General features: G+C 71.0%; 100 protein-coding genes, 3 rRNA genes and 2 pseudogenes (2 of these 105 running past the window's edge). 61 read left to right on the forward strand and 44 right to left on the reverse strand.

Going from position 1 to position 114,558, the window contains the following annotated elements:
* From P2F65_RS16215 to P2F65_RS16265, 11 genes are all read left to right on the forward strand, one after another.
* Positions 1-199, forward strand: partial view of a purine-nucleoside phosphorylase gene (locus P2F65_RS16215; protein WP_275810067.1) — the end only. 653 nt of this gene lie to the left of the window's left edge; only the last 199 of its 852 coding nucleotides appear in the window; its start codon lies beyond the left edge, outside the window; it ends in the stop codon at positions 197-199.
* A 15-nt stretch (positions 200-214) separates the two neighbouring features.
* A complete protein-coding gene (locus tag P2F65_RS16220) occupies positions 215-1,924 on the forward strand; it encodes a phospho-sugar mutase (protein WP_275810070.1) in 1,710 nt (569 codons plus the stop codon).
* A 97-nt stretch (positions 1,925-2,021) separates the two neighbouring features.
* Positions 2,022-2,951, forward strand: coding sequence for a deoxyribose-phosphate aldolase (gene deoC, locus P2F65_RS16225; protein ID WP_345803713.1), 930 nt, complete (start codon positions 2,022-2,024; stop codon positions 2,949-2,951).
* Positions 2,952-2,980: 29 nt separating this feature from the next.
* Positions 2,981-4,429, forward strand: a complete 1,449-nt coding sequence (locus P2F65_RS16230; protein ID WP_275810076.1) for an aldehyde dehydrogenase family protein — start codon at positions 2,981-2,983, stop codon at positions 4,427-4,429.
* Positions 4,426-5,343, forward strand: a complete 918-nt coding sequence (locus P2F65_RS16235; protein ID WP_275810079.1) for an aldehyde dehydrogenase family protein — start codon at positions 4,426-4,428, stop codon at positions 5,341-5,343. Before P2F65_RS16230 ends, P2F65_RS16235 begins: the two co-directional genes overlap by 4 nt.
* Entirely contained in the window at positions 5,340-5,960 is a 621-nt protein-coding gene (locus tag P2F65_RS16240; RefSeq protein WP_275810083.1) for an ATP-binding protein, read from the forward strand. The genes P2F65_RS16235 and P2F65_RS16240 overlap by 4 nt, the downstream gene beginning before the upstream one ends.
* Positions 5,961-6,058: 98 nt before the next feature.
* A complete protein-coding gene (locus P2F65_RS16245) occupies positions 6,059-7,195 on the forward strand; it encodes a glycerophosphoryl diester phosphodiesterase membrane domain-containing protein (RefSeq protein ID WP_275810086.1) in 1,137 nt (378 codons plus the stop codon).
* Positions 7,195-7,884, forward strand: a complete 690-nt coding sequence (locus P2F65_RS16250) for a DUF4129 domain-containing protein (RefSeq protein ID WP_275810089.1) — start codon at positions 7,195-7,197, stop codon at positions 7,882-7,884. The genes P2F65_RS16245 and P2F65_RS16250 overlap by 1 nt, the downstream gene beginning before the upstream one ends.
* Positions 7,881-9,095, forward strand: coding sequence for a DUF4350 domain-containing protein (locus P2F65_RS16255; protein ID WP_275810092.1), 1,215 nt, complete (start codon positions 7,881-7,883; stop codon positions 9,093-9,095). The genes P2F65_RS16250 and P2F65_RS16255 overlap by 4 nt, the downstream gene beginning before the upstream one ends.
* On the forward strand, positions 9,092-10,138 hold the full coding sequence (locus tag P2F65_RS16260) for a MoxR family ATPase (RefSeq protein ID WP_275810095.1): 1,047 nt from the start codon (positions 9,092-9,094) through the stop codon (positions 10,136-10,138). Before P2F65_RS16255 ends, P2F65_RS16260 begins: the two co-directional genes overlap by 4 nt.
* A gap of 12 nt (positions 10,139-10,150) precedes the next feature.
* Positions 10,151-11,443 carry a DUF58 domain-containing protein gene (locus tag P2F65_RS16265; protein WP_275810098.1) on the forward strand — a complete coding sequence of 431 codons (1,293 nt, stop codon included), beginning with the start codon at positions 10,151-10,153 and terminating at the stop codon, positions 11,441-11,443.
* A gap of 277 nt (positions 11,444-11,720) precedes the next feature.
* On the opposite strand, the gene P2F65_RS16270 is transcribed toward P2F65_RS16265, so the two are convergent.
* From P2F65_RS16270 to P2F65_RS16280, 3 genes are all read right to left on the reverse strand, one after another.
* The gene (locus P2F65_RS16270; protein ID WP_275810101.1) at positions 11,721-12,314 is read right to left on the reverse strand and encodes a YdeI/OmpD-associated family protein; all 594 of its coding nucleotides are present in this window, start codon (positions 12,312-12,314) and stop codon (positions 11,721-11,723) included.
* Between the two features lie 165 nt (positions 12,315-12,479).
* Complete coding sequence (locus P2F65_RS18475; protein ID WP_345803707.1) at positions 12,480-13,133, reverse strand: DUF309 domain-containing protein; 654 nt, start codon at positions 13,131-13,133, stop codon at positions 12,480-12,482.
* 142 nt (positions 13,134-13,275) lie between these two features.
* Positions 13,276-13,500, reverse strand: a complete 225-nt coding sequence (locus P2F65_RS16280) for a DUF4389 domain-containing protein (RefSeq protein WP_345803714.1) — start codon at positions 13,498-13,500, stop codon at positions 13,276-13,278.
* A gap of 52 nt (positions 13,501-13,552) precedes the next feature.
* Between P2F65_RS16280 and P2F65_RS16285 the strand changes: the two genes are divergently transcribed.
* From P2F65_RS16285 to P2F65_RS16295, 3 genes are all read left to right on the forward strand, one after another.
* Complete coding sequence (locus P2F65_RS16285; protein WP_275810104.1) at positions 13,553-14,452, forward strand: hypothetical protein; 900 nt, start codon at positions 13,553-13,555, stop codon at positions 14,450-14,452.
* Positions 14,453-14,587: 135 nt separating this feature from the next.
* Positions 14,588-15,166: a helix-turn-helix domain-containing protein gene (locus P2F65_RS16290; RefSeq protein WP_275810107.1), complete on the forward strand. Its 579-nt coding sequence runs from the start codon at positions 14,588-14,590 to the stop codon at positions 15,164-15,166.
* A complete protein-coding gene (locus tag P2F65_RS16295; RefSeq protein WP_275810110.1) occupies positions 15,163-15,954 on the forward strand; it encodes an SRPBCC domain-containing protein in 792 nt (263 codons plus the stop codon). The genes P2F65_RS16290 and P2F65_RS16295 overlap by 4 nt, the downstream gene beginning before the upstream one ends.
* 136 nt (positions 15,955-16,090) lie before the next feature.
* On the opposite strand, the gene P2F65_RS16300 is transcribed toward P2F65_RS16295, so the two are convergent.
* Entirely contained in the window at positions 16,091-17,086 is a 996-nt protein-coding gene (locus P2F65_RS16300) for a stage II sporulation protein M (RefSeq protein WP_275810113.1), read from the reverse strand.
* Between the two features lie 62 nt (positions 17,087-17,148).
* On the opposite strand from P2F65_RS16300, the gene P2F65_RS16305 reads away from it, so the two are divergent.
* Positions 17,149-17,976, forward strand: coding sequence for an RDD family protein (locus tag P2F65_RS16305; protein ID WP_275810115.1), 828 nt, complete (start codon positions 17,149-17,151; stop codon positions 17,974-17,976).
* 32 nt (positions 17,977-18,008) lie between these two features.
* Here the strand turns inward: P2F65_RS16305 and P2F65_RS16310 are convergent, their stop codons facing one another.
* Both P2F65_RS16310 and P2F65_RS16315 read right to left on the reverse strand, forming a co-directional pair.
* Positions 18,009-19,130, reverse strand: a complete 1,122-nt coding sequence (locus tag P2F65_RS16310) for an adenosine deaminase (RefSeq protein WP_275810699.1) — start codon at positions 19,128-19,130, stop codon at positions 18,009-18,011.
* A 74-nt stretch (positions 19,131-19,204) separates the two neighbouring features.
* Positions 19,205-19,564: a cupin domain-containing protein gene (locus P2F65_RS16315; protein ID WP_275810117.1), complete on the reverse strand. Its 360-nt coding sequence runs from the start codon at positions 19,562-19,564 to the stop codon at positions 19,205-19,207.
* Between the two features lie 111 nt (positions 19,565-19,675).
* On the opposite strand from P2F65_RS16315, the gene P2F65_RS16320 reads away from it, so the two are divergent.
* On the forward strand, positions 19,676-20,275 hold the full coding sequence (locus tag P2F65_RS16320) for a TetR/AcrR family transcriptional regulator (protein ID WP_275810120.1): 600 nt from the start codon (positions 19,676-19,678) through the stop codon (positions 20,273-20,275).
* A 28-nt stretch (positions 20,276-20,303) separates the two neighbouring features.
* Positions 20,304-21,251 (forward strand): alpha/beta fold hydrolase, encoded by a 948-nt coding sequence (locus P2F65_RS16325; RefSeq protein ID WP_275810123.1) that lies wholly within the window; start codon positions 20,304-20,306, stop codon positions 21,249-21,251.
* Here P2F65_RS16325 and P2F65_RS16330 read toward each other — a convergent pair.
* On the reverse strand, positions 21,232-22,521 hold the full coding sequence (locus P2F65_RS16330; RefSeq protein ID WP_275810127.1) for a thymidine phosphorylase: 1,290 nt from the start codon (positions 22,519-22,521) through the stop codon (positions 21,232-21,234). The genes P2F65_RS16325 and P2F65_RS16330 overlap by 20 nt on opposite strands.
* Before the next feature lie 58 nt (positions 22,522-22,579).
* Here P2F65_RS16330 and P2F65_RS16335 point away from each other — a divergent pair, with 58 nt between their 5' ends.
* Positions 22,580-24,106: an SDR family oxidoreductase gene (locus P2F65_RS16335; RefSeq protein WP_275810130.1), complete on the forward strand. Its 1,527-nt coding sequence runs from the start codon at positions 22,580-22,582 to the stop codon at positions 24,104-24,106.
* Between the two features lie 102 nt (positions 24,107-24,208).
* Here the strand turns inward: P2F65_RS16335 and P2F65_RS16340 are convergent, their stop codons facing one another.
* The 8 genes from P2F65_RS16340 to P2F65_RS16375 all read right to left on the reverse strand — a co-directional run bounded on the left by P2F65_RS16340 (position 24,209) and on the right by P2F65_RS16375 (position 33,467).
* A complete protein-coding gene (locus tag P2F65_RS16340) occupies positions 24,209-24,628 on the reverse strand; it encodes a cytidine deaminase (protein WP_275810132.1) in 420 nt (139 codons plus the stop codon).
* Positions 24,628-25,902 carry an ABC transporter permease gene (locus P2F65_RS16345; protein ID WP_275810135.1) on the reverse strand — a complete coding sequence of 425 codons (1,275 nt, stop codon included), beginning with the start codon at positions 25,900-25,902 and terminating at the stop codon, positions 24,628-24,630. Before P2F65_RS16345 ends, P2F65_RS16340 begins: the two co-directional genes overlap by 1 nt.
* Positions 25,899-27,020 carry an ABC transporter permease gene (locus P2F65_RS16350; protein WP_275810138.1) on the reverse strand — a complete coding sequence of 374 codons (1,122 nt, stop codon included), beginning with the start codon at positions 27,018-27,020 and terminating at the stop codon, positions 25,899-25,901. Before P2F65_RS16350 ends, P2F65_RS16345 begins: the two co-directional genes overlap by 4 nt.
* On the reverse strand, positions 27,017-28,648 hold the full coding sequence (locus tag P2F65_RS16355) for an ABC transporter ATP-binding protein (RefSeq protein ID WP_275810141.1): 1,632 nt from the start codon (positions 28,646-28,648) through the stop codon (positions 27,017-27,019). The genes P2F65_RS16350 and P2F65_RS16355 overlap by 4 nt, the downstream gene beginning before the upstream one ends.
* 103 nt (positions 28,649-28,751) lie before the next feature.
* Complete coding sequence (locus P2F65_RS16360) at positions 28,752-29,789, reverse strand: BMP family ABC transporter substrate-binding protein (protein ID WP_275810144.1); 1,038 nt, start codon at positions 29,787-29,789, stop codon at positions 28,752-28,754.
* A gap of 125 nt (positions 29,790-29,914) precedes the next feature.
* Positions 29,915-31,138 carry an amidohydrolase gene (locus P2F65_RS16365; protein ID WP_275810147.1) on the reverse strand — a complete coding sequence of 408 codons (1,224 nt, stop codon included), beginning with the start codon at positions 31,136-31,138 and terminating at the stop codon, positions 29,915-29,917.
* A gap of 140 nt (positions 31,139-31,278) precedes the next feature.
* Positions 31,279-32,871, reverse strand: a complete 1,593-nt coding sequence (locus P2F65_RS16370; protein ID WP_275810149.1) for a methylmalonyl-CoA mutase family protein — start codon at positions 32,869-32,871, stop codon at positions 31,279-31,281.
* Positions 32,872-32,990: 119 nt separating this feature from the next.
* Positions 32,991-33,467: a MarR family transcriptional regulator gene (locus P2F65_RS16375; RefSeq protein WP_275810152.1), complete on the reverse strand. Its 477-nt coding sequence runs from the start codon at positions 33,465-33,467 to the stop codon at positions 32,991-32,993.
* A 52-nt stretch (positions 33,468-33,519) separates the two neighbouring features.
* Here P2F65_RS16375 and P2F65_RS16380 point away from each other — a divergent pair, with 52 nt between their 5' ends.
* Together P2F65_RS16380 and P2F65_RS16385 are read left to right on the forward strand one after the other, a co-directional pair.
* Positions 33,520-34,446, forward strand: a complete 927-nt coding sequence (locus P2F65_RS16380) for an ABC transporter ATP-binding protein (RefSeq protein ID WP_275810155.1) — start codon at positions 33,520-33,522, stop codon at positions 34,444-34,446.
* Positions 34,443-36,038, forward strand: coding sequence for a polyketide antibiotic transporter (locus P2F65_RS16385; RefSeq protein WP_275810158.1), 1,596 nt, complete (start codon positions 34,443-34,445; stop codon positions 36,036-36,038). The genes P2F65_RS16380 and P2F65_RS16385 overlap by 4 nt, the downstream gene beginning before the upstream one ends.
* Positions 36,039-36,057: 19 nt before the next feature.
* Here P2F65_RS16385 and P2F65_RS16390 read toward each other — a convergent pair whose 3' ends face one another.
* Positions 36,058-37,161, reverse strand: coding sequence for a mannose-1-phosphate guanylyltransferase (locus P2F65_RS16390; protein WP_275810161.1), 1,104 nt, complete (start codon positions 37,159-37,161; stop codon positions 36,058-36,060).
* Positions 37,162-37,369: 208 nt separating this feature from the next.
* On the opposite strand from P2F65_RS16390, the gene sdhC reads away from it, so the two are divergent.
* From sdhC to P2F65_RS16415, 5 genes are read left to right on the forward strand one after another with little or no spacing between them, the layout of a single operon-like run.
* Positions 37,370-37,747, forward strand: coding sequence for a succinate dehydrogenase, cytochrome b556 subunit (gene sdhC / locus P2F65_RS16395; RefSeq protein ID WP_275810164.1), 378 nt, complete (start codon positions 37,370-37,372; stop codon positions 37,745-37,747).
* 11 nt (positions 37,748-37,758) lie between these two features.
* On the forward strand, positions 37,759-38,211 hold the full coding sequence (locus P2F65_RS16400; protein ID WP_275810166.1) for a succinate dehydrogenase hydrophobic membrane anchor subunit: 453 nt from the start codon (positions 37,759-37,761) through the stop codon (positions 38,209-38,211).
* Positions 38,212-38,224: 13 nt separating this feature from the next.
* On the forward strand, positions 38,225-40,000 hold the full coding sequence (gene sdhA, locus P2F65_RS16405) for a succinate dehydrogenase flavoprotein subunit (protein ID WP_275810168.1): 1,776 nt from the start codon (positions 38,225-38,227) through the stop codon (positions 39,998-40,000).
* The gene (locus P2F65_RS16410; RefSeq protein ID WP_275810170.1) at positions 40,000-40,758 is read left to right on the forward strand and encodes a succinate dehydrogenase iron-sulfur subunit; all 759 of its coding nucleotides are present in this window, start codon (positions 40,000-40,002) and stop codon (positions 40,756-40,758) included. Before sdhA ends, P2F65_RS16410 begins: the two co-directional genes overlap by 1 nt.
* A gap of 5 nt (positions 40,759-40,763) precedes the next feature.
* A complete protein-coding gene (locus P2F65_RS16415; protein ID WP_275810173.1) occupies positions 40,764-42,011 on the forward strand; it encodes a hypothetical protein in 1,248 nt (415 codons plus the stop codon).
* Positions 42,012-42,052: 41 nt separating this feature from the next.
* On the opposite strand, the gene P2F65_RS16420 is transcribed toward P2F65_RS16415, so the two are convergent.
* Together P2F65_RS16420 and trpS are read right to left on the reverse strand one after the other, a co-directional pair.
* A complete protein-coding gene (locus P2F65_RS16420; protein ID WP_275810175.1) occupies positions 42,053-42,568 on the reverse strand; it encodes a 2'-5' RNA ligase family protein in 516 nt (171 codons plus the stop codon).
* A 10-nt stretch (positions 42,569-42,578) separates the two neighbouring features.
* The gene (gene trpS / locus P2F65_RS16425) at positions 42,579-43,610 is read right to left on the reverse strand and encodes a tryptophan--tRNA ligase (RefSeq protein WP_275810178.1); all 1,032 of its coding nucleotides are present in this window, start codon (positions 43,608-43,610) and stop codon (positions 42,579-42,581) included.
* A 175-nt stretch (positions 43,611-43,785) separates the two neighbouring features.
* Between trpS and P2F65_RS16430 the strand changes: the two genes are divergently transcribed.
* Genes P2F65_RS16430 through galK form a run of 3 tightly spaced genes read left to right on the forward strand, consistent with a single transcriptional unit; the run spans position 43,786 to position 46,918 of the window.
* Positions 43,786-44,595, forward strand: a complete 810-nt coding sequence (locus tag P2F65_RS16430; protein ID WP_275810181.1) for a DeoR/GlpR family DNA-binding transcription regulator — start codon at positions 43,786-43,788, stop codon at positions 44,593-44,595.
* Positions 44,592-45,713, forward strand: a complete 1,122-nt coding sequence (gene galT / locus P2F65_RS16435; protein ID WP_275810184.1) for a galactose-1-phosphate uridylyltransferase — start codon at positions 44,592-44,594, stop codon at positions 45,711-45,713. Before P2F65_RS16430 ends, galT begins: the two co-directional genes overlap by 4 nt.
* A complete protein-coding gene (galK, locus tag P2F65_RS16440; RefSeq protein WP_275810186.1) occupies positions 45,710-46,918 on the forward strand; it encodes a galactokinase in 1,209 nt (402 codons plus the stop codon). Before galT ends, galK begins: the two co-directional genes overlap by 4 nt.
* 155 nt (positions 46,919-47,073) lie before the next feature.
* Here the strand turns inward: galK and P2F65_RS16445 are convergent, their stop codons facing one another.
* Positions 47,074-47,706 (reverse strand): exodeoxyribonuclease III, encoded by a 633-nt coding sequence (locus tag P2F65_RS16445; RefSeq protein WP_345803708.1) that lies wholly within the window; start codon positions 47,704-47,706, stop codon positions 47,074-47,076.
* Positions 47,707-47,756: 50 nt separating this feature from the next.
* Here P2F65_RS16445 and P2F65_RS16450 point away from each other — a divergent pair, with 50 nt between their 5' ends.
* The gene (locus P2F65_RS16450; protein WP_275810190.1) at positions 47,757-49,280 is read left to right on the forward strand and encodes a peptidase S10; all 1,524 of its coding nucleotides are present in this window, start codon (positions 47,757-47,759) and stop codon (positions 49,278-49,280) included.
* Between the two features lie 100 nt (positions 49,281-49,380).
* On the opposite strand, the gene rrf is transcribed toward P2F65_RS16450, so the two are convergent.
* The 3 genes from rrf to P2F65_RS16465 all read right to left on the reverse strand — a co-directional run bounded on the left by rrf (position 49,381) and on the right by P2F65_RS16465 (position 54,597).
* Positions 49,381-49,497: ribosomal RNA gene (rrf, locus tag P2F65_RS16455) — 5S ribosomal RNA — on the reverse strand.
* An 89-nt stretch (positions 49,498-49,586) separates the two neighbouring features.
* Positions 49,587-52,705, reverse strand: a 23S ribosomal RNA gene (locus P2F65_RS16460).
* Between the two features lie 369 nt (positions 52,706-53,074).
* Positions 53,075-54,597, reverse strand: a 16S ribosomal RNA gene (locus tag P2F65_RS16465).
* The 16S, 23S and 5S rRNA genes sit together here, the layout of an rRNA operon.
* 698 nt (positions 54,598-55,295) lie before the next feature.
* Here P2F65_RS16465 and P2F65_RS16470 point away from each other — a divergent pair.
* Both P2F65_RS16470 and P2F65_RS16475 read left to right on the forward strand, forming a co-directional pair.
* Positions 55,296-55,550: pseudogene (locus tag P2F65_RS16470) on the forward strand (hypothetical protein); the annotation flags it as partial.
* Between the two features lie 127 nt (positions 55,551-55,677).
* Positions 55,678-57,894: an NADP-dependent isocitrate dehydrogenase gene (locus tag P2F65_RS16475; protein WP_275810193.1), complete on the forward strand. Its 2,217-nt coding sequence runs from the start codon at positions 55,678-55,680 to the stop codon at positions 57,892-57,894.
* Between the two features lie 35 nt (positions 57,895-57,929).
* Here the strand turns inward: P2F65_RS16475 and P2F65_RS16480 are convergent, their stop codons facing one another.
* The 3 genes from P2F65_RS16480 to P2F65_RS16490 form a co-directional block, all read right to left on the reverse strand.
* Entirely contained in the window at positions 57,930-59,456 is a 1,527-nt protein-coding gene (locus P2F65_RS16480; RefSeq protein WP_275810195.1) for a cryptochrome/photolyase family protein, read from the reverse strand.
* Between the two features lie 90 nt (positions 59,457-59,546).
* Positions 59,547-60,338 (reverse strand): slipin family protein, encoded by a 792-nt coding sequence (locus P2F65_RS16485; protein ID WP_275810198.1) that lies wholly within the window; start codon positions 60,336-60,338, stop codon positions 59,547-59,549.
* 85 nt (positions 60,339-60,423) lie between these two features.
* Positions 60,424-61,413 carry an SDR family oxidoreductase gene (locus P2F65_RS16490; RefSeq protein ID WP_275810201.1) on the reverse strand — a complete coding sequence of 330 codons (990 nt, stop codon included), beginning with the start codon at positions 61,411-61,413 and terminating at the stop codon, positions 60,424-60,426.
* Between the two features lie 134 nt (positions 61,414-61,547).
* On the opposite strand from P2F65_RS16490, the gene P2F65_RS16495 reads away from it, so the two are divergent.
* Complete coding sequence (locus P2F65_RS16495; protein ID WP_275810204.1) at positions 61,548-62,729, forward strand: zinc-dependent alcohol dehydrogenase; 1,182 nt, start codon at positions 61,548-61,550, stop codon at positions 62,727-62,729.
* 55 nt (positions 62,730-62,784) lie between these two features.
* Here the strand turns inward: P2F65_RS16495 and P2F65_RS16500 are convergent, their stop codons facing one another.
* The 3 genes and pseudogenes from P2F65_RS16500 to P2F65_RS16510 all read right to left on the reverse strand — a co-directional run.
* Entirely contained in the window at positions 62,785-63,420 is a 636-nt protein-coding gene (locus tag P2F65_RS16500) for a hypothetical protein (protein ID WP_275810207.1), read from the reverse strand.
* Entirely contained in the window at positions 63,417-63,899 is a 483-nt protein-coding gene (locus P2F65_RS16505; RefSeq protein ID WP_275810701.1) for a GNAT family N-acetyltransferase, read from the reverse strand. Before P2F65_RS16505 ends, P2F65_RS16500 begins: the two co-directional genes overlap by 4 nt.
* Positions 63,900-64,010: 111 nt before the next feature.
* Positions 64,011-64,409 (reverse strand): annotated as a pseudogene (locus P2F65_RS16510) (NUDIX domain-containing protein); the annotation flags it as partial.
* Between the two features lie 101 nt (positions 64,410-64,510).
* On the opposite strand from P2F65_RS16510, the gene P2F65_RS16515 reads away from it, so the two are divergent.
* A complete protein-coding gene (locus tag P2F65_RS16515) occupies positions 64,511-65,503 on the forward strand; it encodes a malate dehydrogenase (protein WP_275810209.1) in 993 nt (330 codons plus the stop codon).
* 94 nt (positions 65,504-65,597) lie between these two features.
* Here P2F65_RS16515 and P2F65_RS16520 read toward each other — a convergent pair whose 3' ends face one another.
* Positions 65,598-65,990 carry a VOC family protein gene (locus P2F65_RS16520; RefSeq protein ID WP_275810212.1) on the reverse strand — a complete coding sequence of 131 codons (393 nt, stop codon included), beginning with the start codon at positions 65,988-65,990 and terminating at the stop codon, positions 65,598-65,600.
* Positions 65,991-66,082: 92 nt separating this feature from the next.
* Between P2F65_RS16520 and P2F65_RS16525 the strand changes: the two genes are divergently transcribed.
* Positions 66,083-66,868, forward strand: coding sequence for a TetR/AcrR family transcriptional regulator (locus P2F65_RS16525; protein WP_275810216.1), 786 nt, complete (start codon positions 66,083-66,085; stop codon positions 66,866-66,868).
* Positions 66,869-66,876: 8 nt separating this feature from the next.
* Here P2F65_RS16525 and P2F65_RS16530 read toward each other — a convergent pair whose 3' ends face one another.
* Both P2F65_RS16530 and P2F65_RS16535 read right to left on the reverse strand, forming a co-directional pair.
* Positions 66,877-67,146: a DUF3017 domain-containing protein gene (locus P2F65_RS16530; protein WP_275810219.1), complete on the reverse strand. Its 270-nt coding sequence runs from the start codon at positions 67,144-67,146 to the stop codon at positions 66,877-66,879.
* A 7-nt stretch (positions 67,147-67,153) separates the two neighbouring features.
* On the reverse strand, positions 67,154-68,020 hold the full coding sequence (locus P2F65_RS16535; protein ID WP_275810222.1) for a bifunctional methylenetetrahydrofolate dehydrogenase/methenyltetrahydrofolate cyclohydrolase: 867 nt from the start codon (positions 68,018-68,020) through the stop codon (positions 67,154-67,156).
* 68 nt (positions 68,021-68,088) lie between these two features.
* Here P2F65_RS16535 and P2F65_RS16540 point away from each other — a divergent pair, with 68 nt between their 5' ends.
* Positions 68,089-68,667 (forward strand): nucleotidyltransferase family protein, encoded by a 579-nt coding sequence (locus P2F65_RS16540; protein WP_275810225.1) that lies wholly within the window; start codon positions 68,089-68,091, stop codon positions 68,665-68,667.
* Between the two features lie 18 nt (positions 68,668-68,685).
* On the opposite strand, the gene P2F65_RS16545 is transcribed toward P2F65_RS16540, so the two are convergent.
* Genes P2F65_RS16545 through P2F65_RS16555 form a run of 3 tightly spaced genes read right to left on the reverse strand, consistent with a single transcriptional unit; the run spans position 68,686 to position 72,539 of the window.
* A complete protein-coding gene (locus P2F65_RS16545; protein WP_275810228.1) occupies positions 68,686-70,092 on the reverse strand; it encodes a DUF1116 domain-containing protein in 1,407 nt (468 codons plus the stop codon).
* A gap of 1 nt (position 70,093) precedes the next feature.
* Positions 70,094-71,611 (reverse strand): FdrA family protein, encoded by a 1,518-nt coding sequence (locus P2F65_RS16550; protein WP_275810231.1) that lies wholly within the window; start codon positions 71,609-71,611, stop codon positions 70,094-70,096.
* On the reverse strand, positions 71,604-72,539 hold the full coding sequence (locus P2F65_RS16555) for a DUF2877 domain-containing protein (RefSeq protein WP_275810234.1): 936 nt from the start codon (positions 72,537-72,539) through the stop codon (positions 71,604-71,606). Before P2F65_RS16555 ends, P2F65_RS16550 begins: the two co-directional genes overlap by 8 nt.
* A gap of 145 nt (positions 72,540-72,684) precedes the next feature.
* Between P2F65_RS16555 and P2F65_RS16560 the strand changes: the two genes are divergently transcribed.
* The 14 genes from P2F65_RS16560 to P2F65_RS16625 all read left to right on the forward strand — a co-directional run bounded on the left by P2F65_RS16560 (position 72,685) and on the right by P2F65_RS16625 (position 90,337).
* Positions 72,685-74,400, forward strand: a complete 1,716-nt coding sequence (locus tag P2F65_RS16560) for a helix-turn-helix domain-containing protein (protein WP_275810237.1) — start codon at positions 72,685-72,687, stop codon at positions 74,398-74,400.
* A 215-nt stretch (positions 74,401-74,615) separates the two neighbouring features.
* Entirely contained in the window at positions 74,616-76,052 is a 1,437-nt protein-coding gene (locus tag P2F65_RS16565) for a solute carrier family 23 protein (RefSeq protein ID WP_275810240.1), read from the forward strand.
* Between the two features lie 177 nt (positions 76,053-76,229).
* Positions 76,230-77,114, forward strand: coding sequence for an FAD binding domain-containing protein (locus P2F65_RS16570; RefSeq protein WP_275810244.1), 885 nt, complete (start codon positions 76,230-76,232; stop codon positions 77,112-77,114).
* Entirely contained in the window at positions 77,111-77,659 is a 549-nt protein-coding gene (locus P2F65_RS16575) for a (2Fe-2S)-binding protein (protein WP_275810246.1), read from the forward strand. The genes P2F65_RS16570 and P2F65_RS16575 overlap by 4 nt, the downstream gene beginning before the upstream one ends.
* Positions 77,656-80,100 carry an aerobic carbon-monoxide dehydrogenase large subunit gene (gene cutA / locus P2F65_RS16580; RefSeq protein ID WP_275810249.1) on the forward strand — a complete coding sequence of 815 codons (2,445 nt, stop codon included), beginning with the start codon at positions 77,656-77,658 and terminating at the stop codon, positions 80,098-80,100. Before P2F65_RS16575 ends, cutA begins: the two co-directional genes overlap by 4 nt.
* Complete coding sequence (locus P2F65_RS16585; RefSeq protein WP_275810251.1) at positions 80,097-80,747, forward strand: carbon monoxide dehydrogenase subunit G; 651 nt, start codon at positions 80,097-80,099, stop codon at positions 80,745-80,747. Before cutA ends, P2F65_RS16585 begins: the two co-directional genes overlap by 4 nt.
* Positions 80,747-81,643: a carbon-nitrogen hydrolase family protein gene (locus P2F65_RS16590; RefSeq protein ID WP_275810254.1), complete on the forward strand. Its 897-nt coding sequence runs from the start codon at positions 80,747-80,749 to the stop codon at positions 81,641-81,643. The genes P2F65_RS16585 and P2F65_RS16590 overlap by 1 nt, the downstream gene beginning before the upstream one ends.
* Positions 81,644-81,749: 106 nt before the next feature.
* Entirely contained in the window at positions 81,750-82,181 is a 432-nt protein-coding gene (locus P2F65_RS16595; protein ID WP_275810257.1) for a VOC family protein, read from the forward strand.
* 168 nt (positions 82,182-82,349) lie between these two features.
* Entirely contained in the window at positions 82,350-84,470 is a 2,121-nt protein-coding gene (locus tag P2F65_RS16600) for a hydantoinase/oxoprolinase family protein (protein ID WP_275810260.1), read from the forward strand.
* 5 nt (positions 84,471-84,475) lie between these two features.
* Entirely contained in the window at positions 84,476-86,488 is a 2,013-nt protein-coding gene (locus tag P2F65_RS16605) for a hydantoinase B/oxoprolinase family protein (RefSeq protein WP_275810264.1), read from the forward strand.
* Entirely contained in the window at positions 86,472-87,356 is an 885-nt protein-coding gene (locus tag P2F65_RS16610) for an NmrA family NAD(P)-binding protein (RefSeq protein ID WP_275810265.1), read from the forward strand. The genes P2F65_RS16605 and P2F65_RS16610 overlap by 17 nt, the downstream gene beginning before the upstream one ends.
* 73 nt (positions 87,357-87,429) lie before the next feature.
* The gene (locus P2F65_RS16615; RefSeq protein WP_275810268.1) at positions 87,430-88,569 is read left to right on the forward strand and encodes a DegT/DnrJ/EryC1/StrS family aminotransferase; all 1,140 of its coding nucleotides are present in this window, start codon (positions 87,430-87,432) and stop codon (positions 88,567-88,569) included.
* Complete coding sequence (locus P2F65_RS16620; RefSeq protein WP_275810271.1) at positions 88,566-89,216, forward strand: acetyltransferase; 651 nt, start codon at positions 88,566-88,568, stop codon at positions 89,214-89,216. The genes P2F65_RS16615 and P2F65_RS16620 overlap by 4 nt, the downstream gene beginning before the upstream one ends.
* Positions 89,217-89,221: 5 nt before the next feature.
* On the forward strand, positions 89,222-90,337 hold the full coding sequence (locus P2F65_RS16625; protein WP_275810274.1) for a TDP-N-acetylfucosamine:lipid II N-acetylfucosaminyltransferase: 1,116 nt from the start codon (positions 89,222-89,224) through the stop codon (positions 90,335-90,337).
* On the opposite strand, the gene P2F65_RS16630 is transcribed toward P2F65_RS16625, so the two are convergent.
* Entirely contained in the window at positions 90,334-91,842 is a 1,509-nt protein-coding gene (locus tag P2F65_RS16630; protein ID WP_275810277.1) for a lipopolysaccharide biosynthesis protein, read from the reverse strand. The genes P2F65_RS16625 and P2F65_RS16630 overlap by 4 nt on opposite strands.
* A 306-nt stretch (positions 91,843-92,148) precedes the next feature.
* Between P2F65_RS16630 and P2F65_RS16635 the strand changes: the two genes are divergently transcribed.
* The 11 genes from P2F65_RS16635 (at position 92,149) to P2F65_RS16685 (ending at position 104,811) form a co-directional block, all read left to right on the forward strand.
* Positions 92,149-93,162 (forward strand): BMP family protein, encoded by a 1,014-nt coding sequence (locus P2F65_RS16635; RefSeq protein ID WP_275810280.1) that lies wholly within the window; start codon positions 92,149-92,151, stop codon positions 93,160-93,162.
* Positions 93,159-94,817, forward strand: coding sequence for an ABC transporter ATP-binding protein (locus P2F65_RS16640; RefSeq protein WP_275810283.1), 1,659 nt, complete (start codon positions 93,159-93,161; stop codon positions 94,815-94,817). The genes P2F65_RS16635 and P2F65_RS16640 overlap by 4 nt, the downstream gene beginning before the upstream one ends.
* Entirely contained in the window at positions 94,814-95,896 is a 1,083-nt protein-coding gene (locus tag P2F65_RS16645; RefSeq protein WP_275810286.1) for an ABC transporter permease, read from the forward strand. Before P2F65_RS16640 ends, P2F65_RS16645 begins: the two co-directional genes overlap by 4 nt.
* Positions 95,893-96,819: an ABC transporter permease gene (locus tag P2F65_RS16650; protein ID WP_275810289.1), complete on the forward strand. Its 927-nt coding sequence runs from the start codon at positions 95,893-95,895 to the stop codon at positions 96,817-96,819. Before P2F65_RS16645 ends, P2F65_RS16650 begins: the two co-directional genes overlap by 4 nt.
* A 230-nt stretch (positions 96,820-97,049) precedes the next feature.
* Entirely contained in the window at positions 97,050-98,225 is a 1,176-nt protein-coding gene (locus P2F65_RS16655; protein WP_275810292.1) for a CoA transferase, read from the forward strand.
* Positions 98,222-99,727, forward strand: a complete 1,506-nt coding sequence (locus P2F65_RS16660; RefSeq protein ID WP_275810295.1) for a carboxyl transferase domain-containing protein — start codon at positions 98,222-98,224, stop codon at positions 99,725-99,727. The genes P2F65_RS16655 and P2F65_RS16660 overlap by 4 nt, the downstream gene beginning before the upstream one ends.
* A gap of 7 nt (positions 99,728-99,734) precedes the next feature.
* A complete protein-coding gene (locus P2F65_RS16665; protein ID WP_275810298.1) occupies positions 99,735-100,001 on the forward strand; it encodes a hypothetical protein in 267 nt (88 codons plus the stop codon).
* A 29-nt stretch (positions 100,002-100,030) separates the two neighbouring features.
* Entirely contained in the window at positions 100,031-101,020 is a 990-nt protein-coding gene (arcC, locus tag P2F65_RS16670) for a carbamate kinase (RefSeq protein ID WP_275810301.1), read from the forward strand.
* Positions 101,004-102,140 (forward strand): ring-opening amidohydrolase, encoded by a 1,137-nt coding sequence (locus P2F65_RS16675; RefSeq protein WP_275810304.1) that lies wholly within the window; start codon positions 101,004-101,006, stop codon positions 102,138-102,140. The genes arcC and P2F65_RS16675 overlap by 17 nt, the downstream gene beginning before the upstream one ends.
* A 128-nt stretch (positions 102,141-102,268) precedes the next feature.
* The gene (locus tag P2F65_RS16680) at positions 102,269-104,131 is read left to right on the forward strand and encodes a DUF294 nucleotidyltransferase-like domain-containing protein (RefSeq protein WP_275810307.1); all 1,863 of its coding nucleotides are present in this window, start codon (positions 102,269-102,271) and stop codon (positions 104,129-104,131) included.
* Positions 104,128-104,811, forward strand: a complete 684-nt coding sequence (locus P2F65_RS16685) for an exonuclease domain-containing protein (protein WP_275810310.1) — start codon at positions 104,128-104,130, stop codon at positions 104,809-104,811. The genes P2F65_RS16680 and P2F65_RS16685 overlap by 4 nt, the downstream gene beginning before the upstream one ends.
* 5 nt (positions 104,812-104,816) lie before the next feature.
* Here the strand turns inward: P2F65_RS16685 and purH are convergent, their stop codons facing one another.
* From purH to P2F65_RS16700, 3 genes are all read right to left on the reverse strand, one after another.
* Positions 104,817-106,421, reverse strand: coding sequence for a bifunctional phosphoribosylaminoimidazolecarboxamide formyltransferase/IMP cyclohydrolase (purH, locus tag P2F65_RS16690; protein ID WP_275810313.1), 1,605 nt, complete (start codon positions 106,419-106,421; stop codon positions 104,817-104,819).
* On the reverse strand, positions 106,418-107,059 hold the full coding sequence (gene purN / locus P2F65_RS16695) for a phosphoribosylglycinamide formyltransferase (protein ID WP_275810316.1): 642 nt from the start codon (positions 107,057-107,059) through the stop codon (positions 106,418-106,420). The genes purH and purN overlap by 4 nt, the downstream gene beginning before the upstream one ends.
* 108 nt (positions 107,060-107,167) lie before the next feature.
* Positions 107,168-107,965 carry an alpha/beta fold hydrolase gene (locus P2F65_RS16700; RefSeq protein WP_275810319.1) on the reverse strand — a complete coding sequence of 266 codons (798 nt, stop codon included), beginning with the start codon at positions 107,963-107,965 and terminating at the stop codon, positions 107,168-107,170.
* A 28-nt stretch (positions 107,966-107,993) separates the two neighbouring features.
* Here P2F65_RS16700 and P2F65_RS16705 point away from each other — a divergent pair, with 28 nt between their 5' ends.
* Entirely contained in the window at positions 107,994-108,554 is a 561-nt protein-coding gene (locus P2F65_RS16705; protein WP_275810322.1) for a PadR family transcriptional regulator, read from the forward strand.
* 9 nt (positions 108,555-108,563) lie between these two features.
* On the opposite strand, the gene P2F65_RS16710 is transcribed toward P2F65_RS16705, so the two are convergent.
* The 6 genes from P2F65_RS16710 to P2F65_RS16735 form a co-directional block, all read right to left on the reverse strand.
* Positions 108,564-109,811 carry a DUF6350 family protein gene (locus P2F65_RS16710; RefSeq protein WP_275810325.1) on the reverse strand — a complete coding sequence of 416 codons (1,248 nt, stop codon included), beginning with the start codon at positions 109,809-109,811 and terminating at the stop codon, positions 108,564-108,566.
* 74 nt (positions 109,812-109,885) lie between these two features.
* On the reverse strand, positions 109,886-110,773 hold the full coding sequence (locus P2F65_RS16715; protein ID WP_275810328.1) for an NAD(P)-dependent oxidoreductase: 888 nt from the start codon (positions 110,771-110,773) through the stop codon (positions 109,886-109,888).
* Positions 110,770-111,462, reverse strand: a complete 693-nt coding sequence (locus P2F65_RS16720; protein ID WP_275810330.1) for an SDR family oxidoreductase — start codon at positions 111,460-111,462, stop codon at positions 110,770-110,772. Before P2F65_RS16720 ends, P2F65_RS16715 begins: the two co-directional genes overlap by 4 nt.
* Positions 111,459-112,364, reverse strand: a complete 906-nt coding sequence (locus P2F65_RS16725; protein ID WP_275810333.1) for a cupin domain-containing protein — start codon at positions 112,362-112,364, stop codon at positions 111,459-111,461. The genes P2F65_RS16720 and P2F65_RS16725 overlap by 4 nt, the downstream gene beginning before the upstream one ends.
* Positions 112,361-113,716 (reverse strand): amidohydrolase family protein, encoded by a 1,356-nt coding sequence (locus P2F65_RS16730; protein WP_275810336.1) that lies wholly within the window; start codon positions 113,714-113,716, stop codon positions 112,361-112,363. Before P2F65_RS16730 ends, P2F65_RS16725 begins: the two co-directional genes overlap by 4 nt.
* Before the next feature lie 40 nt (positions 113,717-113,756).
* Positions 113,757-114,558, reverse strand: partial view of an alpha-ketoacid dehydrogenase subunit beta gene (locus tag P2F65_RS16735; RefSeq protein ID WP_275810339.1) — the 3' portion only. The gene runs 206 nt beyond the window's last position; 802 of the gene's 1,008 nt are visible here — the last part of the coding sequence; its start codon lies beyond the right edge, outside the window — the gene reads right to left on this strand; it ends in the stop codon at positions 113,757-113,759.

Raw genomic sequence — 114,558 nt, forward strand, 5'->3', positions numbered from 1 at the left:
CCTGGTCGGCATGTCCACCACGCTCGAGGCCATCGCCGCCCGCCAGGCCGGGATGGACGTGCTCGGCATCTCGCTCGTCACCAACCTCGCCGCCGGCATCAGCGAGCAGCCGCTGTCGCACGCCGAGGTGATGGAGGCCGGCCAGGCCGCAGCCGGGCGCTGCGGCCGGCTGCTCGCCGACATCGTCGCCGCCATCTGAGAGGACGAGACCGAGATGACGTATGCCGGCAGGCACGGACGCGCCGACAACGGCGGCGAGGGTGCGCAGCACCACGACGAGCTCATCGAGGCTGCGCAGGCCTGGATCGACGACGACCCCGACCACGAGACGAGGGTGGAGCTCGGGGAGGTGGTCGCCCGCGCCAAGGAGGCCGACGCCGCCGCCCTCGCCGACCTCGCCGACCGGTTCGGCGGGATGCTCGAGTTCGGCACCGCAGGGCTGCGCGGCGCCCTCGGGGCCGGGCCCAACCGGATGAACCGCGCGGTGGTCATCCGCGCGGCAGCCGGCCTCACGGCATACCTGAAGGAGCAGGACGCCGAGCCCTTCGTCGTCATCGGCTACGACGCCCGCCGCAACTCCGACGTCTTCGCCCGCGACACCGCGGCGGTGGTGGTGGGCGCCGGCGGCCGTGCGTCCGTGCTGCCCCACACCCTGCCGACCCCCGTGCTGGCCTTCGCGATCCGCCACCTCGGCGCCGACGCTGGCGTCATGGTCACCGCGAGCCACAACCCCCCGCAGGACAACGGCTACAAGGTCTACCTCGGCGACGGCAGCCAGATCGTGCCGCCCGCCGACTCCGGCATCGCCTCCCAGATCGCCCGGGTCAGGGCCGTCGCCGAGGTGCCGCTGGCCGACGACGGCTGGGAGACGCTGGACAACGAGGTGCTCGAGGCCTACGTCGACGCCACCGCGGCGATCGTCGCGCCGGACTCCTCCCGCGACGTCAGCATCGTGCACACCGCCCTGCACGGGGTGGGCAGCGAGACCGTGCTGAAGGTCTTCGAGAAGGCCGGCTTTCCCGCCCCAGCGCCGGTGGCCAGCCAGCAGCAGCCGGACGCCGCCTTCCCGACGGTGTCGTTCCCCAACCCGGAGGAGCCCGGCGCGATCGACGCGGCGCTCGAGCTGGCCCGCGAGGTGCAGCCCGACCTCGTGCTGGCCAACGACCCCGACGCCGACCGCTGCGCCGTCGCCGTGGTCGACGACGGTGCCTGGCGCATGCTGCGCGGCGACGAGGTGGGCGCGCTGCTCGGCGCCCACGTCCTGCAGCGCGGCGTCGCGAAGGATGCGGTGTTCGCGAACTCGATCGTCTCCTCGCGCCTGCTCGCCGCCATGGCGGCCAAGGCCGGCATCCGCCACGAGGAGACCCTCACCGGCTTCAAGTGGATCGCCCGCGTGCCCGGGCTGCGCTACGGCTACGAGGAGGCGCTCGGCTACTGCGTCGACCCGGCGACCGTGCGCGACAAGGACGGAGTGAGCGCGAGCCTGCTCATGGCCGAGATGGCGGCGGAGCTCAAGGCCGAGGGGCGCACCCTCCTCGACGTGCTGGACGACCTCGCCGTCGAGCACGGGGTGCACGCCACCGACGCCCTCTCCGTGCGGGTCGCCGACCTCGCCCTCATCGGCTCGGTGATGGACAGGCTGCGGGACGACCCGCCCACCGAGGTCGCCGGCACGGCGGTCGAGCGCGCTGACGACCTGTCGGCAGGCAGCGACGCCCTGCCGCCCACCGACGGCCTGCGCTACTACCTCGCCGACGGATCTCGCGTCATCGTGCGACCGTCCGGCACCGAGCCCAAGCTCAAGGTCTACCTCGAGGTCGTCGAGCCGGTGGACGGCCGCGAGTCCCTGGCGGGCGCCCGTGAGCGGGCGACGGCGCGGTTGGCCGCAATCCGCGAGGCGATGCAGGGCCTCACGGGGGTCTGACCGCACTCTGAGACACCGCTAGACTCGTTCGGTGAGTACCTCCACCGACGCGGTCGACGCGACCTCCCGTGCCCGTGACCTCCTCGGCGTCTCCCGCCTGACCAACGAGTCACTGACCTCGTGGCTGCACGGCCTTCCGGGTGTCGACCAGGTCGGGTGTGAGGCCCGCGCCGCCATGCTCGGCACCCGATCGATCAAGACGACGTCGAAGGCGTGGGCGATCGACCTGGCGATCAGCATGATCGACCTGACCACGCTGGAGGGCGCCGACACCGCCGGCAAGGTGCGGGGCCTGTGCGCGAAGGCGCTGACGCCCGACGCGACCGACATGTCCACCCCCCGCCCCGCCGCCGTGTGCGTCTACGGCGACATGGTGCCGGTGGCCCGTGAGGTGCTCGGCGCCAGCAGCGGCGTCAACATCGCGGCCGTGGCGACCGCCTTCCCGTCCGGGCGGGCGAGCATGGCCGTCAAGCTGGCCGACACCCGTGACGCCGTGGCCGCCGGGGCCGACGAGATCGACATGGTCATCGACCGCGGCGCCTTCCTCTCGGGCCGCTACCTCGACGTCTTCAACGAGATCGCCCAGGTGAAGGAGGTCTGTGGCGACGCTCGGCTGAAGGTCATCATGGAGACCGGCGAGCTGGTCACCTACGACAACGTCCGCCGCGCCTCGTGGCTCTCGATGCTCGCCGGTGGCGACTTCATCAAGACCTCCACCGGCAAGGTCTCCCCCGCAGCCACCCTGCCCGTCACCGTCATCATGCTCGAGGCCGTGCGCGACTGGCTCTCGCTGACCGGCGAGATGGTCGGCGTGAAGCCGGCCGGCGGCATCCGCACCAGCAAGGACGCCCTGAAGTTCCTGGTGGCCGTGAGCGAGGTCGCCGGCGACGACTGGCTCGACCCGCACTGGTTCCGCTTCGGCGCCTCGAGCCTGCTCAACGACCTGCTCCTGCAGCGCCAGCGCATGCGCATCGGCGCCTACTCCGGTCCCGACTACGTGACCGACGACTCCCCCAGCCTGTACTGACCCCTCGCGGACCAAGGAACCCCCACCTCATGGCCAAGTTCGAATACGCACCGGCCCCGGAGTCCCGGGCCGTCGTCAACCTCAAGCCCTCCTACGGGCTCTTCATCGGTGGCGAGTTCACCGAGACCGAGGGCGGGTCGGCGTTCAAGTCGATCAGCCCGTCCAGCGAGGAGGTGCTCGCCGAGGTCACCGAGGCCTCGTCGAGCGACGTCGACCGCGCCGTCGACGCCGCTCGGCGCGCCTTCAAGGGCGCCTGGGGCCGCATGTCCGGCGCCGACCGCGGCAAGTACCTCTTCCGCATCGCCCGCATCCTGCAGGATCGCGCCCGCGAGTTCGCCGTGCTGGAGAGCCTCGACAACGGCAAGCCGATCCGTGAGAGCCGCGACGTCGACGTGCCGCTGGCCGCGGCGCACTTCTTCTACCACGCGGGCTGGGCCGACAAGCTCGAGTACGCGTCGCTCGGCGCGAACCCGCGCCCCCACGGCGTCGTCGGCCAGGTCATCCCGTGGAACTTCCCGCTGCTCATGCTGGCGTGGAAGATCGCCCCGGCCCTCGCCGCCGGCAACACCGTGGTGCTCAAGCCCGCCGAGACGACCCCGCTGACGGCGCTGCTGTTCGCCGAGGTGTGCCAGCAGGCCGACCTGCCCGCCGGTGTGGTCAACATCGTCACCGGCGCCGGCGCCACCGGCCAGGCCATCGTCGACCACCCGGGCATCGACAAGCTCGCCTTCACCGGCTCGACCGGCGTCGGCAAGATGATCGCCCGCGCCATCGCCGGCACCCGCAAGAAGGCGACGCTCGAGCTCGGCGGCAAGGCGGCCAACATCATCTTCGACGACGCCCCCATCGACCAGGCGGTCGAGGGCATCGTCAACGGCATCTTCTTCAACCAGGGCCACGTCTGCTGCGCCGGCTCGCGCCTGCTCGTGCAGGAGTCCATCGCCGAGGAGGTCGAGGCGCGCCTCAAGCGTCGCCTCTCGACCCTGCGCGTCGGCGACCCGCTCGACAAGAACACCGACGTCGGCGCCATCAACTCCAAGGCGCAGCTGCAGCGCATCACCGAGCTGACCGCCGCCGGTGAGGCCGAGGGTGCCACCCGCTGGTCGCCCGAGTGCGAGCTGCCGAGCAAGGGCTTCTGGTTCCGCCCGACCGTCTTCACCGGCGTGAGCCAGACGCACCGCATCGCGCAGGAGGAGATCTTCGGCCCGGTGCTGTCGGTGCTGACCTTCCGCACCCCGCACGAGGCGGTGGCCAAGGCCAACAACACCCCCTATGGCCTGTCCGCGGGCGTGTGGACCGAGAAGGGCTCGCGCATCCTCTGGATGGCCGACCAGCTGCGCGCCGGCGTCGTGTGGGCCAACACCTTCAACAAGTTCGACCCGACCAGCCCCTTCGGCGGCTACAAGGAGTCGGGCTACGGCCGCGAGGGCGGTCGCCACGGCCTCGAGGCCTACGTCACGACGGGAGACACCAAGTGAGCCCGACCACCGGCGCCCCGAGCCGAGTCGAGATCAAGAAGACCTACAAGCTCTACATCGGGGGCAAGTTCCCCCGGTCCGAGTCGGGCCGCTCCTACGAGGTGTATGCCGGCGGCGGCACCTCCGGCGCCTTCCTCGCCAACGCGGCGCAGGGCTCCCGCAAGGACGCCCGTGACGCCGTGGTCGCCGCCCGCAAGGCGGTCGACGGCTGGGCCGGCACCACGGCCTACAACCGCGGCCAGGTGCTGTACCGCGTGGCCGAGGTGATGGAGGGCCGCCGCGCCCAGTTCGTCGCCGAGGTGCGCGCCAGCGAGGGCGTGGGCGAGCGCCAGGCCGAGGCGCTCGTGGGCCAGGCCATCGACCGCTGGGTCTGGTACGCCGGGTGGAGCGACAAGTACGCCCAGGTGCTCGGCGGGCTCAACCCGGTGGCCGGGCCGTACTTCGACATCTCCGCCCCGGAGCCGACCGGCGTCGTGGCCGTGCTGGCTCCCCAGGCGTCGTCGCTGCTCGGGCTGGTGTCGGTGCTCGCGCCCGTGGTCGTCTCGGGCAACACCGCCGTCGTGCTCACCAGCGAGCACCGCCCGCTTCCGGCGATCACGCTCTCGGAGGCACTGGCCACCTCCGACGTCCCCGGCGGGGTCGTCAACATCATCACGGGCCGCACCGCCGAGGTGGCCCCTTGGCTGGCTTCGCACCGCGACGTCAACGCCATCGACCTCGCCGGCGCGGCCGGCGCCGAGGGTGTCGCGTGGGGCGACCTCGAGCTGGCTGCCGCCGAGAACCTCAAGCGCGTGGTGCGCCCCGCCGGCACCGGACCCGACGCGGTCGAGCCCGACTGGACGGCGACGCCCGACCTGTCGCGGCTGAGCGCGTTCCTCGAGACCAAGACGGTCTGGCACCCCAAGGGCCGGTGACCGCCCACCTCGCCCGCGTCGTCGTGCTTGCCGGCCCCAGCGGGGCCGGCAAGTCGCGGCTGGCGGGCCGCCTGAAGGGCTCCCACGGCTGGCCCATCGTCCGCCTCGACGACTTCTACCGCGACGAGGACGACCCGCAGATGCCCCGCAGCGAGGAGCTCGGGATCATCGACTGGGACCACCCGGACTCCTGGAACCGCCCCGCCGCCCTCGCCGCGCTCGACACCCTCGTGCGGCACGGCAGCGTCGAGACGCCCGTCTACGACATCTCGGCCAACCGGGCGGTCGACACCACGGTGGTGACCGCCCGGCCCACCGACATCGTCCTCGCCGAGGGCATCTTCGCCGCCGAGATCATCCCCGACCTGCACCAGCTCGGCCTGCTCGCGGGCGCGTTCTGCGTGCACCACCACCGCTGGGTGACCTTCGCCCGCCGGCTCACCCGTGACCTGGCCGAGCGCCGCAAGCCACCTCTCACCCTCGTGCGCCGAGGCCTGGCGCTGGCGCGCGAGGAGCCGGCGCTCATCCGGCGCCAGGAGGCCCTGGGCGCCGAGCCCGCCCGGGCCGCCCACCTCGAGAGCCGGCTCAGCGCGCTCGCAGCCGGCGTCTCGGCCTGATCACGACATGCACACGGCCCGCTCGGGCTGCCGGCCCGCCGTCCGTGTGCGCTGGTAGGTTTCGGGTGACCGCGAGGGCGGCTGGCTGAGGGGGTCAGATGACTGAGGGCATGGTGCCCGGCGGGGCCCAGGGTTCCGCGCCGGGCTGGAGCGCCCCCGGCGCCCAGCCGACGGGCACGACCGGTGACGCCGGCCACGGGCCGGCGGGAACGGCATACCCCTCCTCCCCCGCGCAGCCGGGACAGTGGGGCCAGCAGGCGGGATGGGGCGCCGCCCTGCCGGCCCACAAGCCGGGCATCATCGCGCTGCGCCCACTGAGCCTCGGTGACATCGTCGAGGCGAGCTTCGCGTGCCTGCGCCGCAACCCGCGCACCTTCCTGGGCCTTGCCCTGGTGACCTCGCTGGCCGTGCTGGTCGTCATCGGCGTGCTCGGCGCTGTGGGCTACGTCGTGGCCACCTCCCTCGAGAGCGGCGACGCGCTCGACCTGTTCCTGGCCCTCGGACTCACGTCGTCGGCGGCGGCGCTGCTGTTCCTCAGCTCGGCCACGTCCATCGCGCTCTCCGGGATCCTGGCCTACCCGGTTGGCGAGGCGGTGCTCGGGCGCAACGTCACCATGGGCGAGACCTGGGGCCGCACCCGCCGGTTCCTGCCCCGTCTCGTCGGCCTCTGCGCGATCCTGGTCGTCCCGCCGACGGTGGTGTTCGGCCTGCTGGTGGCGCTGGCCATCTGGGGGTTCGTCGACGGAGCCCCGGCCGCCGGCGTCCTCGGCGTCGTCGCGGTGCTCTGCCTCGCGGTGGCCACCACCTGGCTGGGCATCCGGCTGGCGCTGGCGACCCCCGCCCTCGTGCTCGAGGACCTCGGCGTCATCGCGTCGCTGCGCCGGTCGTGGCGCCTGACGCCGGGCCTGTTCTGGCGCACCTTCGGCATCCTCCTCGCCTCCAGCATGCTCATCGGGGTCGTGCAGTACGTCCTGTCCTTCGCGCTGCAGCTCGGTGGCATGGTGCTCGGCCTCGCCCTCGACTCGATGGTCAGCGGTGGAGGTGCCGAGGCCGCCGCCGGCCTCGTGGTGGCCGGGGCCAGCGTGCTCGGGAGCCTGCTCAGCGGTGTGCTCACGCAGCCGTTCCTGGCAGCCGTGCTCGCCCTGCTCTACACCGATGCCCGCATCCGCAAGGAGGGCTTCGACCTCGCGCTCGCCCGGGCCGCCGCCGACGCCGCCCACGTGCCCACCCGCTGATGCCGCCCGCTGCCCTGCGCTCCTTCCACCACCTCGCCGCGGGCCTGGACCCCGACAACGCCGAGGCGCGCCAATGGCTCGAGGAGGAGCTGTCCCGGCCGGCCTACCGCGAGCACAACGACCCCATCGCCCGCGCCCTCGACGCCATCGAGCGGTTCATCGACGCGCTGCTCAACGCCGACCCCAGCGCAGGCGGCGTCCTCCCCGCGGGTGTCGCCGGCCTGGTGACCGCGGCGCTCGTGGCGCTGGTCCTGTTCGCCCTGCGGCACGTGCGGCGAGAGGCCCGGCGGGCGCCGGTTGGTGGCCCGGCGCTGCTCGGTGACCAGCGACTCACGGCGATCGAGTTCCGCGAGCGCAGCGCTCGGGCGCTGTCCGCCGGCCGGTACTCCGACGCGGTGCTGGACGCCATGCGGGCCCTGGCCCAGGGCGGCGCGGAGCGCACCCTCCTCGACGACGCGCCATCGCTCACGGCCCACGAGGTCGGCGAGCACCTGGCCGACCCCTTCCCCATGCAGCGGGAGGAGCTGCGGTGGGCTGCAGACCTCTTCGACGCCGTCGCCTACGGCCACCACGAGCCCAACCGCGCACAGGCCGAGCGGATCATCGCCCTCGACCGAGCGGTGGAGCGCGCCCGGCCCGCCTCCAGGCCACCGGCCGTGGCTGCCACCACCACTGGGGGCACGCCATGAGCCTGACCGTCTGGGACCGCCCCGAGGCCGAGCGTGCTGCTGGTGGTCTGCCGGGGCCCGCCGGAACGGACCCGCGAGCCCGCTACCGCCGCCGCGTCGTCTGGGCCGTGGTCGTGCTGGTGCTGCTCCTGGTCGTCGCGGTGCTGCTGGCCATCCGCGGGCGGGGCGGCAACGACGACCCCCTCGACCCCCGCAACGCCGGCTCTGACGGCGCCCAGGCGGTGGCCCGGGTGCTCGACGAGCGCGGCGTGCGCGTCGACGTCGCCCGCGACCGCGACGCGCTCGAGTCGCTCGACACCATCGACGGCGACACCACCGTCATCGTGACCGAGCCTTCGGCCCTCTCCGAGGGGACCGCCACCGCCCTGTGGACGCAGGTCCGCTCGGCGCGGCGGCTCGTGCTCGTCGAGCCGAGCCGCTTCGTGCTGCAGGCGCTCAGCGTCGAGGTGTCCCCGGCAAGTGGGGGCTCCCCCACCCGGTCGCTGCGGGCCGGGTGCGCGCTCGCCGGCCTCTCCACTGCCGACACGATCACGGCCGGCGGCCCTGCCTACACGACCTCCGTCCCTGACGCCGCGCGCTGCTTCTCGTTCGAGGGTGCCTCGGCGCTGGTGTCCCTGCCGGATGGGCCCGACACCCCCGAGGTCGTCGTGCTCGGGGCGGGAGAGGTGCTGACCAACGGCGAGGTCACCCGCTACGACAACGCGGGCGTCAGCCTCCGCCTGCTCGGGCAGGGCGACCGGCTGGTCTGGTACATCCCCTCGGTCCTCGACGTCTCGGCCGATGACACCACCCCGGAGTCGGAGCTCCCCGCCGCCCTCGGGCCGCTCACCTTCCTCGCCCTGTTCGCCGTGCTCGCCCTGATGCTCTGGCGGGGACGACGGTTCGGGCCCCTGGTCACCGAGCCGCTGCCGGCGGTCGTGAAGGCCATCGAGACGACGCAGAGCCGCGGCAGGCTCTACCGCAAGGCCCGCGACACCGCCCGCGCGGGCACGGTGCTGCGCGCGGCCACCACCCGCCGCCTTGCGACCTACCTCGGCCTGCCGGCCGGCGCGTCACCCGAGGTGGTGGCGCAGGCGGCAGCCTCGGCGACCGGCCGGTCCCTCGCCGAGGTGCACGCGCTGCTGGCCGGCCCACCGCCTGCGGACGAGGATGCGATGGTCACCCTCGCCGACGACCTGTCCACCCTGCAGAAGGAAGTGCACCGACCATGACGGACCACCCCCACAGCGCCGTGACCGACGCCCCGGCCGGACATGGGCAGCCCGGGCACGAGAACAGCCACGGGCAGGACGTCCGCGGCCGGTCCGAGCAGGCGCGGCGCGCGCTGCTCGCGGTGCGGGCCGAGGTCGGCAAGGCCGTCGTCGGCCAGGACGCCGCCGTCACGGGCATCCTCATCGGCCTGCTGTGCCGCGGCCACGTCCTGCTCGAGGGCGTCCCCGGCGTGGCCAAGACCCTTCTCGTGCGCAGCATCGCCGCAGCCCTGGACGTGCAGACCAAGCGCGTGCAGTTCACGCCCGACCTCATGCCGGGTGACGTGACGGGCTCGCTGGTCTACGACAACGCCACCTCGGAGTTCTCCTTCCGGGAGGGCCCGGTGTTCACGAACCTGCTGCTCGCCGACGAGATCAACCGGACGCCCCCGAAGACCCAGGCGTCGCTGCTCGAGGCGATGGAGGAGCGCCAGGTCTCGGTCGACGGCATGCCCCGCCGGCTGCCGGTGCCGTTCATGGTCGCCGCCACCCAGAACCCGGTGGAGTACGAAGGCACCTACCCGCTGCCCGAGGCCCAGCTCGACCGCTTCCTGCTCAAGGCCGTGCTGCCGCTCCCGCCCCGCGAGGACGAGGTGGCGGTCATCGCCCGGCACGCCGCCGGGTTCGACCCGCGCGACCTCGCCGGAGCGGGACTGCGCGCGGTCGCGTCGGCCGACGACCTCACCGCGGGAGGCGAGGCGGTCGCACACGTGGAGGCCTCGCCCGAGGTCATCGGCTACATCGTCGACATCGCCCGCGCCACCCGTCACTCGCCGTCGCTCTCGCTCGGCGTCAGCCCTCGCGGCGCCACCGCGCTGCTCGCGACCAGCCGGGCGTGGGCCTGGCTCAACGGACGCGAGTTCGTGACCCCCGACGACGTGAAGGCGCTCGCCCAGGCGACGCTGGCCCACCGTCTGTCGCTGCGGCCCGAGGCTGAGCTGGAGGGCGTGGGCGTGGCCGCCGTGCTCGACAGCGCCATCGGCTCCGTGCCGGTCCCCCGCTGAGAGCTGTCGCGCATGTTGGTGACCGGCCGCCTCGTGGTGCTCGTGCTGTGCGGCGCGGTGCCGGTGCTGCTGCGCCCGGCGGCGACGACGGTCTGGCTCTGGGTGCTGGTGTGCCTGGTGGCGACGGTCCTCGACGTCGTGGTGGCCGGCAGCACGCGCGCCCTGGACCTCGAGCGCGTGCCGTCGGCCCAGGTGCGTCTCGGCGAGGCGGGTAGCACCACGCTGCTCGCGACCAACACCGGCAGGCGCACGTTCCGCGGCTCGCTGCGTGACGCCTGGCAGCCGTCGGCCGGTGCCACCGGCAACCGACACCGAGTGGCGATCCCGGCGGGCGAGCGCCGCGCGCTGCGCACCGGCCTCACCCCCACTCGCCGAGGCGACCGGCAGGCCGACCGAGTCACCGTGCGCCGGCTGGGTCCGCTCGGGGTCGCGGGACGGCAGCGGTCGTATGCCGTGCCGGGCCACCTGCGCGCGCTGCCCCCGTTCCACTCGCGGCGCCACCTCCCTTCTCGACTGGCGCGCCTGCGCCAGCTCGACGGCCGCTCGGCCGTGCGCGTCCGTGGCCAGGGCACCGAGTTCGACTCGCTGCGCGACTACGTCGATGGTGACGACGTGCGCAGCATCGACTGGCGCGCCACGGCCCGGCGCCGCTCCACCGTGGTCCGCACGTGGCAGCCGGAGAAGGACCGGCACATCGTGCTCGTCCTCGACACCTCTCGCACCTCGGCCGGACGTGTCGGTGACACTCCGCGCCTCGACGCCGCCATGGACGCCGCCCTCCTGCTCGGGGCCCTGGCCTCGCGCGCCGGCGACCGGGTCGACCTCATCGCGGGCGACCGCCGGGTCCACCGCAAGGTCGTCGGCTCCAGCCGCACCGCCCTGCTCTCCGACCTCGTGACCGCGATGGCCCCGCTCGAGCCGGCGCTGCTGGAGGCCGACTGGCGCCTGCTCACTTCCGAGGTCACCCGGCTCAGCCGCCACCGCGGCCTGGTCGTGCTGCTCACGCCGCTCGAGCCGGCTGCGATCGAGGAGTCGCTGCTGCCGCCGCTCGGGGTGCTGGCGCAGCGGCACAGGGTCGTCGTGGCGTCGGTGTCGGATCCCGCACTGGGGCAGATGCGCTCGGGCCGGGGGGATGCGCGCGCGGTCTACGACGCCGCGGCGGCTGAGCGCACCACGGCTCTGCGTCAGCGCACCGCAGCCGGCCTCGGCCGACTCGGCGTCGAGGTGCTCGACGCCGACCCCGAACACCTCCCTGTCGTGCTGGCCGACCACTACCTGTCGCTCAAGAGCCGCGGCCTGCTCTGACTGGGTGTCCCCCGTGTGTTGACCCACCGCGCACGGCAGCCGTGTTTGACGGATGAGCCGGACGATGGCGCGTGTCATTCCGCCGTGTCGAGGACGGGTAGGCGCTTATCGGTTTGCCGAAGTCCAGACCTTCCGCGGGGCGACATCCGTAGGGGTAGAGCGGTACGCCCCCTAGTCTTCTGCCGGCCAGCGTCGAGCGGCAGAAGTCCGGGGTTCTTCTCATCCATGGGCGGCCTCACACGGGCCGATCAGCGAGATCGCCGAAGCTCCCCACCAGTCAGTGGACGGTCTCGTGGTTGTGGCACATCTCGACGAACTTCGCGATGCGCGCGGCCCGGGTCTCCGGTTTCTTCGCATCATGGACGCGGTAGAGGATCGCATAGCGGTTGGAGCCCGAGAGGGTCTCGAAAAACGCCTTGGCTTGCGGGTCGGCCGCGAGCGCGGCAGCCAGGTCGTCGGGGACAGTCGCGCTCTTTTGGCCGGCATAGGCCGCAGCCCACCGGCCGTCGGCCCTCGCCGCGTCCACCTGCACCTGACCGGCCGGGTGCATGCGACCGGCCCTGATCAGCGCCTCGGCCCTGTCCCGGTTGATCTGCGACCACTTGCTCCGCGGCCCGCGGGGGGTGAAGCGCTGCAACCAATGGCTCTCGTCGTATCCCCGCTTCTGCCCGTCGATCCAGCCGTGGCAGAGAGCGACGCCAAGCGCCTCGGAGTAGTTGACTGTCTGCGCCGCGCCCGTCTTCCCAATCTTGAGCCAGAAGCCGCGGTGGTCGGCGTGGTGCTCGCAGAACCATGCCTCGCAGTCCTGCACAGTGGCGAATGAGATCACCGGCTGGCCGGCCAACTCTTCGGGCGTCTCCTCGCCGGGCATGCGGCCATCCTGTCACTGCTCACCGACAGGATGCCCAGCTTCGTGGCCAGGAAGGATGCGGCGGATGATCTTGCACGATGATGCGCACGGAGGACGCACCCTTCGGTCGCCGAGATCCTGCCGTGATCAGAAAGTGCGTCTCTCCGCCGCGAGCCGGTCGTGGGTCTAGAACCTGCCGACGTGACCGCGAGCTTGCTTCACAGTCGCATCCAAGTCCAAGCCGTAGGCCCCCCGTCCGGTGGCAGAAAACGCTGTCAACAGGTCTGCGGCGCGTTCGAAGAGTCGGTCGGCTCCCACCTGATTCCCGCGGGCCGCGTGTGTCATGGCAACACAGAGCTGCGCGAGGCCTTGCCACAAGTCCCGTTCCTCGATCGGCCCCGCCTTCCAACGCGCCTCCAGAACCTCGTGGGCGGAGAACGGACGGCCAGCTTCCACCAGTCCTCGAGCTGCCTCGAGTGCTTCTTCCGGCGGTAAGGGCTCCTCCGACACCGGCTCGACACCCTCGGCGCCATAGGGCAGTGGTCGGCCCAGAGTGTCGCGAGGCCTTGCCTGACGAGCGCGGCCTTCGGCGTCCCGGTCACGATCAGATCCCGTCACGCGACCCAGTCTTCCAGCAGCGCGCAGCGACGCGCCGGATTCACCTGACAGGTCTTTCCGCCGCCAGTCGACCCCGATGTCGGCGACAGGAGCGGTCGATGCCCGGATGCCGCGTGCCGGCCCTTCAGGGGCACGTCGGGAGTGTCCGTTGGAGTCCTCGTTGGAAGGGGACCTCGAAGTCGGCTGTGGTACACCCCTGGCTCCCTCAGCGTGACCGACCACCTCATTGGCACCAACCCCCTGTGGGCAACGTCCCCGGTATCAGGAAGGGGCCGCGGTCGTCACGATCCGCACCGGGCGACCCCGGGGGCGGACGGATCCAACAGTTGCCCGCGCGACCTCATCGACCGTCCCGGAGCGCGGGTCAGCGGAGGCTGAAGGGTGGATAGGAGTCGGTGAGGAGGAGGAATGCGTACGCCTGTACTCGCAGCGCCCACCGACCGACCCCGACGACGTAGTCGAACAGTCCACGCGGGTAGCGACCGGTGAACAGGATCGCGAACCACGCGATCACCACTGCCACGACGGCGCCCAACCCGAGGAACAGCAGCACGACGTAGTGGGGCAGAGCCAGGAGCCACTTGACCAGCGGGAGCCATCGGTTGAGGCCCTCGCGCGCGTCGGGGGTAGTCCAGGTCGAGGTGGACGGCCTGCTCGTCCTCGGTCGAGGGGTTGCGGTCGGTGAGCAAGGCGAGGTAGGCGCCGACGCGCGTCCCGAAGCGGTTGAACTGGAGAACGAAGTCGAACCACCAGCGCGGGTAGCGCTGCCGGAAGACGATCATCAGCGCTGTGGCGGCGAACAGCCCACCGGCGATGCCGCCACCGGTGCTCGTCGTCTTCTCGACCACCTCGCCCGACTTGTAGATGACCGTGGTCGAGGTCGCGTTGGCGCTCACCAGCGAGAGCACGATGGCTATGGGGATGATGAGGACGACGCGGAAGAGCGTGGTGACCCGGTCCAGTCGGTCGGGGTAGTCGATCTCGAGGCGTGCGGCATTTGTCTGCTGTGGTGCAACCATGACGTCCCCTTCGGTCTGCCCCCTGTGTACTCCCTGATCCGCGGCCGCGCCAGAGCCCACCCCTCTGTGGCTCGCGACTGGTGGATCCTCACCCTTCCCTCGGTCAACTTCCGAAGGGGCACGTGGCCGCTCAACGTGCGCCACATCGCCGCGATCGCTCGTCGAGCCAACGTCCGGAGCCGCGTCATGCCGCGTGGTCGACTGACTCGTCTCGAAGGTGCCCCGCTGGCTTGGATCTGCGCTTGTAGAGTGGCGATTGGCCACAGGATTCGGCCGGCGCAACAGGATCTGAGGTGCGTGCGCATGGCAGAGGTAGTGCTGCGGATCCGCCTTGTGAGTGGCGACCAACTCGATGTCAGGTTTGAGGATGACGGCGACGAGAACGAGGTCATCGAGCGAGTCGTTGAAACCCTTGCGAAACCCTCCGGCGTGCTTCGCACCAGCCATGGTGATCGGCTCATGGTGCTCTACGGCAGGGGTGTGGCCGCGGTCGAGGTGGCGCCGCGCGGCGCAGTCCTGTGAGCGCAGCGAGTGTCACGATCGTTGATGCTCGCTGGGTGGGTCGTGGCCCCGAGCCGTAGGTGCCCCACCACCTGCGCGTCACCTTGCTGAGGCATCCCTCTTGACAAGAATTATTGTCAAGAGCATCGTGGCGATATGCACGACGTCGAGGTCATCGAGAGCGCGGAGGCAGCCGCCGCCGCGCTGGATCCGGTCCGGGCCCGACTGCTCGGCGAGCTGGCCCTCCCCGCCTCCGCCGCCGGGCTCGCCGCCCGGGTCGGCATCGCGCGCCAGAAGGTCAACTACCACCTCAAGGCGCTCGAGGCGCACGGCCTCGTGGAGCTGTCCGCCGAGCGCAGGCACGGGGGCATCACCGAGCGGGTACTGCAGGCGTCGGCGGCGTCGTACGTGGTGTCGCCGGCGGCAGTCAGCGCGTCCGCGGCAGACCCGGAAGCCAACGCCGACCACCTGTCGGCAAGCTACCTCGTCGCGCTGGCCGGTCGGCTGGTGCGCGAGGTCGGCGCCCTGGCGCGCCGGGCCGGCGCGTCCGGCAAGCGCCTGCCGACCCTGACCATCGATACGCAGATCGGCTTCCGGTCGGCCGCCGACCGGGCTGCCTTCGCCGACGACCTGACCGCCGCGGTGCTCGACCTGGCCGCTCGCCACCACCACGACGACGGGCGCCCACACCGGCTCCTCGTCGCCGCCCACCCCCTTCCTGAGGAGAACCCATGAGCACCACCCCGAACGTCCCGTACCGCCTTGAGTTCAGCGTCGAGGTCCCGGGCACCCCGGAGCAGGTCTGGCAAGCCATCGCCACCGCCAAGGGCATGAGCGCCTGGTTTGCGCCGACCGAGATGGAGGAGCGGGAAGGCGGCTCCCTGCACTTCACCATGGGCCCGGAGATGGGCTCGGACGGCCAGGTCACCGCATGGGAGCCGCCGCGCCGCCTCGTCTACGAGGAGGACTGGGCCGCCCTCATGGGCAAGGACCCCGATGCGCTCAGCCCGCTGACGTCGGAGTTCCTCGTCGAGGCACAGTCCGGCGGAACCTGCATCGTGCGCGTCACCAGCAGCGGCTTCGGGACCGGCGCCGCCTGGGAGTCGGAGTTCTGGGACACCATGGGCCCCGGCTGGATGCCGTTCTTCGACAACCTGCGCCTCTACCTGTCGCACTTCCCCGGCCAGGAGGCCACACACCTGGAGGCCACCGCCTCCCACCCCGGCGACGCGGAGGCGCTCTGGTCGACCCTGCACGACGCGCTCGGGCTGGGCGACGAGGGCGCCACGGTCGAGGTGCGCGGCGCCACCGGCACGGTCGAGCGCGTCGGTGAGCGGCAGACGCTGGTCCGGCTCACCGCGCCGGTGCCCGGAATGCTCAGCGTCTTCGCGTGGGACGAAGGCGGCGGCAAGGCGACGGCGGGCGTACGGGCGTACCTGTTCTCCGCAGACGCGGCGGACTACGTGCGGCGCGAAGAGCCGGCCTGGCAGGCCTGGCTGCAGGGAATCTCCGTCCCTGCCTGATCTTCTACGGTTACCGAGAGTGCGCCTGTCGATGCAGCACTCCGCAGCACGGAGGCGCACTGAGGACACGGCAATGCTCCGCTCGGGACGTGCCGCGACGGCATTCCCCGCTCTGTGCGTGAGGGAACAGACGGCGTCAGCCGGCGACGGGCACCTCGGCGCCCCGGTCGGCCTCGGCGAGGTCGCCGGTCTCGCCGCGCCGATGGGCCCACCGCCCGGCGGTGAACACGTAGGTGAAGAACGCGGCCTCGGCCAGGACCCCGATGCCCACCCGTGCCCAGGTGGGCAGGCCCGAGGGGGTCACGAACGCCTCGATGAGGCCGCAGAGCAGCAGGAGCACGACCAACCCGAGCGAGGTGCCGAGCGCCGCCCTCCCCTCCGCTCCGAGCACCTGGGCGCGGGAGCGCGGCCCCGGCTCGACCCATGCCCAGAACAGCCGAAGCCCCACCCCTGCGGCGACGAACAGACAGGTGAGCTCGAGCAGCCCGTGCGGCGAGATCAGGCCGAAGAACAGCGCGCCCCGGTCGTGCCGGATCATCATCGAGCCCACCACGGCGAGGTTGGCCATGTTCATGACGAGCATGTAGACGACGGGCAGGCCGAAGACGCCCGAGGCGATGCAGAGCGCCGACAGCCAGAAGTTGTTGGTCCACACGCGCAAGGCGAACGAGGTCGCGGCGTACTCGCTGTAGTAGTTCTCGAAGTCGTTCTCGACGAGCTGGCGAACCTGCTCGGGCGAGGCGAGCGAGCTCTCGACCGACGGGTGGGCAAGCAGCCACCACCCCATCGCCACCACGAGCAGCACGTCGAGGACGAGGACGGTGATCCACCACCGGCGCATGCGGTACAGCGCGGCGGGGAAGGTCTGGCCGAAGAAGCGGCCGACGTCCGACCACGACATCGTCCTCGTGCCGGCGGACTTCGAACGGGCCTTGGCCAGCAGCATCGACAGGTACGCCACGAGGGACGGGTCCGGCGCGGTCGACCGCACGAGGGACAGGTGGGTGGCGACGCGCTGGTAGCGGTCGAGGATCTCGTCGGCCTCGGCGCCGGTCAGCCGGCGCTGCTTGGTGAGCTGCTCGAGCCGCTCCCAGTCCCCCCGGTGGGCTGCCACGTAGGCGTCCAGGTCCACGGCCTCACCCTAGTGCCCGCGAGCGGCGGGGCGTGGCGCTGTTGCCGCTGTAGGGTGTGCCGGTGAGCAGCAGCACCGTGGGGGTGGGTGCCGACGACCTGGTGACGGGCGAGGCGGTGGCGCTCGACCTGCCGCACGCCGGCCTGGGCTTGCGGATCTGCTCGGGCATCATCGACCTGGTCGTGGGCTTCGCCGCCCTGTGGGGCCTGCAGTGGGTCGCCTACGCGCTGGCCGGCTCCGGTGACGACGCCCTCGTGGCCGCCGCGATCACCGTCGCCACGATCGGCGCGATGGTCGCCATCCCCGCCACGTCCGAGACCCTCACCCGCGGCAAGACGCTGGGCCACCTCGCCCTCGGGCTGCGCACCGTGCGTGACGACGCCGGTCCGATCCAGTTCCGCCACGCGATGACCCGGGCCATGGTCGGGGTGCTCGAGATCTACAGCTGCCTGGGCATGCCCGCCCTGATCTGCGCGGTCTTCAACCGCAGGGGCAAGCGGTTCGGCGACCTGCTCGCGGGCACCTACGTCGTCCGCGACCGGCAGCGGGTCTCGCTGCCGCCCCCACCGCACATGCCGCCCCACCTCGCCGCCTGGGCCGCCGGCGCCGACATCGCCCCACTGCCGGATGCCCTCGCTGTGACGATCCGCCAGTTCCTCGCCCGCACAGGGACGTTCGCGCCGGGCGTGCGCGAGGAGCTGGCCCACAGGCTGCTCGCCGAGGCCAGGCCCTACATGGCCCCCGCGCCCCCGGCCGGCAACCACCCGGAGTGGGTGCTCATGGCGCTCCTCGCCGAGCGCCGCAGCCGCGACGTCGCCCGCCTCGAGCGCGAGCACGCCCTGCGCGCCACGGTGGTCCCCCCGGACCACCTGGCGTCCGGCCCCCGCTGACTCGCGGTGCAGCAGCGCAAGCGCGGTGGCCGTTAGACGAGGAGCTTCGCGTAGGCCGGCTTGACGACCTCCTCGATGATGGCCAGCCGCTCGTCGAAGGGGATGAACGCCGACTTCATCGCGTTGATGGTCACCCAGCGCAGGTCCTCGAGCGTCCAGCCCGCCTCCCCCACCAAAAGACCCATCTCGCGCGACATGCTGGTGCCGCTCATGAGCCGGTTGTCGGTGTTGACCGTCACCCGGAAGCGCAGCCGCTTGAGCAGCGAGATCGGGTGCAGCGCAATGGAGTCCGCGGCGCCGGTCTGCACGTTGCTGCTCGGGCACATCTCCAGCGGGATGCGCATGTCACGCACGTATGCCGCGAGGCGGCCGAGGTGCACCTCGGCGGGTTCGGCGGCGATCGCCGCCGCGACGTCGTCGCCGAACGCCCGGTCGCGCACCATGATGTCGTCGACGATCCGCACGCCGTGGCCGAGCCGGTCGGCGCCGCACCACTGGATCGCCTCCCAGATGCTCGGCAGGCCGAACGCCTCGCCGGCGTGGATGGTGAAGTGGGCGTTCTCGCGGCGCAGGTACTCGAAGGCGTCGAGGTGGCGCGTGGGCGGGAACCCGGCCTCCGCCCCGGCGATGTCGAAGCCGGAGACGCCCTCGTCGCGGTAGCGGACCGCGAGCTCGGCGATCTCGGTGCTCTTGGCGGCGTGCCGCATCGCGGTCAGCAGGGCGGTGACCCGGATGGGGGAGCCCGCCTCCGCGGCGAGCCCCTCGCCCTCGCGGAAGCCCGCGTTGACCGCCTCGACGACGTCCTCGAGCTGCAGGCCGGCCTCGAGGTGCTGCTCCGGGGCGTAGCGGCTCTCGGCGTAGACGACGCCGTCCTGGGCGAGGTCGAGCACACACTCGCGGGCCACCCGGCGCAGGCCCTCGGTGGTCTGCATGACGGCCAGCGTGTGGTCGAAGGTCTCGAGGTAGCGCACGAGCGAGCCCGAGTCGGCGCTCTCGCGGAACCACGCGCCCAGGGACTCGGCATCGGACGCCGGCAGCGCGGCATACCCGACCTCGTCGGCGATCTCGAGGATGGTCTGGGGGCGCAGGCCGCCGTCGAGGTGGTCGTGCAGCAGCGCCTTGGGCGCGCGGTGGATCTTCTCGGCCAGGCTCAGCTCGGCCTCGGCTCCCGCCTGGTCCACGGCTCCGGCGGCCACGCCCGCGTCGCCGTCCTCGCGTCGCTTGAAGATCACGCCTCGTCCTCACGGTTGACGGTCTCGGGCGAGAAGGCCGGAAGGCAGACGGCGACGTACTCGGCGCCCTCCGGGCCGCAGGAGTAGCGCACCTTCTCCCCCGCCGAGGTGATGATCGACTGACCCGCGGCAACCGTGGTGGGCCCGCCCTCGTGGTCGACGACGACCTCGCCCTTGAGCACCAGGGTGATCTCGTCGAACTCCGGCGTCTGCGCGGGCTCCTCCCACCCGGGCGGCGCGACCATGTGGGCGACGGAGACAGCCTCCGTGCCGCTGTTCACCCGGCCGACGTGCTCGTTGATGATCTTCCCGCCGGGCACGGGGATGGAGGTGGGTGAGCTGATCAGACGTGGCATGGGCAAACCCTAGCCGGGGTCCGACACGCCCGCCGAGGCTCGCGCAGCCCGCCCGCATGTCGAGGATGGAACCCCTTGCCATTATCCGAACGGTCGTGCTTTTATTGCCGGGTGCGCAAAGGTGAGGTGACCCGCGAGACGGTGCTGCGAGAAGCCCTCGCGCAGGCCAGCCGCGTCGGCCTGCGCGGCATCACCATCGGGTCGCTCGCCGACTCGCTCGAGATGTCCAAGAGCGGGCTCTTCGCGCACTTCCGGTCCAAGGAGGCCCTCCAGGAAGCGGTGCTGGACCACGCCGTGAAGGCGTTCTCCCGCCTCGTCGTCCAGCCCGCGCTCCGCGAGCCCCGCGGCGAGCCTCGACTGCGGGCCGTTTTCGAGCGCTGGCTCGGCTGGGACGGCGACGCCGAGTACGCGCAACCGGGCGGGTGCATCTTCATCACCGTGACCACGGAGTTCGACGACGAGCCCGACAGCCCCGTGCGCGACCGGATCGTGCGGACCCAGCGCGACCTGCTCGACAGCATCGAGACGGTGGTGCGGGCCGGCATCGCCGAGGGGCACTTCCGCGAGGACACCGACCCGGCACAGGTCGCCCACGAGCTCTACGGCATCGTGCTCGGCCACCACTTCGCCACCCGCATGATGCGCGACCCCGACGGGGCCACCCGCACGCACACCGCCTTCGAGCACCTGCTCGACACCCTGCGGGCCTGACCACCCTCCCCCTCCACCAGGAGCAGACATGCCGACACAGAAAAGCACGATCGATCGTTCTACTCGTCCTGAGGAGCCAGTCATCCCGGTGCCCGCCGGCCTGCGCAACGCCCTGGGGCTGCTCGACCTCCTCTCCCCCGCCGCAGCGGGCGCGGTGGCCGAGCGCCTCTGGTTCCGCCGGCCACCGGTGCCGTCCCCCCATCGCCGGAACAAGCGCGCGCCCCAGGGTGGCGAGCCGTTTTCGACTGAGTGGAGCGCAGGCACGGTCACCGGGCGGGTCTTCGGCAATCCCGGGGCGCCCACGGCATACCTCGTGCACGGCTGGGGAGGCTGGTGGCAGCAGCTGGCCGCCCACGTCGAGCCGCTGGTCGCGGCCGGGCTGTGCGTGGTGGCCTTCGACGCCCCCAGCCACGGCGACTCCGCCCCCGGCCGCCTCGGCCGGCACTCCACCACCCTCATCGAGTTCGCCGAGGCGCTGGCCGCGGTCGTGGCGCGGTTCGGTCACCCGACGGCCGTCATCGCCCACTCGGCCGGAGCCGTCGGGGTCCTGCACGCCCGCGACCTCGGCGTCCTGCCCGACGCCTATGTCCTGGTCGCCCCGCCGGACTCGATGGGGCCGATGATGCGCCGGTTCAGCAGCCTGCTCGGCCTGGGGCCGCGCGCCGCCCAGCGCATGGCCGACCGGGCCGAGCGTCGGATCGGCCTGCCCCTGGGCACTTTCGACATGGTGCGGATCGCCGAGGCGCTGCCGGCCCACCCGTCGCTGCTCGTGGTCCACGACCGGCACGACGTCGAGACCCCGGCGGCCGGTTCCGAGGCGCTGGCAGCGGCCTGGCCCGGCGCAGAGCTCCTCCTCACCGAGGGTCTCGGGCACCGCCGCGTGCTGTGGGAGGACGCCGTGGTCGAGAGGGTGTCCGGGTTCGTGGCCGAGGCCGCGCAGGAGCGGGTGCGAACGCTCAGTCGACCCGCTCGATGACCAGCGGCAGCAGGTCGGGCCGGGAGCCCTCGGGGGCGATCGTGAAGGCGCCGTCGAGCACCTCGAGGGCGCGCTCGAACTTCTCGGGGGTGTCGGTGTGCAGGGTCATGAGCCGCTCCCCCGACCGGACGCTGGCCCCCGGCTTGTAGTGCATCTCGACGCCGGCTCCGGCCTGCACCGGGTCCTCCTTGCGGGCCCGACCGGCGCCGAGCCGCCACGCGGCCACGCCCACCTTGTAGGCGTCGAGCTGGGTGAGCACCCCGTCGGCCGGCACGAGCACCTCGTGGGTCTCCTTCGCCGTCGGCAGCGAGGCGTCCGGGTCACCGCCCTGGGCGCGGACCATCGCCTTCCAGACGTCCATCGCCCGACCGTCCTTCAGCGCGTCAGCGGGGTCGACGTCGCCCCTGCCGGCCGCGGCGAGCATCTCGCGGGCCAGCGTCAGGGTCAGCTCGACGACGTCCTCGGGCCCGCCGCCGGCCAGCACCTCCACGGACTCGCGGACCTCCAGGGCGTTGCCCGCGGTGAGGCCCAGCGGCGTCTGCATGTTGGTCAGCATCGCCACGGTCTTCACGCCCGCGTCGGTGCCGAGCGCCACCATGGTCTGGGCAAGCTCGCGGGCGCTGTCGACGTCCTTCATGAAGGCGCCGCTGCCCACCTTGACGTCGAGCACCAGCGCGCCGGTGCCCTCGGCGATCTTCTTGCTCATGATCGAGGAGGCGATCAGCGGGATCGCCTCCACCGTGCCGGTCACGTCCCGCAGGGCGTAGAGCTTCTTGTCGGCGGGGGCCAGGCCGGCGCCGGCGGCACAGATGACCGCACCCACCTCCTCGAGCTGGCGCATCATCGCCTCGTTCGACAGCGCGGCCTGCCAGCCGGGGATGGACTCCAGCTTGTCGAGCGTGCCCCCGGTGTGGCCGAGGCCGCGCCCCGACAGCTGCGGCACCGCCACCCCGCAGGCGGCGACGAGCGGCGCGAGTGGCAGGGTGATCTTGTCACCGACGCCGCCGGTGGAGTGCTTGTCGGCCGTCGGCCGCGAGAGCGAGGAGAAGTCCATCCGCTCGCCGGTGTCGATCATGGCCCGGGTCCAGCGCGCGATCTCGCGGCGGTTCATGCCGTTGAGCAGGATGGCCATCGCGAGCGAGGCCATCTGCTCGTCCGCGACGACCCCGCGGGTGTAGGCGTCGATCACCCAGTCGATCTGCCCGTCGGACAGCTCGCCCCGGCCGCGCTTGGTGATGATGACGTCGACTGCATCGAATGACTCGCTCACCGGCACAGCATCCCAGATGGCCGCGCGCACCGGCGGAGGGTGGCGCAGACTTGACGGCATGCCCTCCCCGCCACGGCTCGTGCTCGTCACCGGCGTCACCGGCTACATCGGTGGCCGCCTCGTTCCCGAGCTGCTCAGGGCCGGGTATGCCGTGCGCGCCCTTGCGCGCCACCCTGAGCGGCTGCGCGACCAGCCCTGGCGCGGGGCCGACGGCGTCGAGGTGGTCAAGGGCGACGCCTCCGACGCGGAGTCACTGGCGGCCGCGATGGAGGGGGTCGACGTCGCCTACTACCTCATCCACTCGCTCGGCACGGGGCGCGACTTCGCGGCGCGCGACCGGCACACCGCGCGCGTCTTCGGTGAGGCCGCCCGCAAGGCATCCGTCTCCCGGATCGTCTACCTCGGGGGCCTCTACCCCGAGGGCGAGCGGCTCTCGGACCACCTCGCCTCCCGCAAGGAGGTCGGCGACATCCTCCTCGCCAGCGGGGTCCCGACGACGGTGCTCCAGGCCGCGGTGATCCTCGGCTCGGGTTCGGCGTCGTTCGAGATGCTGCGCTACCTCACCGAGCGGCTGCCGGTGATGGTCACGCCGAAGTGGCTGGGCAGCCGGATCCAGCCGATCGCGGTGCGCGACGTCCTGCACTACCTCGTCGGCTCGGCCTCGATGCCACCGGAGGTGAACCGCGCCTTCGACATCGGCGGCCCGGACGTGCTGACCTACCGCGACATGATGCAGCGGTATGCCGCCGTGGCCGGCCTCGCGCCGCGCCGCATCATCCCGACGCCCCTGCTCAGCCCCTCGCTGTCGAGCCACTGGGTCGGGCTGGTGACCCCGGTGCCGAACAGCATTGCCCGGCCACTGGTCGACTCCCTGGTCCACGACGTCGTTTGCGAGGAGCACGACATCGAGGCCTACGTGCCGGACCCGCCAGCGGGCCTGGCCGGTTTCGAGCGCGCCGTCGAGCTGGCCCTGACCAAGATCCGCGACTCCGACGTGGCGACCCGGTGGTCGTCCGCGGCGACCATCGGGGCGCCGAGCGACCCCCTGCCCAGCGACCCCGACTGGTCCGGCGGGTCGCTCTACACCGACGACCGGTCCTCGGTGGTGCAGGCAAGCCCCCAAGCCCTCTGGTCGGTCATCGAGGGCATCGGCGGCGACAACGGTTGGTACTCCTGGCGGCTCGGGTGGGTCGCCCGCGGGATCATGGACAGGCTCTTCGGGGGCCCTGGCCTGCGGCGGGGACGGCGCCACCCCCAGGACCTCGCGGTCGGCGACGCTCTCGACTGGTGGCGGGTCGAGGAGATCGAGGACCTGCACCTGCTGCGGCTGCGGGCCGAGATGCGCCTGCCCGGCCTGGCCTGGCTCGAGCTCATCGTCGAGGAGGACGACCGGGGCCGCACCGTCTTCCGCCAGCGTGCGCTGTTCCACCCGCGCGGCCTGGCCGGCCACCTCTACTGGGCGGCCGTCTACCCCTTCCACGGCATCGTGTTCGGAGGCATGCAGCGCAACATCGCCAAGGCCGCCGAGGCGGCCGAGCGCTCAGGCGACCCCGCCCGCTGGCGCCCCTCCCGCAAGGCCTCCTGACCCACGACTCCCCTGCAGCAACCTCTGCTAGCAGCAGTTGCTGCCGTCAGGGCGGGTTGCTGCATACCCCGCGGGCAGCAACCTCTGCGGAGTGGGGGGAGGTCAGTGCTGGCCGCGAGCCGCCGCGGCGTCGAGGTCGGCCGGCCCGAAGGCCTGCGGCAGCACCTCGCTCATGGGCAGCACCCCCTGCGGGGTCAGCAGCAGGCACTGCGGCCCGCCGTTCTCCCACAGCAGCTGGCGGCAGCGCCCGCATGGCATCAGGGCCTCCCCGTCACCGCCGACGCAGGCGACGGCGACCAGCCGGCCGCCGCCGCTCGCGTGCAGGTGCGAGACCATGCCGCACTCCGCGCACAGCCCCACGCCGTAGGCCGCGTTCTCGACGTTGCAGCCGATGACGACGCGGCCGTCATCGACGAGGCCGGCCACGCCCACCGGGAACTTCGAGTACGGCGCGTAGGCCTTGCCCATGACGGCCACCGCCTCTGCCTGGAGCGCTGCCCAGTCCACCTCGGCCTGCGCCACTAGTGGCCCTCGCCCTTGCGGTAGATCTGGCCGTCCGCGGCCGGCATACGCAGCCTCTGTGACGCGAACGCGAGCACCAGCAGCGTGGTGAGGTACGGCGTCATGCCGACCAGCTCACCGGGCACCGTCTCGGTCGTGGCGTACCACACCCCGGTCAGCACGGCGGTGACGATCGCAAGCGTTCCTTGGATCATCCGCCTGTTGCGGACGATCTGCCAGACACCGATCGCCAGCAGCAGCACCGCCAGGAGCAGCAGCAGGGCATGGACGGTGGTGCCGCCGCCGCGCAGCTGGATGGCGTCGGTGTAGCCGAACAGCCCGGCACCGGCCAGCAGTCCGCCCGGACGCCAGTTGCCGAAGATCATCGCCGCGAGGCCGATGTACCCGCGGCCACCGGTCTGGCCGTCCCGGTAGACGTTGGCCGCCACGAGCGAGAGGAACCCGCCGCCGAGGCCGGCGAGGCCACCGGAGATGAGCACTGCGAGGAACTTGTACCGGTAGACGTTGATGCCGAGGCTCTCGGCGGCCACGGGCGACTCGCCACAGGAGCGCAGCCGCAGGCCGAACGCCGAGCGCCACAGGATCCACGCCGTGGCGACGAACAGCAGCACGGCGATGATCGTCAGCACCGAGACGTTGGTGACGAAGCCACGGATGATGCCGGCCAGGTCGGAGATGAAGAAGATGTGCTGCTGCTCGATCTCCCCCAGCGCGTCGGAGATGCCGGGCAGCGAGACCGTGGGCAGGTTCGGCAGCGGCGGAGACTGCGTGGGGCCGCCGCCCTCCATCCCGGTGAAGAACCGCGCTGCGAGGTACTTCGCCAAGCCGGCGCCGATGATGTTGAGCGCCACACCGGAGACGATGTGGTCGACCCCGAACACGACGGTGGCCACCGCGTGGATGACACCGCCGAGAATGCCACCGATGATGCCGCCGACGATGCCGGCCCAGGCGCCCCACTCGACGGCGCAGAAGGCCGCGCCCCAGGTGCCGAGGATCATCATGCCCTCGAGGCCGATGTTGACCACGCCGGCCCGCTCGGACCAGAGGCCACCGAGACCGGCGAGGCCGATCGGCACGGCGAGACCGATGGCCGCCGCGATCGCACCCGAGGAGGCGATGTCGTTGGCGCCGGTGACGACGCGCAGGATCGAGACGACCAGCACCACGGCCGCGGCGTAGAGCGCGATCCGGGCCGGGCTCAGGTGCCGCCGCTTGGTGGGCGGCGCCGCCGGGGCGGTCTGGGTGCCGACAGAGAGTCCGGCGGCGCTCATGCCTTCGCTCCTTCCTCGACGGGTGCGTGGCCTCGCTGGGCTGCCAGCTCCCTGGCGACCCGAGCCTGCTCGAGTCGGATGTCAGCCCGGCGGATCAGCTCGTAGGCGATGACGACGGCGAACAGGATGACTCCCTGGATGATGTTGACGAGCTCCGGCGAGACGTCGGCCTTGATCTGCAGGCCGTTCGACTGCTGCTCGAGGTAGGCCCACAGCAGTGCGGCGAACGCGATGCCGATGGGGTTGTTGCGCCCGAGCAGTGCGATAGCGATGCCCGAGAAGCCCAGCCCCGCCTGGAAGGTCGTGCCGTAGGAGAAGTCCTGGCCGAACAGCAGCGGCATGCCGACCAGGCCGGCCACTCCACCCGAGAGCAGCATCGCGCTGATGACCATGCGCGGCACCTTCACGCCGCTGGCGACGGCGGCGGTCTCGGACATGCCGGTCGCGCGCAGGTCGTAGCCGAAGCGGGTCTTGCCGAGCACGAACCAGTAGAGGAAGCCGACGAGCGCCGCCAGCAGGATCAGCGTGTAGACCTTGTTGGTCGCGCCCGGGATGAGAGCCAGGCCCTCGAGCTTGGAGGAGTCGGGGATCTCCCTGGTGTTGGTGACGTTGCTGCCCGACCCGCTGGTGTCGCGGACCTTGCCGAGCAGCCAGCTCACCAGACCGGTCGCGATCGCGTTGAGCATGATCGTCGAGATGACCTCGGAGACACCGCGCTTGACCTTCAGCCAGGCCGCGATGCCGGCCCACAGACCGCCGCACAGGATGGCGATGAGGATGGCCACGATGACGTTGAGGATGCCGGGCAGCCACGCCTGGCCGGCGAAGACCGCGGCGGCGAACACCGCCACGCGGTACTGGCCATCCACACCGATGTTGAACAGGTTCATCCGGAAGCCGATGGCGACCGCGATGGCCGAGAGGTAGAAGACGCTCGCCGCGTTGACGATGTTGACCATCTGGCGCGGCAGCGGCTTGGCGAGCAGCGTGCTCCACACGTCGCCCACCGGGTCGCCGACCGCGACGAGCACGAGCGAGGTGACCACGAAGGCCACGAGGAGCGCAAGGACCGGCCCGGCGAGGGTGAGCACGATCCGCCGTGGGTTCAGCGCGGTCATCGGGTCACTCCCTCGTCGTCGCTGCCGGTATGCCGGGTGGCCGGGTCAGCGGTCGACGGCGCCGTGCCCTCGCCCGCCGTCCGTTCGCCGGCGCCGGTCATGGCTGCGCCGAGGTCCTCGGACGTGACCTGGTCGGGGTCGAACTCGCCCGACAGCCGGCCACGCAGGATCACCCGGATGGTGTCGGAGAGGCCGATGAGCTCCTCGAGGTCGGCCGAGATCAGGAGCACGGCAAGGCCCTCGCGGCGAGCCTCGCGCATGAGGTCCCAGATGACGGCCTGGGCGCCCACGTCGACGCCGCGGGTGGGGTGGGCGGCAACGAGCACCTTCGGCTTGTGGCTCATCTCGCGGCCGACGATCAGCTTCTGCTGGTTTCCGCCCGAGAGCGAGCCGGCGGTCACGGTGATCGACGGCGTGCGCACGTCGTACTCCTTGACGATGCGCTCGGTGTCGGCTTTGGCCCCGGCCGCGTTGATCAGCTGGCCGCGGACGTTGGGGTCCTCGGTCTGGTGGCCGAGCATGCGGTTTTCCCAGAGGGGCGCCTGGAGGAGGAGCGCGTGGCGCTGGCGGTCCTCGGGGATGTACCCGACGCCCGCCTCGCGGATCTCGCGGGTGTTCCACGAGGAGATGTCGGTGTCGCCGAGGAAGACCAGGCCTGAGGTGGGCTCGCGCATCCCCATGATGACCTCGACGAGCTCGGCCTGGCCGTTGCCCTCGACGCCGGCGATGCCGAGGACCTCACCCGCGTGGATGGTGAAGGAGATGCCGTCGAGCACCGGGCGGCCGGTGAGGCCCTGCAGCACGAGGTCCTCGACCCGCAGGACGACGCGGTCGGTGACCGTCGACTCCTCCGTGCTGGGCGAGGGGAGCTCGGAGCCGACCATGAGCTCGGCCAGCTGGCGGGCGTCGACGCTCTGGGGGTCGACGGTGTCGATGGTCGTGCCGCGCCGGATCACGGTGATGCGGTCGGCGACGCTGAGCACCTCGTCCAGCTTGTGCGAGATGAAGAGGACCGTCAGGCCCTCCTTCTTGAGCTCGCGCAGGTTGTCGAAGAGCTCGTCGACCTCCTGGGGCACCAGCACGGCCGTGGGCTCGTCGAGGATGAGGGTCTTGGCACCGCGGTAGAGCACCTTGAGGATCTCGACCCGCTGGCGGTGGCCGACACCGAGGTTCTCGACCAGCTCGTCGGGGTCGATGTCGAGGCCGTAGTCGTCGGAGATCCGCCGGATCTCCGCCCGCGCCTCGTCGCCGATGCCGTGCAGCTTCTCGGCGCCGAGCACGACGTTCTCGAGCACCGTGAGGTTGTCGGCGAGCATGAAGTGCTGGAACACCATGCCGATGCCGGCCTTGATGGCATCCGAGGGCGAGTGCAGGTTCACGACCTGCCCGCCCACCTTGATGGTCCCCTCGTCCGGTCGCTGGACGCCGTAGAGGATCTTCATCAGGGTCGACTTGCCGGCGCCGTTCTCCCCCACGATCGCGTGGACCGTGCCGCGGCGCACGGAGAAGGTGATGTCCTTGTTGGCGACGACGCCGGGGAACCGCTTGGTGATTCCCTCGAGCTCGACGGCAAGGTCCGTTCCGGCCGCCGGGGGGGCTTGCGGTGCGGAGGCAGTGATGGCGCACACTCCTGGTCTGGGCCCGCTGCGGTGCGGGCGGTCGTTCAGCGGGGCACGACACGGCCCGGGTGGCACGCTACCGCGCCGCCCGGGCCGTGTCTCTCACCCTGTGTCAGGGCTTGGTGGGAACGGTGATCTTCCCGTCGATGATCTGCTGCTTGTAGTCGTCGAGCTTGGACTTGATGTCGTCGATCTTGCCACCGGTGGTGGAGTAGTCGACACCGCCGGACTTGAGGTCGAAGACCTGCACGCCCGCCTTGAACTGGCCGTCGACCTCGCTCTTGATGAAGTCGTAGACCGCGACGTCGACCTTCTTGATCATCGAGGTGATGATCACGTCCTTGACGTCGGCCGAAGCGGTGAGCGCCTGGTCGGAGTCGACACCGATGGCCATCGCGTTCGCAGCCTTGGCGGCGGTGAAGACGCCACCACCGGAGCCACCCGCGGCGTGGTAGACGACGTCGGCGCCGCTCTGGTACATGCCCTCGGAAGCGGTCTTGCCCTTGGCCGGGTCGGCGAAGCCGGAGAAGTCCGGCGGCTGGGTCAGGTAGGTCACGTCGACCTTGATGTCCTTGTTGACCGCCTTGGCGCCGGTGATGTAGCCCGCCTCGAACTTCTTGATGAGGTCGGTGTTGACACCGCCGACGAAGCCGACGTGGTTGGCCTTGGACTTCAGGGCGGCAGCCGCACCGACGAGGAAGGAGCCCTCGTGCTCGGCGAAGGTCAGGTTGCTGATGTTGTCGCCCTGGGCGTCGGTGGAGTCGACGAGCGCGAACTTCACGTCCGGGTTGGCCTTGGCGACCTTGGTCACGGCCGGCGCGTAGGCGAAGCCAACGGCCACCACGTGGGTGTAGCCGGCGTCGATGAGCTGCTGCAGGCGCTCCTCGCGAGCGGACTCCGGCTCCTTGTCGACGGCCGTGGCCTCCTTGGCCTCGATGCCGAACTCGGCCTTGGCCTTGTCGAGGCCCGCCGCGGCGGCATCGTTGAACGACTGGTCACCACGACCGCCCACGTCGTAGGCCATGCCGACCTTGATGTCGCTCTTACCTGCCGCAGACGTGGTGGCGCCGCCGCCACCGCCGGTCTCGCCAGAGTCACCACAGGCGGCAAGTGCCAGCGCCGCCGCCGACATCACCGCCGCAACCTTCATCGTGTGACGCAAGGCTGTCTCCTGTTCTAGTACTTGGGGAGGGGGCGCAGAGTGCACTCCCGCGTCAGGACAATAGCCGTCCGCACCGTGAGACCCGGACGCCTTCGGGAAACCGTCCCGAACTGTTACGAATCCGCGACTGTCGGGCTTCCCGAGGCGGTCGCCTTGATGACGTCCGCGACCACCGCGCCCGCCAGCAGCTTGGCGCCGGCGGCCACCGAGCCCTCGTCGACGACGAGGTCGCCCTGGTGCAGGTCGTAGGTCCGTCCCCCGGGCGTCCTGGTGCCGAGCCGGGCCATGGCACCCGGCACGGAGGCGAGGTACCAGGCGAAGTCTTCCCCGCCCAGCGACTGCGGCGTGGGCACGGGCTCGAGCCCCCCGCCGAGGCACGCCTGGCGCAGCACGTCGATCGCGTCGGGGTGGTTGACCACCGGCGGCACGCCGGGCACGTGCTCGAGGCGGGCCGTCACGGCATACGGGCTGACCACGGCGTGGACCACCTGCTCCAGCAGCGGCCCCACGCTCTTCCACGCCTCGGCGTCGAGCATCCGCAGGGTGCCCGCGACGATGCCCGAGGAGGGGATGACGTTGCTGGCGAGGCCGGCGCGCACCTCGCCCCACACCAGGGCCAGCCCGGAGCGCGGGTCGAGGCGCCGTGAGAGCACCGCCGGCACCTCGGTGATCACCTTGGCGAGGGCGAAGGTCAGGTCCTCGGTGAGGTGCGGGCGCGAGGTGTGGCCGCCCCGGCCGCTGAGGTGCACCGTCACCCGGTCCGAGGCCGCCGTGATCGGCCCCTCGCGCAGGCCGACCCTCCCGACGTCGAGGCTGGGGTCGCAGTGCACGGCGAACGCGGCGTCGACGCCGTCCATGCCACCCTGCTCCAGCACGTCGATGGCCCCACCCGGGATGACCTCCTCGGCGGGCTGGAAGATCAGGCGCGCCGCGACGCCGCGCTCGCGCAGCAGCTCCTCCTGCTCGCGCAGCGCCAGCCCGGCGCCGAGCACGGCGGCGACGTGCACGTCGTGGCCGCAGGCATGGCAGACGCCGTAGTTGGTGGACGCCCAGTCCAGGTCCGTGCGCTCGCGCACGGGCAGCGCGTCGAGGTCGGCGCGCAGCGCCACCCGGTATGCCGGCTGCTCGGCACCGATGTCGGCGAGCAGGCCCGTGCCGGCCAGCGGTCGGACGCGGACCCCCGCGGCGGCGAGTCGCTGGCTCACCACCATCGTGGTGCGGGTCTCCTCGCGGGAGAGCTCGGGATGCGCGTGCAGGTCGCGTCGCAGCTCGACCAGGTCGGGCGCGAGCGCGTCGATGCTGTCGACGACCGCGGACAGCAGGTAGTTGTCAGTCATCTCAGGGCGAACTGTACCCGCGCACGACGTACCGCCCGGCTGTGCGTTTATCGGGTGACCCGATGAACAGGCCCTTCACCCCGGGTGCCACCTCGGGTGAGGCGCACCCTTATCGGGTGACCCGATAAAGGTGCGTCCGGTCAGAAGCTGTCGCGCGGCACGTACAGCCCCCAGACGTCGCGCAGCGCGTGGCTGATCTCGCCGCCGGTCGCCCGCAGCCGCAGGGCCTCCTTCATCGGGTACAGCACGTTGTCGCTGCCGCGCGCCGCCTCGCGCACGACCTCGAGCGCCCGCTCGACCGCCTCGTTGTCGCGGTCGGCACGCAGCGCGGCGAGCCGCTCGCACTGGTCGACCTCGATCTGGGGGTCGACGCGCAGCGGCTCGTAGGGCTCCTCCTCCTCGAGGGTGAAGCGGTTGACCCCGACGACGGTGCGCTCCTTGTGGTCGATCTCGAGGGCGATGCGGTAGGCCGAGCGCTCGATCTCCGACTTCTGGAAGCCCTGCTCGATCGCGGCCACCGCTCCCCCGCGGTCCTCGACCGCCTCGATCAGCCCGAGAGCCGCGGCCTCGAGGTCGTCGGTCATCGACTCGACGACGTAGGAGCCGGCGAACGGGTCGACCGTCTTGGTCACGTCGGTCTCGTAGGCGATCACCTGCTGGGTGCGCAGCGCCAGGCGGGCCGCCTTGGTCGTGGGCAGCGCGATGGCCTCGTCGTAGGAGTTCGTGTGCAGCGACTGCGTGCCGCCGAGCACCGCGCCGAGGCCCTGCAGCGCGACCCGGACGAGGTTCACCTCGGGCTGCTGGGCCGTCAGCTGCACCCCGGCCGTCTGGGTGTGGAACCGCAGCATCTGCGACTTGGGGTTCTTCGCGCCGAACTCCTCCTTCATGATCCGCGCCCAGATGCGGCGGGCGGCGCGGAACTTCGCCACCTCCTCCAGCAGCGTGGTGCGGGCGACGAAGAAGAAGGACAGGCGCGGGGCGAAGTCGTCGACGTCCAGGCCGGCCGCGATGGCCGCCCGCACGTACTCCTTGGCGTTGGCGAGGGTGAACGCGATCTCCTGCGCGGGCGTGGCCCCGGCCTCGGCCATGTGGTAGCCGCTGATGGAGATGGTGTTCCAGCGCGGCATCTCCTTGGCGCAGTAGGCGAAGATGTCGCTGATCAGGCGCAGCGACTCCTTCGGCGGGTAGATGTAGGTGCCGCGCGCGATGTACTCCTTGAGCACGTCGTTCTGGATGGTGCCGGTCAGCTTCGTTCCGTCGATCCCCTGCTCCTCCGCGACGAGCTGGTACATCAGCAGCAGCGTCGAGGCGGGCGCGTTGATGGTCATCGAGGTCGACACCTGGTCGAGCGGGAGGTCGTTGAACAGGGTGCGCATGTCGTCGATGGAGTCGACCGCGACGCCGACCTTGCCGACCTCGCCGTGGGCGATGGCCTCGTCGGAGTCGTAGCCCATCTGGGTGGGCAGGTCGAAGGCGACGGAGAGCCCACCGGTGCCGTTGTTGACGAGCTCGTGGTAGCGCTCGTTCGACTCCTTCGCGGTGCCGAAGCCGGCGTACTGCCGCATCGTCCAGGGCCGGCCGGTGTACATGGACGGGTAAACCCCGCGCGTGAACGGGTACGACCCCGGGGCCCCGAGCTTCTCGTCCGGGTCGAAGCCTGCGAGCGACGCGGCGTCGTAGACGGGCTGGATGGGGAGGTTCGACTCGCTCTGCGCGGACTGTGCTTCGGCCATGGGCGGAGCCTAGTGGCGTCCGTGGACGGGGTCGGCGGGCCGTGGCTCATCTCACGGGCAACCGACCGGCACCGGCCTGCGGCCGACCGGTCAGGGGCCAGCCTCCGTCACCCGCCCGGTCAGCGGGTCAGCTCGGCCCTGCGCTTGTCCCAACGCCGCGCGACCTCCTCGAGCTCGAGGCTGAGGAAGTCGAGGAACTCCGCGGACAGCGCCAGGCGGCGGCCGGCCGGCGTCCTCTCACCGCCGACGGCACCGACCCCCTCGACCAGCGCGGCACGCAGCGGGCCGTAGACGGCCGAGGCGTTGATCATCGCGTCGTGCCAGGCGTCGTCGGCCACCACGTAGACATCGCGCCGGGACCCGCGCTCGCGCTCCCGGTGGATCATGTGCACCTGCTGCAGGTAGCGGACCGCCCCCGAGACCGCCGCAGGCGAGACGTCCAGCGCCTCCCTCAGCTCGGCCGCGGTCATCCTCCCGTCGGCGCTGGCCAGCAGGCAGGCGAAGACCCGCGAGGGAAGGCGGGCCAGGCCAGCTGCTGTGAGCGCAGAGCCGAAGCGCTCGACGAAGTGTGCGGTGTCCGTCGCGGAAGTCGGCATGAGTTCACTTTATTTCATTCAGTAATTTCTGAACACTGTGTACCGTGGAGCCATGGGTACCGCCATCCAGACCCGCGCCCTGCGCAAGACCTTCGGCTCCACCGTCGCCCTCGACGGGCTCGACCTGACCGTCGAGGAGGGTGAGGTCCACGGCTTCCTGGGCCCGAACGGCGCCGGCAAGTCGACGACCATCCGCATCCTGCTCGGTCTGCTGCGCGCCGACGGCGGCTCCGCCACCGTGCTGGGGGCCGACCCGTGGGCCGACGCCGCGCAGCTGCACCGACGCATCGCCTACGTCCCGGGCGACGTCGCGCTGTGGCCGAACCTCACCGGCGGCGAGGTCATCGACCTGATCAGCCGGCTCCGCGGCGGGCTCAACGAACGGCGGCGCGCCGACCTGCTCGAGCGCCTCGACCTCGACCCGACGATGAAGTGCCGCGCCTACAGCAAGGGCAACCGGCAGAAGGTCGCCCTGGTGGCCGCCCTGGCGAGCGACACACCGCTCCTCCTGCTGGACGAGCCCACGGCGGGACTGGACCCGCTGATGGACCAGGTGTTCCGCACCACGCTGCGCGAGCTGAGGGCCGAGGGACGCACCGTCCTGCTCTCGAGCCACATCCTCTCCGAGGTCGAGAACCTGAGTGACCACGTCACGATCATCCGCGCCGGCAAGGCTGTCCAGACCGGCGCCCTGTCGGACATGCGCCACCTGTCACGCACCGTCCTCGACGCCCAGGTCTCCTCCCCCGCGGGCATCAGCGACGACCTGTCGGCGATACCGGACGTCGAGGACCTGCTTGTCGAGGGCGGCCGGGTGCGCTGTTCGGTCGAACCCGCGGGACTGAGCCAGACCCTTGCGGTGCTCGGCCGGCACGGCCTGACCTCGCTCGTGAGCAGGCCGCCCTCGCTCGAGGACCTGTTCCTGCGGCTTTACCAGGGCGGCCAGGAACGCACACCCCTCGCGCAGGCACAGCCATGAGCCCGCATGCCGGGCTGGGCACCATGGTGCGCCTGGCCCTGCGCCGCGACCGGGTCCTCATCCCCCTGTGGGCGGTGATCCTCCCCCTCGTGGTCGCGAGCTCCGTGGCGGCGACCGTCGACCTGTACCCCGACCTCGCGGGTCGGCGCACCGCCGCCCTGGCCGCCGACGCCTCCCCGGCGGCACGCTTCATGTACGGCCCCATCCACGACCCGTCCAGCCTCGGCGGCCTCGCCACCTGGAAGATGGGCACGATGGGGGCGGTCTTCGTGGCCTTCCTCGCCATGACGCTGGTGCGCCGGCACACCCGCACCGATGAGGAGGCCGGCCGCCTCGAGCTCGTCACCGCCGGGCTCCTCGGGAAACGGGCGACGCTGACCTCGGCCGTCACGGTGTCGGTGGCGGCAGTCCTCGTGACCGCCACCCTGACCGCCATCGGCAACACGGCGGTCGGCCTGCCCCTGGACGGCTCCCTCGCCTTCGGTGCGACCTGGGCGGTCGTCGGGATCTTCTTCACCGCGGTCACCGCCCTGGTCGCCCAGCTCACCCAGAGCTCGCGGGCGTGTGCCGGCACCGTCTCGGCCGTCATCGGGGTGTCCTACGCGATGCGCGGGGTGGGGGACGTGTCCGGTGGTGGGTGGGGGCGGACGCTGAGCTGGCTGTCACCGATCGGCTGGCCGGTGGAGGTCCGGCCCTATGCCGACGACCGGTGGTGGGTGCTGCTCATCCCGCTGGCGCTCTCCCCCCTCGTGCTGGCCGCGGCGTTCGCGTTCCAGGACCGCCGGGACCTCGGCGAGGGCATCATCCCGACGCGACCGGGGCGGGCCCGCTCCACCGGACTGCTGTCGACGCCGTGGGGCCTTGCCTGGCGGCTGCAGCGCTCCATGCTGGCGGGGTGGGCTGCCGGTGTGGTCTTCCTCGGCCTGGTCCTCGGCTCGATCGTCCGCAACGTCGAGGACATGGTCACACCCGAGACCCGCGAGCTCCTCGAGAAGCTGGGCGGCTCGGGGTCCCTGGTCGACATCTTCCTCAGCGTGGAGTTCTCCTTCGCCTCGCTGGCCGTCTCCTGCTACGCCATCGCTGCCATCCTGCGCCTCTCGTCCGAGGAGGCGTCCGGCCACGGCGAGGTGGTGCTGGCGACCGCGACCGCGCGCCGCACCTGGTACGCCAGCCACGTGGTGATCGCCCTCGTCGGCTCGGCCCTGCTGCTGGCACTCATGGGCCTGGCAGCGGGCGTCGCCCTGGGCGTGCAGACCGGCGACGTCCCAGGCACCGTGAGGTCGCTCGTCGCCGCGGGCCTGGTGCAGGCACCCGCCGCGTGGGTGGTCGCGGGCCTGGCCGCCGCGCTGTTCGGCACGGCGCGACGGCTCGGGACACTGGCCTGGGCCGCGTTGGTGGTGTTCCTCCTGCTCGGCGAGTTCGGCGAGCTCTTCTCGCTGCCGCAGGCCGTCATGCGCCTGTCACCGTTCGCGCACAGCCCGCGCGCGCCCGCCGAGGCGATCACCACGACCCCCGTGCTGGTCCTGCTGGCGCTGGCGCTGACGCTGGTGGCGTCAGGGGCCGAGCTCTTCCGCAGGCGCGACGTGGCCTGAGCCCGCTCCGGGCAGCGGCTCAGACGAGCTCGTCGAGGCCCTCCGCCTTGAGCACGTCGACGATCGCCTTGACGTCCTGGGCCCGCTGCCGGGTGGTCACCAGCACCGCGTCCGGGGTGTCGACGACCACGATGTCCTCGAGCCCGACCACAGCCACGTGCCGGCCGCCTGCAGGCACGACGATGCCGGTGGCGTCGAGGGCGCGGACGAGCCCCTCGTCACCGAGCACGCGGACCTCTCCCGTCTCGGCCGCCCGCGGCAGCAGCGTCGCCAGCGAGTGGAAGTCGCCGACGTCGTCCCAGCCGAACGAGCCCGGCACGACCGCGACCCTGCCCTCGTCGGCGGCGGGTTCGGCCACCGCGTGGTCGATGGCGATCTTCTCCAGGCCGGCCCAGCGCTCCTCGAGGAGGCTGGGGTCGGCCGCGATCTCGCGCAACCCGGAGGCGAGGGAGGGGTGCCACTTCGCCAGCAGGTCCATCAGCACGGCCGCGCGGACGACGAACATCCCCGCGTTCCAGCGGAAGCGGCCGCTGGCGACGTACTCCGCGGCACGCCGGGAGTTCGGCTTCTCCACGAACTGCTCGACCAGGCAGGCGGGACCGTCGCCCAGCGCCTCGCCCATCCTGATGTAGCCGAACCCGGTCGCCGGGTGCGTCGGCTCGATGCCGATCGTCACGAGGTAGCCCTCGTCGGCGACGTCGACGGCGTCCTGGACGCAGCGGCGGAAGGCGTCGGGGTCGGCGATGACGTGGTCGGCCGCGAAGGAGCCGAGGATCGCGTCGGGGTCGCGCCGCTCGAGCACCGCCGCCGCCAGGCCGATCGCGGCCATCGAGTCGCGCGCCGACGGCTCGGTCATCAGCTGGTCCCCGGGCAGCGCGGGCAGCTGCTCTCGCACGGCGTCGGCGTGGGCCGCGCCCGTCACGACCACGACCCGGTCACCCACCAGCGGCTCGAGGCGGTCCCAGGTGCCCTGCAGCAGCGAGCGGCCGGCGCCGGTGAGGTCGTGCAGGAACTTCGGGGACGCCGCGCGCGAGAGCGGCCACAGGCGGGTGCCCGCCCCTCCTGCGGGGATCACCGCCCAGAAGCGGTCGAGGGAGGCGGGGACGTGGGCTGCGCCGGACATGCGCCGAACGCTAGGGCACGCCGGCCGGGGACCCAAGCTCCCCGCGCACGGCATACCGGCGGGTAACCCGATCTGTCTCCTTTCTCACAGGACCCGCCGAGCACTCGCACCTTTCCGACAGATAATCTGGCCGACGAACTACGGCCGCCGTCGTCCAGCTACGGACGCTTGCCGCCGCCATCACTCTTCGGCTTGAAAGGGACGCGCAGTGGCCCAGTCAGCTACCGGGACGCTCTACCGCGGACGCGAGGGCATGTGGTCGTGGGTGGCCCACCGGATCAGCGGTGTGCTCATCTTCCTCTTCCTCTTCGCGCACGTGCTCGACACCGCGCTCGTGCGGGTCTCCCCCGAGGCCTACAACGACATCATGGAGACCTACAAGAACCCGATCGTGGGTCTCGGCGAGGCCGGCCTCGTCGCAGCGGTGATCTTCCACGCGCTCAACGGCCTGCGGATCGTGGCGGTGGACTTCTGGTCCAGGGGCCCGCGCGTCCAGCGCCAGATGTTCTGGGCCGTGGTCATCGGTTTCGTCGTGCTCTTCGCGCCCTTCGCGATCCGGCACCTGAGCATCGTCTTCTCGCACTGAAAGGGCAGCTGATGACTGCAACCACGAGCGAGCCCACCGCCCTCCCCGCGCAGAAGTCGCGCTACGCCCGACGGTCCAAGGGCCGCGGCAACTTCGAGCTCTGGTCCTGGGTGTTCATGCGCGGGTCCGGCGTCCTGCTGCTGTTCCTCGTCTTCGGCCACCTGTTCGTCAACCTGATGCTGGGCGAGGGCATCAACCAGATCGACTTCGCCTTCGTCGCCGGCAAGTGGTCCAACCCGTTCTGGCAGACCTGGGACATGCTGATGCTCTGGCTCGCCGAGCTGCACGGCTTCAACGGCGTCCGGACGATCATCAACGACTACGCGGAGAAGAACAGCACCCGCATGGTGCTCAAGACGCTGCTCGTGCTGAGCGCCCTGGTCGTGCTCGTGCTCGGCACCCTGGTGATCTTCACCTTCGACCCGTGCATCGACCCCGCCTCCACCCTCGAGCAGTGCAAGTAAGGAACGGACACTGATGCAGACGCACAAGTACGACGTCGTCATCGTGGGCGCCGGCGGCGCCGGCATGCGCGCCGCGCTGGAGTCCTCCAAGCGCACCCGCACCGCGGTGCTCACCAAGCTCTACCCCACCCGGTCCCACACCGGCGCGGCCCAGGGCGGCATGTGCGCCGCCCTCGCCAACGTCGAGGAGGACAACTGGGAGTGGCACACCTTCGACACCGTCAAGGGCGGCGACTACCTCGTCGACCAGGACGCTGCCGAGATCATGTGCCGCGAGGCGATCGACGCGGTCATCGACCTCGAGAAGATGGGCCTGCCGTTCAACCGCACCCCCGAGGGCAGGATCGACCAGCGCCGCTTCGGCGGGCACACCCGCAACCACGGCGAGGCAGCGGTGCGCCGCTCGTGCTTCGCCGCGGACCGCACCGGCCACATGATCCTGCAGACGCTCTACCAGAACTGCATCAAGCAGGGCGTGGAGTTCTACAACGAGTTCTACGTGCTCGACCTGCTCATGAGCGAGGGCCCGGACGGCGTGCAGCGCACCGCGGGCGTCGTCGCCTACGAGCTGGCGACCGGCGAGATCCACGTCTTCCAGGCCAAGTCCGTCGTGTTCGCCACCGGCGGCACGGGCAAGGTCTTCAAGACCACCTCCAACGCGCACACCCTCACCGGTGACGGCATGGGCGTGGTGTTCCGTCGCGGCATCCCGCTCGAGGACATGGAGTTCTTCCAGTTCCACCCGACCGGCCTGGCCAGCCTGGGCATCCTCCTGTCGGAGGCCGCCCGCGGCGAGGGCGGCATCCTGCGCAACGCCGACGGCGAACGCTTCATGGAGCGCTACGCCCCCACCATCAAGGACCTCGCGCCGCGCGACATCGTCGCCCGCTCGATGGCCAACGAGGTGCGCGAGGGCCGCGGCGCCGGGCCGAACAAGGACTACGTCCTGCTCGACCTGACCCACCTCGAGCCGGCCCACATCGACGCCAAGCTGCCGGACATCACCGAGTTCGCCCGCACCTATCTCGGTGTCGAGCCCTACACGGAGCCGGTGCCGGTCTACCCGACGGCGCACTACGCCATGGGCGGCGTGCCGACCAACGTCGAGACCGAGGTGCTGCGCAACAACACCGACGTCGTCCCCGGCCTGTATGCCGCCGGCGAGGTCGCCTGCGTGTCCGTGCACGGCTCGAACCGCCTGGGCACCAACAGCCTGCTCGACATCAACGTCTTCGGCCGCCGTGCCGGCATTGCCGCCGCGGACTACGCGGTGGGCGCGGACTGGGTCGACCTGCCCGAGCAGGCCGACGCCCTGGTCGTGGGCATGGTGGAGTCGATCCGCGGCCGGGCCACCGGAGAGCGGGTCGCCGACCTGCGTCGCGAGCTGCAGGAGACCATGGACCGCAACGTCCAGGTGTTCCGCACCGAGGCCTCGATGAAGGAGGCGCTCGGCGTCATCGACGAGCTCAAGGAGCGGTACGCCAACGTCGTGGTCCAGGACAAGGGCCGGCGCTACAACACCGACCTCCTCGAGGCCATCGAGCTCGGCTTCCTGATCGAGCTGGCCGAGGTCATCACGCTCGGCGCCCTGGCCCGCAAGGAGTCCCGTGGCGGCCACTTCCGCGAGGACTATGAGGCGCGCGACGACGTGAACTTCATGCGCCACACGATGGCCTACCGAGCCCCTGTCACCGACGTCGAGTCCGGTCCGCGGTTCGCAGACGAGGTCCGCCTCGACTACAAGCCGGTGACCGTGACCCGCTACCAGCCGATGGAGCGCAAGTACTGATGACCGCCACTGTGGAAGAGAAGACCGAGGCGAAGGCGGGGGCCGTCCCGAGCTTCACCGTGACGCTCCGCATCGAGCGCTACGACCCCGAGGTCGACAGCGCCCCGCACTTCGAGAACTACACGGTCACCGCACACGCCACCGACCGCGTGCTCGACGCACTGCACCAGATCAAGTGGGACCAGGACGGCTCGCTCAGCTTCCGCCGCTCCTGCGCGCACGGCATCTGCGGCAGCGACGCCATGCGGATCAACGGCAGGAACCGGCTCGCCTGCAAGACGCTCATCAAGGACGTCAACCCGGACAAGCCGATCACCGTCGAGCCGATCAAGGGCCTTCCCGTCGAGAAGGACCTCATCGTCGACATGGAGCCGTTCTTCCAGGCCTACCGCGACGTGATGCCGTTCCTCATCACCACCGGCAACGAGCCCACCCGCGAGCGGATCCAGAGCCAGGAGGACCGCGAGCGCTTCGACGACACCACCAAGTGCATCCTGTGCGCCGCGTGCACCACCAGCTGCCCGGTCTTCTGGAACGACGGCCAGTACTTCGGCCCGCAGGCCATCGTCGGCGCGCACCGCTTCATCTTCGACAGCCGCGACGAGGGCGCCGCCCAGCGCCTCGAGATCCTCAACGACAAGGAGGGCGTGTGGCGCTGCCGCACCACCTTCAACTGCACCGAGGCCTGCCCTCGCGGCATCGAGGTCACGAAGGCGATCCAAGAGGTCAAGCGCGCCCTGCTGACCAACAAGTTCTAGCGGGCGTGCGACGCACCCTCTGCGCCGCCGCCGCCGGTCTCGTGCTGGCAGTCGGCGGCGGCGTCGTCTCCCCGGCGACCTCGCCCGCCGTCGCGGCACCGAAGCCGAAGCCGAGCACGCCCACGCTGCCGGTCCCGAAGGCCACGGTCGACCCGCGGCTGTCCATAGGTGGCGAGCGGCTGGCCTCCATGGGCACCGTCGTCGACCTCCCCCGGGGCGTCCCCGCCCCCCCGAAGCTGAAGAACGTCTCCTGGGTGCTCGCCGACATGGACTCGGGTGAGGTCATCGCCGCGAAGGCCGCCCATGCGCGCCTGCTGCCGGCGAGCACGCTGAAGGCGCTCACGGCACTGACGCTGATCCCCCGGGTCGAGCCCGACCGCGCGTACCGGGCCACGGCCGAGGACGCGAACGCCGACGGCACCCGGGTGGGGATCCTGCCCGGCCAGACCTACACGGGACGGCAGCTCTTCAGCGCCCTGCTGATGTCGTCGGGCAACGACGCGGCGTACGCGCTCGCCCGGGCCGGCGGTGGCATGGACGCCACCCTGGGTGCCATGAACGAGCAGGCCCGCCACCTCGGGGCACACGACACCGTGGCCGGCGACCCCTCCGGACTCGACGCGCCCGGCCAGAGCTCGAGCGCCTACGACCTGGCCCTCATCGGGCGCGCGGCCATGCAGCTGCCCGACTTCCGCACCTACGTCACGACGAAGCAGATGAAGTTCCCCGGCGGCAAGGGCGCGAACGGCAAGCGCGCCACCTTCGTCATCTCCAACCACAACCGGCTGCTCTACAACTACGACGGCACCATCGGCATCAAGAACGGCTACACCAACGCGGCGAAGCGCACCTTCATCTCCGCGGTCACCCGGGGCGGGAAGACGTACATCCTCACCGAGATGTACGGACTCGAGCACAGCTGGCGACCACAGGCGGCGATGTACGACTGGGCCTTCCGCTACGGCGACCTCGCGAGACCCGTCGGCCGGCTCGTCGAGCCCGGCACCGTGACGACGCCACCCACGCTGCCTGCCGCCACGGCATCCGCAGCGGTGACCCCGACGGCCCCGCCCGCCCCCACGGAGGCCGATCCGGACCGCGACGTGGCGGCGGCCTTCCCCGCGAGCCTGGAGAACGGCAGCCTGCCCCCGTGGGTCGGGGTCGCCACTCTGGCTGCCGCCGTGCTCCTCGTGGGCCTGTTCGCCCTGCGCGGCATCACGCGCAGCAGTGGGACCAGGGGCCGCACCCACTGAGCGCGCACCCCGCTGGGGCGCCCTCCGGGGCGGCCCCGAGCTCACCGTCCCCTGAGGGGGAAGGACTGGACGGGGCGCCAGACCTGGTCTGCACCGTGCTCGTAGAGGTGGAAGGCCTCGACCTCGAAGGTCGCCTCGAAGTCGGCGAGCTCGGTGAACGCGCGGTCGAGGTTCTCCTCGCTGACGTGGTGCGCCACCGTGACGTGGGGGTGGTAGTAGAACTCGAGGTGCCGCTCCAGCGGGCCCTGCCGCACCGCACGCTCGAGCACCTCGCACTCGGCGAGCCCGCCGGAGACCTGGACGAACACGACCGGCGAGATGGGGCGGAAGGTTCCCGTGCCCCTCAGCACCATGGGAAAGGGCCTGCTGATGGCGCTGACTGCCTCGAGGTGCTCGACGGCCGCGGGCATGTCCCTGTTGGCCACGACGGTGGGCCCCAGGAGCGTCACGTGGGTCGGGATCGAGTCCGCGAGCGGGTCGCCGAACGAGGCACGCTTGGCCTGGAGGAGGTCCCCGTGCGGCGGGGGGATCGCGATGCTGACGCCGATCGTGGGCACGGGCGCGACCCTATCGCGCCGCCGGCAGCAGCCCGACGCGGTCGCGCACGCGGTCCATGGTGGCCCGGGCGACCTCGCGGGCCCGGTCCGCGCCGTCGGCAACCGCGCGGTCGAGCTCGGCCGGGTCGTCGAGCAGCTCGGTCATCCTGGTGCGGAAGGGCGTGATCGCCTCGACGGCGACCTCGGCGACCTCCTTCTTGAGGTCCCCGTAGCCGTGTCCCTCGAAGCGCCGCTCGAGGTCGGGGATCGACGTGCCCGACAGGACGCTGTGGATCACGAGGAGGTTGGACACACCGGGCTTGGCCTCCACGTCGTAGCGCACCTCCGCCTCGGTGTCGGTGACCGCCGAGCGGATCTTCTTGGCGGTCCTGGAGGGCTCGTCCATCATCCAGATGACGCCGCGGTCGGTGGACCCGGTCTTGCTCATCTTCGACGTCGGGTCCTGCAGGTCCATGATCTTCGCCGACTCCCTGAGGATGTGCGGCTCGGGCACGACCAGGGTCTCGCCGAAGCGGGTGTTGAACCGCTCAGCGAGGTCGCGGGTGATCTCGAGGTGCTGGCGCTGGTCCTCGCCGACCGGCACCCGGTCGGCGTCGTACATGAGGATGTCGGCGGCCATGAGCATGGGGTAGGCGAACAGGCCGACGTTGGCGTTCTGCCCCTTGGCGATCTTGTCCTTGAACTGCGTCATGCGGGCGGCCTCGCCGAACCCGGTGAGGCAGTTCATGACCCAGCCGAGCTCGGCGTGCTCGGTGATGTGGCTCTGGCAGAAGACGGCGGACCGCTTCGGGTCGACGCCGCCGGCGATGAACTGCGCCGCGGTCACGCGGGTGCGGTGGCGAAGCACCTCCGGCTCGGTCGGCACGGTGAGGGCGTGCAGGTCGGCCACGAAGTAGTAGGCGTCGAAACCCTCCTGCAGTCCGACCCAGTTCACCAGCGCCCCGATGTAGTTGCCGAGGTGGAGCGAGTCACTGGTCGGCTGCATCCCCGAGAGGATTCGGGGCAGCCGGGCGGGCGAGGTGGGGGCAGACATGCCCGCCATTGTGTCAGGTGGGGCGGAGCAGCAGGCTCCGGGTCCCCGGCGGGGAAACGCTCCTCCTTGTTGGATTTTGTTGACACGTGGTCGAAGATGTCGCACGCTTCGGTTCATGCCCGCGCCTCCCGGAACCACACCACCACGCCCGGCGTCGTCGCCGCGGTGAGGGAGAGCTGACCCCGTGCTCGCCGGCCAGCGCCGCGCCACCATCGTCGCCCTCGTCGCCGAGTCCGGCGCCGTCCGGGTCGCCGACCTCGTGCAGCAGCTCGGGGTCTCCGACATGACGGTCCGCCGCGACATCGAGCAGCTGGCCCGCGAGGGCCTGGTCGAGCGCGTGCACGGCGGGGCCCTCGCCGTCGGCGGGCGCCGCAGCGAGGAGCCGGGGTTCACCGCGAAGTCAACAGTGATGACCCGCGAGAAGGAGGCCATCGCCGCCGCGGCCGCCGCGCTGGTCGAGCCTGGTGCGTCGATCGGCATCTCGGCCGGCACGACCACGTTTGCGTTCGCACGCGCGGTCCGCTCCGTCCCGGACCTGACGGTGGTCACCAACTCCATCCCGGTGGCGCAGCTGCTCCACGAGTCGGGCGCTCCCAGCCAGACGGTCGTGCTCACCGGAGGCGTGCGCACGCCGTCCGACGCCCTGGTGGGCCCCATTGCCATCGGGGCCCTGCGGATGCTGCACGTCGACCGCCTCTTCCTTGGTGTGCATGGCATGGACGCCCGGGCCGGCCTGACCACCCCGAACCTCGTGGAGGCAGAGACCAACCACGCCATGATCGAGATGGCGCGCCGGCTGTGCGTGCTGGCCGACCACACCAAGTGGGGCACCGTCGGGCTGGGCACCATCACCGAGCTCACCGAGGTCGACCAGCTCGTCACGGACAGCGGCGTCTCCGAGCGGGCCCGCGCCACCCTGACGGACCTCGTGGGCGAGCTCGTCGTCGCGCCGGCGCTGCCGGAGGCGGTCGGGACGCAGGGGCGCACGGCATGACCCAGACGGCCCCCACGATCCGACGGACCAGCCGACGCCTCGCGGACGGGCGCGAGATCCTCTACTTCGACGACCGCACCTCGGCACCGCGGACGGCGGAGGACACCCGCGACCTCGGCGGACGCGCGCTGGCCGGCCAGCTGCGCCGTGACCCGCTCACCGGCGACTGGGTGGCCGTCGCCGGGCACCGGCTCAACCGCACCTTCCTGCCGCCGGAGAACGAGTGCCCCCTCTGCCCCACCGGCCGCGGGACGGTGCCCTCGGAGATCCCCGAGTCCGACTACGACGTGGTCGTCTTCGAGAACCGCTTCCCCTCATTCTCCCCACACGCCGAGGAGGGTGCCGCCACGTCACACGGGCTCCTCGAGCACGTTCCGGCGCACGGGCGGTGTGAAGTGGTCTGCTTCACCAGTGACCACGACGCGAGCTTCTCGTCGCTGCCGGTCTCCCGAGCCCGCACGGTGGTCGAGGCCTGGGCCGACCGGACGGCGGAGCTCGGTCGGCAGCCGGCGGTCGAGCACGTCTTCTGCTTCGAGAACCGCGGGCAGGAGATCGGCGTGACCCTGCACCACCCGCACGGCCAGGTCTACGCCTACCCGTTCGTCCCGGCCCGCACCCAGTCCCTGCTCACTGAGGCGCGCCGTCACCACGACCGCACCGGCAGACTCCTCGGCGCCGACATCCTCGCCGCGGAGCGCGCCGACGGCTCGCGGATGGTGCTCGAGGGCGAGCACTGGAGCGCCTACGTACCGTATGCCGCACGCTGGCCGGTCGAGGTGCACCTCGCGCCGCACCGCGACGTCGCCGACCTCGTCGCCCTGAACGGGGAGGAGCGCGACGAGCTCGCGGAGGTCTACCTCGACCTGCTGCGACGGCTCGATCGCTACTACCCCGGCCCCAACGGCCGGCCTCGCCGCCTGCCGTACATCGCGGGGTGGCACCAGGCGCCCGTGCACGTCGGGCGTGACGTCTCGCGGCTCCACCTGCAGGTCATGTCGGTGCTGCGCGCGCCCGCCAAGCTCAAGTACCTCGCGGGCTCCGAGTCCGGCGTCGGCGGCTGGGTCAACGACGTGCCGCCGGAGCGCATCGCGGACCGGCTTCGCGAGGTCGATGCGTGAGCGCTCCCTGCGGGGCGCGGTGGCGGCCGCCACCGGACTCCCACGAGGTGGCGAGCACCCTGAGCCGGCGGTTCGAGCAGCGGTTCGGTGAGCCGCCGTCCGGCGTGTGGGCGGCCCCCGGGCGCGTCAACCTCATCGGCGAGCACACCGACTACAACCAAGGGCTGTGCCTGCCGATGGCGCTCCCCCACCGCACGTATGCCGCGGTACGGGTCCGCGCGGACCGCGCCAACCGGGTGGCCTCTCTGCAGCAGGACGACGGGTGGGAGGGCACCCTCGACGACGTCGGCCCCGGTTCCCCCCGGGGCTGGGCGGCCTACGCGGCCGGGGTGCTCTGGGCGCTGGGACAGCGAGGTCTGGACCTGCCCGGGCTCGACGTGCTCGTCGACGGCCACGTGCCCCCGGGCAGCGGGTTGTCGTCCTCAGCGGCCCTGGAGTGCTCTGTCGCGGCGGCCGTGGCAGGTCTCGTCGACGAGGTGGGGTCACTGGCGCCGGAGGAGCTCGTCGAGGCCTGCGTCGCCGCGGAGAACGTGGTCGCGGGCGCGAGCACCGGCGGCCTCGACCAGTCCACCGCGCTGCGTGCCCGCGCCGGTCACGTCATGCTGCTCGACTGCCGCGACTTCTCCGTCGAGCAGGTCCCGTGGATGCTCGACGGATGGACCCTTCTCGTGGTCGACACCCGGGCGCCGCACGCCCTCGTAGACGGCCAGTACGCGCAGCGGCGACGCAGCTGCGAGGAGGCCGCCGCCAGGCTGGGAGTCACCTCCCTGCGCGACGTGGAGGCCGCCGAGCTCGAGAGCGCGCTGGCACGGCTGGCCGGAGACGAGGTGCTCGTGCGCCGCACCCGCCACGTCGTCACCGAGATCGAGCGGGTGCGCCGGGCGGCCCACTCGCTCAGGGGCGGCGACGTGGCCGCCCTCGGCCAGCTGATGGCCGCCTCTCACGTCTCGCTGCGCGACGACTACGAGGTGTCGTGCCCCGAGCTCGACACCGTCGTCGACACCGCCCTGCACGCGGGAGCCGCCGGGGCCCGGATGACCGGCGGCGGGTTCGGCGGGTCGGCGGTCGCGCTCGTGCGCCAGGACGAGTCGGCCGCCGTGGCGGACGCGGTCGCCGCCGCCTTCGCCGACCGTGGTTGGGGCGCACCGCAAGTGCTCGAGGCCGTGCCCTCCGGACCCGCGACCCGCGTTCAGCCCAGGTCGTAGTCGACCGTCACCGCCGCGTGGTCGCTCCAGCGCTGGTCGTAGGCGGCGGCCCGGCCCACGCTCGCGCTCACCGCCGTCTTGGCGAGGGCACGGCTGGCGACCTGGTAGTCGATCCGCCACCCCGCGTCGTTGTCGAAGGCCTTCCCCCGCCACGATCACCACGTGTAGGGACCCGGGCCGGGTCCGTGCAGCTCCCGGTGCGCGTCGACCCACTCACCGAACTCGAACCACCGGTCGAAGTAGGCCCGCTCCTGCGGGAGGAAGCCGGACTTCTTGAGGTTGCCCTTCCAGTTCTTCAGGTCGTCCTCGCGGTGCGCGACGTTGAGGTCACCGGTCACCACAGCCAGCGAGCCGGCCGCGGCCCAGGCCTCGAGCCGGTCGGTGATGGCGTCGAGGAAGCGGTACTTCTCGAGCTGGCGCGGGGTGTCCGCGTCGCCGGTGTGCACGTACGTCGAGACCACGGTGACCGCACCGGCCGGGCTGGCGAGATCGACCTCCACCCAGCGGCCGCTGCTGGCAAACTCCAGCGGCCCCACCCCCACCTGCACGCGCAGCGGCACTGCCCGGCTCACGACCGCGACGCCGGCCCGCCCCTTGTCGGCAGCCTCGGTGTGGGCCACGTGCCAGTCCCCTAGCCCGGCTTCCTCGAGGACCTGCGAAAGCTGGGCGTCGGTGGCCCGGACCTCCTGCAGGCACAGGACGTCGGCGCCCTGCTCCGCGAGCCACTGCACCCCGCCGCGGCGGGCGCAGGCTCGGATCCCGTTGACGTTGGCCGTGATCACACGCATGTCCCCATTGTCCGCACTCGGCGCCGAGCTCCCGCACTAGGGTGGCCGCCATGGCTGACGAGACCGCTGACACCCGCCCCGCGCCGGCCCCGTCCACCGGGCAGGCCGCCGACCAGGACGGCCACACCGTGACCACCACCCCGGCGCCGCCCGAGGACGACGTGGTCAGCACCCGGCACACCCTCCGGGTCGGCCGGCGCACCCTGCGCTACACCGCCACCACCGGACGCGTGGTGCTGCGCGACGAGGTCTTCGAGGACGGGAAGTTCACCGGCTTCAAACCCAAGGCCGAGATGTCGCTGACCGCCTACGTCGTCGACGCGCCGGCGGGGCAGAACCGTCCGGTGACCTTCGCCTTCAACGGCGGCCCCGGCTCGTCCTCGGTGTGGCTGCACCTCGGCCTGTTCGGGCCCCGTCGTGTCGTGATGGGTGACGTCGGTGAGCTGGTGGCACCGCCCTACGCACTCGAGGACAACGCGCAGTCGATGCTGGCCGTGAGCGACCTCGTCTTCATCGACCCGGTGTCCACCGGCTACTCGCGCGCCGTCGAGGGCGGCACCGCCAAGGAGTACCACGGCTACAGCGGCGACATCGAGAGCGTCGGCGAGCTGATCCGCCTGTGGACCACGCGGCACAACCGCTGGATGTCGCCGAAGTTCCTGGCCGGCGAGTCCTACGGAACGCTGCGGGCGGCGGCCCTGGCCGAGCACCTGCAGTCCCGTCACGGCATGTACCTCAACGGCGTCATGCTCATCTCCAGCGTGCTCGACCTCGGCTCCATCGGGCTGCACGAGCCGGAGGACCGCGGGTACGCCAACTTCCTGCCCACCTACGCCGCCGTCGCGCACTACCACGGCAAGCACGGCCGCCGGAGCCTGCGCAGCGTGCTCGCCGAGGCCGAGGCCTATGCCTCCCGGGACTACCCGTGGGTGCTCTCCCGCGGCAACCGGCTCACCCGCGCCGAGCGCACGGAGGCCGTCAGCACGCTCGCCCGCCTCACCGGGCTCAGCGAGGACTACGTCGAGCGCGCCGACCTGCGCATCGAGCACGTGCGGTTCTTCACCGAGCTGCTGCGCGAGCAGCGCCTCGCCGTGGGCCGCCTCGACAGCCGGTTCACCGGTCCCCTGGGCAGTGCCCTGGCCGAGGCGTACGACGCCGACCCGAGCCACGACGCCATCGCCGGCCCGTACGCCGCAGCCTGGAACCACTACGTGCGCAGCGAGCTCGAGTACAAGAACGACCTGCCCTACGTGCAGATCTCGGCCAAGGCCCACGAGGAGTGGTCCTACAAGGAGTTCGAGGGTCGTGCCGTCAACGCAGCCCCCAAGCTGGCCCGGGCGATGCGCGCCAACCCGCACCTGCGCGTGCACGTCGCCTACGGCTACCACGACGGCGCCACCCCGTACTTCGCGGCCCAGGACGTCATCGCGCACCTGCAGGTCCCACAGGCGCTGACGGCGAACATCGAGCATGTCTACTACGAGGCGGGGCACATGATGTACGTCCACGAGCCCAGCCGGCTGCAGCAGAGCAAGGATCTCGCGGACTTCGTCACCAGGGCCAGCCAGCCCTGACCGACCCCTCGTCCACCACACACCGACTGGGGCTGTGCAGAGAGAACGCAGAATGCAGAAAGGCCCCGCACTCATGTGCGGGGCCTTTCCGTCAAAGTATGTTCGGCTGCGTCCTACTCTCCCACACCGTCACCAGTGCAGTACCATCGGCGCTGAAGGGCTTAGCTTCCGGGTTCGGAATGGGACCGGGCGTTTCCCCTTCGCTATGACAGCCGAAACTCTATGGAGATGTCAATCAGGTGTTTCCTGGTTCCCGACCGTGTCTCGGGAACCGCACAGTGGACGCGAAGCTAAATCTTATGAGTGTGAGTCAAGTTGTCGGCTTATTAGTACCAGTCAGCTGCATGCATTGCTGCACTTCCACATCTGGCCTATCAACCCAGTCGTCTGGCTGGGAGCCTCTCGGACCGAAGTCCGTGGAAACCTCATCTTGAAGCGTGCTTCCCGCTTAGATGCTTTCAGCGGTTATCACTTCCGAACGTAGCTAATCAGCGGTGCTCCTGGCGGAACAACTGACACACCAGAGGTTCGTCCATCCCGGTCCTCTCGTACTAGGGATAGCCCTTCTCAAGTTTCCTACGCGCACAGCGGATAGGGACCGAACTGTCTCACGACGTTCTAAACCCAGCTCGCGTACCGCTTTAATGGGCGAACAGCCCAACCCTTGGGACCTACTCCAGCCCCAGGATGCGACGAGCCGACATCGAGGTGCCAAACCATGCCGTCGATATGGACTCTTGGGCAAGATCAGCCTGTTATCCCCGGGGTACCTTTTATCCGTTGAGCGACGGCGCTTCCACAAGCCACCGCCGGATCACTAGTCCCGACTTTCGTCCCTGCTCGACATGCCTGTCTCACAGTCAAGCTCCCTTGTGCACTTACACTCAAAACCTGATTGCCAACCAGGCTGAGGGAACCTTTGGGCGCCTCCGTTACCTTTTAGGAGGCAACCGCCCCAGTTAAACTACCCACCAGGCACTGTCCCTGATCCGGATCACGGACCGAGGTTAGATATCCAGAACGACCAGAGTGGTATTTCAACGTTGACTCCACACACACTGGCGTGCATGCTTCACAGTCTCCCACCTATCCTACACAAGCCGTACCGAACACCAATACCAAGCTGTAGTAAAGGTCCCGGGGTCTTTCCGTCCTGCTGCGCGTAACGAGCATCTTTACTCGTAGTGCAATTTCGCCGAGTTCGTGGTTGAGACAGTGGAGAAGTCGTTACGCCATTCGTGCAGGTCGGAACTTACCCGACAAGGAATTTCGCTACCTTAGGATGGTTATAGTTACCACCGCCGTTTACTGGGGCTTAAATTCTCAGCTTCGCCCACGAGGGGCTAACCGGTCCTCTTAACCTTCCAGCACCGGGCAGGCGTCAGTCCGTATACATCGTCTTGCGACTTCGCACGGACCTGTGTTTTTAGTAAACAGTCGCTTCTCCCTGGTCTCTGCGGCCCTTCACCCTAGGAGGCAAGCTCCTTCAGGGTCCGGGCCCCCCTTCTCCCGAAGTTACGGGGGCATTTTGCCGAGTTCCTTAACCACGATTCACTCGATCGCCTTGGTATTCTCTACCTAACCACCTGAGTCGGTTTGGGGTACGGGCGGCTCGAACCTCGCTAGAAGATTTTCTAGGCAGCATAGGATCACCCTGCTTCCCGCATACGCGGTCACTATCAGGTCTCAGGATATGTGCGACACGGATTTGCCTATGTCGCTCCCTACACCCTTGGACGTGGACTACCATCGCCACGCGGAGGCTACCTTCCTGCGTCTCTCCATCGCTTGACTACTACTAGATCGGGTCGCGCGCTCCACCTGAACCCTCTCCCGAAGGATTGGTGAACAGGCTTCGGGCGCTTAGCATCACTAGGTTCGTCATGGGCGGTTCTTCGCCGGTTCCGGAATATCAACCGGATGTCCATCGACTACGCCTGTCGGCCTCGCCTTAGGTCCCGACTTACCCAGGGCAGATTAGCTTGACCCTGGAACCCTTGGTTATTCGGCGGACGGGTTTCTCGCCCGTCATTCGCTACTCATGCCTGCATTCTCACTCGTGTGGCCTCCACGGCTGGATCACTCCGCCGCTTCCCTGGCCACACGACGCTCCCCTACCCATCAACACGCTTGGACCACGGTCCCGCAGGAGTCGTGGCCGGGCAGTATGTCAATGCCACAGCTTCGGTGGTGTGCTTGAGCCCCGCTACATTGTCGGCGCGGAATCACTTGACCAGTGAGCTATTACGCACTCTTTAAAGGGTGGCTGCTTCTAAGCCAACCTCCTGGTTGTCAATGCAACTCCACATCCTTTCCCACTTAGCACACGCTTAGGGACCTTAGCTGGTGGTCTGGGCTGTTTCCCTCTCGACTACGGAGCTTATCCCCCGCAGTCTCACTGCCACGCTCTCACTTACCGGCATTCGGAGTTTGGCTAACGTCAGTAACCTGGTGAGGCCCATCGGCTATCCAGTAGCTCTACCTCCGGTAAGAAACACGTGACGCTGCACCTAAATGCATTTCGGGGAGAACCAGCTATCACGGAGTTTGATTGGCCTTTCACCCCTACCCACAGCTCATCCCCTCAGTTTTCAACCTAAGTGGGTTCGGTCCTCCACGACGTCTTACCGTCGCTTCAACCTGGCCATGGGTAGATCACTCCGCTTCGGGTCTAGACCCCGCGACTGAACGCCCTATTCGGACTCGCTTTCGCTACGGCTTCCCCACACGGGTTAACCTCGCCACGGAGCACTAACTCGCAGGCTCATTCTTCAAAAGGCACGCCGTCACCCCACAAGGAGGCTCCGACGGATTGTAGGCACACGGTTTCAGGATCTATTTCACTCCCCTCCCGGGGTACTTTTCACCTTTCCCTCACGGTACTTGTCCGCTATCGGTCACCAGGGAATATTTAGGCTTAGCGGGTGGTCCCGCCAGATTCACACGGGATTTCTCGGGCCCCGTGCTACTTGGGATGGGTCTCAGGAGTGTGTGCCATTTCGTCTACGGGGGTAGCACCCTCTGTGCCGGGCCTTTCAATGCCCTTCGACTATGACGCACATTTGTAACTCCCTACCAGCGTGTCAGCACTGGTCAAGACGTCCCACAACCCCGCAACTGCAACCCCTGACAGGTATCACACAGCTACGGTTTGGCCTGATCCGCTTTCGCTCGCCACTACTCACGGAATCGCGGTTGCTTTCTCTTCCTGTGGGTACTGAGATGTTTCACTTCCCCACGTTCCCTCCACTCGCCCTATGTGTTCAGGCGAGGGTGACTGGACTTGCCTCCAGCCGGGTTTCCCCATTCGGGCATCCTCGGATCACAGTCTGGTTATCGACTCCCCGAGGCTTATCGCAGATTCCTACGCCCTTCATCGGTTCCTGGTGCCAAGGCATCCACCGTGTGCCCTTAAAAACTTGAGCCACAAAGATGCTCGCGTCCACTGTGCAGTTCTCAAGAAACGGGCGGCCCCCCACTCAACCCGGCGCCTACCACCCCCACCCCCCAAACGAGGAGCAGACATGGCGGTTCGACCGCGAGCGAGGGTCCAAGGCCGATTCAAACCGGCCCGAAGGTCAAGCTTACGCCCGAGCCTTCAGGACCCAACAACGTGCCAGGCACCACCTGCCCACCACCCGCGTTCCACTGCCCACCCCACAGGGGCGAGCTTGTACTAACGAGGCAGCCGACAGCCGGCGCCAACTAATCGATGTTCCACCCTTGAGCACCCGCTGCCCCACACTCGGGGACAGACCGGGCTCTGGATCGCTCGCGCGACCAGTGCTCCTTAGAAAGGAGGTGATCCAGCCGCACCTTCCGGTACGGCTACCTTGTTACGACTTAGTCCCAATCGCCAGTCCCACCTTCGACGGCTCCCCCTCTTGCGAGTTGGGCCACCGGCTTCGGGTGTTACCGACTTTCGTGACTTGACGGGCGGTGTGTACAAGGCCCGGGAACGTATTCACCGCAGCGTTGCTGATCTGCGATTACTAGCGACTCCGACTTCATGGGGTCGAGTTGCAGACCCCAATCCGAACTGAGACCGGTTTTTTGGGATTCGCTCCACCTCGCGGTTTCGCAGCCCTTTGTACCGGCCATTGTAGCATGCGTGAAGCCCAAGACATAAGGGGCATGATGATTTGACGTCATCCCCACCTTCCTCCGAGTTGACCCCGGCAGTCTCCTATGAGTCCCCGCCATAACGCGCTGGCAACATAGAACGAGGGTTGCGCTCGTTGCGGGACTTAACCCAACATCTCACGACACGAGCTGACGACAACCATGCACCACCTGTACACCGACCTTGCGGGGCACCCATCTCTGGATGTTTCCGGTGTATGTCAAGCCTTGGTAAGGTTCTTCGCGTTGCATCGAATTAATCCGCATGCTCCGCCGCTTGTGCGGGCCCCCGTCAATTCCTTTGAGTTTTAGCCTTGCGGCCGTACTCCCCAGGCGGGGCGCTTAATGCGTTAGCTGCGGCACGGAACCCGTGGAATGGGTCCCACACCTAGCGCCCAACGTTTACGGCATGGACTACCAGGGTATCTAATCCTGTTCGCTCCCCATGCTTTCGCTTCTCAGCGTCAGTAGTGGCCCAGAGACCTGCCTTCGCCATCGGTGTTCCTCCTGATATCTGCGCATTTCACCGCTACACCAGGAATTCCAGTCTCCCCTACCACACTCTAGTCTGCCCGTACCCACCGCAAGTCCGAGGTTGAGCCTCGGATTTTCACGGCAGACGCGACAAACCGCCTACAAGCTCTTTACGCCCAATAATTCCGGACAACGCTCGCACCCTACGTATTACCGCGGCTGCTGGCACGTAGTTAGCCGGTGCTTCTTCTGCAGGTACCGTCACTTGCGCTTCTTCCCTGCTGAAAGAGGTTTACAACCCGAAGGCCGTCATCCCTCACGCGGCGTCGCTGCATCAGGCTTTCGCCCATTGTGCAATATTCCCCACTGCTGCCTCCCGTAGGAGTCTGGGCCGTGTCTCAGTCCCAGTGTGGCCGGTCGCCCTCTCAGGCCGGCTACCCGTCGTCGCCTTGGTGAGCCGTTACCTCACCAACAAGCTGATAGGCCGCGAGTCCATCCCAGACCGAAAAACTTTCCACACCATACCCATGCGGATTGGTGTCATATCCGGTATTAGCTCCGGTTTCCCGGGGTTATTCCAGAGTCTGGGGCAGGTTACTCACGTGTTACTCACCCGTTCGCCACTGATCACCGAGAGCAAGCTCTCGGGTCACCGTTCGACTTGCATGTGTTAAGCACGCCGCCAGCGTTCGTCCTGAGCCAGGATCAAACTCTCCATTGATGTTCAGCACCACACCCAGCCCAAAAGACCAGGCGCGGAAACCAGAACCCGTAAAGGGTTTAAATCACTAGCTGAGCAAGAACAACCAGCGAAATCGCTGTTTGATCGTTGTCAACCAAAGGAAAATCGAATCGAAAAGCACATCCCCAACCATCAAGCTGGTTCAGACACCCCTCGAGACGAGGTAATTGGCATCGATTTTTGACACGCTGTTGAGTTCTCAAGGTTCGGACGCGCACCATTCACTTCGCTTTTCAGCGGGAGTGTCCGGGGCAACCCTTCTAAGTTACTCGCTTCGCAACTTGGGCGTCAAATCCGGCTCCTTCGTGAGGAGCGACCGGATCGAGCGCGCTTGGCGTTCGGCGATGGCACAACTGTAGCACCGTTTCCGGGGGCCTGTGACCACCCCCGGGCGGAGCCCCGACCGAGCGGTCGGCAGGCGACGGTCGGCTCCGCGCTGACCTGCGCGAACGCACCTCCGGAGCGCTGCAGGGCGCCCCGGCGAGCTGCCCCGAGCGGCTCCCGCTGCCCCCGGCGTCCGGCTTCCCCGACAACTCGGCCACGCGGCATACCCAGGAGGACAGTGGTGACAGGGACACCTGGTCGCGCCCCGCGGCCCACCGGGGAGGGGAGGGAACCATGCGTACTCCTGCGATGAGCTCTCGGCTGGGCGCGGAGGCGCTCGGCACCTTCCCACTGAGCACTCCCCCGGCGGCTACGGCCTCGTGGCCGTGCTGTGCGCCGAGGTCCTCCTGACCGTCTTCTTCCTCTACAGCATCCTGGGCGCCACGGACGCCCGGGCGCCCGTGGGCTTCGCGCCCATCGCCATCGGTCTGAGGCTGACGCTGGTCCACCTCATCTCCATCACGAGCATCGACCGGCGCACGGAGGACATCTCCGGCGAGATCCGCGCCGAGGACGTGCCCCCGGCGACTGGTGGGGCAGCTTGCTGAGGTCGGCACCCCGGTCGCGGCCGGAGGCGCGTTCGCTAGCCTGAACAGCGCGTTCTTCTTCGAGCGCCCGCCGTTGCGCACGCCTTTCGCGCCCGCAGGACCCGACGACAGCAGGAGTGCCGCCTTCATGGCCAAGATCATCTACACCCTCACCGACGAAGCGCCGATGCTGGCGACCTACTCGTTCCTACCGGTCATCGAGGCGTTCGCCGGCACGGCCGGCGTCGAGGTCGAGACCCGCGACATCTCCCTGGCGGGACGCATCATCGCGGCGTTCGACGACCGCCTGCCGCAGGAGCAGCGGATCGGCGACGCGCTCTCCGAGCTCGGTCAGCTGGCCACCACCCCCGAGGCCAACATCATCAAGCTGCCGAACATCTCGGCGTCGGTGCCGCAGCTCAAGGCCGCCATCGCCGAGCTGCAGGCCCAGGGCTACGCGCTGCCGGACTACCCGGACGAGCCGGCGACCGACGACGAGAAGGACGCCCGCGCCCGCTACGACAGCGTCAAGGGCAGCGCGGTCAACCCGGTGCTGCGCGAGGGCAACTCCGACCGCCGTGCCCCCCAGGCCGTCAAGAACTACGCCCGCAGCCACCCGCACTCGATGGGTGCGTGGAGCGCCGACTCCAGGACCCGGGTCGCCACCATGGGCAAGGACGACTTCCGCTCCAACGAGCAGTCGGTGGTCATGCCCGCCGACGACACCCTCACCATCCAGTTCGTCGGTGAGTCGGGCACCACGCCGCTGAAGGAGAACCTCACGGTCCTCGAGGGCGAGGTCGTCGACTCCACGGTGATGCGCGCCGCCGCGCTCGACGCCTTCCTCAAGGAGCAGGTCTCCGCGGCCAAGGCCGACGACGTCCTCTTCTCCGTGCACCTCAAGGCCACGATGATGAAGGTCTCCGACCCGATCATCTTCGGCCACGTCGTGCGCGCGTTCCTCCCCGAGGTCTTCGAGACCTACGGCACCGAGCTCGCCGCCGCGGGCCTCTCCCCCAACAACGGCCTCGGCGCGATCCTGGGCGGGCTCGACAAGCTGCCCGAGGGAGTCCGCGACGGGGTCCGCGCCGCCATCGAGAAGGGCCTGGCCGACGGCCCGCGCCTGGCCATGGTCAACTCCGACAAGGGCATCACCAACCTGCACGTGCCGAGCGACGTCATCGTCGACGCCTCCATGCCGGCGATGATCCGCACCTCCGGCCACATGTGGGGCCCGGACGGCGAGGAGCACGACACCCTCGCGGTGATTCCCGACAGCTCCTACGCCGGCGTCTACCAGGCCGTCATCGACGACTGCAGGGCCCACGGCGCCTACGACCCGACCACGATGGGCTCGGTGCCCAACGTCGGCCTCATGGCCCAGAAGGCCGAGGAGTACGGCAGCCACGACAAGACCTTCGAGATGACCGAGGCCGGCAAGGTCCAGGTCGTGGGCAGCGCCGGCGACGTGCTCATGGAGCACGACGTGCAGCCCGGTGACATCTGGCGCGCCTGCCAGACCAAGGACGCCCCGATCCGCGACTGGGTCAAGCTGGCCGTCACCCGCGCCCGCGCCTCGCAGACGCCGGCGGTGTTCTGGCTCGACCCCGAGCGCGCCCACGACGCCAACCTCATCGCCAAGGTCGAGCAGTACCTGCCCGAGCACGACACCGAGGGCCTGGACATCAAGATCCTCTCCCCGGTCGAGGCGGCCAAGCTCTCGGTCGAGCGCATCCGCCGCGGCGAGGACACCATCTCGGTCACCGGCAACGTGCTGCGCGACTACAACACCGACCTGTTCCCGATCCTCGAGCTGGGCACCAGCGCCAAGATGCTCTCGGTCGTGCCGCTGATGAACGGCGGTGGCCTGTTCGAGACCGGCGCCGGCGGCTCCGCCCCCAAGCACGTGCAGCAGCTCGTGCAGGAGAACTACCTGCGCTGGGACAGCCTCGGTGAGTTCCTCGCCCTCGCCGAGAGCCTGCGGCACATGGCGACGACGGCCGACAACCCGCGAGCGACGGTGCTCGCCGACACCCTCGACCGTGCGACCGAGCGGCTGCTCAACGAGAACAAGTCCCCGGCCCGCAAGGTCGGGCAGATCGACAACCGCGGCAGCCACTTCTACCTCGCGATGTTCTGGGCGGACGAGCTCGCGAAGCAGACCGACGACGCCGAGCTCGCACAGGCGTTCGCGCCGCTCGCGGAGTCGCTGAGCGCCAACGAGGAGGCCATCACGACCGAGCTCATCGGCGTGCAGGGCCAGCCGGCCGACATCGGCGGCTACTACCGCCCCGACGAGGCCAAGGCCTCGTCGGTCATGCGCCCGTCGAAGACCTTCAACGACGCGCTGGCGTCCCTGCGCTAGCCGCAGCGCACCACCCACCCCGGTATGCCGGGTGGTCACCACGCGTGGTGACCACCCGGCATACCTGTCTGAGGGTGCCGGTCAGGGGCCGCGTCGCCGCGGGACCGCTCCTGCGCGACGAGGTCCTCGAGGTCCGCGAGGCGGTGGCGCTGCTGGAGCGGGCGGGCGAGGCGCGGGTTGCCCTCGAGCCGCTCCGCGTTGCGGTCGAGGTAGGCCCAGTAACCGGCGGTGAACGGGCACGCGTGCTCCCCCGCCCTGACCTTGGGGTCGTAGCGGCAGCCGCCGCAGTAGTCAGACATCTTGTTGATGTAGGCGCCGCCGGCGACGTAGGGCTTGGTCGCCATCGCGCCACCGTCGGCGTGCTGGCTCATGCCGACCACGTTGGCCGGCATGACCCAGTCGTAGCCGTCGACGAACCGGGTCTGGAACCACTCCGTCAGCTCGTCCGGGTCGTAGCCGCGCTGCGCGGCCCAGCTGCCGAGGACCATCAGGCGCGGGATGTGGTGCACCCACCCCCGGTCCCGCACACCGGCCAGCACGTCGTGCAGACAGGCGGCGTCGACCGCGTCGGCGTCGAGGTCGTCGAACCAGGGCGGGAGTGGCTCATGCGCCGCGAAGGCGTTGCGCCGCCGGTAGGTCGGGCCGAAGTGCCAGTAGAGGTGCCAGACGTACTCGCGCCACCCGATGACCTGGCGCACGAAGCCCTCGACCGACGCCAGCGGCGCCTGCCCCTCCTCGTACGCCCGGACCGCACGGCGCACCACCTCGACCGGGTCCAGCAGGCCCAGGTTCAGCGTCGGGGAGAGAAGGCTGTGGGCCATCGCCCAGTCGCCCCGGAGCATGGCGTCCTCGTGCGGCCCGAAAGCCGGCAGGCGTTCGGTGACGAAGCGCTCGAGCGCCGTGACGGCCTCGCGGCGCGTGGCGGCGAAGAGCCTCGGACCGTCGCTGCCGACGGTGCTCACGACGCCGTCGCGCTCCCAGCGGTCGAGGTCCTCTCGCACCTGCGCGTCGATCTCGTCCTCCCGCGGGCGGTAGGGCGCCGGCACGTCGAGGTGGTCCCGCCCCTTGGGCGGCGGCTCCCGGTTGTCCTGGTCGAACGACCAGCGCCCGCCGACGGGACGGCCGTCGTCGACGAGCAGGTCGAGCCTTTGGCGCTGGAACCGGTAGAAGTCCTCCATGCGCAGCCGGCGGCGACCACCGGCCCACTGGGCGAAGTCGGCGCGGGCGAGGCTGAAGCCGGGTGTCGGGTCGACCGCCTCGACGCGGCCGTCCTCGAGCAGGCGGTGGACGAGGTCGGCCGCCGCACGCGAGGTCGGTTCGTGGGCCCGCACGGTCTCACCGAGCTGGTCGAGGGCCTCGGCGTACGTGCGCGTGCGCAGCAGCACCGCGGAGTCACCGAGCTCGGCCGCCCGGTGCCGCAGGACCGACAGGAGCAGGTGCAGCTTCTGCCGGTGGTACCGGCGCCGGGCCAGCGCTGCGGTGCTCTCGACGAGCAGGACGCCCTCGCGCCCCGACCGGAAGTGCGGACCCAGCTGGTCGGCGAAGAGCCAGCGCCGGGTCATGGCCAGCATCCTCCCCGACTTCGCGGACCACCGCCCGGCGACCCGAGGCACCTGTTGACGGGTGACGACCCGGGACACCTGTCACCGGTGCTACGGGAAGGACATCTCGCCGTTGCGGTCGCTCACGGGCAGCGGTGCCTCCGGCACGTGGAGGCGCGCGGACTCGTCCTTCTCACGTTGCAGGAAGTCGAAGGCCGTTCGGGTGCTCTCGAAGAACTGCGCCGGGAAGATGATGGTGGAGTTCTTCTCGACGGCGATCTCGGAGAGCACCTGCAGGTTGCGCAGCTGGAGCGCAATGGGGCTCCTGGCGATCACGTCGGCGGCCTCGGCGAGCTTGCCGACGCTGAGGGCCTCGCCCTCGGCGGCGATGATCTTGGCGCGCTTCTCCCGCTCGGCCTCCGCCTGCTTGGCCATCGCCCGCTGCATCGACGACGGCAGCTCGATGTCCTTGAGCTCGACCAGCTGCACGAGCACTCCCCACTGCTCCGTCGTGACGTCCAGGACCCGCTTGATGGCCTCGTTGAGCGCCTCGGTGTTGCTGAGCACCTCGTCGAGGGTGGAGCGGCCGACCATGTTGCGGACGGTCGTCTGGGCGTACTGGCCGACGGCGGACTCGACGTTCTCGATCTCGATGATGGAGCGCACCGGGTCGACCCGCCGGAAGTAGGCGACCGCGGCCACGCCGATGGAGACGTTGTCCTGCGTGATGATCTGCTGCGACGGGATCGGCATGGTGACCGTCCGCAGGCTCACCTTCTCCATGCGGTCGACCAGCGGGATCATGAACCGCATCCCGGGCTCCCGGACGTTGCGCAGCCTCCCCAGCCGGAACACCACGCCACGCTCGTACTGCCTCACCACGGCGACACCCAGCCTCGGCATCGTCACCACCTCCTGGAGTCACCTCCACGCTTCGGCGGTGTCGGCTCCTGCTGCCAGAGTCCTAGGTCCCCCGACCGGCAGGGGCTCAGCGCTCGTTGAAGCGCCTCGCGGCCCGCTCGCCGAGCACCGTGAGGCCGCGCACGACCCGCGCAGCGCCGTCGCCGAGCCGCCGCTCGGCCTCGCGACCCTCGAGCGTGCCAGTGGCGCCCTCAGCGGGCGGGGCCGGCAGCAGCCGTGCCATGAGCCCCATGACGCGCATCGTGGTGGCGGGAGCCAACCCGGCCACCCGCATCCTGACCTTCGCGAGCGGGGTGAGCACGACGAGGGGTCGGCCGCGCAGCACGCCGTCGACGATCTTCGACGCCGCGCGCTCGGCGTCCATGGAGACCAGCGGCAGCGACGCTCCCGCCGCGAACCAGGCGTACTCCGCGGCGTGGTCACCCGTGAAGGTGGCCCGCAGGTGCGAGCCGGTGCGCATCAGCCCGGGCGCGACGGTGGTCACGGTGACGCCCGTGCCGGCGAGCTCGGACCGCAGGCCCTGCGTGAAGCCCACGGCACCGAACTTCGCCGTCGAGTAGGGCAGCAGGTGGGGCACGCTGACGAAGCCGCCGATGGAGGTGACCGTGGCGATGTGCCCGCGGCCGCGGTCGCGCATCCGGGGCGCGACGGCGAGCGCGCAGTTGACCGGGCCCCAGAGCATCGTGCCGACCGCCTCCTGGAAGTGGGCCCGCTCCAGCGACTCGAGCGGCCCGACCTGGATGACGCCGGCCACCACGACCAGGGTGTCGATGGGGCCGAGCCGCGCCTCCGCCCTGCTGACCATGGTGGTCACCGCGCCGTTGTCGGCGACGTCGCACACCTCCGTGTGCACGTCGGCGCCCCGGCCGCGCAGGTCGGCGGCCGCCTGCTCGAGCGCGTCGGCGTCGCGCGCGCACACGACGAGGCGGTGGCCGCGCGCGGCCAGCTCACGGGCGATGAGCAGCCCCAGCCCCCGGCTCGCTCCCGCGACCAGCGCGATCGGCTTCGGGTCAACCCGGTATGCCGTGCGGCCGGCTCCATCGGCTCCAGTGCTCACCCGGCCAGTCTGCGGTCCACCTGGTCAACCCGCACGCGGTGCCGGCAACGGGGCGCCTGCTCGAGATGTCGATTCGTGCGCGCTCACCTAGCGTGAACGAGGCGAGCCCAGACAGTCGAGGAAGGGAGCCGACCGTGCGTGCACTGACCTGGCAGGGCAGGGAGAAGCTGAGCGTCGAGACGGTGCCCGACCCGGTCATCAGCGAGCCCACCGACGCGATCGTCAAGGTGACGTCGACGGCGATCTGCGGCTCTGACCTGCACCTGTACACGGTGCTCGGGCCCTACCTCCACCAGGGCGACATCCTCGGCCACGAGCCCATGGGCGTCGTCGAGGAGGTCGGCCCCGAGGTCACGCACCTCAAGCCCGGCGACCGGGTGGTGGTGCCGTTCAACATCTCCTGCGGCTCGTGCTGGATGTGCTCGCGCGGCCTGTTCGCCCAGTGCGAGACCACGCAGAACCGCGCCCACGGCAAGGGCGCCTCCCTGTTCGGTTACACCGAGCTCTACGGGTCGGTGCCCGGCGGGCAGGCGGAGTACCTGCGCGTGCCGCAGGCCCACTTCGGGCCCATCAAGGTCCCCGACGAGGCGCCTGACGAGCGGTACCTCTACCTCTCCGACATCCTGCCCACCGCGTGGCAGGGCGTGGCCTACGCCGACGTGCCCGAGGACGGCACGCTGGCGGTGCTCGGACTCGGCCCGGTGGGGCAGCTCGCCGGGCGGATCGGCCTGCACCAGGGACGCCGGGTCATCGGCGTCGACCGGGTGCCCGAGCGGCTCGAGCTCGCGCGCATGTACGGCATGGAGACGGTCAACCTCGACGAGGTCGACAACGTGGCCGATGCGCTGATCGAGCTGACCGTGGGCCGCGGAGCCGACGGCGTGCTGGACGCGGTCGGGATGGAGGCCCACGGCAACCCCGTCATGGAGACCGCGATCAAGGCGGTCGGCCTCCTCCCGGACGCCGTGGCGAGGCCGATGGTCGACACGATGGGCACCGACCGCGTCGACGCCCTCACCACCGCCATCAAGGCCGTGCGTCGCGGCGGGACGGTGTCGGTGAGCGGCGTCTACGGCGGTGAGGTCGACCCGATGCCGCTGATGGAGATGTTCGACCGCGGCATCACGATGCGCCTGGGCCAGTGCCACGTGAAGCGCTGGATCGGCGAGATCCTGCCCGTCGTGGAGCAGGACGACGACGTCCTGGGTCTCGAGACGCTGGCAACGCACCGGCCGTCGCTCGAGGAGGCGCCCGCCGCCTACGAGCTGTTCCAGCAGAAGGCCGACGGCTGCATCAAGGTCGTGCTCAAGCCCTGACGGCGGCCGCCGGTCCGGGATCCCTCGGCACCGCCGGTCCGGGATCCCGGGGCCGTCAGGCGCGCCGCTCCATCCAGACCTCGCGGCGGACCTCCGCGAACCAAGCGTGGTCGTCCTTGCTGCCGTGGGCCATGACGTAGGGCTCCACGGCCTCGAGGTCGCGCAGCAAGTCGCGCTTGCTCTCCGGGATGTGTGCCGCGACCGCGGCATCCATGGCCGAGAGGATCCGGCGGGTCGCCTCGTCGTACTGCTTACCGGGGCCGCGCGGGTTGCGCTTCGACAGGTCCCTGCGGAGCCGCTTGAGCATCACCTCGACGTGGGTGCGCACGAGGGTGAGCCCGAGGTCGGCCCGGCCGTGCTCGGCGAACAGATCGAGCACGGCCTGGGCCGGTTCGTCGGGGAACGGCGAGGTGCTGCTCCAGTAGCGCTTGGTCCTGGTGAGGTGGTACTTCACCAGTGGCTCCCAAGCGCCCACGGCGGCGTACCGCCGCTGGAGCGGCAGCCGCAGGGCCCAGTCGGTGTCGAAGTACATCGCCTTTGCCAGGTCGAGGTCGTCCTCCTCGACGCGCATGGTCCGGGACGCCGCGTTGCTGATCTTCTCGAAGTCGACGCGGAAGTCCTTGAACCGCGGGCTGGCCCCGGCGACGAAGCGCTCGCCCAGCGCGACGAGGTCGCTCTCGAGGCTGCTCATGCCGTCTCCAGGTGCAGCTTCAGGCCCTCGTGCGAGGCGACGAACCCCAGCCGCTCGTAGAAGCGGTGGGCGTCGGTGCGCTGCTTGTCGGTGGTGAGCTGCACGAGGGTGCATCCGCGGGCCCGGGCCTCCTCGACCGCCCAGAGCAGCAGCGCCTGGCCGAGCCCCTCCCCCCGTTGGGAGTCGGCCACCCGGACGGCCTCGACCTGGGCGCGGAGCGCGCCGCCCCTCGACAGCCCCGGCAGGACGGTCAGCTGGAGGGTGCCGACGACCTCGCCCCCGGCGCCGGCGACGACGAGCAGGTGCGCCGGGTCGGCGTCGATGCGCGCGAAGGCGGCGAGGTAGGGCGAGAGGTCGCCGGGGTGTTCGCGGGACTCGCCGAGCGCGTCGTCGGCGAGCAGGGCCACGATGGCGGGCACGTCCTCGCGCCGGGCACGGCGCACCTCCACCGGCTCCGGACCCACACCATCGAGCACCACGAGCGGCTCGGGTTCGGCGGACCGGTCCGGACGTCCCACCGCCTCGAACCAGGCCGCGCCGTCGAAGGCGAGCGCGAGCTCGAGCTTGCGCAGCGAGGACTCGGCCATGCCGTCGGGCAGGTCGCTGGGCGCGAACCAGCCCACCGCGGTCGACTCGTCGTCCGCCACCCGCGCCTGACCGGAGACGTGGCGACACAGGAAGCAGAGGTTGACGTACTGCGCCCGGTCGCCGTTGGGGTGCGTCACCTGCGGGGTGACCCACACGCTGGTGAGCCCGACGACCTCGACCACGACGGCAGTCTCCTCCTCGACCTCGCGCACGAGCGCCTCGGCGGGCTGCTCCCCCGGCTCCAGGATGCCGCTGACGAGCGCCCACTGGCCGTTGTCGGAGCGCTGGTGCAGCAGCACCTCTCCCCGCTCGTTCAGCACCGCCCCGCTGACGCCGGGCAGCAGGAGCAGGTCGTTGCCCACGTGGCTGCGCAGGTACCGGACGTACTCGGGGATCGGCATGGGCCGGAGCCTAGCCACCGAAGGAGCCCTGCGCGGGACCCTGCTAACGTCGCGATGGTCCGTGAAGGACCCTCCCAACCCAGCGATGTGAAGGGCCAACCGTGAGCACAACCCCCGTCAAGGTCGCCGTCACCGGCGCGGCCGGCCAGATCGGCTACAGCCTCCTCTTCCGGATCGCCAGCGGTGCGCTGTTCGGCCCGGAGACCCCCGTCGAGCTGCGCCTCCTCGAGATCACCCCCGCCCTCAAGGCCCTCGAGGGCGTCGTCATGGAGCTCGACGACTGCGCCTTCCCGACGCTGGCCGGGGTGGAGATCGGCGACGACCCCAACACCATCTTCAACGGCGTCAACCACGCCCTGCTCGTCGGCGCCCGCCCGCGCGGCCCGGGCATGGAGCGCGGCGACCTGCTCGAGGCCAACGGCGGCATCTTCGCCCCGCAGGGCAAGGCCCTGAACGAGGTCGCGGCCGACGACATCCGGGTAACGGTGACCGGAAACCCGGCCAACACCAACGCCCTCATCGCGATGAGCAACGCGCCCGACATCCCGCGCGAGCGCTTCTCGGCCCTGACCCGCCTCGACCACAACCGCGCCATCTCGCAGCTGTCGGCCAAGCTGGGCGTGCCGGTCACCGAGATCACCAACATGACGATCTGGGGCAACCACTCGGCGACGCAGTACCCCGACCTGTTCAACGCCAAGGTCTCGGGCAAGAACGCCGCCGAGACGGTGAACGACCAGGAGTGGCTGGAGAACACCTTCATCCCGACCGTCGCCAAGCGCGGCGCGGCCATCATCGAGGCCCGCGGCGCGTCCTCGGCGGCCTCGGCGGCCAGCGCCACCATCGACCACGCCCGCGACTGGGCCCTGGGCACCTCCGAGGGCGACTGGGTCTCGATGTCCGTCTGCTCCGACGGCTCCTACGGAGTGCCCGAGGGCCTCATCTCCTCCTTCCCCGTCACCGTCAAGGACGGCCGCTGGGAGATCGTCCAGGGCCTCGAGGTGAACGACTTCTCCCGCTCGAAGATCGACGCCTCCGTCAAGGAGCTCGAGGAGGAGCGCGACGCCGTGCGCGGCCTCGGCCTCATCGGCTGAGGTCGACCCCGGCACACGACGACGCGGCCCGTCCCCGGTGGGGGCGGGCCGCTCGTGTGCGGGAGCGGGTATGCCGCGTGGCCGGCTCCCGCGCTCAGCCCTGCGGCGGCTCGTGCACCCACTGCACGAGCTGGTAGACCACACCGTTCGGGTCGGCCACCTGGGCGTAGCGCTCGCCCCAGGGCTCGGTCTCCGGTGGCGTGACGACCGTGGCCCCCTCCGCCTGCAGGCGGGCGAGCTCGGCGTCGACGTCGTCGACCACGAAGACGACGAGCAGGCCGTCGGCGGGGCCCGCGACCGAGGCGGGCTTGAACGTCTCGAGGCCGGTGCGCAGGAAGATGAGGTTGAAACCCGCCTCCGGGTGCTGCAGCGAGGCGAATCCGTCGGCCTCCATCTGGAGGCTGAAGCCGAGGTGCTGCTCGGCCCAGCGGGCGGACGCCCCCACGTCGGCGACGTTGAGCGACAAGGCGGACTCGGTGATGTGCATGCGGGACTCCCGGGGTGGGTGGCGGACAGGCGGGCTCGTCGTACTTCGTACGACGTACGGCATACAACGTCGTCTCTGGCAGGATCATTCCCATGCCCACCGACCGCACCGGGGCCGGTGACCCGGACCGCACCCTGGCCCTGCTGTGGCGCCACTGCGGCGTCGACGCGCCCGCCCCGCGGCGTCGGGGGCCCCGGCCGTCACGCAGCGTCGACGACGTGGTCGACGCAGCCCTGGCCCTCGCCGACGAGCGCGGGCTGGAGGCCGTCACCATGCGGGCGGTCGCCGAGCAGGTCGGCGTGGCCCCGATGTCGCTCTACACCTACGTGCCGGGCCGTGCCGAGCTGCTCGACCTCATGGTCGACGCCGTCTACCTCGCAATGGACCGCCCGCGTCGGCGCAGCCGGTCGTGGAGACGCCGGGTCACAACCGTGGCCGAGGCCAACCGGGCCCTGTTCGAGCAGCACCCCTGGGTCGCCGAGGTGGCCGCCTCGAGCCGCCCACCACTCGGGCCGGGAGTGATGGCGAAGTACGAGCACGAGCTGGCGGTGTTCGACGGCACCGGCCTCGGCGACGTCGAGACCGACGCGGCGCTGGCCTTCCTGCTCGGCTTCGTGCAGAACCACGCGAGGGCCGCGGAGGCCACCCGGCGGGCGCAGGTGGAGTCGGCGATGGACGACACGGCGTGGTGGGAGGCCAACGCCCCGCTGCTGGCCCGGGTGCTCGACCCCGCCGCCTACCCGCGAGCGGCGCGCGTCGGGAGCGCGGCTGGCGCGGCGCAGGGGTCTGCCCACGACCCCGAGCACGCCTGGGCGTTCGGCCTGGCCCGGGTGCTCGACGGCCTGGCGGCCCTGGTGGACGAGCGCGGTGCCGGTTGAGCCGAGCCTCAGGTCTGGGGGGTGAGGTCGAGCACGGCGGTGATGACCGCGAGCGCGACGCCGAGCCCGGCCATGGTGAGCACGTCGACCGCCCGTGACCTCACGGCAAGGCCGCCGCTCCTCGAAGCGGGCAGCACCAGCCGCAGCAGCGCGGCCAGGCCCAGGCCGGCAGCCAGGACGAAGCCCGCGAGGCGCACCCGGTCGAGCGCGAAGAGGGCGAGGCCGGCCAGCAACACGGGGGTGGCGACCCACCACCACCCCAGCTTGGGTGCGGTCACCGGGGGCTCAGGCCCCGGATGCGGCGCGCTCGGCCGCCTCGACCACGTTGGTCAGGAGCATGGCGCGCGTCATCGGCCCCACGCCCCCGGGATTCGGGCTCACCCACCCGGCGACCTCGGCCACACCGGGGTCGACGTCGCCGGCCACCTTGGAGGTCCCGTCCTCGGCGACGATGCGGCTGACGCCGACGTCGAGCACGGCGGCGCCGGGCTTGACCATATCGGCGGTGACGAGGTTCGGCACTCCCGCCGCGGCGACGACGATGTCGGCCGAACGCACCTCGGCGGCGAGGTCGCGCGTGCCGGTGTGGCAGAGCACGACGGTGGCGTTCTCGCTGCGGCGGGTCAGCATCAGGCCCAGCGGGCGCCCCACCGTGATGCCGCGACCGACGACCGCGACCTTCGCGCCGGCGATCGGCACCTCGTGGCGGCGCAGCAGCTCGATGATGCCCATCGGGGTGCACGGCAGCGGGGCCGCCTTGCCCAGCACGAGCCAGCCGAGGTTGGTCGGGTGCAGGCCGTCGACGTCCTTGGAGGGGTCGACCGCGGAGAGGATCGTGAACTCGTCGAGCCCGGTCGGCTGCTGGACGAGGAAGCCGGTGCAGGCGGGGTCGGCGTTCAGCTCGGCCACGACCTCGAGCACCTCATCGAGCGAGGACCCCGCCGGCAGGTCGCGGCGCATGCTCGTCACGCCGATCTCGGCGCAGTCGCGGTGCTTGGCGCCGACGTACCAGTGGCTGCCCGGGTCGTCGCCCACCAGTACGGTGCCGAGACCGGGCACGACGCCCCGCTCTGCCAGCGCCGCCACCCGCGCCTTCAGCTCGTCCTTGATGGTCGCCAGGACCGCCTTGCCGTCGAGGATGCGCGCCGTCACGCCTCCGTATCCTGCCACGCGGCCCCGGCCGGCCCTCGGCGGCACCGACGATGTGGTTCGCTGGCGCCATGCGTGGCGCGACCGGACTGCTGCTGGCTGCCGGGGCCGGCCGCCGGATGGGCGGCCCCAAGGCCCTCGTCCGCTCCGAGGGCGGCGAGCCGTGGGTGCGGCGCGCGGCGCGCGCCCTGCACGAGGGCGGGTGCGCGCGGGTCGTCGTCGTCACGGGCGCGGCGGCCGAGTCCGTGACGGCGCTGGTGGAGGGGCTGCCCTGGGCCGACGCGGTGGTCGCCGGCGACTGGGCAGAGGGGATGGGGCCCTCGCTAGCGACCGGCCTGCGTGCACTCGAGGGCTCCGGCACGGACTGCGCGGTGGTCGGCCTCGTCGACACGCCCGACGTGGGCCCCGAGGTCGTGAGCCGGGTGCTCGCGGTCGTCGGCACCGCGCCCACGGCCCTGGGCCGCGCGGCATACGACGGGGTCCCGGGCCACCCCGTGGTGCTGGGCCGCGACCACTGGGCAGGCGTGCTCGCGTCCGCCGCCGGCGACCAGGGCGCCCGCGCGTACCTCGCGGCCCACCCGCACGACCTGGTCGAGTGCGCCGACCTCGCGACGGGGGACGACGTCGACGTCGCCCCCCGTCCGGGCTGACCCGGCAGGGCGCGAGCCCTAGGCGCGCGCGGCGAGCGCCCGCAGCGCCCCGGTGAAGCACTGCTCCGGGGGCGTGACCAGCCCGGCGCCCACCTGCCCGGTGCCCGCCACGCGACCGGCCATCCCGGTGTTGATCTGCGGCAGGATGCCCGTGCGGGCGACCGCCGAGACGTCGATGCCGGTGGGCGTGCCGCGGAACTCGAGGATGGGCACCTGGTATGCCGTGTGCTCGCCGACCGTGATCTCGTACATCGTCTGCGTCGCCCGGAGGGCGAACGGCACGTCGCCGCCGACGAAGCGCACGATCGCCGGGGCCGCGGCCATGGCGAAGCCGCCGATGCCGGCGGTCTCCGTGATCGCCGAGTCGCCGATGTCGGGGTTCGCGTCCTCGGGGCCGTAGGAGCCGAGGAACAGGCCCTCCGGCGTATTCGCCGGACCGGTGAACCACTCGTCGCCGGTGCCCGAGACCCGGATGCCGAAGTCGGTGCCGTTGCGGGCCATCGTGGTCACGACCGAGGAGCCGGGGATTCCGTGGGCGGCCATGGTCGACAGCTTGCAGGCCGGCATGCCGAGGTTGAGGAAGAAGTGCTCGTTGGCCCCGGAGAACCGCACCGCCTCGGCGATGTCGTCGGAGGAGCCCTCGGCGGTGATGAGGGCGGGGAGCAGCTCGCGCAGCAGCATGAGGCTTCCGGCCCGGTTGCGGTTGTGGCCCTCGTCGCCCATCTGGAGCATCTGGGCGATGATCGCCTTGACGTCGATGGGCCCGGCCTTGCGCACGGCCTGCTGGAGCAGCGGTCCGAGCACGGAGTTCATCCAGTGCAGGCGGTCGATGACCTCGCTGCCGTAGGCGCCGTAGCGCAGCACCCTGCCCAAGCCCTCGTTCAGGGAGCACCAGGAGGTGCCGTCGTGCACCTCGTCGCGCAGTTCGTAGACCCACATCGACGGGGAGATGACACCGGCCATCGGGCCGACGGCGTCGCGGTGGTGGCACGGCTCGAGGGTGATGCCATCGCCCTTGGCGAGCCCGGCCTCCGCCTCCTCGACGGTGTCGGCGAGGCCCTCGAAGAGCATCGCTCCGATCAGGGCGCCCTTGAGCGGTCCCGAGGCCCGGTCCCAGGTGATGGGCGGTCCGGCGTGCAGGAAGGTGCCCTTGTCGAGGCCGAGCGCCTCGTGGGCCGGACGGACGTCGACGAGGTCGGCACCAGCCGCCGTCATGCGGCGCAGCGCCTCGGCGTTGGCCGGCTCGCGGCGCGGGTCGGCCAGCACGACGGACAGGTGAGCGGCCGTGCCGTCGAGCGGGGGCTGCCAGGCCGCCTCGGTGACGGGCACCGCCTGGGCGCGCAGGGCGTCGGCGAACAGGGAGACGCCGGCCGTGGCGACCGAGACGTCGGCGGACAACAGGCCGTGCAGCGGGCTCGTGGTCATGTCAGTTCTCCTGGGCGGTCGAGTCGACGGCCTTCTGGCCGGCGGGCAGCAGCGAGAGGGCGTGGCGCGTGGCCGCGGCGTTCGAGAGGAACACCGAAGCCCCGGCCTGCTGCAGCGCCGTGGCGCAGCGCTGCAGGCCCTGGGGGTCGTTCTCGACGCCCGTCAGCGACACGACGACCGGCAGCTCGCGACCGGACTCCTGCGCGGCGCTCCGCGCGGACCGGATCGCGTCGGCCAGCTCGTCCGCCGGGTCCTCGTGGGCGCCGTAGCCCAGCACCAGGTCGAGCAGCAGCACCCCACACGTCGGGTCCTTGGCCTCCGAGGCGATGCGCTCGAGCCGCAGGGACGGGTCGATCATCGGGTGCGCCCGGCCCTGGGTCATGCCGTCGTCACCGAAGTCGATGACCACGTGGGAGTCGTCGCGCAGGTCGGCGCCGAGGGCCAGCTCCGGCAAGAGCGGGATGTTGGACCGGATGCCGCCGAGCTGCTCGCTCGCGATGAGCATCGCCTCGTCGGCGAGGGTGCCGCCGCAGAACAGCCCGCGGAGCGCGCCGCTGGGGGCGGGCTGCTGCTGGGTGGCCCACGACGGCCACTCGGGCACAGCGTGGCCGTCAGCGCGCAGTGCCTCCTCGACCGCTGCGGTGAGGTCGGCGCGGCCGGCCCCGAGCGTGGCCCAGTGGACCGGCACACCCAGCCCCGCGGCATACGCCTGCATCTCGGCGAGCACCTCGGCGGCCGGGGGCTTGGAGACGACGATGACCGAGGTGGTCGCCTCGTCGGCGGCGAGCGCCGCGAGGGCCTGGCGGGTGGAGCGTCCCTGCACCTGCGAGGACAGGTCGCGGCCACCCACCCCGAGGCAGTGGCTCATGCCGACGCCGGCGGCGTCGAGCAGGCACATGACCTGCTGGGCCCCGGTGCCCGATGCGGCGACGATGCCGACCGCCCCCGGGCGCACGGCGTTGGCGAAGCCGAGGGCCACGCCACCGACGACCGCGGTGCCGCAGTCGGGGCCCATGACGAGCACGTCCGCGGCTGCGGCTGCGTCCTTGAGGCGGATCTCGTCCTCCACGGGGACGTTGTCGGAGAACACCATCACCGAGACGCCGCGGTTGATGGCGTCGAACGCCTCGACGGCGGCGTGCTGGCCGGGCACGGAGACCAGCGCCAGGTTCGCCTCGGAGGACTCGATGGCGCCGCCGAGGGTTCGCCGGGGCGGGGCCTCGCCGAACCCGCCGGAGTGGGCCCCGGCGCTCTTGAGGTCGGCGAGCGCCGCCTCGAGGGATGCCTTGCCTGCCTCGATGCCCACCTCGTCGCCGCGGATCGCCACGATGAGGTCGTTGGCCGCGGTATCGGCCGGGACCTCGAAGCCCATGCTGCGGATGACGTCGGTGTTGAGGTCGGTGGCCATGGCCACCTGCGCGGCCTCGACACCGGGCGCAGACGCCACCGTGCGCGAGACCTGCATGAGGCTCACGGAGTCGTAGTAGGCGCCGCGGCGCAGCTCGACGTGGTCAGACACGGCGGGCTCCTTCCGGTTGGGGGTGTGAGGTGGTCGGGGGGCTGTCGGACAGGAACAGGTCGGTGGGGCCGGGGACGGCCCCGGCCAGTGCCTCGAGGGCGCCGGCGGCGCCGGCGAGCAGGTCGGCGCCCGAGCTGTGGCCGATGGCGAGCACACCGGGGAGCACGCGGGCGACCGTGCCGAGGTCACCGCGGCCGAGCGCCCCGACGAGGGCGACGACCTCGGGCACGGCATAGCCCCCCAGTGCCGCGTGGAGGAGGGACGCCGACAGGCTGGTGGTGGAGGGCAGGGCCCGGTCGACCTCGGCGGCCAGCGTCGAGCACGCCTCGGCGGGAGCTCCCGCCGCGCGCAGGGCGAGCACGACCCCGCACAGGGCGTCGTCACCACTGGGGGTGAGACCGTCTCCGGCGCCCACGAGCGTCGCGACGAGCCGCCTCACTCCCGCGCCGGCCGGACTGGCCGGCAGGGAGGGGTCTGCCGCGGCCAGGGCGGCGACGGTGAGGTCGCGGGCGACGTCCCGCAGGACGGCCCCGCCGGTCGCCGGCTCGAGCGCGTCGAGCCCCGAGGCCAGGGCAGCCTGCTGCACCGGCGAGGCCGGGTTGGGCACCCGGGTGGGGCGCCAGGTGCGCACCGCCACCACGTCGGCACCCGGCAGGCGGACCCGCCCGGCGCCGACCACGACGTCGGCTCCCTGCTCGACGCCCCAGGCGACCGAGGCCGCCGGCTCCCCCAGGCGCAGGCCGGTGGGCAGCCGCAGTGCGTCACGGGTGAGCACCGGCAGCACCTGCCGGACCCGCGGCTCCGCGGCCGGGCGGTGCGGCTCGTCGGCCCTGCTGTCGAGGTGGAGGTAGAGCGCCGTCGGGAAGGCGGCCAGCACCCGGGCGGGCCGGGGCGCGGCCTGCACCGCCTCCGCCAGCAGGGGCGACACTGCGGCGGGCCATCGGGCGGGGACGCCTGCGTGGGCCAACCTGGCTTCCCTCCGGGTCTGGGGTGGTCGGGCGGTCGGGCGCCCAGCACAGGCTGGGCGCCCGACCGGTGCAGGCGACGCTATCGAGCCCGGTTACCCTTCCTTCATGGTGAAAGTTGCCAACGATCAGCCCCGCATTGACGGCGACTTGACATCCCCCTCGGGCGAGCCGACGGTCTCGGGCGTCCCGCTGCGCGTGGTCACCGAGCTCCCCTCGGCACGTCATGCCGTGGTGCGGGCCTCGGCCGGCCAGCTCCAGGCACCGGTGGTGCGCACCTCCACCCTCACCCAGGCCCTGGACCTGCTGGAGACGGGCGGCTCCCTGCGTCACCACCTGGTGATCGCCCGGTCCGACGCGGCGGACGCCGCCCTGGACCGCCAACCCGACGTGCTCGAGCGCCTCGCCCGGGCCGGGGTGGCCGCCCTGGCGGTCACCACAGGTACCACCCCGGAGGCAGGGCCACCGTGGAGGTCCGCCGCGGTGGACGCCGGTCTGGCGCTGCTGGTCGTGCCCGATCCTGACGCCGGCGAGCAGCTCAACACCGAGGCGCTCGGCGCCATGCTCGACCACCAGACCTCGGTGCTCGACCGGCTCGAGGAGGTGCACCGGGTACTGGTCCAGATCGTCCTCGCCGGCGGGTCGCTCGAGGACCTCTGCGAGCAGCTCGTGGGCTTCTTCGACGGAGCCGCGATGGTGACGACCACCGACGGACGGGTGCTCGCCAGCGCCGGCCCCAACGGCGAGCTCGAGCACGCCCTCTCCCTCGACTGCTTCGACCGCACCGGGCGCCTCATCACCGAGAACGAGCCCGTCGGCATCCGCCCGCTGCACGGCCCCGAGGCACACCGGGCCGCCGTGCGCATCGTCGCCGGTGCACTCGACCACGGCCTGCTCGTCGCCTTCTGCAGCCACCGCATGCTCACCGGTGACGACGTCCGGGTGCTCGAGCGCGCCGCCACCGTCGCCGCCCTGGCCATCACCAAGGAACAGGCCGTCTCGGCGGTGGAGAGCAAGTACCGCGCGGAGTTCCTGCGCGACGCCCTGGCCGGGAGGGCCGGCACCACCGACGAGGCCATCGCGCACGCCCGGTCGCTCGGCTGGGACATCGACCGGCCCATGGTCGTCGTCGTCGCCGAGACCGACGAGGACGACGCGCACACCACACGCTCGGCCGAGGAGGTCAGGTCGCTGCAGCACCGGTTCGCCCGGGCCTGGACCCACGCGGTCGCCGTGCGGGACCCGCAGTGCCCGGTGATGGGCTTCAGCCAGGAGGTGGTCACGCTGCTCCCGGTGAGCGACCCCTCCGACACCGACCGCATCATGCGCGCGGTGTCCGAGGTCGCCCGCGTCGTCCGGGGCGACGGCGGTGGCGGGCGACGCACCTTCTCGACCGGCGTCTCACGCCCGATCGACTCGGTGGCGCAGCTGCCCCAGGCCTACGACGAGGCGCTCAACGCGGTGACGGTCGGCCGGCAGATGCACGGCGACGGCGCCCTGACCCACTTCGACGGCCTGGGTATCTTCCGCCTGCTCGCGCTGATCCCCGACAGCAGGCACCTGCGCCGGTTCGTTGAGGAGTCGCTCGGCGAGCTGGCCACCGACGACTCGCCCGAGTACGCCGACCTCCGCCAGACGCTGAGCATCCTCATCGACACGAACATGAACGTCGCGGAGACCGCGCGGCTGCTCTTCTTCCACTACAACACGCTGCGCTACCGCATCGTGAAGCTGGAGAAGATGCTGGGCCCGTTCACCACCGACCCCCAGCTGCGCCTGACGCTCGCCCTCGCGCTCAAAGTGCACCAAATGCGCGGTATCTGAGTGCCTCTCGTTACAGGCCCGTGACAAAGCAAGACCTGACGAACGACACGCCCCGCGCGGTATCAACTATTGCCGAAACGAATACCCCTGTGTGGCGCTAGTTTTCGCCTAACCCCTGTGGGGGCTGAGCCACGTCATATCGGATGACGGGCCGCAGTGAAGGAGACGGCATGGCCTTGGGCTTGGGTTGGAAACTGCACGGGGACGGAAAGACCATGGGCCCCACTGACGTCGTCGCACCTGACGAGCGTCTGTCGTGGGGCAAGACCATCGGCCTCGGCGCCCAGCACGTCGTCGCCATGTTCGGCGCGACGTTCGTCTTCCCCCTCATCATGGGCCTCAACGCCCAGCTCGCGATCATGATGAGCGGCATCGCCACGATCTGCTTCCTGCTGATCGTGCAGGGCAAGGTGCCGAGCTACCTCGGCACCTCGGCTTCGTTCGTCGGTGCGGTGGCAGCCATCCGCGCCCAGGGCGGCGACTCCCAGACGGTGACGGGCGCGATCCTCGTCGCGGGTGTCGTGCTCGCCCTCGTCGGTGTGGCCATCCACTTCCTCGGCTCGACGGTGCTGCACAAGGTGCTGCCCCCGGTCGTCACCGGTGCCGTGGTCATGCTCATCGGCTTCAACCTCGCACCGGTCGTGGCCGACATCTACTGGCCGCAGGACCAGTGGATCGCCCTGATCGTCATGACGTTCGCCATCGTCTGCGCCGTTGCCCTCAAGGGCTTCCTCGGCCGCATCGCCGTCTTCCTCTCGCTGATCTTCGGCTTCGTGCTCTCGTGGGTCTTCGACCTGGTCTTCGGCAAGATCACCTCCCTCGACCCCGCCGTCGGCAAGGTCACCACCCACTGGCGCGTCAACCTCGACGGCGTCGCGGACGCCGCCTGGCTCGGGTTCCCCCAGCAGACCTTCATGGCTGACGGCAAGGAGGTCGCCGGCTGGCACACCCCCACCTTCTCGATGGCCGCGATCCTGCTGGTGCTGCCGGCCGTCATCGCGCTGATCGCAGAGAACACCGGGCACGTCAAGGCCGTCGCCGAGATGACCGGCCACGACCTCGACCCCGTGATGGGCCGCGCCATCGCCGGTGACGGCATCGGCACCGCCCTCGCCTCCGCGGTCGGTGGCTCGCCGACGACGACCTACGCCGAGAACATCGGTGTCATGGCCGCCACCCGCGTCTACTCGACGGCCGCCTACTACGTCGCAGCGATGGTGGCGATCCTCTTCGGCCTGTCGCCCAAGTTCGGAGCGCTCGTCGCGTCGACCCCGGGCGGCGTCCTCGGCGGCATCACCGTGGTGCTCTACGGCATGATCGGCCTGCTCGGTGCCAAGATCTGGAAGGAGAACGGCGTCGACTTCGGCAACCCGATCAACCTCGTGCCCGTCGCGGCCGGCATCGTCATCGGCATCGGCGACGTCCAGCTGAAGTTCACCGACGACTTCACCCTCGGCGGCATCGCGCTCGGCACCATCGTGGCGGTCGGCGCCTACCACCTGGCCCGCTCGCTGGCCCCCGAGGACCTGCGCCTGCGGGCCGATCCCTCCACGACGCTGATCACCACCCGCGAGGCGGGGTACGGCGACCAGGACGGCATCGACGACCTCTACCAGGACAAGCCCGGCGGTCCCGACCTGCGCAAGCACTGACCCGACCAAGCCCCCCGGAACCCATCGGGGCGGCACGTACCGCAGGCCCCCGATCCGCCGTGATCGGGGGCCTGCGGCATACCACCCGGGACACTCGGCAAGAGTTGCCAAACCCGGGACCGCACAACGCAGCAGAACACCTAGTTCCCCCAGCACAAAACAGGCAGGATCAGTCCGGTGAAGCCCGCACCCTTCGTGCACCACGCACCCCGCTCCGTCGAGGAGGCCGTCAGCGTCCTCGCGCAGGTCGGCCACGACGGCAAGATCCTCGCCGGTGGCCAGAGCCTGATCCCGGTCCTCAACATGCGCCTGGCCTCCCCGGCCCACCTCGTCGACATCAACCGGGTGACCGGCATCGACCAGGTGGAGGTCGGCGACGACGCGGTCCGCGTGGGTGCCCTGGTGCGGCACGCCGAGCTCGAGTACCACGAGGGTGCGTATGCCGCGCTGCCGCTCCTGCGCCAGGCGCTCGTCAACGTCGCCCACCCCGCCATCCGCAACCGCGGGACCACGGTGGGCTCCATCGCCCACGCCGACGCCGCCGGCGAGATGCCGGCCATCCTCGCCCTCACCGGCGGCGTGGTGGAGGCCACCGGCCCGCGCGGCGCCCGCGAGATCGCCGCGGTGGACTTCTTCCAGGGGCCCCTCGAGACGTCGCTGGCCGAGGACGAGCTGGCGGTCGCCGTCCGCTTCCCCCGCTTCGCCCCCGGCACGGCCACGGCCTTCGCGGAGTCGGCCCGGCGCCACGGCGACTACGCCTTGGCCGGGGTCGCGGCCGCCGTGACCGTGCGTGACGGCGTCATCACCGACGCCCGCTCCTCGTTCGTCTCGGTGACCGACGTGCCGTCGGTGCTCGACCTCACCGACGTGGTCGGTGGCAGCGAGCCGGGCACCGCCGACTGGGCGGCCGCGGCCGAGGCCGTGCGGGCCCACGTCGAGCCCGAGGCCGACATCCACGCCACCGCCGACTACCGGCGCATGCTGGCGGGCGAGCTCGCCCGTCGGGTCCTGTGCCAGGCGGCCGAGAACGCAGCGACGACGAAGGGGTCGAGCGACCGATGACCGACATGACGACCGAGCAGGTCCACGACGTCACCGTCAACGTCAACGGCGTGCCGCGCACCGCGACCGTGCCCGCCCGTCGGCTGCTGTCGGACTTCCTGCGCCACGACCTCGAGCTCACCGGCACCCACGTGGGCTGCGAGCACGGCGTCTGCGGTGCCTGCACGGTGCTGCTCGACGGGAAGCCGATGCGCTCGTGCCTGATGTTCGCGGTCACCGCCCAGGACCACCGCATCACCACCGTCGAGGGCCTGTGCGACGCCCCGGACGCCCGTCCGTGCGCCACCGGTGAGCGGATGAACCCGGCCCAGCAGGCGTTCGCCGAGTGCCACGGCCTCCAGTGCGGCTTCTGCACCCCGGGCTTCCTCACCACCGTCACCGCCTACCTCGAGGAGAACCCCAGCCCCTCGCAGGAAGAGGCGCGTGAGGCGATCTCGGGCAACCTGTGCCGCTGCACCGGCTACCAGAACATCGTCAAGTCCGTCCTGCGCGCGGCCGAGATCCGCACGGAGCGGCTCGAGGAGAACGCCGGGGAGAGCGCATGACCACCCAGATGTTCGGGGCGCCCATCAGGCGCAAGGAGGACCCGCGGCTCGTCACCGGCGGCGGCCGCTACCTCGACGACCTCGGCCAGCACGCCCTCGCCGCCGCGTTCGTGCGCAGCCCGCACGCCCACGCCCGCATCACCGACATCGACGTCACCGATGCCGTCGACGTCGAGGGCGTCGTCGCGATCTACACGTGGGAGGACCTGCCCGGCAAGGTCGCCGAGCCGCTGCCGCTGCTGATCCCCCACCCGACGCTGACCCATGGCCGCACCGGCTACGCCCTCGCCCGGGACGAGGTCAACCACGTCGGCGAGCCGATCGTCATGGTGGTCGCCTCCGACCGCTACGCCGCCGAGGACGCCTGCCAGCGCATCCGGGTCGACTACGAGATGCTGCCGGTCGTCGTCGGCATCGAGAACGCCCGCGACGGCGAGCACCTCGTGCACGAGGACGCGCCGGGCAACGTCGCCGCGCACATGGTGCAGCAGAACGGTGACGTCGAGGCCGCCCTGGCGAAGGCGAAGCACACCCTGACCCTCGACCTGTCCATCGAGCGCAGCGCCTGCATGCCCATGGAGGGCAAGGGCGTCTACGCGCGGTGGAACGACGAGGACGGCGAGCTGCGCATCTACAGCTCGACCCAGACCACCACCGGGGTGCGGGCCGCGGTGGCCGCCAAGCTCGAGCTGCCCCTGGCCAAGGTCGAGTGCATCGCGCCCGACGTGGGCGGCGGGTTCGGCGTGAAGATCATGCACCCGTGGCCGGAGGAGGTGCTCGTCCCCTGGGCCGCCCGACTGCTCAAGCGTGAGGTGAAGTGGGCCGAGGACCGCCGCGAGCACTTCATCTCCTCCGCCCACGAGCGCGGGCAGCTGCAGACGGTCACCGTCGGGTTCGACGACGAGGGCCGAGTGCTCGGTCTCGACGTGAAGTTCTGGCACGACAACGGCGCCTACACGCCCTACGGCATCATCGTGCCGATCATCACCTCGACCCAGCTGCTCGGCCCCTACAAGCCGGGCGCCTACCGCTGCGAGTTCCGGTCGCTCTACACCAACACCGTTCTCGTGACGCCGTACCGGGGCGCCGGCCGCCCGCAGGGCGTCTTCGCGATGGAGCGCACCATGGACGCCATCGCCGACTACCTCGGCATCGACCGCGCCGAGGTGCGCTCGCGCAACTTCATCCTCCCCGAGGAGATGCCCTACGACCACGGGCTGCTCTTCCAGGACGGCCGGCCGCTGAAGTACGACAGCGGCGACTTCCCCGCCTCGCTCGACAAGCTGAAGAAGCTCGTCGGCTGGGACGACTTCGAGGCCTACCGCGCGCAGGCCGAGCTCGAGGGTCGAAAGGTCGGGCTCGGCATCGGCTGCTACGTCGAGGGCACCGGCGTGGGCCCCTACGAGGGCGGGCACATAGTCATCGAGACCTCCGGCCGGGTCAACGTCGCCACCGGCCTGACCACGCAGGGCCAGGGCCACCAGACCGCGTTCGCGCAGATCGTCGCCGAGGAGCTCGGGGTGCGCCTCGAGGACGTGCACGTCACCACCGGTGACACCCGCAAGATGGGGTATGCCGTGGGCACGTTCGCCTCGCGCGCGGCCGTCATGAGCGGCAACGCGATCGCGCTCGCCACCCGCAACGTCAAGGCCAAGGCCCTGCGCATCGCGGCCGACGCCCTCGAGGTCGACGAGGAGGACCTCGAGATCGTCGACGGCGTCGTGCAGGTCAAGGGCGCCCCGACGACGTCGATGCCCCTGGGCACCGTTGCGGTGCTGTCGAACCCGCTGCGCTACGCGTTCGACGACGCGGCGAAGGCTGCCACCCAGTTCGCCGGCACGTTCGACCCCGACAAGCCGCCGGTGGCCGAGGACGAGGAGCCCGGTCTCGAGGGACGCGACTTCTACTCCCCCACGCAGGCGACCTTTGCCAACGGCATGCACGCGGCCATCGTCGAGACCGACCCCGTCACCGCCGAGATCACAATCCTGCGCTACTGCGTCATCCACGACTGCGGCACGATGATCAACCCCATGATCGTCGAGGGCCAGGTGCACGGCGGCGTCGCGCAGGGCGTGGGCGGGGCGCTCTACGAGCGGATGGCCTACGACGAGTCGGGCCAGCTGCTCAACGCCTCGTTAATGGACTTCCTCATGCCCTACGCCTCGGAGGTCCCGCACGTCGAGGCCGACCACCTCGAGACGCCGTCCCCGCTGAACCCGCTGGGCATCAAGGGCGCCGGCGAGGCCGGCTGCATCCCGGTCTCGGCGGTCATCGCGTCGGCGATCGAGGACGCGGAGGGCTTCCCCATCACCTCCATGCCCATCTCGCCCGTCGAGCTGTGGGAGCTCCGCCAGCGCCACGAGGCCGGTGAGATCCCCTCGCTCCGGCATCCCCACCCTGCACCTGACCCGTCGAACACCCAGGAGCCCACCCGATGAAGTTCTCCGGCACCGCCTCGCTCGCCGCCCCGCCCGAGAGGGTGTGGGAGGCCTTCCACGACCCCGAGTCGCTGGCGCGCTGCCTCCCCGGCTGCAACACCCTGACCGAGATCGGGCCCCACCAGTACGCGATGAGCATCACCGCCGGCGTGGCCGCCATCAAGGGCACCTACGACGGCCAGGTGCACCTGACCGAGCAGCAGCACCCGGAGGCGTTCACGCTCAAGGCCAAGGGCTCCGGCGCCCCCGGCACCGTCGACGCCGACGTGAAGGTCCGCCTGTCACCGGACGGCAACGGCGGCACGAACCTGACCTACGACGCCGACGCGGCCGTCGGCGGCGCCATCGGCGGCGTCGGCCAGCGCATGCTCGCGGGCGTCAGCAAGAAGATGGCCGGGCAGTTCTTCACCGCGGTCGACCAGGACATCGCCGGGGTCCGCAAGGCCGCCCCCGCCCTGCCCGGCGCCCCCGCGGTGCCCGCCATCGGGGCCGCGCCCGGCGCCGTCCCGGCCGGCGCCCCCGTGTATGCCGGGGGGCCGGCTGCCGTGCCCGGCGCCGACCAGCGGTTCGCCCTCGGCGTCGGTCTCGGCGCGCTCATCGCCCTCGCCGGCGTGGTCGTCGGCGCCGTGCTGGGGCGGCGTCGCTGATGCGCGCGTTCACGGCGGCAGCCGTCCAGGTCGCGCCGGTGGCCGGGGCGCTCTCGGCCGAGGTCGTGCGCAAGAACCTCGACAAGTGCGTCGACTTCACGCGCCGGGCCGTGGCCGACACCGGCGCCGAGCTCGTGGTGCTGCCGGAGTCGGCGACCACCGGCTTCACCCCCGACTGCTCCGTCGAGGAGCTGTGGGACCTCGTCTCCGAGCTGCCCGGACCGGTCATCGAGCCGATCCAGGACGTCGCCCGCGAGCTGGGCGTCCACATCTGCGTCGGCACCTACGAGCGCGGACCCGAGCGGGGCGTGGTCTACAACAGCTCGGTGCTCATCGCCCCCAGCGGTGAGGTGCTCGGCGTCTACCGCAAGACGCACCCGTTCTTCAGCGAGCACGTGCAGCACGGCGGCTGGGTCACCCCCGGCGACTCGGTCGCGGTGTGCGACACCGACCTCGGCCGGATCGGCATGATCATCTGCTTCGACGGCGACTACCCCGAGCTCTCGCGCATCCAGGCGGTGCAGGGCGCGGAGGTCATCCTGCGCCCGTCCGCCCTGCTGCGCAGCGCCGACGTCTGGGAGCTCACCTCCCGGGCCCGCGCCTACGACAACCACGTGTTCGTCGTCGGCGCCAACGCCACCGGCATCGACGCGGCGGGCGTGCTCTACTTCGGCAACAGCCACATCGTGACCCCGATCGGCCACATCGTGGCCAAGGCGGCCAGCCACGAGGGCTGGGTCTCCGCGCGGCTCGACCCGGCCGAGGGCCTGAAGTCGCTGACGCCCGGCTCGAACATCAAGCAGGGCTTCGACCACCTGCGCGACCGCAACCTCGACCTCATCAGGAAGCACCGCGAGGACCTCGAGCGCCCGGCGGAGTCCCCCTTCGAGCACTGACGACCACCTCCGGCTCTTCCCACTTCTGGCCACCGGCACGGCATACCGGCGCGAAATCGCCCGGGAACACCGAGTCGGTGGCCAGAAGTGCGAGATGGTGAAGGGCATGGACTGGACACTCGAGGTCGTCGTGCTCCCCGTCAGTGACATCGACAGCGCGATCGCGTTCTACCGCGACAAGGTCGGCTTCGCGCTCGACCACCGCACGACCACCGGCGACATGGACTTCGCCCAGCTGACGCCACCCGGTTCGGGGTGCTCGATCGTCGTCGGCACGCTGCCGTCGCAGCAGGAGATGGCGCCCGGCTCGATGAAGGGCCTGCAGCTGGTGGTGGCCGACGCGGCAGCCGCCCGTGAGGAGCTGCTCGGGCGCGGGGTGGAGTGCAGCGAGGTCACCGTCTTCGACGAGCGCGACGGCGGCACCTTCTTCGGGTTCGCCGACCCCGACGGCAACACCTGGGCCGTGCAGCAGATCAAGGCCCGGGCCCAGACGCCGCTGATCCCCCACGAGTACCGCGCCCGCCTCGCCGGCGGCTGACCCACGCGCTCACCCATGCGCTGACCCGCGTCCGGCAGGGCCGGGTGGTGAGGTGTTGCGGCATACCGGGGATCCGTTGGCAGGTTGTGCCAACGAAACGGACGCGCCGCGCCGGTTGAATCGTCGCCAGCGATAACCCCGCGAACCACCCAGACTTCAGGAGCGCGAATGTCCGCAGCGCCGACGCAGCCACGCCGCATCCGGATCGGCATCGACACCGGTGGCACGTTCACCGACGTCGTCGCCTTCGACGAGGACTCCGGCGAGCTGCTCACCACCAAGACCCCCTCCACCCCGAGCAACCCGGCCGACGGCTTCATCAACGGCGTGCACAAGGTGCTCGACCTGCTCGGGGCCACCGGCGCCGACGTCACCGCCGTGTGCCACGGCACCACCGTCGCGACCAACAAGCTCCTCGAGGGCAAGGTCGAGCAGCTCGGCTTCATCACGAGCGAGGGCTACGAGTTCATGCTCGAGATCGCCCGCCAGGCCGTCCCGGACGGCTACGGCAACTCCTACTTCTGGGTCAAGCCCCCGCGCATCGTCCCCGCCGACTACGTCAAGACCGTCGGTGGCCGACTCGACTTCGAGGGCAACGAGATCCGCCCGTTCGACGAGGAGCAGGCCGTCGCCGCCGCCCGCTGGTTCAAGGACCGCGGCATCACGACGATCGGCGTCTGCCTGCTGCACTCCTACGCAGGCGACGAGCACGAGCTGCGGATGCGTGAGATCCTGCGCCGCGAGCACCCGGACGCCGTCGTCTCCATCTCCTCCGAGGTGCTGCGCGAGTACCGCGAGTACGAGCGCTCGATGACCACCCTGGTCGACGCCGCGGTGAAGCCGAACGTCTCGCGCTACGTCACCAACATCCACAAGCGCCTCGACGACTTCACCGGCGCCCACGAGGGCGGCCGCGAGTCGATCCCCTTCTACATCATGAAGTCCAACGGGGGCGTGCTCTCCGCCGACGAGGTCGTGCACCAGCCCATCACCACGGTGCTGTCCGGCCCCGCGGCCGGTGCGCTCGGCGCCGGCCTCATCGCCAGGAAGGCCGGCTTCGACAAGGTGCTCACGTGCGACGGCGGCGGCACCTCGACCGACGTCAGCGTGGTCCTCGGCGGCGAGCCGACCCTGACCACTGAGGGCACTGTCGGCGCCTACCCGAGCAAGATCCCGATGATCGACGTCGTCACGGTGGGCGCGGGTGGCGGCTCCATCGCGTGGATCTCCCCCGAGGGCACCCTCAAGGTCGGCCCGCAGTCCGCGGGCGCCGACCCCGGCCCGCTCTGCTACGCCAAGGGCGGCACCGAGCCGACGATCACCGACGCGCACGTCGTGCTCGGCCGGATCCCCCCGCACCTGCTCGGCGGTGAGATCCCGCTCGACACCGAGGCGGCCAAGGCCGGCATCGACGCCATCGCGGCCAGGCTCGGCATCGACCCCGACCGTTGCGCCACGGGCATCCTCGAGATCTCGGCGTGGAACCAGGCCAACGCCCTGCGCCAGGTCAGCGTCAAGCGCGGCCTCGACGTGCGCGACTTCATGCTGGCCACCTTCGGCGGCTCCGGCTCGCTGCTGGCCTGCCGCCTGGTCGACATCCTCGACCTCGCGGGCGTGGTCGTGCCCCAGAACCCCGGCAACGTCTCGGCGTTCGGCCTGCTCACCGTCGACGTCAAGAACGACTACGTGCAGACGGCCGTCGCCAAGCACCACAGCCTCGACTACGCCGCGGTGCAGAAGACCTTCGACGAGCTCACCGACAAGGCCGCCAAGGCCCTTGACGCAGAGGGCTTCCCGCGCGACCAGCACCGCTTCACGCGCACCGTCGACCTGCGCTACTTCGGCCAGGCGTTCGAGGTGCGTGTGACGGCGCCGGAGGGCACCGTCGACGCAGCGTATGCCGAGAAGGTCGCCGACGCCTTCCACGCCGAGCACCGCGCGCTGTACGGCTACGACTTCAAGGGCGACCCGCACCAGCAGGTCGAGTGGGTCAACCTGCGCGTCACCGGTGTCGGCCCGATCACCCGGCCCGAGCTGCGCGAGGTCGGCACCAACCAGGGCGAGGCCGGCGTCGCCGAGCGCGCCCGCAAGTCGAACCGCCCGGTCTGCTTCGACGCCGAGGTCGGCTACGTCGAGACCGACGTCTACTGGCGCCCCGACCTGCGCGCCGGAGACACCCTCAGCGGCCCGGCCATCGTCGAGGAGTTCGGCTCGACCGTGCCCGTCCACCCCGGCTTCACCGTTCGCGTCGACGCGATCGGCAACCTCGTCATCACCAAGGAGGCCTGAGCGCCATGACGCAGACAGCCCAGACCGCCACGGCTGCCCAGTCCCAGGGCGCCGACCTCGCCGCCATCGTCGCGGCGAAGCCGGTGAACCCGGCCGGCCTGCCCACGGCATACGAGCACGGCAACCGGCTCACCGCCGAGGGCACCACCGTCGACCCGATCATCATCGAGATCGTCGAGGGCACGCTGGCCAGCGTGGAGATGGAGGTCGAGACCGCCATCGCGCGCACCAGCCGCTCGCCCATGATCCGCGACGCGCACGACTTCCGCGCCGGCATCCACGACCGCCAGCTGCGCAAGCTCACCGGCCGCTCCTACTCGGCGCTCGTGCACCCGATCGTGCGGGACTTCCCGCTGTCGGAGATGCAGGAGGGCGACGTCTTCTTCCACAACGACGTCTACGAGTCGGAGGGCGGCATCGGCCACCTCCCCGACCTGTGCGTCACCGTGCCGGTGTTCCACGACGGCGAGGTCGTCGCGTTCGTGCAGGCCTTCGGGCACCACGACGACATCGGCGGCGCCTGCCCCGGCTCGATGCCCTCGGGCGCCCAGAGCGTCTACGAGGAGGGCCTCGCCGTCCCGCCGATCAAGCTGTGGGAGGCCGGCAGGCCCAACACGGCCGCGCTGCGCATCATGACGCGCAACTCGCGCATGCCCGACAGCCTCGCCGCCGACCTCGACGCCGAGTGCTCGGCCTGCCTCATGGGCGCCCGCCGGCTGTCGGAGCTGTTCGGCCGCTACGGCCGCGAGACGGTCGAGGCCGCCTTCGACGGCATCCTCGACAAGACGACGGAGACCTACCGCCGCGAGATCCTGTCCAAGATCCCCGACGGCACCTACGTCTGGGAGGACTACGCCGAGCACGACGGTGTCGACGAGCCGACGCTGCACACCCAGCGGATCACGCTGACCAAGGTGAGCGACGCCCCGGCCGACCCCGAGAACGGCCGTCCGGCGGGCCCGCGCCTCATCATCGACTTCACCGGCACCGCCCCGCAGGCCAAGGGCCCGATCAACCACTGCGGCGACTACGTCGGCGGCAACTTCCTCAAGAAGTGGCTCGCGCCGATCCTGCGCAACCTGGCCGACACCCCGGAGCGGATGGCCGAGCTCGACGTCAACGAGGGCATCGTGCCGCTCATCGAGATGCGCTTCCCGGAGAAGGGCACCCTGCTGACGCCGATCTTCCCGGCGCCGACCAACGCCCGCACGTTCGTCATCCTGCGCCTGCTCGGCGTGCTGGCGGGCGTGGTGGCCAAGGCGGTCGACGGCAAGATGCCGGCCGACCAGGAGACCATCCGCTACACCGGGGTCTACGGCAAGGACCGCGACGGCAACGACTACCTGATGCGCGAGGTGCTCGGCGGCGGCTCGGGCGGCCGCTACTACGCCGACGGCGAGGACACCATCCACGTCGTGCCCGACTCGCGGAACCTGCCGACCGAGTTCACCGAGTCCCGCTTCCCGTTCATCGTCGAGCGGCTCGGCCTCGCGGTCGACTCCGGTGGCGCCGGACGCTACCGCGGTGGCCTGGGCTACGAGAAGCAGATCCGGATGCTCAAGGACGCCAACTTCATGTCCATCGCCGACCGCTCGATCCTCGCGTGCTGGGGCGTCAAGGGCGGCAAGGCCGGACGGCCGTTCGAGGTGACCATCGACCTCGGTGGCCCCAACGAGCGCGAGGTCGACGCGCTGGCCGACGCCGAGCCCGTGAAGGCCGGCCAGGTCATCCGCATCCGCACCACCGGCGGTGGCGGCTGGGGCGACCCACTGACCCGCCCATACGACGAGGTGAAGCGCGACCTGCGCTGGGGCAAGGTCTCCTTCGAGGGCGCCCGCCGCGACTACGGCGTCGTGGCGACCGGCACCAAGGACGACCCGGTCGTCGACGTGGAGGCCTCAGACGCGCTGCGCGAGCAGCTGCGCGCCGAGCGGCCCGCGGAACCCTTCTTCGACCGCGGCCCGGGCTACGCCCGCCTGGCCGAGGGCAAGAGCGCGGCGGATGTCGACTGGCTCTGACGAGCTGGTGACCCCCGGGAGCCCCGCACGGCGGGTGCTCGTCATGGGCGCGTCCGGCAAGACCGGACGCGCCGTGACGGGCGCCCTGGCCGCGCGGGACTTCTGCGTGCGCGCCGCCGTCCGCTCGCCCGCCTCGGCCCAGACCGTGTATGCCGCCGGTGCCGGTGAGCTCGCGGTGCTCGACCTCGCGAGCGGGGCCGGGGTCGAGGAGGCCCTCGACGGCGTGTGGGGCGTCTACCACCTGGCGCCGAACGTGCACCCCCGCGAGGTCGAGATGGCGCGGCTGGTCGCCGACACGTCCGCCCGGCAGGGCGTGCAGCGGCTGGTGTTCCACTCCGTGCTCCACCCTGACGACACGTCGATGCCGCACCACCTGCGCAAGGCCAGGGCGGAGGAGGTGGTTCGAGCATCGGGGGTGCCGTGGACGGTGCTGCGCCCCGCGGCATACCACCAGAACCTGCTGCCGGCGGCGCTGAGCGGCTCGATCGGCGTCCCCTACTCCCTCGACTCCCCCTTCTCGAACGTCGACCTCGACGACGTCGCGGCCGTCGCGGCGACGGTGCTGTCCGAGGCGGGGCACGAGCAGCAGACCTACGACCTCGCCGGGCCCGAGGTGCTGAGCGTGCGCGAGATGGCCGCGCAGGCGAGCGAGGTGCTGGGGCGACCGGTCACGGCTGCGCAGACCCCACGCGGCGACTGGCTCGCCGGTCCCGGGACGGGGCTGCCCGAGGACGCGAGGCGAGACCTCCTGGCCATGTTCTCGGCCTACGACCGCGAGGGTCTGGTGGGCGGCACCGCCTGGCTGTGGGCCCTGCTCGGCCACCGGCCTACCACGTGGGCAGAGGCCGTGGCTGGCAATCCGGTCTGACCGAGCCAGGCAGCGCCGCATTCGACGGGGTTGCTGTCCGGCCGCGCTGCCAGCCGCCACTACGATGAACCGCATGCCCGAGCCGCTCGCCTTCGACCATCCCATTCCCGTCGGTCGACCGAACGTCGGCGACCGTGACCGGTTCCTCGCCATGGTGGGTGACGCCCTGGACCGGCGGTGGCTTTCCAACGACGGCCCGTTCGTGCGTGAGCTGGAACAGCGCATCGCCACGCGGGCCGGTGTCGCCCACTGCGTTGCCATGTGCAACGGCACGGTGGCCTTGGAGGTCGCGATCCGTGCCCTGGGGCTCGCGGGTGAGGTCATCGTCCCCTCGTACACCTTCGTCGCCACCGCACACGTCCTGCAGTGGCTGGGGATCACGCCGGTGTTCGCCGACATCGACCCGCACACGCACCAACTCGACCCCGCTTCGGTCGAGTCCATGATCACCCCGCGCACCACTGGCATCCTCGCCGTTCACCTCTGGGGTCGCGCAGCTCCCGTTGCCGCGCTCCAGCAGATCGCGGACAGGCATGGCCTTTCCCTCTTCTTCGACGCGGCGCACGCCTTCGACTGCATGTTCGACGGAAGATGGGTCGGCAGTTTCGGGCGTGCAGAAGTACTGAGCTTCCACGCCACGAAGTTCTTCAACACGATCGAGGGTGGCGCCGTCCTCACCAACGACGACGACTTGGCCCACCGGATGCGACTCATGCGCAACTTCGGATTCGCCGGTGAGGACACCGTCGTCGACGTTGGCACCAACGGCAAGATGAATGAGATCTGCGCCGCCATGGGGCTGACGAACCTCGAAGTGATCGAGGACATCACTGCGGTGAACCGACGCAACGCCGAGGCCTACACCGCGGTCGTCAACGCCATCCCCGGCCTGCGGCTGCTGCCCTTCGACCCAGCAGCCCGCAACAATTTCCAGTACATTGTGCTCGAGGTTGAGTCCGGCTCCCCAGAGGAACGTGACCGGATTGTGCAGCACCTGCGGAACAACAATGTCCTCGCCCGGAAGTACTTCTGGCCAAGTGTCCACCGGATGCAGCCCTATCGGGATCTCCACCCTCACGCCGGCCTCCTGCTGCCCCACACCGAGCAGGTCGCGGACAGGGTCGTGGTGCTGCCCTCCGGCACTGCGGTGGCGCCTGAGGACATCGAGATCATCGGGAAGCTCCTCCGCGTGGCCTCGGGGCATCACGGGTGACCCACCGGGACAAGGCCCCCCGGGTTCTCCACGTCTTCGGCGCCGGCGGCCAAGGGCGCGAGGCCGCCTGGTTCGCCCGGGCACGCTGGGGAGAAGACCTCGAGGTGCGCTTCGTCGTGGACGACCCGCGCTTCGTCCCCGCTGACAGGGCCGATGTCGGTCTGGTCCGGGACATCCGTCCCACCGCGGGTCACCGATGGGTGGCAGCAGTGGGTGACGTTGCGGCGCGACGCCGAGCCACCGAGGCCCTCGGGGCAACCGGAATGCCGGCCACCCGTGTAGTGCACCCTGGCGTCGACCTTAGCGGGGTGGAGCACCTCGGCGCGGATGTCATCGTCGGTGCCGGCGCCGTTCTATCGGTGGGTGTCAGCGTGCACGACCACGTCCACGTCAACGTCGGCGCAACCGTGAGCCACGACGTCGTGCTCGGCGAGTATGCGACCCTTTCCCCGGGCGTCCATGTCGCGGGGTGGGTCGACATCCGGCCAGGTGCGGTGCTCGGCATCGGTGCCACGGTTGTCAACGGCTCACCGGGCCGAAGGCTGGTGATCGGGGAGGGCGCCGTGGTGGCTGCCGGGGCTTGCGTCCTCGGGGACGTCGAGCCGGGGACCATGTACGCCGGGGTTCCCGCCCGGCGCAAGCGGTGAAACCGATGCACATCCTCCACGTCGGCTCCAGTTCCGCCTTCGTCGACTTCCTGGTGCGCTACTTCGAGCGCGCAGCCCCTGGGCAGAACCGCCTTGTGCGGTACCCCGCAGCGCCCCAGGCCACGAGTCCCCTCGGCACAGCTTTCGCCGCGGTCGGTTATGCCCGGCAGTTGGTCGCCATCGTGCGCGCAGCGCGCCGGGCCGACCTCGTCGTCGCCCACATGATGACGCTGCCTTCTGCGTTGGCAGTCCTTGGCGCACCGGCTAGGGCCTATCGGGTCTGGAGCGGCTGGGGGGCGGATTATTACGGGTCAGGCGCCGGAGACACCGAGGGCCTTCTGGGCTCGCAGACAGAAAAACTCGTGGCTGACCTCGGGCTCGACCGGGCACCGCAGGGCGGCCTTCTGGTGCGCCACCTCACCGAACGAGTCGTCGACCGGGCCATCAGCAAGGTGGATACGTTCTCGGCACCTATCCCCGACGATTTCGACATCATGCGCCAACGGCATCCCGGCTTCCACGGCGCCTACCACCAGCTGAACTATGCCGACATCGCATCCTTCAAAGGCCCCTCGGTCATCCCGGCGGGCGGGGACATCCTCCTCGGCAACTCCGCCTGGAGCGCCAACAACCACCTTGAGGCGCTCGAGCACCTGAGCGGGCTGGATCTGGGCGACCGCAAGATCTTGACACCGCTGGCCTATGGCGACCGCACCTACCGCGACATCGTCGTGGAGCGCGGCCGCGCACTGTTTGGCGACGCATTCGTGCCCTTGCTCGAGCCGCTGCCATTCGATCGGTACCTCGACCGGGTCAGTCGCTGCGGGGTGGTGGTGATGAACCACTTCCGGCAGCAGGGACTCGGGAACATTGGGATCGGCCTGTACTCGGGAGCTCACATCTACCTCTCACGCCGAAACCCGCTCCACGCCTTCCTCAGCCGGGCAGGTCTCGACATCCATGAGTTCGAGACCGCAACGACGCTCCCTCGGGCGCCGGTCGTGGGAGCAGCTCTCGAGCGCCGGCGCGAGCTGATGAGGGCGATCTGGGGCGAGGACGTCGTGCTGGGGAATGTGCAGCGCCTTCTCAACGCCGCCCGATCTAGCGGCCGGGACGACTAGCGAAAGCCACCATCGCCACCATCGCCACCATCGCCACCATGCTCAGCCCGGGGCTTGACGCATCGGCGAGGCAGCGCACGACGCAGATCGGGCAGGCTCGCCAAACCCCAGACCACGAGGAAGGCAGCACTGGTACAGACTTGGGCTAGGGAGCCCCATCCGACTTTGGCTGACCACACACACAGGCCCGCAACGACCAGCATGGCGGACACCGTCCTGAGAGTGAGTATCACCCAGTGGTGTCCACCTTGCCGCCAGCAGACCGCGAAGGAAATGGCGAAGATCGTCGCTGTGCCGGCAAGGTAGCCGACCGCGATGCCCACGATGCCCCACGCCGGCCCCGCGAACAACCAGACCAGGCAGCCCAGAGTCATCCCGGCAATGCCGCCGCCCGTCGTGATTCGCATGCCACGACGCCCAGCGGTCATGATCGCGTTGACGCTGGAGACGCCAAGCGTCGTCAGGCACACGGCGCCCATGAGAATGGGCAGCACGACGGCAGAGTCTGCGTAGCGATCACCCCACAACACATCGACGATGAGCCGGCTGCACAGGGCCAGAGGGCCGAAGATCGCCACCATTACGCTGAACAGACCCCGCGTGGCGAGGTCGGTCTGGGTGTGGAACTGGACCCTGTCTCCCCGCCCCCAAGACTCTGCCATGGTGGGGAACAGAACCAAGCTGAGGGACCCTGCCAAGAGCGAGGCGGGCGTTGCCAGCGTCATAGCTGCCGCGAACAATCCGGCGTCGTGCGGCGATGCGACCGCCTTGGCAACGATCATCGCGAGTTGCAGGAATCCTGCACTGACGATCGACCCGACTGCGGCGAGCGTGATGAACCCGTCGATCTCGCGTCGCAGTTCCTTCCCCAAGGTGCTTCTCGCTCCGTGCGGCCAGCACGCAACGGTGTAGACGCCGTAGCTGGCTGCCAGAGGCAGTAAGAGCGCCAGGCTGCGTATCCCCAGCAGCAACAGCACCAACATGCCTACCAGACCAAGGACGGAGGCGATGACGTCCCACTGGGTCCCCCGGCGCACCTGGCCCACGCCGTATTGCACTCCTCGGGTGAAGGCGTATCCGCAATACCCGGCCAGCAGAAGCGCGATGCTCACGACATCAAGCACGGTGGCCCGGGGGTCATGGATGCTCCACAACACGCCGCACACCACGACCATCAGCGCCGTCACCTGGACACTGCGACGGCCCAAGTGTGCCGCAACCGCCTGGGTCTGTTGTGCGTCCCCCCCGCCTCGCGAGCGCGCGAGGAACTTCGCCGCGGCGGACCCGATGGACGTCGGCCAGCACAGCGAGAGCAGCAACGCGACAGAGATTGCACTCTGGAAGATGCCGAGTGCCACTGGTCCGCCCATGCGCCCGACGAGCAAGTTAGCCGCGAACCTCAGTCCACCCTGCGAAGCCGTGCCTAGCAGGCCCCAGGCGCCACGCTCGGCCATGGTTCCCACCGTCGGCTGGTCCAGGCGGACAGGGCGCAGCAGTGTGGTCACGTTGGGTAAGCCTACCGACCCCATGACCTCGGCTCTCCGCATGCACGGCCGGCTGTCTCAGCTCCGCAAACCGGCACCAAGTTACGGCTGCTCGAAACACCCCTTAATGACTCTGTAACCCTACGGACCGGTATGTGGGACACCGCCCGACCCGCTGGGGAAAAGACACAACCGGGACCTGTGGCACCTGTCACATATTGACGACGTACCGCCCTTATTGCGCTGGCACGCTCCTCGCAACAACAGCGGGGCTCCCGGCCCCTGCCGGCAAGGTCGCCGGCGCCCCTTCCCCTCTCGGAGGCACTCATGGCTCGTTCGTCCCTCATCCGCCTGGCCGCCCCGACGGTGGCCCTCGCGCTCGCGCTCTCCGCCTGTGGCGGCGGCTCCTCCGGCTCCGGCGGCGAGGGAGGCGAGAAGGAGCTCAAGGTCGCCGCGCTCTTCTCCGGCTCGGCCACCGACGCCGACTACAACTCGCTCGGCCTCCTCGCCCTCGAGGCGGCAGAGAAGAACCTCAAGGCCGAGACCGCCCACTCCGAGAGCGTGCCCGTGCCCGACGCCGAGCGCGTCATGAAGGAGTACCTCGCCGACGGCTACAACGTCATCTGGAGCCACGGCAGCCAGTACTTCGAGGCGACCCAGAAGCTGGCCAAGCAGAACCCCAACGTGACCTTCATCGGCGAGTTCGACGACAAGCCGAAGGAGTCGGTGCCCAACCTGTGGGTGCTCGACCGCAACTTCCACGTCGCCTTCTACCCGATCGGCATCCTCGCGGGCGCGACCACGAAGTCGGGCAAGATCGGCTACGTCGGCGGCCTGAGCCTGCCGTTCTCCTACTCCGAGGTCCACGCGATCAACCAGGCGCTGAAGGACAGCGGCTCCTCGGCGAAGGTCACTCCGGTCTGGACCGGTGACTTCAACGAGCCGGCCAAGGCGCAGCAGATCACCACCCAGCTCATCGGCCAGGGCAACGACGTCATCGTCGGCTCGCTGAACCTCGGCATGGTCGGCGCCTTCCAGGCCACCAAGGGCAAGGCTGCCGACGTGCGGGTGACCGCAAAGTACACCGACAAGTCGCAGTTCGACCCCGAGCACTACGCGACCTCGACGATCTACGACTTCACCAAGCCGCTGAACGACATGCTGACCAAGATCCAGGGCGGCACCACCTCCGGCTACTTCCCGCTCGGCTTCGACGCCGGTGTCTCGATCCAGCCGCCGAAGAACGTCTCCCCCGAGGTCGTGACCAAGGTCGAGAAGGCGGTCGAGGACATCAAGTCCGGCGCCATCACGGTCGAGAAGAACCTCACCCCGATCAAGTGACGGGCCGACCCGACATGACCTCGGTGGACGAGTCGCGCCTCGGCGTGGCCCAGGGCTCCTCCGCTCCCCTCCTGGCGATGGAGGGGATCCGGAAGACCTTCGGGCCCGTCGTGGCCCTGGACGGGGTGGACCTCACCGTCGGCCGCAGCGAGGTGCACGGCCTCCTCGGCGGCAACGGCGCGGGCAAGACCACCCTCATGAACGTGCTCTACGGCCTGTACCGGCCGGACTCCGGCAGCGTCGTGCTCGACGGGTCCACCGTCGACATCCGCGACCCGCGGGACGCCATCTCGCACGGCGTCGGCATGGTCCACCAGAACTTCCTCCAGGTGGACACCTACACCGTGACCGAGAACATCGTCCTCGGCACGTCGCTGCCCTCGTGGCCGACCGTCGACCTCAAGGCACCGGCGACGCGGATCGCCGAGCTCTCGGAGCGCTTCGGCCTCACCGTCGACCCCCATGCCGAGGTGGCTCGCCTCTCGGTGGGCCTGCGGCAGCGCGTCGAGATCCTCAAGGCGCTGTACCGCGGGGCGAAGGTGCTCGTGCTCGATGAGCCCACGACGAACCTCACGCCGCAGGAGGTCGACTCGCTCTTCGGCTCCCTGCGGGCGATCGTCGACGAGGGCATGAGCGTCGTGTTCATCACCCACAAGATCCGCGAGACCATGGCGGTCTGCGACGCCCTCACGGTGATGCGCGACGGCAAACGCGTCGGCACGGTGCGCCGGGCCGACACCTCTGCCGCAGACCTCGCCACCCTCATGGTCGGCGACGACGCAGCGGTGGGTCGGGTGACAGAGGTCGTCACCGCCGGGATGGGCGCACCGAGCGACGCCGTGCCGGCCGACGCCCCCGTCCCCGTGCCGATCGCCGACACGCGCGACCTGACCGGCGCCCTCGTGCGGGTGACGGTGCGCGACCTCGTGGTGCACAACGACCACGGGGTGGCAGCGACGCACGACGTGGGCTTCGAGATCCGCCGCGGCGAGATCGTCGGCATCGCCGGCGTGGCCGGCAACGGCCAGGTCGAGCTCGCCGAGGGCGTGGCCGGCGTGCGCGCGCTGCACAGCGGTGCCGTCGAGGTCGACGGCGAGCCGCTCGCCGGTCGACCGACAGCCGTCTGGCTCGAGTCGGGCGTCGCCTACGTGCCGGAGGACCGGCACCGGGACGGCATCCTGCCCTCGGCCAGCATCATGGAGAACCTCGTCCTCGGCGCCCAGCGCAGCGTCCGGTTCCGCAAGGGCCCGCTCGTCGACTGGAAGGCGGCCCGCCGCCACGCCGAGGAGGCCATCAAGACCTACTCGATCAAGGCCTCCGGCCCGACTGCTCCCGCTGCCGCCCTCTCCGGCGGCAACATGCAGCGCGTCATCCTCGCCCGCGCCTTCTCGCACCGGCCGGGCTTCCTCATCCTGCACAACCCCACCCGTGGCCTCGACATCCCCTCGACCCAGTTCGTCTACGACCGGGTCCGGGAAGCGGCCCAGGAGCACTCCGCGGTGCTGCTGATGTCCGAGGACCTCGACGAGCTGACGCACCTGTGCGACCGCATCCTGGTCCTCTACTCGGGCCGGATCGTGGGCGAGCGCCAGCGGGGCCACTACGACCAGTACGAACTCGGCCACCTCATGGCCGGTCTCGAGGACAAGGCATGACCACCACCGCCACCCCGCCCGCCACGACACCGTCGCCGACGACCACGCGCCGAGGCGCCGGCCTGACGCAGACGCTGCTGTCCTACGTCATCGCGGTCCTGCTGGCCTTCGTGGTCTCGGGCATCGTCATCGCGCTCCTGGGGCACTCCCCCATCGAGGCGTTCCGCGCCATCGTCACCACGTCGTTCAAGTCGTCGTTCGGCCTCATCGAGACGGTGCACAAGTGGGTGCCCCTGGTGCTGCTGGCGCTGGCCTTCACGATCCCGCTGGCGGCCGGCAAGTACAACATCGGTGGCGAGGGACAGCTGCTCGTCGGCGCGACCGCCTCGGCCGCGGTCGGCATCACGATGAAGGACTCACCGATGGTGGTCCTGCTCCCCCTCGTGCTGCTGGTCGGCGTGCTCGCCGGCGGCGTCTACGCGTGGATCGCCGCATGGCTCATGGACCGGTTCGGGGTCAACGAGATCCTCAGCACGGTGCTGCTGAACTTCGTCAGCTTCGGCATCGTCGACTACGTCGCCAGCGAGGTGTGGAGCGACCCGGCCGCCGGGCACCCCACGACCGTGCCGATCGGTGAGGGCGGCCTGCTCCCCCTCATCGGGGCGCCCCCGCTGCACAGCGGCGTCTTCCTGGCGCTCCTCGTGTCGGTGGCCACCGTGGTGGTCATGCGCCGCACCGTGCCGGGCTACGAGCTGCGGGCCGTGGGCACGAACCCGCGGGCGGCCGCCGTCCACGGTGTGCGCATCGGCCGCGTAGCGGTCGGCTCGCTCGTCGTCGGTGGCGCGCTCGCCGGTTTCGCCGGGGCCATCGAGGTGGCCGGCGTCCACGGCAAGCTCATCGAGGGCATGCAGTCCAACTACCTGCTGCTCGGCATCATCATCGGGCTCATCGCCCGGGGCAACGCCCTCGCCGTGCCGTTCGTGGCCTTCGGCATCGCCGTCCTCGAGGTCGGCGCGAGCGCGATGCAGCGCAGCGCCGACGTGCCGATGGAGATGGTGCTCATCGTCGAGGCCCTGATCCTGCTGTTCCTGCTGTTCTCCGACGTCGTCGGGGCCCGTCTGAGGAGGTCCTCGCGATGAACGAGGTCGTGCCGTTCCTGCAGCTCGTCGTCACGGCGATGGTGCCCTTCATCCTCGCTGCCCAGGGCACCATGCTCGCCGGCCGCGCCGGGGTGTTCAACGTGGCCCAGGAGGGCTTGATGATGCTCGGCGCCAGCGTCGGGTTCCTGGTCTCGCTGAAGATGGGCGGCAACCCGATGGGCCTGCTCGTCGCCGCCCTCGTGGGCGCCGCGTTCGGCTGGTTCCTGGGCTGGGTCACCACGCGCTTCCGCCTCGACCAGTTCGTCATCGGGCTCGCCCTGTTCTTCGCGGCCGTGGGCATCGCGTCGCTGCTCTACAAGGTGGTCATCGGCGTCACGCTCACCCCGCCGCTCATCGACACCCTGCCCGACATCAAGATCCCCGTGCTCTCGGAGATCCCGGGCGTCGGCCAGATCCTGTTCACGCAAGACGCGATGGTCTATTTCGCGTTCCTCGTCTCGGGGTTCCTCTACTGGATGCTCTACCGCACCAACCTCGGCCTCAAGCTGCGGTCGGTGGGCGAGAACCCCAAGGCCGCCGACAGCCTCGGCGTCAGCGTCGCCCGCACCCGCATCTGGTGCTCGACCGCCGGTGGCGCCCTGATGGCCCTGGCCGGCGCGTACCTGCCGATGACGTACACGGGCACCTACACCGAGGGCATCGTGGCCGGGCGTGGCTGGCTCGCCATCGCGCTGGCGTTCTTCGGCGGCTGGCGCCCGCAGTACATCCTCGCCGGCTCGGCGTTCTTCGCCGGCATGGAGGTGCTCGCCCTGCGGGTGCAGGTGGGCGGCGTCGACATCCCCCACCAGTTCATCTCGATGCTGCCGTACGTCGCGACGCTGCTCGTGATGATGTTCGCCCTTCGCTGGGCGAGCGTCCCCGCCTTCCTCGGTCGCAACTACGACCGGGAGAGCAGGCACTGACGACGCCCCCCACGTCAGGTGCCAGACGGTGCCCCCGGCCCCCAGACCCTGGGCCGGGGGCCTCGTCGTCCCCCGGCTCCCCGGAGCCGACTGGGCAACATCTGACAGCGCGCCGGCCCAGCAGCCATCGCGGGCTGCCAGCGTCCTCCCTCGGCGCCGCGCCTAGGCTCGACCCCACGGCATACCCCGGCTCGCCTGTCGAGCCGTCCCATCAGCACCAGGAGCACACCGTGAGCGCACCCCTCGAGGGCACCACCGTCATCGACCTGTCCCGGGCGCTGGCCGGCCCGCACGCGGGAATGATGCTCGGCGACATGGGCGCCCGCGTCATCAAGGTGGAGTCACCCGGCGCCGGTGACGACACCCGAGGGTGGGGCCCGCCCTTCGTGGGGCCGGAGGACGACCCGATCTCGACCTACTTCCTGTCGTGCAACCGCAACAAGGAGTCGGTGACCCTCGACCTGAAGTCCGACGACGGCCGCGAGACGCTGACCCGGCTGGTGCGCCACGGCGACGTGCTCATCGAGAACTTCCGCCCCGGCGTGCTCGACCGGCTCGGCTTCACGGTCGAGCGCCTCCACGAGATCAACCCCGGCCTCATCGTGCTGTCGATCAGCGGCTTCGGACACGACGGGCCGCAGGGTGGCCGCGCGGGCTACGACCAGATCGCCCAGGGCGAGGCGGGCCTGATGTCGCTGACCGGCCCCTCCCCCGACCAGCCCACCCGCGTCGGCGTGCCGATCGGCGACCTGCTCGCGGGCATGTACGGCGCCTACGGCGTGGTCTCGGCCCTCCACGAGCGCAACCGCACCGGCAAGGGGCGCGTGGTGCGCACCTCGCTGCTTGCCGCGATCGTCGGCGTGCACGCCTTCCAGGGCACCCGCTACACCGTCGCCGGCGAGGTGGGCCACGGGCAGGGGAACCACCACCCGTCGATCACGCCCTACGGCCTCTTCGAGTGCAAGGACGGCATGCTGCAGATCGCCTGCGGCAGCGAGGGCCTCTGGGTCAAGCTCGCGACCGCCTTCGGCATCGACCCCACCGGCGAGGGCATGGCCACCAACCGCGAGCGGGTCGCCAACCGCGAGGCCGTCAACGCCGCGGTCGACGCCGCCTTCGCCGACCGCACGCTCGCCGACCTGCTCACCACGCTCGACGAGATCGGCGTGCCCGCCGGCGAGGTGCGCACCCTCGACCGCGTCTACGAGTGGGACCAGACCCGCTCGCAGGGCCTCGTGCTCGACGTCGACCACCCCGTGCTCGGCTCGATCGAGATCCCCGGGCCGCCGATCCGCTTCGACGACAACGCGTATGCCGGTGGGCGGGCTGACCACCTCGCCCCACCGATGCTGGGCCAGCACAACGACGCGGTGCGCGCCTGGCTCGACGAGCAGGACCAGGCGTGAGCGAGAAGCCGCGCCGCCTCGGCGCCCTCGAGCTGCTCGAGACGGTGCTCGACGAGGGCAGCTGGAAGAGCTGGGACGTGGCCCCGGTGCAGCCCACCTCCCCCGACAGCCCGTACGCCGCGGAGCTCGCCGCCGCTGCCGAGAAGGCCGGCACCGACGAGTCCATCATCACCGGCGAGGGCACCATCCGCGGACGCCGGGTGGCGATCATCGCGGGTGAGTTCCGCTTCCTGGCCGGGTCGATCGGTGCCGTCGCGGCGGAGCGGATCGTGCTGGCGTTCGAGCGTGCCCGCGAGGAGGAGCTGCCGCTCTTCGCCGCACCCTCCTCCGGCGGGACGCGCATGCAGGAGGGCACCCCCGCCTTCGTCGGCATGGTGAAGATCAGTGCGGCGTGCGCCGCCTTCAAGTCCGCCGGGCTGCCCTACCTCGTCTACCTGCGCCACCCCACCACCGGTGGCGTCTTCGCGTCGTGGGCCTCGCTCGGCCACGTCACGGTCGCCGAGCCGGGTGCCATGGTCGGCTTCCTCGGGGCGCGCGTCTACGAGGCGCTCTACGGCAAGCCGTTCCCAGAGGGCGTGCAGACCGCAGAGAACCTCTTCGAGCACGGGCTCGTCGACGCCGTGCTGCCGGTCGAGGCCCTCGCCGAGGTGGCCGACCGTGCCCTCAGCGTGCTCATGGCCCCACGTGAGGACCTGCCCGACGTGCCGGAGATCCCGAAGGAGCAGCTGGCCGACATCCCTGCCTGGGAGTCGATCACCCGCAGCCGCCGCGAGGACCGGCCCGGCGTGCGCACCCTGCTGCGCCTCGGGGCCACCGACGTGCTGCCGCTGCACGGCACCGGCCAGGGCGAGTACGACCCCGGCATGCTCATGGCGCTGGCCCGCTTCGGCGGTGCCCCCTGCGTCGTGCTCGGCCAGGACCGGCGCGGCCAGACCGTCGAGGACCCGTTGTCCCCCAAGGGACTTCGCGTCGCCCGTCGCGGCATGCGCCTGGCCCACGAGCTCAACCTGCCGCTGGTGAGCGTCATCGACACCGCCGGTGCGGCGCTCTCCAAGGAGGCCGAGGAGGGTGGCCTGGCCGGTGAGATCGCCCGCTCCCTCGCCGAGCTCGTGACCCTCGACGCCCCCACCCTGTGTGTGCTGCTCGGCCAGGGCACCGGCGGTGGCGCGCTGGCGGTCATGCCGGCCGACCGCGTGATCTGTGCCCAGCACTCCTGGCTGTCGCCGCTGCCGCCCGAGGGTGCCTCGGCCATCCTCCACCGCGAGACCAGCCGTGCGCCGGAGCTGGCGGCCAGCCAGCGGGTGCGCTCGCTCGACCTGCTCGCCGACGGCATCGTCGACCGCATCGTCGCCGAGCACCCCGATGCGGCTGACGAGCCGGAGCAGTTCTGCCAGCGCATGTCGCAGTCCATCCAGCACGAGCTGGCGACGCTGGCGCGCATGGACCGGCAGGAGCGCCTGCAGGCCCGGCTCGACCGCTACCGCAGGCTGGGCCAGAACTAGGACAGCGGTGCCCCCCCTGGGCCCCGCCGAGGGGACCGGCCGGCCCCTCCAACCCGCCCTGGTCGAGCGCTACCGCCTGGCTTGGGCGCTGGCCGACGTCGCCGGCTTCGTCGAGGTCCTGAGGCACACGCCCGAGGAGACGGCCGACACCGCCACGGCGTGGGAGGCGCTGGTCGGCACGCTCGAGGAGCTGGCCGCACGGCATACATCTCCCAACAGCGGGCGGATCGTTGGGCACTTGGTGCCAACGCGGCCGGACCCCGAACCTCCCTAGGCTCGCGCCCTAGACCAATGGAGGTGGGCATGAGGGTCCTCGTCGCGCTCGGCGGCAATGCCATGACCGGCCCGGACGGCAGCGCCGCCCCCAAGGAGCAGCGCCACGCCATCGCCCGGGCCATGGAGCACATCGCCGGGCTGGTCGAGGCGGGTCACGACGTCGTGCTGACCCACGGCAACGGGCCACAGGTCGGCAACCTGCTCGTGAAGAACGAGCTAGCTGCCAGTGTGGTGCCGCCCGTTCCCCTGGACTGGTGCGGGGCGCAGACGCAGGGAACCATCGGCTTCACGATCCTCGACACCCTCGAGTGGTCGCTGGGCCAGCGCGGCGTCGACCGCCGCTGTGCCGCCCTCATCACCCGCACGCTCGTCGACGCCGACGACCCCGGCTTCACCCAGCCCACCAAGCCCATCGGCCGGTTCCTGCCACGCGAGCAGGCCCAGGTGCTCATCGACCACGGGCAGACCTGGGAGGACCGCGGCGAGAAGGGCTGGCGCCGGGTCGTCGCCTCCCCCGAGCCCATCGAGGTGCTCGAGACCCACACGCTCCTCACGCTCATCGACTCCGGCTACGTCGTGGTGGCCGCCGGCGGCGGCGGGATCCCGGTGATCCGCACCGAGGAGGGCAAGGTCCGCGGCGTCGAGGCCGTCATCGACAAGGACCTCACCGCCGCCGTGCTCGCCCGCTCGGTGCACGCGGACGTCCTCGTCATCGCCACCGACGTCGAGAACGCCGTCATCGGCTACGGCACGCCCGACGCGCGCCCCCTCGGCCGGGTGAGCCTCGCCGAGATGGAGGAGTATGCCGCGCAGGGCCACTTCGCATCCGGCTCCATGGGCCCCAAGGTGGAGGCGGCGCTGCGGTTCGTCCGCAGCGGCGGGCAGCGCAGCATCATCACCTCGCTCGACCGCATCACCGAGGCCATCGAGACGCCGGGCCAGGTCGGCACCGTCATCGAGAACGTCCAGCAACAAGCAACGAACCAGAAAGGTGAGTCACGTGCCCGAGCCCATTGAGGTCCGCAAGGTCCCGATCCACAGCGTCGCGGACGCCTCCGAGCTCGCCAAGCTCATCGATGACGGCGTCATGGAGGCCAGCCGCGTCATCGCCATCATCGGCAAGACCGAGGGCAACGGCGGCGTCAACGACTACACCCGCATCATCGCCGACCGGGCGTTCCGCGAGGTCCTCATCGAGAAGGGCGCCCCGGCCGAGCAGGTCAAGCAGGTGCCGATCGTGTGGTCCGGCGGCACCGACGGCGTGATCAGCCCCCACGCCACGATCTTCGCCACCGTGCCCGCGGAGAAGGCGGAGCAGTCCGACGATCTGCGCCTCACGGTCGGGTTCGCCATGAGCGAGCCGATCAAGCCCGAGGAGATCGGGTACGTCGGCATGGTCAAGAAGGTCGCCGACGGCGTGAAGGTCGCCATGGAGCGGGCCGGCATCACCGACCCGGCCGACGTGCACTACGTGCAGACCAAGACCCCGCTGCTCACCATCCACACCATCCGCGACGCCAAGTCCCGCGGCAGGTCAGTGTGGACCGAGCACACCCACGAGTCGATGGACCTCTCCAACGGCACCACCGGCCTCGGCATCGCCGTCGCCCTCGGCGAGATCGAGATGCCGGCGGACGAGGACGTCATGCACAACCGCGACCTGTACTCCTCGGTCGCGTCCTGCTCCTCGGGCGTCGAGCTCGACCAGGCGCAGATCGTCGTCGTCGGCAACACCCGCGGCATCGGCGGCCGCTACCGGATCGGCCACTCGGTCATGAAGGACGCCCTCGACCAGGACGGCATCTGGGAGGCCGTCAAGAGTGCGGGCCTCGACCTGCCGGAGCGTCCGCACTGGACCGACCTGCAGGGTCGTCTGGTCAATGTCTTCCTCAAGTGCGAGGTCAGCCAGGACGGCACCGTGCACGGCCGCCGCAACGCGATGCTCGACGACTCCGACGTGCACTGGCACCGCCAGATCAAGTCCTGCGTCGGTGGCGTCACCGCAGCCGTGACCGGCGACCCTGCCGTCTTCGTCTCGGTCTCCGCCGCCCACCAGGGCCCCGACGGCGGCGGCCCCGTGGCCGCGATCGTCGACCTCGGCGAGGGCGAGCCCACCGGCTACCGCTGGAGCCGCTGACCCCAGGTCCGACGCGTCACCGGTTCGGGGTGTTGCCGAGTGCTGTTGCGCTCGGCAACACCCCGAACCGCGTTGGGGCCCTTGTCCCCGGGACCGCCCCCGGCCCCGCGTGCCATGATGCGCGGGTCATGGACACCGAGCTGGTCGAGATCCGCGAGTTCCTGGCGCAGCACGCGCCGTTCGACACGCTGCCCCGCCCGGTGCTCGAGCGCCTCGTCCCCCGCCTCGAGGTCCGCTACTTCCGCCGCGGGAGCGTGCTGCTCGCGGTCGGGCAGCACACCGACGTCATGTACGTCCTCCGGTCCGGGGCCATCGACATCAGGGACCGCGACGGCGAGCTCGTCGAGCGCTCGGAGAGCGGCACGTCGTTCGCGATGTCCCCGCTGCTGCAGGAGACGCCCTCGTCCTACGAGTTCACCGCCATCGAGGACTCGCTCGTGCTGGCCGTGCCCGCCGAGGCGTTCCTCGGGCTGTGCCGCGAGCTCCCGGACTTCAAGGCCTTCTTCGACCGACGCCACCGCCAGCGGGCCCAGCAGGCGCAGTTCACCGCGCAGATCGCGGGGCGACGCTTCGCAGGGCTTCGGGTCGCGGCCCGCGACCTGGTCGCCCGAGCGCCCGAGACCGCCGACTCGCACGTGAGCATCCGCGAGGCCGCCGAGACCATGCGCAGCCGTGGTGTGTCGTCGCTGTTGGTCGTCCACGGCGGCCGGCTGGTCGGCATCGTCACCGACCGCGACCTGCGCAACCGCGTGCTGGCCGACGGCCGCGACCCCTCCTCTCCCGTGGCGTCGGTGATGACGACGGAGCCCGTGACCGCCTCGCCCGACGACCTCGCCTTCGAGGTGCTGATGGAGATGGTGGCGCGCAACATCCACCACGTCCCCGTCGTCGACGACGGCAAGCTCGTCGGCATCGTGACCAGCACCGACCTGATCAGGCTCGAGCAGGCCAACCCCATCTACCTCGTGGGCGACCTCCGCAAGGCGAGCAGCGCCGAGGAGGTCGCCAGGCTGAGCGCCAGGCTGCCGCAGGTCGTGCAGCAGCTGGTCGAGCAGGACGCCTCCGCCGACGACGTGGGCCGGGTGGCCACCGCCGTCGGGGACGCCACCGGCCGCCGCCTGCTCGACCTCGCCCTTGCGGGCCTCGGCCCCGCCCCCGTCCCCTGGTGCTGGGTTGCGCTCGGGTCGCAGGCCCGCCACGAGCAGGGCCTGGCCAGCGACCAGGACAACGCCCTCCTGCTCTCGGACGAGGCCACGCCCGACGACGCGGCCTGGTTCGAGGCCCTCGCCCGGAGGGTCAGCGACGACCTCGCCGCCTGCGGCTACACCTACTGCACCGGTGGTGTGATGGCCACCAACGCGAAGTGGCGCCAGCCCCTGGGCCAGTGGAAGCGCACCTTCGCCGGCTGGATGACGACGCCGCACCCTGACGCGGTGCTCGCCGGCAGCATCTTCTTCGACATCCGCCCCCTCCACGGCGCCGCTGAGCTGTTCACCGACCTGCAGGACCACGTGCTCGCCCAGGCGCCCCACCGGTCGACCTTCCTGGCCCACCTCGCCAAGCACGCGGTCTCCAACCACCCGCCGATCGGCTTCTTCCGCGGATTCGTGCTCGAGGGGGCGGGTGAGCACGTCGACACGCTCAACCTCAAGCGCAAGGGCCTCGGGCTCATCGTCGACCTCGCCCGGGTCCACGCCCTCGCCGTGGGCACGCCGCACGTCAGCACCCTCGCCCGGCTGCGGGCGGTCACGAGCGCCGGCCGGCTCAGCGCCGAGGCGGCGGCCGACCTGGCCGGTGCCATGGAGTTCCTGGGCCAGGTGCGGCTGCGCCACCAGGCGAACCAGGTGAGGGCCGGGCGGGCACCCGACAACTACGTGGGTCCCGACGAGCTCAGCGCGTTCGACAAGCGCCACCTGCGTGACGCCTTCCAGGTCGTCAAGCAGGGGCAGGCCGTCCTGGCCCGCACCTACCCGCTGCACTACCTGTCATGATCCTGCGCAGCTCCCCGGACCGGCGTCGCGCCCGGCAGCTGGCGGCCGGTCCCCAGGGGGCGCTGCGCGACTACCTCGCCCAGCCGTTCCCCCCGTCGGGCACGGACCACACGAGCCTGCGCCTGCTGGCGGTCGACCTCGAGACGACCGGTCTCGACCCCGACCACGACCGCATCGTCAGCATCGGGTTCGTGCCCGTCGACGGCACCAGCATCGTGCTGTCGGGTGCCGGGCAGCTCGTCGTGCGGGGCACCACGAGCGTGGGCCAGAGCGCGACGGTCCACGGCCTCACCGACGACCGGGTCGCCGCCGGGCTCGACCTGCCCGCCGCCCTCGACGCCCTGCTCGGGGCGCTCGCCGGGCGGGTGCTGCTGGCCCACCACGCGGCGATCGAGCAGGGGTTCCTCGACGTCGCCTGTCGGCGGGTGCACGGACAGCACCTGCCCTCCGTCGCCGTCGACACGATGGCGCTCGAGCACCGGCTGCTGACCACGGGGTGGACCCAGGAGCCTGCTGCGGGGAGCCTGCGACTGGCTGCCGCCCGCGCCCGGCACGGGCTGCCCCGCTACCGGGCGCACGACGCCCTCACCGACGCGCTGGCCTGCGCCGAGCTCTACCTCGCGCAGGTCGCCGAGATCGGCCGCGGCCGGCCGGTCACCCTGCGCCAGCTCACCCGCTGAGGACGTCAGTGCGCGAAGTGCCGCGTCCCGGTGAAGTACATCGTGACGCCGGCGGCCGTCGCCGCGTCGACGACCTCCTGGTCGCGCATCGAGCCACCCGGCGCCACGACCGCGCGCACGCCCGCGTCGAGCAGCACCTGCAGGCCGTCGGCGAAGGGGAAGAACGCGTCGGAGGCCGCCACCGACCCGCTGGCCCGCTCCGCCCCCGCCCGTGAGACGGCGAGGTGGCAGGAGTCGACCCGGTTGACCTGGCCCATGCCGACGCCGACGGAGGCGCCGTCCTTGGCGAGCAGGATCGCGTTGGACTTCACCGCGCGGATCGCCTTCCAGGCGAACGCGAGGTCGGCCAGAGTGGCTTCGTCGGCCGCCTCGCCCGACACCAGCGTCCAGCGCGACGGGTCGTCGCCGCCGCCCTCGACCTCGGCCTCGACGGTGTCGCGCGCCTGCATGAGCAGCCCGCCGGAGATGGGGCGGATCTCAGCCCCCTCCCGGACCGGTGGGGCACATGTGAGCAGCCGGATGTTCTTCTTGCCCTTGAGGATCTCGAGCGCGTCGTCGTCGAACGCAGGCGCCACGACGACCTCGGTGAAGACGTCCTTGACGGCCTCGGCCATCGCGGCGTTCACCGGCCGGTTCGCCGCGATGATCCCGCCGAACGCCGAGACCGGGTCACACGCATGGGCCTTGGCGTGGGCGACGTCGATGGACCCGCCCACCGCGATGCCGCAGGGGTTGGCGTGCTTGATGATCGCCACCGTCGGCTGGTCGCCGTGGTCGTAGGCCGCGCGCACCGCGGCGTCGGCGTCGACGTAGTTGTTGTAGGACATCTCCTTGCCGTGCAGCTGCTCCGCCTGCGCCAGCCCCGGCTGCGGGACGAACCCGGAGGTGTAGAGCGCCGCCCGCTGGTGCGGGTTCTCGCCGTAGCGCAGCACCGCGGCCTTCTCCCACGTCGCCCCGACCCAGGCCGGGAAGCCGCTGCCGTCGGAGGTGTCGGTGACGACGTTGCCCATCCACGAGGCCACGTTCACGTCGTAGGTCGCCGTGTGCACGAAGGCCTCGGCCGCGAGCCGCTGCCGCTGCGCGAGGGTGAACCCGCCGCCGCGCACCGCCTCCAGCACCGAGCCGTATGCCGTGGGGCTGGTGACGATGGCGACGGTGGCGTGGTTCTTGGCTGCCGCCCGCACCATCGTGGGGCCGCCGATGTCGATCTGCTCGACGCAGTCGTCCTGCGAGGCGCCGGAGGCCACGGTGTCGGTGAACGGGTAGAGGTTGACCACGACGAGGTCGAAGCCCTCGACCCCGAGCTCCTCGAGCTGGCGCACGTGGTCGGGGTTGCGGGTGTCGGCGAGGATGCCCGCGTGCACGCGCGGGTGCAAGGTCTTGACCCGGCCGTCGAGGCACTCGGGGAAGCCGGTCAGCTCCTCCACGGGCGTGACGGGCACCCCGGCCGAGGCGATGCGCTGCGCGGTCGAGCCGGTCGAGACGATGGCGACGCCGGCTTCGTGCAGCCCGGCGGCCAGCTCGTCGAGGCCGGTCTTGTCGTAGACGGAGACCAGGGCCCGCCTGATCGGTCGGCGCTCCACGGGCGACGGTGCGGTCTGCTCGCTCACGGGATGGTGGCCTTTCGGTCGGTGACGGTGAGTCCTTCGCGGGCCGCGCGGCCCACGACGTCGACGAGCAGCTGGCGCTCGACGGTCTTGATGCGCTCGTGGAGCGACTCCTCGGTGTCGTCGTCGCGCACGTCCACGGCGGTCTGCGCGATGACGGGCCCGGTGTCGACGCCGGCGTCGACGACGTGCACGGTGCAGCCGGTCACCTTGGCGCCGTAGGCCAATGCGTCGCGCACGGCGTGCGCCCCGGGGAACGCCGGCAGCAGGGCCGGGTGGGTGTTGACGACCGTGAACCTGCCGAGCACCGCGGGGCCGAGGAGCCTCATGAAGCCCGCGGAGACCACGAGCGCCGGCGGGAAGGCGCCGATGGCCTCGGCCAACGCGACGTCCCAGGCGGCGCGGTCGGCGAAGTCGCCCACCCGGCACACGAACGTCGGTATGCCGGCGCGTTGCGCCCGGTCGAGCCCCGCGATGCCGTCGCGGTCGGCCCCGACGGCGAGGATGCGCACGCCGTAGGCCGGGTCGGCGGCGGCGTCGATGAGCGCCTGCAGGTTGGTGCCGCTGCCGGAGACGAGGACGACGATGCCGGCGGGCCCGTCGGGGACGGGCGCTGCGGTGGCGGCGTCGGGCGCGGTCACGCTGCGACCCTAGCGCCAAGCCGAGTCACCGCCGCCGCCGCGTCCACCCACCGGCACCGGGTGGGCGGACGGGCTCCGGCAGCTCGCGCAGCCAGCGCCGTCCGCGGCTCACGAGGAGGAGTAGTCGCCCTTGATCCAGGACAGCACGTCGATGGCCAACGGTGTCCACACCGGCTCGGTGAGCGGTCCGTCGTTGAGCATGGTCCAGCCGTGCCCACCCGGCGCCGAGACGAACCGCTTGTGTCGGGCCGGCGCGCTCTCCACGGCGGCCTGCAGCGTCGGTGGGTCCATCTCGCGATCCCTGGCTGCCACGGCGAGCAGCAGCGGCACGGTGGTCAGCCGGGCCGCCTCGACGGCCGACAGCACCCCCGGCCAGGTCGCCGGCCCGGAGAGGTCGACCACGGCATCCGCTCCAGCCCGCTCCCCGACACCGAGCGCGATGGCGCCTCCCATGGAGGCCCCGACCAGCGTGACCCGCCGGGCGCCGGCGTCTCGCGTCCAGTCGACGAGCAGGCGCACCTGGGCCTCGAGGTCCGCGGCGAAGGGCCCCTTGCACGCGGAACGTCCCCAGCCGCACAGGTCGACGAGCACGACCCTCACCCCCTGGGCCGCGGCCCACTCGGCATACGTGGCGAAGCCGCAGAAACCCGACCTCGAGGTCTGGTGCAGGAAGACCGCAGCGTCGGCCCCCTCCCCCAGCACCGCGCCGGCCATCGTGCTGCCGTCGGGCCCGGCGAAGGACGTCAGGCCGCCCTCGACGGGCACCAGGCACCGCTCCTCGATGCTCGTCGGCGTGGTGATCGGCAGGGGCTGGGGCGTCCGGGACGGCGCGGCGCCACCAGCGCCCTGTCCGTCCCCACAGGCAGCCAGCACCAGTGCCAGCGCCACCGCAACTGCTCCCCCCACAGCTCTTCTCATATGTCAAGATTGACATATGACCCCGACTCCGTCCACACCCTCGAACCTGGGCTGCGCGATCCTCGGCCTGCTGGCGCGGGCTCCCCGCACCGGCTACGACCTCGCTCGCCGCATGGAGCGACCCGTCGGATACTTCTGGAGCGCCACGCACAGCCAGATCTACCCCGAGCTCGCCCGCCTCGAGGAGGCCGGCCTCCTCCAGCACGAGGTCGTGGAGGGCGCGGGGCCGCGCCCCACCAAGAGGTATGCCGTGACGCCGGCGGGCCTCGCGGCGCTGCGGTCATGGGTGGCCAGCGACCTCGAGCCCCAGCCCGTGCGCGACCTCGAGACGCTGCGGCTGTGGTCCGTGTGGACGGTGGAGCCGGAGGCCGCCCGGGCGCTGGTCCGCCAGACCAGGGCTCGTCACACGCAGGCCCTGCGGGCCTACGAGGAGGAGCTGTCGACCCTCACCGAGCGGCCAGAGGCCCAGGACCGCTCACACCCGGTGTTCGCCAGCGTCCTCACCCTCGAAGGTGGCGTGCGCACCCGCCGTGCAGCCGTGCAGTGGTGCGACTGGATGCTGGACCGGCTGGGTTGACGCAGGCGTTCAGCGGCGCAGGCGCCAGCGGTCCCAGGCGAGCACGATCCCCGCACCGACGGCGAACTCGACGAGCAGGGCCAGGGCCATCGGGCCGGCCGGCGCCCCGAGGTCGGCCAGCCGGGCGGAGCCGAGCGACCCGCCCGCGACCGCGTCGAGCAGGCCGATCGCGCCCGCCGCGAGCGCGACGGCGGTGCCCGTCACCAGCAGCTTGGTGCGGGTGGTCGACAGCAGCGCGAGCGAGCGCAGGGAGCGCCACCCGATGAGCGCGCCCACACCGACCGGCAGTAGTCCCAGCGCTGGGAGCCAGCCCGGGAAGGCGCCGGGGTCGGGCAGCGCCCCGAGCACTGGGACCATCGGCATCAGACCCGAGCGGGACCCGGTCCAGGTCGTGGAGGCCCCCTCGACCACCGAGAACCCCGTCCCAGCGAGGAAGGAGACGGCCCACAGGCCGAGGTTGGGCAGGCACAGCACCTGCGCCACCGTCAGCAGGACACCGCCCACGACGCCCGGGGCCAGCGCGTCGTGCAGGTGGGCGACCTGGCCGAACCGCAGCACCACGAGGAGCACCACCGTGGCCAGGCCCAGGCCGAGCATCGCGCCGGCTCCGGCGGCTGCCGGGCGCACCGCCCGGCGTACGACGTCGGGCACGAAGGAGGGGCGGCCCCAGCGCGGCCCGGCGAGCTCCGGGTCGTGCGAGAGCAGGCGCACCGCAGCGCCGGCGACCGCGACCGCCGGCACGCCGAGCAGAGGCAGCACGAGGCCGAGCACCTGCGGGCGGGGCGAGGAGGCCGCGGCGACGGCGGCCCACAGCGCCGCGCACCCGGCATACCCCGCCGCCCACAGGCCGAGGGCGCGCACCACCGGGTGGGGCAGCAGCCCCCACCGGTGCCCGGTGGAGCGGTGCCCGTCGGCAGCCTCGGTCGCGCTGCGGAAGGCACCCCAGGTCGCGGCGCCGACCAGGCCGAGGCTCAGCAGCAGGGGGACGAAGGCGATGGAGGCGGTGCCGGCGCGCAGCCAGCTGCCGCCCGCCAGGAGCCACAGGCTCGCCCCGACGCCCAGGGCCTCGGTCCAGGGGACGGTGCTCCTGGGACTGGCGACCCAGGCGATGAGGGCCGGCAGCACGACGACGAGCGAGGAGGCCAGGGCGGTGCCGGCCCCGGCAAGCAGGTACCGGTGCCACGGGGTCTGCCCGTCGGGTGCCCCTCCCCCGCTGGTCGGGGACGGGACACCACGCAGCAGCTCCATGACACTCATCAGGGGTCCATGGTCGCCGAGGAAGTGCAGAGCCTCGGGGTGCAACGCCGGGCGCGACGAGAAAAGGTGGAGTGCTAGCCCGCCCGATCCCTCAGGTGGCGCGCCACCGCGCTGAGGTCGGCACCGCCCAGCCCGGCCGCGACGGCCTCCCGCACCACCTCCCGGTTGACGGCCAGCTGCGGCATCACCGCGCCGACCCGGCTCGCCAGCGCGGCGGCCAGCGCGAGGTCCTTGGCCACGAGGTCGAGCGCGAACGCCACCGGCGCCTCGTCGGGGTGGAGGAAGGACTCACGTTTGTACGCCACGAAGGGTGCGCCGACGGCGCTCGCCGAGATCACGTCGTAGGCGGCCGCCCGCTCCACCCCTGCGCGCTCGGCCAGCACCAGCGCCTCGGACAGCGCCACGTCGAGCGCGTGCACCATCGCGTTGACGACGAGTTTCATCGTGGCCCCGGTGCCCAGCGGCCCGAGGTGCACGACGCGGCTGGCCATGGCCTCCAGCGCCGGTCTCGCCCGCTCGAGGGCCGCCGCCTCGCCGCCGGCCATGACGAGCAGGGAGCCCGCCTCGACCGAGGCGACGCTCCCCGACACGGGCGTGTCCAGCAGGGTTGCCCCGGTCGCGCTGACCGCCGGCTCGAGGGCACGCAGGGTGTCGGGGTCGACGGTGCTCGTGTCGGCGACCACCTGACCGGACCGCAGCCCGGCGATGAGGCCGTCGCTGCCTTCGTAGGCAGCCCGCACGGCGGCGTCGTCGGCCAGGGACACGAGCACGACGGCCACCCCGTGAACGGCCTCGCGCGGCGTCGGGGCGACGGCGGCCCCGTGCCGCGCCGCGACCGCCTCGGCCCGCTCGCGCGTGCGGTTCCACACGGTGACGTGGTGGCCGGCGCCGGTCAGGCGCCCCACCATGGCCGATCCCATCCGGCCGGTCCCGAGCAGGGCCACGCGCAGCGCGTCGGTCACGTGACCAGCCACCCGCCGTCGACGTAGAGGTTGACCGCGTTCACCGAGCCGTTCTCGAGCAGGAAGTCCACGGCGCCGACGATGTCGGCCATGGTGGCCAGGCGGCCGGTGGGCGTCCGGCTGCGGTAGCCCTCGAGCACCGCCTCGGGCTTGCCCGCCCAGAACGGGCTGTCGCCCACGATCCCGGGGTGGAGCGCGTTGACACGGATCGGCGCCAGCTCGAACACCAGCGCGTTGACCATGCCGGTCACGGCACCGTTCACCGTCGAGACGGTCAGTGACCCGGGGTAGGGGCGGTCCTTGGCGCGCCCGCCGAAGACCACGATCGACGCGCCCTCCCCCATGCCGGGGCGCAGCGCGTGGATCACCTCGGCGTAGCCGATCAGCTTGATGGTCGCCAGCCGCGTCGCCCGGTCGATGTCGTAGTCAGCGATCGAGTTCGCGTCACGGTCGATCGCGGCCAGCACCAGCCGGTCGACCGGTCCGACGTCGGCGAGCGCCTCGGCGATGGCGTGCGGTTCGGCGAGCTCGAGCGGTATGCCGCGCGCGGACTCCCCGATCGACGCCGCCACCTCCTCGGCGCGGGCGGGCTCGCGCCCGGTGAGCACCACCTCGTCGCCGAGGCCAGCCCGGTGGCGGGCCACCTCCAGCCCGAGTCCGGACGTGCCGCCGATCACCACGGTCCTCATGCCGGTCCTCCCGATCCCAGCTGCTGCCTCAGGTAGTCCCAGTCACGGGCGAACCGGTAGGAGTGCCGGCCGGGCGGCTGCGGCGCCTGCGTCTCCAGCCAGCGCACCGGTCCGTCGCCGACGTTGCGGAAGCCGTGCACGCAGCCCACGCCGGCCCAGGCGACGTCGCCGACCCCGAGCCGGTACGCCGTGCCGTCGAAGGTGGCCTCCACCGCTCCCTCGACGATGAGGTAGGTCTCCTCGAACGGGTGGTCGTGCGCGCCCGCCACCCCGTCCGGCTCGTACTGCACCATGAACATCGTCGACTGCGTGGCCCCGAGGTCGGAGTCGACCATCATCTTCACCGCGATCCCGCTGTAGACGAGCAGGGCGGTGCGCATGCTCGCCGAGACGGCCAGGCGGTCCTGCGTCTGCAGCTCGGGGTCGAGGGCAGCCGCGTCGATGTGCCCGTAGCGCCGGGTCCGCGGGTCCCGCACGTCGGCCGCGACCGGCTCGGTCTCGGCCAGGCCTGGCAGCACGAAGGTGTCGTGGTCGTGCTCCGGCCGTGGCGTGGGCGCCGACATCCTCGCGAACACCGCGTCGGCGGACCCGTCGTTGCGCAGCGAGTGCGGGACGCCGATGGGGACGAGCCCGTAGTCGCCGGCCCGCAACCGCACCGCCTCGCCGGGTGTCTGCACCACCACGTGGCCCGCGAGCACGTACAGGCTCTCCTCGTAGGAGTGCACGTGGGGCGGCAGCGAGCCGCCGGACTCGAACCGGCCCAGACCGAAGCCCGTGTGCACGGCCGGGGTGCCGGCGTCGACGACCGGCCACGCGGCATACCCCTGAGCCCCCGCCAGGGGGCCCGTGACCGGGGCCCACCGGGTGGACTCGGCGCGGCGCACGAGGTGGTGGGTGGTCATGCAGCGGGTTCCTTCGCCCTGGCGGCTGCCTCGACGAGGAAGTCGCGCGACTCCGTGACGCGCGCGAGGGCCGTCTGGAGGTCGGCCTGCAGCCGGAAGTCGCGCTTGCGGAAGACCCCGCCGACGATCACGTGCTCGACGTTGGAGACGTCGGCCGAGAGCGTCACGGCGGCCACGGGGTCGTGGACGGGTGCCACGCCGATGGCGCTGGCGTCGATGACGACAACGTCGGCCTGCTTGCCGGGGGTCAGCGACCCGGTGCGGTCCTCGAGCCCCGCCACGTGGGCCCCGTCGAGGGTGGCCATGGTCAGCATGTCGCGGGCCGTCAGCATGGTCTCGGGGGTCGGGTCGCCCGACTCCCAGGTGAGGGCGTTGACCCGGGCCCGCTCGGCGCCGAAGGCCGCACGGATCTGGGTGAACATGTCGCCCGGCACCGTGGTGACGACGTCGATCGACAGGCTCGGCCGGAGGCCGAACTGGCGCGCCTTGTTGACCGGCGGCCACCCGTGGCCCATCTGCAGCTCGACCTGCGGGGCGATCGAGATGGTGCCACCGGTGTCCTTGACCCGCTGCCACTCGTGGTCACTGAAGTAGCAGCAGTGGATGAACGTGGTGTCGGGCCCGAGCAGGCCGAGCCGGTCGAGCTGCTCGACCATCGCGTACCGTCCGGCCAGCCGGCCCATGCCGACGTGCACGGTGACCGGGATGCCGAGCTCGCGCGCCATGCCCCACTCGGCCTGCACGACCTGGTCCTGGGTGAACCCGGGGCCGCGGGTCGCGAGCGCCATCGTGAGCAGGCCGCTGTCGGAGGAGAAGTACGTCTCACGGACGCGGCGCACGTCGTCGGCGGGGATCGCCTCAGCGCTGAAGAACCAGTACTTCTCCAGCGAGGTGTTGGCGCTGCCGTAGGCGTACTGCGCGCGGATCCCGGTCTCCCGCAGGCCCTGGATGGCGGCGTCCGGGTGCTCGGGGGTGTTGTTGATGTGCGACCAGTCGACGAGGGTGGTGATGCCGGCGTTGAGGCACTCGAGCGAGCCGGCGACGTTGCTGGCGTAGACGTCCTCGGGCCGGTAGAGCGGCGCGAACGTGTCGAGGACCTCGACGAAGTAGTCGTCGAGCGTGGCATTGGGGGCGCAGTTGCGGATCGCCGCCTCCCAGGTGTGCCGGTGGGTGTCGACGAAGCCCGGGACCACGATTCGGCCCGTGCAGTCGACCACCTCGGCGTCGGCGTCGATGCTGGCCTCGACACCGGCGATCCGGTCGTCCTCGATGAGCACGTCCCCGGTGGGGAGGTCGCCGATCTGCGGGTCGACCGACAGCACGGTCCCGCCCTTGAGGAGGATCTTGCCCATTGCTGCTCCCTTCCTGACGGCTGCGTGCACAGCCGCGCTGCTAGTAGGAGACGAGCCGCCGCACGGCGGCGACGACCTTGTCGACCGTGGGGATGACCTGCTGCTCCAGGGCATCCGCGAACGGGAGGGGGACGTTGTCACCGGCGACCCGACGCACCGGGGCGTCGAGCAGCTCGAAGCCCTCGTCGGCGACCACCGAGGCGACGGTGGCGCCCCAGCCTCCCTGGTAGGGGTTCTCCTCGACGACCAGCAGGCGGCTGGTCCGCTCGAGGGAGGCCAGCACGGTGCTGACGTCGAGGGGAATGAGGCAGCGCAGGTCGACGACCTCGACCGAGATGCCGTCGCCGTGGAGCCGCTCGGCTGCCTCGAGCGCCATGGGCACCGTCGCCGCGAGCGCCACCACGGTGACGTCGGTGCCGGTGCGGGCGATGTTGGCCTTGCCGAGCGGGATGGCGTGCTCCGGCGGCGCGGCCGCACCCTTGCTGGCGAAGAGGCCCTTGTGCTCGAAGAAGACCACGGGGTCGTCGCTGCGGATCGCCGAGGCCATCAGGCCCACCACGTCCGCGGGCGTCGACGGCGCCACGATCTTCAGGCCCGGCACCGCGAGCGCCCAGTTCTCCACCGACTGCGAGTGCTGCGCGCCGAACCCGAGCCCGCCGCCGTTGGCCGTGCGCACCACCAGCGGCACCGTCACCTGGCCGCCGGTCATGTAGCGCGCCTTGGGGATCTCGTTGGCCAGGTAGTCCCAGCAGCAGGCGAGGAAGTCGCTGAACATGATCTCGGCCACCGGGCGCATGCCGGTCATGGCGGCCCCCATGGCAGCACCGACGATGGCCTGCTCC

This window comes from Knoellia sp. p5-6-4 (assembly GCF_029222705.1).
In the GTDB taxonomy this organism is placed as follows: domain Bacteria; phylum Actinomycetota; class Actinomycetes; order Actinomycetales; family Dermatophilaceae; genus Pedococcus_A.

What these genes read in the sequence shown, in the direction of transcription:
- P2F65_RS16220 (WP_275810070.1), top strand. Translation starts at nt 215, where the DNA reads ATGACGTATGCCGGCAGGCACGGACGCGCCGACAACGGCGGCGAGGGT.
- P2F65_RS16230 (WP_275810076.1), top strand. Translation starts at nt 2,981, where the DNA reads ATGGCCAAGTTCGAATACGCACCGGCCCCGGAGTCCCGGGCCGTCGTC.
- P2F65_RS16245 (WP_275810086.1), top strand. Translation starts at nt 6,059, where the DNA reads ATGACTGAGGGCATGGTGCCCGGCGGGGCCCAGGGTTCCGCGCCGGGC.
- P2F65_RS16250 (WP_275810089.1), top strand. Translation starts at nt 7,195, where the DNA reads ATGCCGCCCGCTGCCCTGCGCTCCTTCCACCACCTCGCCGCGGGCCTG.
- P2F65_RS16255 (WP_275810092.1), top strand. Translation starts at nt 7,881, where the DNA reads ATGAGCCTGACCGTCTGGGACCGCCCCGAGGCCGAGCGTGCTGCTGGT.
- P2F65_RS16260 (WP_275810095.1), top strand. Translation starts at nt 9,092, where the DNA reads ATGACGGACCACCCCCACAGCGCCGTGACCGACGCCCCGGCCGGACAT.
- P2F65_RS16265 (WP_275810098.1), top strand. Translation starts at nt 10,151, where the DNA reads ATGTTGGTGACCGGCCGCCTCGTGGTGCTCGTGCTGTGCGGCGCGGTG.
- P2F65_RS16270 (WP_275810101.1), bottom strand. Translation starts at nt 12,314, where the DNA reads ATGCCCGGCGAGGAGACGCCCGAAGAGTTGGCCGGCCAGCCGGTGATC.
- P2F65_RS16290 (WP_275810107.1), top strand. Translation starts at nt 14,588, where the DNA reads ATGCACGACGTCGAGGTCATCGAGAGCGCGGAGGCAGCCGCCGCCGCG.
- P2F65_RS16295 (WP_275810110.1), top strand. Translation starts at nt 15,163, where the DNA reads ATGAGCACCACCCCGAACGTCCCGTACCGCCTTGAGTTCAGCGTCGAG.
- P2F65_RS16315 (WP_275810117.1), bottom strand. Translation starts at nt 19,564, where the DNA reads ATGCCACGTCTGATCAGCTCACCCACCTCCATCCCCGTGCCCGGCGGG.
- P2F65_RS16325 (WP_275810123.1), top strand. Translation starts at nt 20,304, where the DNA reads ATGCCGACACAGAAAAGCACGATCGATCGTTCTACTCGTCCTGAGGAG.
- P2F65_RS16335 (WP_275810130.1), top strand. Translation starts at nt 22,580, where the DNA reads ATGCCCTCCCCGCCACGGCTCGTGCTCGTCACCGGCGTCACCGGCTAC.
- P2F65_RS16345 (WP_275810135.1), bottom strand. Translation starts at nt 25,902, where the DNA reads ATGAGCGCCGCCGGACTCTCTGTCGGCACCCAGACCGCCCCGGCGGCG.
- P2F65_RS16350 (WP_275810138.1), bottom strand. Translation starts at nt 27,020, where the DNA reads ATGACCGCGCTGAACCCACGGCGGATCGTGCTCACCCTCGCCGGGCCG.
- P2F65_RS16360 (WP_275810144.1), bottom strand. Translation starts at nt 29,789, where the DNA reads ATGAAGGTTGCGGCGGTGATGTCGGCGGCGGCGCTGGCACTTGCCGCC.
- P2F65_RS16365 (WP_275810147.1), bottom strand. Translation starts at nt 31,138, where the DNA reads ATGACTGACAACTACCTGCTGTCCGCGGTCGTCGACAGCATCGACGCG.
- P2F65_RS16370 (WP_275810149.1), bottom strand. Translation starts at nt 32,871, where the DNA reads ATGGCCGAAGCACAGTCCGCGCAGAGCGAGTCGAACCTCCCCATCCAG.
- P2F65_RS16375 (WP_275810152.1), bottom strand. Translation starts at nt 33,467, where the DNA reads ATGCCGACTTCCGCGACGGACACCGCACACTTCGTCGAGCGCTTCGGC.
- P2F65_RS16380 (WP_275810155.1), top strand. Translation starts at nt 33,520, where the DNA reads ATGGGTACCGCCATCCAGACCCGCGCCCTGCGCAAGACCTTCGGCTCC.
- P2F65_RS16385 (WP_275810158.1), top strand. Translation starts at nt 34,443, where the DNA reads ATGAGCCCGCATGCCGGGCTGGGCACCATGGTGCGCCTGGCCCTGCGC.
- P2F65_RS16390 (WP_275810161.1), bottom strand. Translation starts at nt 37,161, where the DNA reads ATGTCCGGCGCAGCCCACGTCCCCGCCTCCCTCGACCGCTTCTGGGCG.
- P2F65_RS16400 (WP_275810166.1), top strand. Translation starts at nt 37,759, where the DNA reads ATGACTGCAACCACGAGCGAGCCCACCGCCCTCCCCGCGCAGAAGTCG.
- sdhA (WP_275810168.1), top strand. Translation starts at nt 38,225, where the DNA reads ATGCAGACGCACAAGTACGACGTCGTCATCGTGGGCGCCGGCGGCGCC.
- P2F65_RS16410 (WP_275810170.1), top strand. Translation starts at nt 40,000, where the DNA reads ATGACCGCCACTGTGGAAGAGAAGACCGAGGCGAAGGCGGGGGCCGTC.
- trpS (WP_275810178.1), bottom strand. Translation starts at nt 43,610, where the DNA reads ATGGCGGGCATGTCTGCCCCCACCTCGCCCGCCCGGCTGCCCCGAATC.
- galT (WP_275810184.1), top strand. Translation starts at nt 44,592, where the DNA reads ATGACCCAGACGGCCCCCACGATCCGACGGACCAGCCGACGCCTCGCG.
- P2F65_RS16445 (WP_345803708.1), bottom strand. Translation starts at nt 47,706, where the DNA reads ATGCGTGTGATCACGGCCAACGTCAACGGGATCCGAGCCTGCGCCCGC.
- P2F65_RS16450 (WP_275810190.1), top strand. Translation starts at nt 47,757, where the DNA reads ATGGCTGACGAGACCGCTGACACCCGCCCCGCGCCGGCCCCGTCCACC.
- P2F65_RS16475 (WP_275810193.1), top strand. Translation starts at nt 55,678, where the DNA reads ATGGCCAAGATCATCTACACCCTCACCGACGAAGCGCCGATGCTGGCG.
- P2F65_RS16480 (WP_275810195.1), bottom strand. Translation starts at nt 59,456, where the DNA reads ATGACCCGGCGCTGGCTCTTCGCCGACCAGCTGGGTCCGCACTTCCGG.
- P2F65_RS16485 (WP_275810198.1), bottom strand. Translation starts at nt 60,338, where the DNA reads ATGCCGAGGCTGGGTGTCGCCGTGGTGAGGCAGTACGAGCGTGGCGTG.
- P2F65_RS16500 (WP_275810207.1), bottom strand. Translation starts at nt 63,420, where the DNA reads ATGAGCAGCCTCGAGAGCGACCTCGTCGCGCTGGGCGAGCGCTTCGTC.
- P2F65_RS16520 (WP_275810212.1), bottom strand. Translation starts at nt 65,990, where the DNA reads ATGCACATCACCGAGTCCGCCTTGTCGCTCAACGTCGCCGACGTGGGG.
- P2F65_RS16525 (WP_275810216.1), top strand. Translation starts at nt 66,083, where the DNA reads ATGCCCACCGACCGCACCGGGGCCGGTGACCCGGACCGCACCCTGGCC.
- P2F65_RS16540 (WP_275810225.1), top strand. Translation starts at nt 68,089, where the DNA reads ATGCGTGGCGCGACCGGACTGCTGCTGGCTGCCGGGGCCGGCCGCCGG.
- P2F65_RS16545 (WP_275810228.1), bottom strand. Translation starts at nt 70,092, where the DNA reads ATGACCACGAGCCCGCTGCACGGCCTGTTGTCCGCCGACGTCTCGGTC.
- P2F65_RS16560 (WP_275810237.1), top strand. Translation starts at nt 72,685, where the DNA reads ATGGTGAAAGTTGCCAACGATCAGCCCCGCATTGACGGCGACTTGACA.
- P2F65_RS16565 (WP_275810240.1), top strand. Translation starts at nt 74,616, where the DNA reads ATGGGCCCCACTGACGTCGTCGCACCTGACGAGCGTCTGTCGTGGGGC.
- P2F65_RS16575 (WP_275810246.1), top strand. Translation starts at nt 77,111, where the DNA reads ATGACCGACATGACGACCGAGCAGGTCCACGACGTCACCGTCAACGTC.
- cutA (WP_275810249.1), top strand. Translation starts at nt 77,656, where the DNA reads ATGACCACCCAGATGTTCGGGGCGCCCATCAGGCGCAAGGAGGACCCG.
- P2F65_RS16585 (WP_275810251.1), top strand. Translation starts at nt 80,097, where the DNA reads ATGAAGTTCTCCGGCACCGCCTCGCTCGCCGCCCCGCCCGAGAGGGTG.
- P2F65_RS16590 (WP_275810254.1), top strand. Translation starts at nt 80,747, where the DNA reads ATGCGCGCGTTCACGGCGGCAGCCGTCCAGGTCGCGCCGGTGGCCGGG.
- P2F65_RS16595 (WP_275810257.1), top strand. Translation starts at nt 81,750, where the DNA reads ATGGACTGGACACTCGAGGTCGTCGTGCTCCCCGTCAGTGACATCGAC.
- P2F65_RS16600 (WP_275810260.1), top strand. Translation starts at nt 82,350, where the DNA reads ATGTCCGCAGCGCCGACGCAGCCACGCCGCATCCGGATCGGCATCGAC.
- P2F65_RS16605 (WP_275810264.1), top strand. Translation starts at nt 84,476, where the DNA reads ATGACGCAGACAGCCCAGACCGCCACGGCTGCCCAGTCCCAGGGCGCC.
- P2F65_RS16610 (WP_275810265.1), top strand. Translation starts at nt 86,472, where the DNA reads ATGTCGACTGGCTCTGACGAGCTGGTGACCCCCGGGAGCCCCGCACGG.
- P2F65_RS16615 (WP_275810268.1), top strand. Translation starts at nt 87,430, where the DNA reads ATGCCCGAGCCGCTCGCCTTCGACCATCCCATTCCCGTCGGTCGACCG.
- P2F65_RS16625 (WP_275810274.1), top strand. Translation starts at nt 89,222, where the DNA reads ATGCACATCCTCCACGTCGGCTCCAGTTCCGCCTTCGTCGACTTCCTG.
- P2F65_RS16635 (WP_275810280.1), top strand. Translation starts at nt 92,149, where the DNA reads ATGGCTCGTTCGTCCCTCATCCGCCTGGCCGCCCCGACGGTGGCCCTC.
- P2F65_RS16645 (WP_275810286.1), top strand. Translation starts at nt 94,814, where the DNA reads ATGACCACCACCGCCACCCCGCCCGCCACGACACCGTCGCCGACGACC.
- P2F65_RS16650 (WP_275810289.1), top strand. Translation starts at nt 95,893, where the DNA reads ATGAACGAGGTCGTGCCGTTCCTGCAGCTCGTCGTCACGGCGATGGTG.
- arcC (WP_275810301.1), top strand. Translation starts at nt 100,031, where the DNA reads ATGAGGGTCCTCGTCGCGCTCGGCGGCAATGCCATGACCGGCCCGGAC.
- P2F65_RS16680 (WP_275810307.1), top strand. Translation starts at nt 102,269, where the DNA reads ATGGACACCGAGCTGGTCGAGATCCGCGAGTTCCTGGCGCAGCACGCG.
- P2F65_RS16685 (WP_275810310.1), top strand. Translation starts at nt 104,128, where the DNA reads ATGATCCTGCGCAGCTCCCCGGACCGGCGTCGCGCCCGGCAGCTGGCG.
- P2F65_RS16705 (WP_275810322.1), top strand. Translation starts at nt 107,994, where the DNA reads ATGACCCCGACTCCGTCCACACCCTCGAACCTGGGCTGCGCGATCCTC.
- P2F65_RS16710 (WP_275810325.1), bottom strand. Translation starts at nt 109,811, where the DNA reads ATGAGTGTCATGGAGCTGCTGCGTGGTGTCCCGTCCCCGACCAGCGGG.
- P2F65_RS16720 (WP_275810330.1), bottom strand. Translation starts at nt 111,462, where the DNA reads ATGAGGACCGTGGTGATCGGCGGCACGTCCGGACTCGGGCTGGAGGTG.
- P2F65_RS16725 (WP_275810333.1), bottom strand. Translation starts at nt 112,364, where the DNA reads ATGACCACCCACCACCTCGTGCGCCGCGCCGAGTCCACCCGGTGGGCC.
- P2F65_RS16730 (WP_275810336.1), bottom strand. Translation starts at nt 113,716, where the DNA reads ATGGGCAAGATCCTCCTCAAGGGCGGGACCGTGCTGTCGGTCGACCCG.